Raw genomic sequence first — 115,343 nt, 5'->3', positions numbered from 1 at the left:
CTTCAATGCCGACGCCCAGGAGAACACCGCATACACGCCGATCCCGATCGCCACCCATTGCGGCCACGGCTCGCCCGCCTCGATCAGCCCGGTCACCGCCGCCGCCACCACCGCAAGCGCCAGCAGATTATACCCAAGCGCGCGCGCGCCGCCCATCGCCGCACCGATCAGCGTCAGCGGCGGCACGATCGTCACCAGCTCGGCGCCGAACGCGCGGAACGGCGCGGGGTGTTTGTCGGGTTCGGGCAGTCCCTCGACCAGCCCGCGGATCGGCTCCTTCAGCGTCGCGATCCACACCGCCAGCAACAGCCCCGGCACGCCAACCGCCATGAACGCCGCCTGCCAGCCGACCAGCCCGAGCGGCCCGCCGCCGGGATAGGCCTTGTTCCAGCCCTGCACGATTAGCCCGCCGATGAACAACGAACAGCCGCCGCCGACGTACAGCCCCGCGGAGTAGATCGAGAGCGCGGTCGCGCGCAGCCGCTTCGGGAAATAATCGGAGATGATCGAATAGGCCGACGGGCTCGCGGTCGCCTCGCCGATCCCGACCCCGATCCGCGCCGCGGCCAGATGCCCGCCGGTCCGCGAAAACCCCGACAAGGCGGTCATCACCGACCAGAGCGACAACCCGATCGTCATCAGCCGCACGCGGTGCCAATTGTCCGCCAGCCGCCCGAGCGGGATCCCGAACAGCGAATAGAATACGCCGAACGCGGTGCCGTACAGGAATCCGAGATCCTGATCCTTCAGCCCCAGGTCGCGTTTGATGTCCTCCGCCAGGATCGAGATGATCTGCCGGTCGACGAAGTTCAGCACGTAGACGAGGAACAGGATCGACAGCACGTACCAGGCGTAACGCGTCGCCCCCTGCTCCACGGGCGCACCGCGTTCGACCTCGACCGCCGGCCCAACAATTTTGGTATCCGCGCCCGCCATGATCCCTCCTCGATGTTTTCGAGCTATGGGTATCAGAGCGGATCAGGGAGAAACAGCGGTTTCAGCAGGGTCCGGTACGTTCACCGGGCGGAGGCGCGCTAGCCCGCGCGTTCAGTGCGAGCCGATCAGTCCGCGGCGCTGCGCGCCCTTCTCGAGCCGGGTCAGCAGCGCCTCGATCGTCGGCGGCGACGCCGGTTCGGCCACCGCGCGTGCCGGCCGCGCGATCGGCGTCGGCGCGGCGATTTCGACGACGTCCTCCTGCACCGGCAGTGCGCGTGCCTCGACGACCGGCTCGACCGGCACTGCAACCGGCATCTCGACGACCGCCTCTACGGGCGCGACCGGTGCCGTCGGGGGGGCAGGCGGGGGCGCAGGCGCGGTCAGGAACGTCGTCGCCTCCGCCGTCGATTCGATCACGATTACCGGTGCCATGATCGCCTGTTTCAACGGCGACACGGGGCGCACCGGCTCCATCGGTACCGGCGGGATCGCCTTGGGATCGAACGCCGCGAGCGGCAGATCGAGATCGGCCGGGATCGTCCGCTCGTCGCGCCCACCAGGCCCCACGCCCACTTCCATCATCGGCGTGCCCAGATCGGCCGCCGACATCGGCTTGCGCGGCGGCGCGTCGGGATGCGCGTCGGCGCGGCGGATCACCGGCACGCCGTCCTCGCGCGGCGCCCGGCGGACCAGGAACCCGCCCGGTCCGAACAGCAGGAACAGCGACGACCACAGCAACGCCGCGACCAGCAGCCCGCTGCCCAGCGCCAGCAAGGCGCGCGCAGTCATCCCGAGCGGCGGCGCGGCAGCGGGGACGAGCGCGGCGACGCCCGTGGTCCACACCAGCGATTCCAGCGTCTCGGTCGAGATCGCCACCACGCCGACGGCAGCGAGCAGCCCGCCGGCCACCGCGCCGTACAGCGGCAGCGATCGGATCAGGGGGTAGCGACCAAGCGCAATCATCAATTTTCCCGTGCAGCAGCTGCGATCAGCCGTCCATAAAGCGGATCATAGCGCCGAATGTTTGACGACCAGTTACGCTCGGTCTTGACGAAATCCCGCCCTCGCGCGCGGCGTTCATCCCAGCCGGACCGGTCCGCGAACATGCCCGCCAGCGCATCCGCGATCGCCTGCGGATCGTCGGGCGGAAACAGCGTGCCCGTCTCGCCGTCTTGGATCAGCTCGCGATGCCCGCCGACGTCGGATGCCGCGACCAGCCGGCCCTGCGCCATCGCCTCGAGCGGCTTAAGTGGCGTGACGAGATCGGTCAGCCGCATCCGCTTGCGCGGATAGGCCAGGATATCGACCAGCCCGTAATAGCGCTCGACCTCCTCGTGCGGCACGCGCCCGACGAAGCGGATCGCATCCGCCACCGGCGACGCCTCGGCCTGCGCGCGCAGCGCCGCCTCCATCGGCCCGCCGCCGACCATCAACAGCCGCGCCTTGGGCCGCACCGCGACCAGCGCGGGCATCGCCCCGATCAGGTCGTCGAGCCCTTCGTAATCGTAGAAGCTGCCGATGAACCCGACCACGTCCGCGCCGTCGAGCCCGAGCGCCGCGCCCAGCGCATCGTCGCGCGGCGGCGCGGTGCCGAACAGCTCGAGATCGACGCCGTTGGGCGACACCGTGATCTTGTCCGCGGCGATCCCGCGCGCGACCAGGTCGCCGCGCAATCCCTCGCAGATCACCGCGACCGCATCCGCGCGCCGCACCGCCCATGTCTCCAGCGCGCGCGTCGCCCGGTAGCGCAGCGACGTCGCCGTCCCCGTCCCGTTGCCGACCGCGGCATCCTCCCAGAACGCCCGGATCTCGTAGACGAGCGGCAGCTTGCGCTTGCGCGCGACGATCAGCGCGGCGAGCGCGTCGATCACCGGCGAATGCGCGTGGAGGATGTCGGGCTTGAAGGCATCGACCGCCGACTCGATCCGTTTGGCGAAGGCCGCGATCCCCGCAACCTCGCCGACCGGACCCGGCTTCACGCCCGCCGCCGTCCGGTGGAACGTCAGCCCGTCGATCGACTCGACCGAGGCGGGCGCTGCGCCGTGGCGCGGGCCAGTGACCGCCGCGACGGTCCACCCCAGCCCTTCCTGCGCCTTGAGGATCGCGCGCGTGCGGAACGTGTAGCCGCTTTGCAGCGGCAGGCCGTGGTCGAGGATATGAAGGATACGCATCGTGGACCGCGTCTGCCACAGATCGCTTAACGGCGCGTCAACCGACTATGGCTACGCACGAATCTCGAGAAACCCGCTACGCAAACCCCTGCACGTAAAGGAGGCCGTCCCATGATCGACAATCTCGCGCTCGGCCTCAGCCACGGGCTGATGATGCTCGCCGCATTCCTGCTGCTCCGGCGGCCGGATCTCGATCGCGAGCCCGGCCCGCACGACGCCGACGCCGACAAGACGCGCCGCCCCGACCGGACATCCCGCCCCGATGCGTGATCTCGCCTTCATCGCCTTCCTGCTCGCGTTCTTCGGCATGGGGTTCAAGCGACCGTTCCTGCTCGTGCTCGTCTATGTCTATATCGACATCGTCTCGCCGCAGCGGCTGACCTATCTGCTGCTCAATTCGGTGCCGATCTCGCTGATCGCGGTCGCGCTGGCGGTCGGCGGGTGGATCCTCGCCGACGACAAGCGCGACACGCGGGTCGGCGGCCGCCAAGTGCTGATCGTCGTGCTGCTGCTCTATTGCTGGGGCACGACGCTCGCCGCCGACTTCCCCGCCGAGGCCAAGGAGAAATGGGACTGGGTGTGGAAGGCGCTCGCCTTTGCCGCCTTCCTGCCGCTCACGCTGCGCACGCGGTTGCGGATCGAGGCGCTGCTGGCGTTCATGATCCTCGCGGCGTCGTCGATCATCGTCGTCGGCGGCATCAAGACGATCGCCAGCGGCGGCGGCGGCTATGGCCAGCTCAACCTCATGGTCGACAATAATTCGGGGCTGTACGAGGGCAGCACGATCAGCGCGGTGGCGATCGCAATCATCCCGATCATCATCTGGTTCATGAGCCACGGCACGATCTTCAAGCGCGACTGGCGGCTGAAGGGCTATTGCCTCGCACTGATCTTTGCGTGCCTGCTGATCCCGGTCGGCACCTCGACGCGCACCGGGTTGCTCTGCATCGGCCTGCTCGCGCTGCTCTCGATCCGGAACGTGAAGCGCAAGGTCGCGTATCTGGCGATGCTCGGCGTGCTCGGCGTCGCGGCGATCCCGTTCCTGCCCTCCACCTTCACCAACCGCATGAACACGATCAAGACGTACGACGCCGACGAATCCGCCTCGACCCGGCTCGCGGTGTGGAAATGGACGATCGAATACGCCAAGACGCATCCGTTCGGCGGCGGCTTCAACGCCTATCTGGGCAACCACATCCGCTATGACCTGAAGACCTCCCCCGATGCGGGCAGCGCCGGCGCCCCCGCCGCCGCCGCCACGCCCAAGGTCGAGGTTGATAAGGCACGCGCCTATCACAGCGCCTATTTCGAGATGCTCGGCGAACAGGGCTATTTCGGGCTCGCGTTGTGGCTCGCGATCAACCTGATCGGCATCGTCCGGATGGAGGTGGTTCGCCGCCGCTACCGCGATCCCGACGGCGCGTTCGGCTGGGCCGGCCCGCTCGCCGCCGCGCTGCAGAGCGGCCACATCGTCTATCTGCTCGGTGCGGCGTTCATCGCGATCGCGTTCCAGCCGTTCATCTACATGCTGATCGGCGCGCAGATCGGCCTTGACACCTATCTCGCGCGCAAACGGAGCGAGGAGTCGTTCCGGCCGATGCGGCGCGCAACGCCTGCCGCATCGGCATGAGCACACGCGCATCCGCCGGCGAACTGCGTGCGCTGACCGGCGTACGCGGGATCGCGGCGTGGTTCGTCGTCTTCTACCACATCCGCCTCTCGATCGCCGGCCTCTCGACCAGCCTGCGCGACGTCTTCGCCAAGGGCTATCTCGCGGTCGACTTCTTCTTCCTGCTGTCCGGCTTCGTGATCTGGCTCACCTGGAACGATCGCCTGCGCACCGGCGGCATGGCAGGCGTGCCGCGTTTCCTGCAAAAGCGCCTCGCGCGGATCTGGCCGCTGCATCTCGTGACGCTGGCGGGCGCCGTCGCGCTGGCGCTCGTGCTGCGCGCGACCGGCCGCGACGACCCGCAATTCGTATTTCTCGAACTCCCGCTGCACATCGTGTTGCTCCAGAACTGGGGGTTCACCCGGCACCTCGCCTGGAACGATCCGGCCTGGTCGATCAGCGCCGAGCTCGCCGCGTACCTGCTGTTCCCGCTGCTCGTGATGGCGGTGGACTGGCGCCGCGTGCCGAGCGCGGTCTTGCTGGCGCTCGCGGGTCTGCTTTTGCTGGCGCTGCACCTGACGATCGACTCGCCGACGCTCGGCACCGACATCCCGCGCTACGGCCTGCTCCGCTGCCTGATCGAGTTTACCACCGGCAGCATCGTCTGTGCGCTCTGGCTACGTTGGCGCACCGCGCGTGCGGCGATCGGAGCGGCCATAAGCATCGCCACGGCGCTCATCATCATGTGGATCGCAGGCCTGCCCGAAACGCTCGTCGTCCCAGCACTGTTCGCCACGCTGCTCCTGCTGCTCGCCCTCACCTCGGGCCGACCGCGCAACCCGTTCGAAGGCCGCACGATCCACTATCTCGGCGAAATCAGCTACGCGACGTATCTCAGCCACTTCATTCTGTGGAAGGCATTCAAGCTCGCCTTCGTCAGCGATGCTAACGCCGTGTCGCCCGCCGAAATCGCGTTGTACCTCGGCCTGGTCTTGCTGGCCTCGATCGCACTCTATCACCTGATAGAACGCCCCGCCCAACGCTGGCTTAACAGGCGCTAGTCCACCCCCTCCTTGTTCCCCGCGAAGGCGGGGACCCAGTCTGGGCTCCCGCCTTCGCAGAAAAACAGGGAAGAGCGTGCTTCACTCTTGTAATCAGTCGACCGGTTCGTCGGCCAGTTCTTCCTCGAGCGCGGCGATGATCGCCTTGTTGAACGCGGGGATGTCGTCGGGCTTGCGGCTGGTGATCAGATTGCCGTCGACCACAACCTCCTCGTCGACCACGTCCGCGCCCGCATTCTCGAGATCGGTGCGGATCGACGGGTAGCTCGTCACGCGGCGGCCGTCGATCACGTCCGCCTCGGCCAGCAGCCACGGCGCATGGCAGATCGCCGCGACGATCTTGCCGTCCTCCATGAACTCGGTGATGATCTCGATCGCGCGCTCTTCCTGACGCATCGTGTCCGGATTGGCGACGCCGCCCGGCAGCACCAGCGCATCGTAATCGTCGGTATCGACCTCGTCGAGCGTCAGCTCGGGTGTCGCCGTCTCTGCCTTGTTGATGTCGCCCTTCATGCCCTGGATCGGGTCGGTATTGATCGACGCGAGCGTGACCTTCGCCCCCGCCGCCTCGAGCGCCTTCTTGGGTTCGAACAGTTCGACGGTCTCGAAACCATCGGCAGCGAGCATCAGTACGCGAGCTTGGGAAAGATCGGTCATGGCATATCTCCAGTGAAATCCAGTGCCCCCTCAACCACGGGCGGCCCGCGTCGTTCCGGAACGATGCGCCTTGCCGAACATTTCCAGAGATAGTTCGTAGGACGCCCCAAGGACCGCCGCATTGCCCACAAGAATCGTGTATTCCGACGACTCCAAGCCCGGCATCACCCGCAAGAAGATGCGGAACGGCTGGGGCTATTTCGATGCCAAGGGGGACCGGATCACCGACCGCGACGAGATCGACCGGCTCAACACGATCGCCCTGCCCCCCGCCTATCGCGACGCCTGGTTCTGTCCGAAGCCCAACGGCCATATCCAGGCGGTCGGCTGGGACGAAAAGGGTCGCAAGCAGTACCGCTATCACCTCGGCTTCCGCGAGGCGCAGGAGGCAGCCAAATACGAACGCTGCGCCGATTTCGGCCACGCGCTCCCCAAGCTGCGCAAGGCGGTCGAGTCCGATCTGCGCAAACGCTCGCTCACCCGGGAGCGCGCCGTCGCCGCCGTCCTCCGCCTGCTCGACGGCGGCCATATCCGCGTCGGCAACGAAGCCTATGCCGAGGCGAATGAGAGCTTCGGCGCGACGACGTTGCGCAAGCGCCACGGCGCGGTGAAGGGCGCGACGCTCAAACTTCAGTACAAGGGCAAGTCGGGCAAGCTGCGGACGCTGAAGATCACCGATCGGTCGCTCAGCAGCTTCGTCAAGAAATGCCAGGACCTCGACGAACAGCATCTGTTCGCCTGGCTCGACGATGCGGGCGTCGCGCATCCCGTCACCTCGACCGACGTGAACTGCTATATCCGCGACGTTACCGGCACCGAGTTCACCGCGAAGAACTTCCGCACCTGGGCCGCCAGCGTCGCCGCGTTCGAGGCGCTCGCCTCCGCCGAGGCGGATCTAAGCCTCAAGGCGATGCTCGAACCCGTCGTCGCGCGGCTCGGCAACACGCATGCGATTGCGCGGAAGAGCTATGTTCACCCGTCGCTCATCGCGCTGGTGAAACAGGGCCAATCGACCTTTCGCAAGGCGCTCCGCCTCCCGCGCGCCAAGCGCTATCTCAGCCGCGAGGAATGCGGGCTCATCGCCTTCCTCGAAGCCGGCACGCCCGCGATCATCGCCAAAGCGGCCTGACGAGTACTCCCATGTCCAACGCAACCACCGCCGCCAAACAACCGATCTTCGACGCGGGCGACGTCGGCAACCAGGCGCAGGGCTTCGTCACCGCCAGCATCGCCTGGGTGCAGGCCTATTGGCTCCAGATCCTGATCGCGGTCGGAATCGGCGCGGCGATCGTCGTCGCGCTGCACACCGCGCGCCGGTTCGGTAGCAAGCTGTGCGAACGCCCGCGTGCGCTGAACGGCTGGGGGATGGTCGTCGGCAAGGCGATCGCGCGCACCGGCAACTTCTTCATCGTCATGCTCGCGGCCAAGCTCGTGTCGGGCTATTCCGCCGCCCCCGGCGAGGTCGCGACGACGATCAACTTCCTCTTCACCGTCGCCGCGGTGTTCCAGGCGGCGGTCTGGGTGCGCGAGATCATCCTCGGCGCGATCGAACACCGCACCCAGTCCGAACATTATTCGGGTGAAGCGCTGCTGTCGGCGATGGGCCTGATCCGGCTGCTCGTCACGTTCGTCGTGTTCGCGGTGGCGCTGGTCGTCGTGCTCGACAATCTCGGCGTCAACGTCACCGGCCTCGTCGCCGGGCTCGGCGTCGGCGGCATCGCGATCGGTCTCGCCGCGCAGGGCATCTTCGCCGACCTGTTCGCCGCGCTCGCGATCATCTTCGACCGCCCGTTTCGCCGCGGCGATTCGATCAGCTACGACACCGCCTCGGGCAGCGTCGAGGCGATCGGCCTGAAATCGACGCGCATCCGCGGCATCGACGGCGAGGAGCGCGTGATCTCGAACAAGAACCTCCTCAACAAGGAGATTCTCAACAACACGCAACGCAACCACCGCCGCGCGAAATTCATCATCGGCGTCACCTACTCGACCCCGCCCGAGGTCTGCTCGCGCATCCCCGCGATACTGAAGGAGATCGTCGAGGCCAACGACAAGATCTTCACCCGCGCCGGCTTTACCGGCTTCGGCGCATCGAGCCTCGACTTCGAGGTCCAGTTTGACAGCAAGGGCCCCGATTACGCCAGCTTCTACGACGGCCGCACCGCCGTCGGCATCGCCATCCTCAAGCGCTTCAACGACGAAAAGATCGAGATCGCCTTCCCGACCCAGGTCAACATGATGGCCGCACCCGATGGTTCGGTGGTCATGCCGTATCCAGAGACGGCCCGGCCGAAGTCGGAAGGCGTGACGGCCTGAGTCCCGCTACCCAGCCAGCGGCCGCTGCCGCTACTTGATACACGCGTCACCTAAAATCACCGCCCCACCCCGGCGAAGGCCGGGGCCCAGTTGGAAAGGTCGCGGTAACGTAGCGGAACCTCAGTTAGCAACGTCTCCCAACTGGACCCCGGCCGCCGCCGGGGTGGTACCTTAACCGCTCGAACCAACCCCCAAATGTTTCCCCGCGAAGGCGGGGACCCAGACTGGGCTCTCGCCTTCGCGGGAGAACAAGGAAGGAAGAACCGCCCTACGTACGCAGCCCCCACCCTCCTTGGAAAACCACCCTTTAGAACATCGGGTTCGCCGCCCCACCTCGACAAACCCAGCAGTTTCCTCTTTCCGGTCAACGATAGGCTTGCGATACCAGCACCGCCGCGCCTAGAGACGCGTCAGCGCACCGCGCCAACCAGAGAGGACCCCCGTGGCAACGATCACCACCGCAGAGATGCAGGCCCGCATCGGCACCGAAACGGTGTCCGACTGGGTCGAGGTCACGCAAGCCATGATCGACCAGTTCGCCGACGCGACCGGTGACCACCAGTTCATCCATATCGACCCCGCCCGCGCGGCGCAGACTCCGTTCGGCGGCACGATCGCGCACGGCTTCCTGACGCTGTCGCTGATGCCGCTGCTGTCGTCGAAAGTGCCCGACGCGCCGACGATCGAGGGCGCGAAGATGGGCGTCAATTATGGCGGCAACGCGGTGCGCTTCCTCTCGCCGGTCCGGTCGGGCTGCAAGGTGCGCGGCCGGTTCAAGCTGCTGTCGTTCGACGAAAAGCGCCCCGGCCAGTGGCAGCAGACCAACGCCTTTACGGTCGAGATCGAAGGCCAGGAAAAGCCCGCCCTGATCGCCGAATGGATCAGCCAGGTCTTCGTTTGATTTACCATTTCCCCTCCCGCTTGCGGGAGGGGTCAGGGGAGGGTCCGAGATAGCCGCATTCGGTTCGGCTGCTTTGGCCACCCCCCTCCCCCAACCCCTCCCGCAAGCGGGAAGGGAGCAGAAAAGGATATACCCATGCGTTCAGCCGTTATCGTCTCCACCGCCCGCACCGCCATCGGCCGCGCCTATCGCGGCGGCTTCAACAACACGCCTGCCCCCACGCTCGCCGCGCACTCGATCCGCGCCGCGGTCGAACGCGCCGGCGTCGATGGCGCGGAGATCGACGACGTCGTCTTCGGCTGCGCGCTCCAGCAGGGTCACCAGGCGGGCAACATCGCGCGCACCTCACTGCTCCGCGCTGGGCTGCCCGTCACCGTGTCGGGCATGTCGGTCGACCGCCAGTGCGCGTCGGGCCTGATGGCGATCGCCACCGCCGCCAAGCAGATCATCACCGACAATATGGACATCACGATCGGCGGCGGCGTCGAGAGCATCAGCCTCGTCCAGACCCCGCAGATGCGCGTCGCTCCCGATCCCCAGCTGATCGCGATGCACAAGGACGTCTACATGCCGATGCTGCAGACTGCCGAGGTGGTCGCCAAGCGCTATGGCATCAGCCGCGACGCAATGGACGCCTATGCGCTCCAGTCGCAGCAGCGCACCGCCGCCGCGCAGGCCGCGGGCTATTTCGACGCGGAGATCGTCGCGGTCGAGGCCAACATGGCGATCGTCAACAAGGAGACCAAGGAGGTCACCTACAAGGACGTGACGATCGCCAAGGACGAGGGCAATCGCGCCGACACCACGCTTGAGGGGCTTCAGTCGCTGAAACCCGTGACGGGCCCCGATTTCACGATCACCGCGGGCAACGCGTCGCAGCTGTCGGACGGATCCTCGTCGTCGGTGCTGATGGAGGAGAAGATCGCCTCGCAGCGCGGTCTCCAGCCGCTCGGTCGCTATGTCGGCATCGCGGTCGGCGGCACCGAGCCCGACGAGATGGGGATCGGCCCGGTCGTCGCGATCCCGAAGCTGCTCAAGCGCTTCGGCCTCAAGATGGACGATATCGGCCTGTGGGAGCTGAACGAGGCGTTCGCGGTGCAGGTGCTCTACTGCCGCGACAAGCTCGGCATCCCCGACGAGCGGCTCAACGTCAGCGGTGGCGCGATCTCGATCGGCCACCCCTACGGCATGACCGGCGCCCGCGCGACCGGCCACGCGCTGATCGAAGGCAAGCGCCGCGGTGCGAAGTATGTCGTCGTCACGATGTGCGTCGGCGGCGGCATGGGCGCCGCCGGGTTGTTCGAGGTGCTGTGAACTTGAAAAACATGCCGTATTCGCGCATGTAGCAAAGCGGCGTTGCATACACCGCCTTTCTTGTCTGGGCCCCGGTCGTGTCAGCGGCTGGGGCCCAATACGTTTGGGACTTGGGTGTCAGCCCAAGCCCCTCCCGTGCACCTAGCCTTTGCGCGACACTTCGATGATCTTCACGACCAGGGTCGCGAAGGCGAAGAGCATGCCGAGGATCAGGCACAGATCGGCAAGTTGCATACACCTTACCTTTCTTGTTCGGCAGCAGGACTGCTGCCGCCGCCATCATGGCGCGCCGTCTCCGCTTTCACCAAGCCGCATCGCATCGGGCCGCGCAGCGCAACCAACGCCCGCCCCGCCCGTTCTCACAGGCAATCCAAGCCCATAGGAGAATGACGATGGCCGACAAGGATACCCCGCAGGAAATCGCCGCCAAGTTCATCGACAAGCTGAAGTCGAGCCCGTTCGTGATGATCGGCCTCGAGGATGGCCAGCATTCCGAGCCGATGACCGCGCAGATCGACGACGATCAGCCCAACACGCTGTTCTTCTTCGCCGGTCGCGACAACCGCATCGCCAAGGGCGGCGCGGCGATGGCGCAGTTCGTCGGCAAGGGGCATGATTTCTTCGCCTGCATGGCGGGCGACGTTTCGACGTCGAACGACCGCGCGCAGATCGACAAGCTCTGGAACAACCAGGTCGAGGCATGGTTTCCGGGCGGCAAGGAAGACCCCAACCTCACGCTGCTCCGCTTCGACATCGACAGCGCCGAGCTGTGGGAGACGGACATCTCGATCGGTGGTCGCCTGAAGATGCTGTTCGGCGGCACGATCCGTCCGGACGAGTCGAGCAGCCACGCGGTCGTCGACTCGGTCGCATAAACTCCCCATGGGCAGCCCCGCGATCGGAGCTGCCCATCATCGTCACCCGTTCGCGGTGATGAACGCCTCGACGACCGGCGCGATCTTGTCGCGCCAGCGCGATCCGTTGAAGATGCCGTAATGCCCCGCGCCTTCCGCGATCAGATACCGCTTCTTCGCATCCGGCAACGCCGTCGCCAGCGTCAGCGCAGCCTTGGTCTGGCCCAAGCCTGAGATATCGTCGCGCTCGCCCTCAATCGCCAGCAGCCCGATATCGGTGATCGCCGCCGGATCCACCAGCCGACCCCGATGCGTCAGGATTCCGCGCGGCAGTGCGTGGGTCTGGAACACCACATCGATCGTCTGGAGATAGAATTCCGCGGTCATGTCGCAGACCGAGCGATATTCCTCGTAGAAATCCTGGCTCTGCGACGCGCTCGCATCGTCGCCCTGGACGAGATGCTTATACATCTCCCAATGCGAGACCATGTGGTTGCCCAGATTCATCGACATGAACCCAGCAAGCTGCAGGAACCCGGGATATACCTTGCGCCCGGCACCCGGATAATTGCCCGGTACCGTCGCGATCACGTTCTGCTCGAACCAGGCGTGCGGGCGCTCGGTCGCCAGCGTATTGACCGCGGTCGGCGCCTCGCGCGTGTCGACGGGACCACCCATCATCGTCAACGTCTTGGGCCGGCACGGATTCTTGTCCGCGCTCATCAGCGCCGCCGCGGCGTAACAAGGCACCGACGGCTGACAGACCGCGAGCATGTGCGTGCCGCCCTGCCCCTCGTTCGCGCCGATCTGCTCGAGGAACGCGATCAGATAATCGACATAATCGTCGAGATCGAAGCGGCCCGCCGACAGCGGCACGCTGCGCGCATCGCGCCAGTCGGTGATGTAGACGTCCGCGAACGGGAGCATCCGCTCGACCGTCCCGCGCAGCAGCGTCGCATAATGGCCCGACATCGGCGCGACGATCAGCAGCCTGGGGCCGCCCTCGACGCCCTCACGCACGAACCGCTTCAGCTGACCGAAATCCTTCCGCAGCACGATCTCCTCGCGCACCGCGATCTCACGCCCGTCGATGACCGTCCGGTCGAGCCCGAATGCGGGCTTTCCGCGAGTCGCATTCGCGTGTGCGAACACCTCCAGCGCCGATCCGATCACCGCCCCGCCCCCTAAATAGGAGAATGGGTTTGCCGGATTGTTGAGCATTTCCGCGCCGAAACTCGCCAGTTTGCTGGCACCTGACATCATCGACCGTTGGAATTCGTAAGCGTCGTAGAGCATGCGGTATCCTTCGCCTTTATATAGGCTATAACGGTCGTAACGCAAAAGCGCCGCAGCGCAACGCGAGACTCTACCTATGGCGTCAGGCCTGCCCTTCTCCGCAGACACCGCGCATGGCGGTTGTCGTTGAGCGCCACCCCCACGGCTGCTAGGCGGTGCCGCATGGCCAAGCCGAACCCCGAAGAGAAGACGCCCCGCCGGATCGGCGATCTCGCGATGGTGTGGCGTCACGCCGCCAACTATCCGCGCCAGATCGCGTTTGCCGGCCTCGCGCTGATGACGACGTCGGCGGCGACGATCGGCATCCCCTACGGCTTCAAGCGCGTGATCGATCGCGGCTTCGGCCCCGGCGCCAGCGGGTCGGTCGGTACCTCGTTCCACTATCTGCTGATGATCGTCGTCGTGCTCGCGCTGGCGACCGCGGTGCGCTTCTATTACGTCTCGTGGCTCGGCGAACGCGTCGTCGCGGACATCCGCACCAATGTGCAGCGCCACCTGCTCCGCCTGACGCCGCGCTTCTTCGAGGAGAATCGCCCGTCCGAAATCGCGTCGCGGCTCACCTCGGATACCGCGCTGATCGAACAGGTCGTCGGCAGCACCGTGTCGATCGCGCTGCGCAACACCTTCACCGGGATCGGCGGGCTGATCTACCTGTTCGCGATCTCGCCGAAGCTCGCCGGCATGCTGATGATCGGCATCCCGCTGATCATCCTCCCGATCGCGTTGCTCGGCAAACGCGTCCGCAACTATTCGCGCACCTCGCAGGACCGGGTCGCCGATGTCGGCTCGATCGCGACCGAAACGCTCGGCGCGATGAAGGTCGTGCAGGCGTTCGGCCAGGAGGACCGCGAGGCGATCCGCTTCGCCGATGCGGTCGGCGCAACCTTCGCCGCGGCGCGCGCGCGCATCCTGCTGCGCGCGGTGATGACCGCGATCGTCATCGGGCTGGTGTTCGGGTCGATCACGCTGGTCCTGTGGGAGGGCGCGATCGACGTCGCCGCCGGGCGGATCAGCGGCGGCGCGATCGCCGCGTTCGTTCTCACCGGCGGGATCGTCGCAGGCGCGTTCGGCGCGCTCACCGAAGTGTATGGCGACCTGTTGCGCGGCGCCGGTGCCGCCGGGCGACTGTCCGAACTGCTGCGCGAGACGCCCGAGATCGCTGCCCCCGCCACCCCGATCGCGCTCCCGCTGCCGCCGCGCGGCGCGCTCGCGTTCGAGAACGTCCAGTTCCATTACCCGACCCGCCGCGACGTCGCCGCGCTCAACGGCTTCTCGCTCGACATCAAGCCGGGCGAAACGGTCGCGGTCGTCGGTCCCTCGGGCGCGGGCAAGACGACGTTGTTCCAGCTCGTCCAGCGCTTCTACGATCCCGATGCGGGCCGCGTCACGCTCGACGGCGTCGACCTGCGCGACGCCGATCCCGCCGCGGTGCGCGCGCGGATCGCGATGGTCCCGCAGGAAACGATCATCTTCGGCGCCTCCGCGCGCGACAATCTGCGCTACGGCGACTGGACCGCGACCGACGACCAGCTCTGGGCCGCCGCCGAGGCCGCCAACGCGGCCGAATTCCTGCGCAAGCTGCCCGAGGGCCTCGACACGTTCCTCGGCGAGGGCGGCGCGCGGCTGTCGGGCGGCCAGCGCCAGCGCGTGACGATCGCACGCGCGCTGCTCCGCGATGCACCGATCCTGCTGCTCGACGAGGCGACCAGCGCGCTCGACGCCGAAAGCGAACGGCTGGTGCAGGAGGCGCTCGAGCGGCTGATGGCGAACCGCACCACGCTCGTCATCGCGCACCGCCTCGCGACGGTGCGCGCCGCCGAGCGGATCATCGTGATGAGCGACGGGCAGATCGTGGAGGAGGGCTCGCACGGCTCGCTGATGACCAACAGCGGGCTCTACGCACGGCTCGCCAGCCTCCAGTTCAACGAGGCGGCTTAGCCTTTTTGGGTTTCGGCAGCGGCAGTTCCGCGGTCGAGATCTGGACGAGTTCGGCAAGCCAGTCCGCATCGTCCCAGCGGTCGGCGTCGACCAGCAGGCAGGGTTTCGCGCCCGGATAGGGTGGCGCCTCGTCGATCGCGCCTGCGAACGCGCGGCCGCCGGGGGTCGGCTTCACGAACAGCTGGTCGTCGCAGACCATCGCCACCATCCTGCCGTCGCAATAGACGCCATATTCGCCGAACATCGGCTTTGCGGAGACGTCGCCCGCCGCCGCGAGCTGCTCGACGATGAACGCGACGGTTTTGCGATCGGAGGCCATTTGGCGATGCTCGCAGATCGAAGCAGGCTTGGCGAGTCACCGCGTTTCGCTTGCGATGCCCCGAACGTGAGCGCAAAACGGGCGCAACAGGAGGCGGATATGCGCGACTTCGACATCGTCATCTATGGCGCGACGGGCTTTACCGGTCGGCTGGTCGCCGAATATCTGACACAGACCTACCCCAGCGGCGTCCGCTGGGCGATGGCGGGCCGGTCGCTGGCGAAGCTGCAGGAGGTGCGCGACCTGATCGGCGCGCCTGCCAACACGCCGCTCGTCACCGCCGACTCGGACGATCCCGCCAGCCTGCGCGCGATGGCCGAGTGCGCCACCGCCGTCATCTCCACCGTCGGGCCGTATCAGCTTTACGGCTCCGATCTCGTCGCCGCCTGCGCCGCAACCGGCACCGCCTATGTCGACCTGTGCGGCGAGCCCGCTTGGATGCGCCACATGATCGACGCGCATGAGGGCGAGGCGACGCGCACCGGTGCGCGCATCGTCTTCTCCTGCGGCTTCGACAGCATCCCCTTCGATCTGGGCGTGCTGACGCTGCAGGATGCGGCAAAGGCCAAATACGGCATCCCCGCGCCCCGCGTAAAAGGTCGCGTGCGAAAAATGCAGGGCACGTTCTCGGGCGGCACCGCGGCCAGCCTCAAGGCGACGCTCGCCGCCGCCGCGCGCGATCCCGGCATCGTCAAGCTGCTGACCAGCCCGTTCGCGCTCACCCCAGGCTTTCAGGGGCCGCACCAGCCGACCGGGCTGCTCCCCGAATATGACACGACGCTCTCGGCCTGGGTCGCGCCGTTCGTGATGGCACCGATCAACACCAAGAACGTCCACCGCACCAACTTCCTGCTCGGCGAGGCCTATGGCGCGGACTTCGTCTATGACGAGATGATGGTCGCCGGGCTCGGCGATCTCGGCAAGGTGGCCGCCGAAGCGATCGCCAAGTTCAATCCCTTTTCCAGCGACAAGGGTCCCAAGCCCGGCGAAGGCCCGTCGAAAGAGGAGCGCGACGCCGGCCATTACGACCTGTTGTTCGTCGGCATCATGCCCGATGGCGCGCGGATCGACTCGGTCGTCACCGGCGACCGCGATCCGGGCTATGGCTCGACCAGCAAGATGATCGCGGAGGCGGCCTTGTGCCTCGTCCAGGATGTGCAGGGCGATGGCGGCATCTGGACGCCGGGTGCGCTGATGGGCACGAAGCTGCGCGATCGTCTCGTGGCGAAGGCAGGGCTCACCTTCACGGTCGGCTGATCCGCGTCAGGACCTCAACCCCGCACCCTCCTGTTCTCCCGCGAAGGCGGGATCCCAGCCTGTTTCCCCGCCTTCGGGGAAACACGATGCGATGTCGGCGGCGTCCCCGGTCACTCCGCCAGCGCGAACACCGTTGCGGCCGCCGCAGCACTCGCCACCACGCCCGATGCCGCCGCGATCGCCGCCGCCCGCCGGCGCACCGCCCCGCGAAACGCCCCGAGCTTGCGCGCGTCGAGGTGATAGCGCCCTGCCCCGTCGTCGACGATCGCACCGAACGCGCACAGCCGCCGGAACGTCCGCAGATCCTGCGCGTCATAGGCGATCGCACGATCCGCCGCCGTCGCCTTCGCCGCCACGAAATCGCTGACGATCTGCCGCCGCGACCGGCCTAGAATGAAACCCCGCATGCCAGTCTCCCCTGCGCCACGGTCGCATAGCGCGGGGGGCTTGTCCAAATCCTAACGGCGCTTGCCCTTGTGACGGATGTTCATCGGTCGCCCGCGATGCTTGATCTCGCGCACCGGCTTGCGCCCGCCGCGCATCGGAGGCGCGGCCCCCTTCCCCTCGGGCATCTCAAAGCGCAGCGCCCCCGATACCGGGTTCGCCTCCGCCAGCCGCAGCTCCAGCGTCTGGCCCTGCGCGAAGACATCGCCGCTATGCTCACCGGTCAGCGTGCGTGCACCCTCGTCGAAGCGGAAATACTCGCCGCCCAGATCGCGCACCGGCATCAGCCCGTCGCCGCCAATCCCCTCGACCGTCGCGAAGAAGCCGAAATTGGTGACGCCGGTGATCCTGACGTCCATCACCTGCCCGACTCGCTCCGACAGGAACGCTGCGACATAGCGATCGGTGGTGTCGCGCTCGGCCTCCATCGCGCGGCGCTCGAGCCGGCTGATGATCTCGCCGACAGACTCCATGTTGGCCGCATCGTCCGCCGGCAACCCGCCCTCGCCCAGCCCGTAGGCGGACACCAGCGAACGATGCACGAGCAGATCCGCATAGCGCCGGATCGGCGAGGTGAAATGCGCGTAGCTGCCCAGGCTGAGCCCGAAATGGCCATGATTGCCCGGCGCATAATAGGCCTGGGTCTGCGTGCGGAGAATCTGCTCCATCACCTGCGGACGGAAATCGGCATCGCCGATCCGCTCGATGATGTGGTTGAAGGTCGCCGGGCGAACGACCTGCCCCAGCGCGAACGGCACGTCGAACGTCTCGAGATACTCCTTCAGCGCCATCATCTTCTCGCGGCTCGGCGGCTCGTGGATGCGGTACATCACCGGCGCCTTCTTCGCTTCGAGCGCCTTGGCGGCAGCGACGTTGGCGGCGATCATGTAATCCTCGATCAGCCGGTGGGCATCGAGCCGTTCGCGCGGCGACACCGACATGATCCGCCCCTGCTCGTCGAGCACCACGCGGCGTTCGGGCAGATCGAGATCGAGCGGCGCCCGCGCATCGCGCGCTTTCGCCAGCGACTGCCAGCACGCCCAGAGCGGACGCAGCACCGCCAGCATATCTCCCCTCCCGTCTACGGGAGGGGTCGGGGGAGGGGCTTCCTGACTCACGATCGGATCGCTGGACGCACCGCCCTCCCCCGCCCCCTCCCGCAAAGCGGAAGGGGAGGAAGAGTCGATGATCGCCTGCGCCTCTTCGTAGGCAAGGTTCGCCGCGATCCGCACCACCGCGCGCGTAAAGCGCCACGACAGGAGCGCGCCGTCCTTGCCGATCCGCAAATGGCAGGCCAGCGCCGCGCGATCCGCGCCCTCCTTCAGCGAGCACACCTCCGCCGACAGGATCTCGGGCAGCATCGGCACGACCCGGTCGGGGAAATACACCGAGTTCCCGCGACGCCGCGCCTCGCGATCGACCTCCGATTTCGGCCGCACGTAGAAGCTGACATCGGCGATCGCGACGATCGCCTTCCAGCCGCCCGCATTGGCGGGATCGTCATCCGCCTCCGCCCACACCGCATCGTCGTGATCGCGTGCATCCTCGGGATCGATCGCGACGATCGGTACGTCCCGTAAGTCCTCGCGCCCCTCTCCCAGCGGCAGCTTCGACACACGCTCGGCCTCGTCGAGCGCCTCCTGCGAGAACACGTCGGGAATACCCAGCTTGTGGATCGCGATCAGCGAGAAGCTGCGTGCCGCAAACGGATCTCCCAGTTTCGAGACGACGCGGGCGGCGATCTTGGGCGGCTTGCCCGCGAGTTCCGCCAGCACTAGGTCGCCCGGCGCCGCACCGCCCGCATCGGCCACCGCAAACTCGCGCCGCTCGCGCTTGTCGACGCCGGTCAGCCACAGCCGCCCCGCTTCCTCGCGCAGCACGCCCAGCACCTGTTCGGAGGCCGGCGCGAGCACCTTCATCGGATGCGCGATCCAGCCGTTCCCGGCCTCCTCGGTCCGCGCCAGGATCCGCTCGCCGACGCCCAGCGCGCCGCGCTTGCGTTCGCGCACGCGCAGCCGCGGCGGCGGCACGCCTTCCGCCTCCCAGCGCTCGGGCACCGCCCACACATTGCCGCCATCGTCGACATCGGCGATCCGCAGCACCGTGACCTTGGGCACGCCGCCCATCTTGTGGAATGCGCGACCGGGGGCACTGTCGATCAGCCCCTCGTCGGCCATGTCCTTGAGCAAGGCCTTGAGCCCGATCTTGTCCTGCGCGCTGAGCCCGAAGCCCTTGGCGATCTCGCGTTTGCCCGCGGGCACGTCGGAGGTGGCGATGAAGTCGAGGATCTGCTCGCGCGTCGGAAGACCGGCTTTTGGTTTGTACATGTCCAAGAGATAGTCGGTAGGCTCGGCTTTACCAAACGGCTAAGTAGCCGGACATGACGCAAAGTTATGACATTCTCATCGTCGGCGGCGGTATCAACGGCGCAGCGATCGCCCGCGAAGCCACGCTGAATGGCCTCTCCGTCCTGCTCGTCGAAAAGGGCGACCTTGCCGGCGCGACCTCGTCGGCCTCGACCAAGCTGATCCACGGGGGCCTGCGCTACCTCGAATATTACGACTTCAAGCTGGTCGCCGAGGCACTGCGCGAACGCGAACGGCTCGTAAAGGCCGCGCCGCACATCATCCGGCCGATGCGCTTCGTGCTGCCACAGGAAAATGCAGTGCGCCCCTGGTGGATGGTCCGGCTCGGCCTGTACCTCTACGATTTTCTGGGCGGTCGCATGACGCTCAAGCGCTCGCGCGGCCTCCGCAAGGCCGACACCGCCTACACCGCGCCGCTCAAGAACGGTGCGCGCGGCTTCGTCTATTCCGACGCGTTCGTCGACGATTCCCGGCTCACCGTTCTCAACGCCATGGACGCGCATAACGCAGGCGCGGAGATTGCCGTCCGCACCGAACTCGTCACCGCACGCCGCGATGGCGCCGTGTGGCGCGCGACTCTGTCCGACGGACGCGACATCACCGCGCGTGCGCTGGTCAACGCCGCCGGCCCCTGGGTCGCGGAACTGCTCGGCCGCCTCGAGATCAACGCCAGCGCCGGGGTCCGGCTGGTCAAGGGCAGCCACATCGTCGTGCCCAAGCTGTACGAAGGCGATCACGCCTATATCCTCCAACTCGCCGACCGCCGCATCGTCTTCGCGATCCCCTATCAGGGCCAGACCGAGATCGGCACGACCGATGTCCCGGTCGACCGTCCCGAGGATGCGGTGATCGACGACGGCGAGATCGCCTATCTCTGCGACGCCGCGAACCAGCATTTCACACGCCAGATCACCCCCGCCGACGTCACCTCGACCTGGTCCGGCGTCCGCCCGCTCTATGACGACGGCGCCAGCGAAGCCAAGGCGATCACACGCGACTATGTCCTCGAACTCGACACGCTCGGCGACACCGGCGCGGCGCCCCTACTGTCGGTGTTCGGCGGCAAGATCACCACCGCGCGCCACCTCGCCGAGGAAGTCCTCGAAAAGATCGCCCCCACGCTCGGCATCACCGCGCGCCAGACGACACGCGACCGCGCCTTTCCGGGGGGCAGCATCCCGCCCTTTGCGACCTATCTGGCACAGGTCCGCAAGCGGTGGCCGTTCCTCGGCGATGCGCGCAGCGACCGGATGGCGCATGCCTATGGCGCGCTGCTCGACGAGATGCTCGCAGGCGTCACCGACGAAGCGGGCCTCGGCGCCGATCTCGGTGCCGGGCTGACCGAGATCGAGGCGCGCTGGATGCACGATCGCGAATGGGCAAGGATACCCGAAGATGCATTGCTGCGCCGCAGCAAGATTGGGCTCGTGCTCGGCCGCGAGCAGCAGGCCTCTTTCGAGGCATGGTGGCAGCGCAACTTTTCTAGGTAATTCTTACAGCTTGCTTGTTCGCGCATTCGGCATATCCTCTGCATATTGGTGAGAGGAAACCTCAGATGGCTACATACCCGGACCTCCAAGCCGATCCCGAGGACAAGAACCTCGTGATCCTGCAGAGCCTGATATGCCTGTTGCGCGAGAAGAACGTCCTGACGCGCGCCGACATTGAAGAGCTGTGCGAAACCGTGAAGCGCCGTGCGAACAACCACGACAGCGATCCACTGCCCTGCCAGGTTACCGGCGCGCGCGCCGCTGCCACGGAAGTTGCGCAGATCGGCGATTACATCGGCCGCAAATACGGTGGAAAGCATCGCCGCTCGATCTGAAGCCGAGCCCGGGCGCAGACGCGACCCGGTTGGTCACAAGGACTGGAAGCGCCGCGGTGCTATCCTGAAAGTTGTCCTCGCCTGCGCGACGAAGTCGCGCAGGCTGTTGCAATCCGCGAGTTGGGGTCGAACCTGCCGCGGTTCAGTAGCATTCGTCGTAGAGTAACGGGCAGTGCGCGAGCGATCTGCCGTTAAGCCCTTCGGCGGCTCATCTGGCGCCTGTAATCTATCGTATGACAGTCAACGCTCATGGAGCGGACCGATCCAGTACACCCGCACGCCAAAGTCGCTGACGGCGTCCTAGGCCTATTCGAAGCGCTATCGACTGACACAGGGGCAGCGGAGCAGCTTTTGACCGCTCGAACCTCACACCATCCTCAAACGATCGACCCGCACCCGCCAAAGGCGACGCCGACGAACGATCGTCGGCGCCCGAACCCAAAGCGGCAATCCCCGACGATACCGCCGCGTCAGCTCGCGACGAAGCAGGTCTCGCCGGCGACACGCAGACGACCACAGATATCCGCCGCCTGGTTCGCGCTGCCCGCGTTCACGCGCAGGCGATACAGCGTGCGACCGCCCGTCGCGACCGGCTGGACCGACTTGCCGAGCGCACCGACATAAGCGAACCGCTTCGAGAAGTTCGTCCACGCCGCGTTGGCGACCGCCTCGCTCGGATACGCGCCCAGCTGGACCAGCGACCCACCGGTCCCCGCGCCCGCGCCGTTCGCCTTCGCCGCGCTCATCGGCGCGGCGGCGACGAGTCGCCCGCCCGACGCGGGCACCTGCGCGACCGCGTTACGACCCGCCGCGTCTTCGGCCTTGGGCGCAACCGCGCGCTTGCCCGCAACCGGCGCTTCCGGCACGCCGCGCAGGTCGATCGCGCCATTGCCCGATTTGCCCGCACTCGTGGCTATCGCCGACTCGCCCTCGCCCTTGACCTTCATGCCGCCAGCGTCCTCGGGCTTGACCTTATAGTCGCCCTCCTGCGCCGCGATCAGCTGGCCGTCACCCGTGGGCGCGCGCTGCTGCAGCTTGTAGATGCCGAAGATGATCGCCGCGAGTACCGCGAGGCCAAGCACAACGAGCGCGATCACGCGGCCGATTCCGACCGTATCCTGATCGTCGGGCTCGACGGTTTCGAGCCAAGGGAGCCGGTCTTCCTCGCGCAGATCCATGTCTTCGGCCATCACTTCATCTCCGAAACCGCTTCGACACCCATGATGGCGAGGCCGTTATGAATAATCTGCCCTATAGCGGACGCCAAGAAAAGCCGTGCCGCGGTCGCCTGTGGATCCTCGATCACCAGAAAACGGCGATCGGGACGGTCGTTGCCGACGTTCCACAGCGCATGAAACGCTGCGGCCAAGTCATAGAGATAGAAGGCAATTCTGTGCGGTTCGCGCGCCGTCGAGGCGATCTCGACGAGCCGTGGGAACTGCGCCGCGAGCTGCACAAGCGCCAGTTCGTCCGTATCAAGCCGGGACAAATCCGCCGAAATAGGCGTAATTCCCGCCTCTTCGGCGCGCCGATGCAGCGATGCGATCCGCGCATGCGCGTACTGGACGTAGAAAACCGGGTTGTCCTTCGACGCCTCGACCACCTTCGCGAAGTCAAAATCCATCTGCGCATCGGACCGCCGCGTGAGCATCGTGAAGCGCACGACGTCCTTGCCGACTTCGCGCACGACATCGGCGAGCGTGACGAAATTGCCCGACCGCTTCGACATCTTCACCGGCTCGCCGTTGCGGAGCAGCCGCACCATCTGGACGAGCTTGACGTCGAACCGAGTCTTGCCGCCGGTCAGCGCCGCCACCGCGGCGACGATCCGCTTGACCGTCCCGCCATGATCCGCGCCCCAGATGTCGATCAGTTGATCGGCGCTCTGGCTCTTCTGGAAATGATAGGCGAGATCGGCGCCGAAATAAGTCCAGGACCCATTCGACTTCTTGATCGGCCGATCCTGATCATCGCCGAACTGGGTCGAACGGAACAGCGGCAGCTCGACGGGCTCCCAGTCGTCGGGCGTCTCGCCCTTCGGTGCTTCGAGCACGCCGTCATAGACCAGATCGCGCGAGCGCAGTTCCGCCTCGGCCGCCTCGGGCTTCTTCGCCGCCTGCAGTTCGGCTTCGGACGAGAACACTTCATGCTCGATCCCGAGCAGCGCGAGATCGGCGCGGATCATCACCATCATCGCGGCGACCGCCTGCGTGCGGAAAATAGTCAGCCATTCGCTCTCGGGCGCGCCGACATACCGGTCGCCGAATTCGCTGGCGAGCGACTGGCCGACGGGGACGAGATACTCGCCGGGGTACAGTCCCTCGGGGATCTCCACCGTCTCGCCGAGCGCCTCGCGGTAGCGCAGGTGGACCGAACGCGCGAGCACGTCGACCTGGCCGCCCGCATCGTTGACATAATATTCGCGGATCACGCGGTGCCCGGCGAATTCGAGCAGGCTGGCCAGCGCATCGCCGACCACCGCACCGCGGCAATGCCCCATGTGCATCGGCCCCGTGGGGTTGGCCGAGACATATTCGATATTGACCGTGATCCCCGCGCCTTGCGTCGACCGGCCGTAATCCGCCCCCGCCGCCGGGATCGCCGCCAGCTCGGCGCGCCACGCATCGTCGGTCAGCTTCATGTTGATGAAGCCGGGCCCTGCGACACTCGCCGAGGCAACGTCATCGAGCTTCGACAGCTCCAAGACCAGCGCATCCGCCAGCACGCGCGGATTGGTCTTGGCGGGCTTGGCGAGCACCATCGCGGCGTTGGTCGCGAGGTCGCCATGGCTCGTGTCGCGCGGCGGCTCGACCGTCACGTTCTTGCGGTCGAGCCCGTCCGGCAGCGTTCCGGCCGCGATCAGCGTGTCGAGCGCCGCATCAATATGCGCGGCGAAACGGGTATAGAGCGTCATGGCAGTCCCGGTACGTCAAGGAAACGCGCGCTCTAGACCAAAGCCGGGTGCCGCTCAATTTTAATCCCGTCCGCGCGCCTGCACTCAGACCCGCACCAGACCCTCGATCGCCGCCGTCCTTGCACTCGCCGGAAACAACGCCGCCATCGCCCGCGCCGGCTCGACCCCGAAATGCGCCGACACCGCGCCGCCGATGAACGCATCGAGCTGCATCGTCGGCTTCAAGTCGCGCGCCTCGTACAGCGCGGCGGGCGCGAGGCCCGGCCAGTCGGACACGACTCGCCCGCCCTTCACCCCGCCGCCGAACAGCATCGCCGCGGTGCCCGTGCCGTGATCGGTGCCGCCCGTCCCGTTCACCGCGACGGTCCGCCCGAACTCGGTCGCGACCAGCACCATCGTATCCGCCCATAACGGCCCCAGCCCCGCCTGCAGCCCCGCGATCATCGCATCGAGGCCCTTGAGCTGCGCGGTCAGCCGGCCGCGCTGGCCGGTATGCGTATCCCACCCGCCCGTCTCGATCATCGCGATCCGCGCGCCCGTATTGGGCTTCAGCAACCGCGCGGCGAGTGCGCCGGTCGCGGCGGCGTTGCGCCCGCCGTCCTGCGCAAGATCGCTGGTGAGCTGCCGCGTCGCCATCGCCTCGCTCCACAGGCCGTGAAGCTGCTGGTCGCCCTCGTACAGCATCGTCACGCGTTGCAGCAGGTCGTCGGACGCATCGGGCAGGTTCGACGGCGCATAGGACGCCACCTCGCGCCGGCCGCGCAACGCCATCGGCACCGTCGCCGCCACCGCGATCGCGCGCGCCTGATCCGCGGGCAGCACGCCCAGCAGCCGGTTCAACCACCCGTCGCGCACCTGATACGCGCTCGCGCCGCCCGTCTCGAGCACGTTCTGCCCGTCGAAATGCGACCGATCGCGATAGGGGGAGGCGATCGCATGCGCGAACAGCGCCTGACCCTGTGCGTACAGCCCCGCGCTCGCCGCCATCGCCGGGTGCAGCGCGAACAGGCCGTCGAGCTTGGTGCCCGCGGCCAGGTCCGCGGCAAGATCACCGCGCACGCCCGCGAACGCAGGATCGCCGACCGCGCCGATCATGCCCAGCCCATCCGCCGCGCCGCGCTGGATGACGAACACGAACCGCTTGTTGGTCGCGGCGCGCGCAAACGCGATGCGCGGCGCGAAGGCAGCCCCCAGCACGCCGAGCGTACCGGTCGAAAGGAAGGAACGACGGTCGAGCATGATCATCTCCGCAACGATTCGGGGGCCACCAGCAGAAGGGCCAGCGCCTGCGCCGGGCTTTCCGCGCGTGCGAGGCCCTGCGCGGTGGCGGCACTCAGCGCGCCCGGGAACAGCGTCGGGGCCAGCGCGCGCGCATCGACCGGCCCCGCGCGTGCCGCGAACCGTTCCGCCGCCTCGACCCGACGCAGGATCGCATCGGGCCCCGCCCAGGCGGCGGCGATGTCGTCATAGCCGACCGGCTGCCCCGGCTTCCACACCGGCTGGCCGAGCTGGTTCATCATCCCCACCGTCACGCCCGGCTGGACCGTCGTCGTCCCCAGCGCGCGCTGCGTCGAGACATACCATTCCCACGGCGATTTGAACTTCACCGGCGGCGTTACCCACGCCTCGGGCGATGCCACCACCGCGCGGTAAACGGTGGGCAGGTCGCCCCCCGATGTCCGGAACGCCGCCTCGATCCGCGCCACCATCGCCGGCGGCGGCGTGTCGCCCGCGAAATGCCGCGCCAGCTTGGTTGCGATATGCGTCGCGGTCGCGGGATGGACCGCGAGATCGGCGAGCACCGCCTGCGCCTGCGCCTCGCCCGCCGCCGGATAGCGTTTGCCCATGACGATCCGGTCGCCCGGCTGGTGCACGTCGGCCAGGAACACGAACGCGCCGGCCCGCGAATCGTCCTGCACGCGCGCACCCGGCCCCCGGCCGATCCCCGCCACCGTCCACCCCGTCATCGCCCGCGCGAATTCGGTGACGTCGGTCTGCGTATAGCCGCTGCGCACGCCGAGCGTGTGCAACTCCATGATCTCGCGCGCGAGATTCTCGTTCAGGCCCGATCGGCGCTTGGCCCGGCGCGCGGCGAACGCGCTGTCGGGGCCGACCGATACCGCCTGGTCGAGATAGAGCAGCATCGCCGGATGCCGCTCGACCGCGTTCAGCATGTCGGCGAATTTGCCCAGCACATGCGGGCGGATCGCCTCGAACTCCATCGGCCCGGCGAGCCCGGTGACTTCGAGCTTGTCGGTCGAGACCGCGAAATGGTTCGCCCAGAAATGCACCAGCCGCTCAATGAACGGTGCGTCACCCGTCAGCGCGGCAATGGTCCGCGCAGCGACCGCGGCCCCATAATCGTCGCGACTGACTTTGCCCGCCCGTTGCCGCGCCGCCTGCCGCGCCGCTTCGCCGGGATCCGCAGCGGCTATGGCGGGCACCGGCGCGGCCATCGGATCGGGAGCCGGTCCAGCCGCAGGTTTCGGGGCACGCGGACCGAACTGCGTCCGGATCTCCTTCTGCTCCGCAAAATACGTGGCAAGCCCCGCCGACACGCTTGCGGTCGAGGGCGCACCCGCAATCGCGGCGGGCCGCGCGTCGAACCGGTCGCACTGCGCGATCACCCACCGCGCGGGATCGCCCGAGACCACGTCCCCAGGCCTCGCCCCGAGACCGAATCGATTGAGCGCAATACTGGAAGCAGCCACCAACCCTCTCCTCTCCCGCCGATCTGCGCCCGATTTGTCGCGCAACTATGTCGGCTCAGCGGTTCACCGCATCGGCAGGCCGGCCCATCGTTGCACCGCACGCAACCGCAATCGAGGGCTTTGCAATTGCGACTCATGCTGCAGTGCAATATTTCCCGACTCGAGAGTTGGGAGAAGACCTGATCCGGCTCGACGCACAATGCGGGAGACACGATCATGCGCAATACCTTCAAGATTATCGCCGCCGCCGCCGCCGCACTCACTTCGACGATCGGCATGGCCGCCGACGACAAGCAGAGCTTCGTCCACGAGGGCAGCACCTATGTCTACACGACGACGCAGGACGGCGGCCGCCAGGTCATCGACGGCCGCAGCTATCCGTCGGGCCAGAAGTTCCACCTGATCGTCCGCGGCGATCGCGTCTCGGGCGTGTCGGGCGGTGTTCCGGTCGCGTTCAAGACCGCCGAAGCCACCGGCGCTGCGGGCGGCATCGCGTCGGTCACGCGCTGACCTGACGCTGTCGCACTGACGACCAAGACGGCGGTCGGACCTCGGTCCGGCCGCCGCCTTGCGTTACGCGGTCGCCCCTTCTCCCTCGCACGCCGCCATCCACCACATCCGCCTCCGTCATCCTGACGAAAGTCAGGATCCAGAGTACCAAATGTTGCGCCCGATAACTCTGGATCCTGACTTTCGTCAGGATGACGGAGAATGGAGAAGGCGAAGCTGAGAGCATGCGGTAGAGCCGTGGATTACACCACGCCCCCCTCAAAGCCCCTCGGGCAGATCGATCGGCCCGACCAGCTCACGATACCGCGACACCGCATACCGGTCCGTCATCCCCGCGATGAAGTCCGCGATATGCCGGCTGCGGTCGGGCTCCGCCGCGGGCAGCCGCTCGCGCCACTCCTCGGGAATCGTCGCCGGATCATCGCGATAGACCGCGAACAACCCCGACACGATCCCATGCGCCGCATCCGCCGCCGCCAGCTGGCGCGGATGATGATAGAGGTTGGCGTACATGAACCGCTTCAGGTCGCGCTCCGCATCGCGCATCTCGGGCGAGAAACCGACCAGGCACTGACCCGCCGCGCGGACGTCGTCGACGCTCGTCACCCCGCTCGCCGCGATCCGCCGGCGAGTCTCCGCGATCAGGTCGTTGACCATCGTCCCGATCTGCGTGCGGACGAGCTCGCCCACCAGTCGCTTCGGCGCGACATCGGGAAACCGCCGCCGCACATCGTCCCAGCCGCGCGCGACCAACGGCACCACCAGCATCTGGTCGAGCGTCAGCAACCCCGCGCGAAGGCCATCGTCGATGTCGTGATTGTCATAGGCGATGTCGTCGGCGATCGCCGCGACCTGCGCCTCCAGCGACGAAAAACTCGTCAGCGCCAGCGGAAACTCCGCATCGGCCGCCGCCAGCGCCCAGCCCGGATTTCGCACCGGCCCGTTATGCTTGGCCAGCCCCTCTAGCGTCTCCCAGGTCAGGTTCAGCCCGTTCCACAGCGGATAGGGCCGCTCGATCGTCATCAACGTGCGCAAGGTATGGCCGTTGTGATCGAACCCGCCCTGTCCGCCCTCTTCGACCGACGGCATCAGCGCTGCCTTCAACGCATCCTCGCCCGCATGGCCGAACGGCGGATGGCCGATGTCGTGCGCCAGGCACAATGCCTCGGTCAGGTCCTCGTTCAGCGCCAGCGTCCGCGCGATCGTCCGGCCGATCTGCGCCACTTCCAGGCTGTGCGTCAGGCGCACGCGGAAATGATCGCCATCGGGCGCCATGAAGACCTGCGTCTTATGGCGCAGCCGACGGAAGCTGATCGAGTGGATGATTCGGTCGCGATCACGCTGGAACGCATCACGCGGGCCCCGGACGGACCCGCTTTGTTCTTCCTGAAGCCGTCCTTTGCTGCGCGCCGGGTCCGATGCCCAGGGCGCGCGGTAGCTCACTTCGCCGGCAACTTCGTGATGATCTCACCCGCATCGCTGGTGAAGGTGAACGTCGGGACGCCTTCCTTGGCGAGCTGGTTGACGAAGGTGCGCGCCTCGGCATCGGTCTTGAACGGCCCGGCGAGCACGCGGTTGGTCGCCTTCCACGGCGCAGTCCAGCCGCCGCGGCTGCCGAACACCGTCGGCGCCTTGGCCTTGGCCTTCTTCCACGCCTTGGGCAGGTCGCCCTCGGTCGCGCCGGTCGACACTTGCACCCAGACGCGTTCCGGATTGGCGCGCGCGATGCGCTTCTCCTCGGCCGCAGCCTTGTCCGCCGCGAGCTTCTCGGCAGCCGCCGCCTTTTTCTCGGCGAGCGCCTTCTTGTCGGCGATCGCCTTGCGCGCGGCGACCTTCTTGTCCGCGGCCGCCTTCTTGTCGGCCGCCAGCTTGTCCGCCGCCAGCGTCTTTGCCGCGATCGCCTTGGCGGCGGCATCGCGCTCGGCCTTGGCGTCCGCCTCGGCCAGCACGCGCCTGGCCTCCTCCGACATCGGCGAGGCGGCCGGCAGGACGCCAGGCGTCACGACAGGCGCAGGACGCATCGGCGCGACGTCGAGCTCGGACGCCGGGATCGACAACCCCGCGACGATCCTCGCGAGGATCGAATCCTCGCTCGCCGCCACGGCATGCGTACGCGGTGTCGCAACCGCGGCCACGGTCGTCGGGGCAACGGGTGTCGGGGCAACGGGTGTCGGGATGACGCGAGCCGGCACAACGGGCGATGGCGTGGGCGTACTGGAGAAGCTTTGCGTCGGCGTACTGGAGAAGCCCGGCGTCGGCGTACTCGCGCTGGCGCTCTGGACCGGCGCAAATTGCTGGCCCGGCACCTGTTGAACCGGTGCCTGCTGGATCGCAACCGATGGCGAAGCCGACGCCGCAAGCGCATTATCCGAGCGCGTCGGATCGGTCCGCCCCTGCCCCACCGGAATAGCCGCCATCTGCGAGGCGACGCCCTGCGGCAGCGTCCCCACCGTCGCCGGTGCCGGCACGACACGCGCCGCCGTGGTCACCGGAACCGATGCAGCGGGCACGCCCGGCTGCACGGTGGCGGCAACCACGGAATTCGCCTCGGCGGCCGGGTTGGTGCGGACACCTTGATCCGGACTGTTCGCCACATAGCTCGGCTGCGGCGTAGGCACCGTCCGCGGTGGCAGCGTCTGCACCATCTGCATCGGCGCCGCCGCAAGCTGGACCGGCGCAGCATATATAGTCGTCGGCACCGTCGGGGCGGTACGCGCGATGCTGGGCGCAACCGTCGCAGTCGTCGGTACCGGTGTCGCTGCCGATCGCGTGACCGCGGCCATCTGGACCCGATCGGGCTTGCCCCGCCGATCGCGCTTGCCCTTCTTGGTCGAGGTCGCGGCGACCGCGGGCTGCGGGGTCACCGCGGCCATCATCACCGGCGCGGTCGGATCCGCCGCGAGCATCCCCATCGGCGGCGCCATCCGCGCATCCGCGAGCCGAGCGGCCGTCGCATGGACCTCGCCGAAATGCACCGCAAACGCCCGGTCGCTCGCCGGCAGGGTCGGGAGCCGCTGGAAAAAGGGTTGCAGCCCCTGCGCAGTGCCCGCGGGCATCATCGTCGTCGCAATCTTCTCCGCGCCCGCCACGTCGCCGTTCATCGCCATGATGAACGCACGCGACCGCCACGCACCCCGATCGCTCTTCAGCAACAAGGGCCCAAGCTGTTGCAACGCAAGCTCCTGCTTGCCCGAAATCCCGAGCGACAAAGCGTAGCGCCGCGTCGTCTCGTCGTCGGGAGCATCGCGCAACGCGACACGGTAGTCGCGCTGCGCCCGGTCCTGCTGCCCGATCAGGTCATAGGCCAGCCCGCGATCCGCCGCGAACGTGCGCGGATCGAGTCCAAAGCTCTCGGCCTGCGCATAATAGCGCAACGCCTCGCCCGGCCGTTCTGACCGCACCAGGATCGACGCCATTCCCGCCTTCGCACGGCCATCGCGTGGGTTCACTTTCTCGGCGCGCGCGAACAGCGCGGCAGCACCACTCAGGTCGCCCAGCCCCATCGACAGGTCACCTGCCCGGATCAGCGCGTCGATGTTGCGCGGGTTGCTGGCCAGCTTGCGCATCTCGTCGCCGAGCCGGTCCGCATCGGTCGTCCCCGGAATCGCCTGGATCATCGCCTGCCCGGACGCCGCGCACGGCAAAGCTGCCAGCACGAGCGCCAGCGCAGCGGTCAGGAGATGATGGGACGAGCGGGTCATGAGGATCATCTGTCTAGACGCCACCCCGACCGAACCGGCAATGTCCGCGACGCAGGGGCGCGGCGAACCGGGCTGGTGCGGCGACGAGTGAAGTGCCGAGGAGCAAGCAACGGGCGAGGGTTACAATTTGCGAATTCGACATATGAGATCTTGGAGAAGCGTTGACGCTGAACCGCCGCCTCGCCCGCCTTCGCCCGGGAGGTGATGTTGGAGAACGAGACCGCCGCCAATCCATCTGGCCCCGCCGTTCTCCCGCCAGACCGGGAGAACGGCGCCCAGACTTACTGGTTGTTCTGCCGATGCAGGAAGCGCGGGATGTCGAGCGGGTCCTGCGGAGCCGCATCGCCCTCTTCCTTCGCCGCGCCACGCGCCGCATTCGACATACGCTCAAACAGCGTACCACCGAGCTTGACGCGCGGTGCAGCCGGAACCGCCTCGGGCGCAGCCTCGGCACCCGGCGCGAGCCAGCGGCGACGCGCGCCACCCTCGTCCGCGGCCGGGGTCGGCACGGGGATCGCGGGGGCGATCGGTGCGCGCGCCGGCGGCATCGTCGAGGCGGAGGCCGGACGTGCTATCGGACCGCGACCATAGGGCTCGTCGGCATAGGTGCGCGGCGCGGGCGCCGGCTGCGGCGCGGGAGCGACCGGCGCAGGCGCCGGAGCGGCCTGCGGCACCATCGTCTCGGCACCGAGTACGAGCTCGTCATCCGACGTCGACGCCGTCTCGACTTCCGACGACGCGGTCAGGTCGAGCGGCTCTTCGCCACCCTGGCCAGCGGCCGGTGCGGACGGCTCGCTCGGACGGAACGACGTATTCTCGTCGGTCTTGCGCGCGCCGAAGCTGAACGAGCGCGTCGGCTCGGGCGCAGCCTCGGGCGGACGCGCATCGGCGTCGATCCCGGTCGCGACGACCGAGACGCGGATCTTGCCTTCGAGCTCCTGGTTGAACGCCGAACCCCAGATGATGTTCGCATCGGGATCGACCAGATCGCGGATGTGATTGGCGGCTTCGTCGACTTCGAGCAGGCGCATGTCGTCGCCGCCGGTGATCGAGATGATGACGCCCTTCGCGCCGCGCATGCTGACGCCTTCGAGCAACGGGTTCGAGATCGCCTTCTGCGCAGCCTCGAGCGCGCGGTTGTCGCCGCTTGCCTCGCCAGTGCCCATCATCGCCTTGCCCATCTCCTGCATCACCGAGCGGACGTCGGCGAAATCGAGGTTGATGAGGCCCGGCATCACCATCAGGTCGGTGATGCTGCGGACGCCCTGCTGGAGGACCTCGTCCGCCATCGTGAACGCTTCCTTGAAGGTCGTGTTCGCGTTGGCGATGAGGAACAGATTCTGGTTCGGAATGACGATCAGCGTGTCGACATATTTTTGCAGCTCGTCGATGCCGCCCTCGGCCGACTTGGCGCGACGATTGCCCTCGAATGCGAACGGCTTGGTCACGACGCCGACGGTCAGGATGCCCATGTCGCGCGCCGCCTTGGCGATGACCGGTGCCGCGCCCGTGCCCGTACCACCGCCCATCCCGGCGGTGATGAAGCACATGTGCGCGCCTTCGAGCATCTTGGCGAGCTGGTCGATCGTCTCCTCGGCGGCCGCGCGGCCGATCTCGGGACGCGAGCCGGCACCGAGCCCTTGCGTGATCTTGGTGCCCAGCTGGATCCGCTGCGGCGCGGTCGACTGCTTCAACGCCTGCGCGTCGGTGTTCGCCACGAGGAAGTCGACGCCCTGGACGTCGGCCCGCATCATGTTGGCGATCGCGTTGCCGCCTGCGCCGCCGACGCCGATCACCGCGATGCGGGGGGCCAGATCGTCCACTTCGGGACTAAGGAATTCGATGCTCATCGCCGTTCTCCGCACAACCCGGTAGATACGCTACGGCCGGGCCCCTGATTAATCTGTGTGCACCAACGTTACGGCCTGTTCCAGCCGAAATAACGCCAGCACCCTCGAAACTCTTAATAATTCGCGCGTGCCGCCTGAATCAACTTGCGGACCATGCCCATGCCCTTTGGTCGGTGCACCGTCGTCCGCTGCGGCGCGAGCCCGCGAAGGTCGATCGGGTTGGTCGCTGCATAGAAGGCCAACCCCGCTAGCGTCGCAAACGCGGGTCCGCCATGCGCTTCCGGCAGCGCGGTCAACCCGCGCGGTCGACCGATCCGGACCGACCGCCCCAGCGCCTGCTGCGCGTAATCGGCGACCCCCTTCAGCTCGGCACCGCCACCGGTCAGTACGACCTGCCGCCCGACCGGCCCCTCGAACTTCAGCTTGGTGAGCGCATTGCGCACCTCCCCCATCTGATGCTCGAGACGCTGGCGGATCACGCCGATCAGCTGCGCCTTGGTGATCTGCGCACCCTCGCCTGCGCCATCCTCGGCCGAGATCGGCATGACCGGGATCATGTCGTGATTGTCGCGCGGCGACGCATTGGCCGATCCGTGGAAGCACTTCATCCGCTCGGCATTCTGGCGCCGCGTCCCGAACGCGCTCGCGATATCGTCCGTAATATCCTGCGCGCCGATCGGGATCGAGGTCAGCCCCACCAGCATGCCGCCTGCGAACAGCGACACGTTGGTGATCCCCGCCCCCATCTCGACCAGCGCGACGCCCAGCTCACGCTCCTCGTCGCTCAGGCAGGCGAGCCCCGTCGCGACCGGCGAGGCGATGATCGACTTCACCTCGAGATGCGCCGAGCGCACGCAGAGATCGAGATTGCGCACCGGCGATCCGTCCGCCGCGACGACATGGATATGCACGCCAAGCCGGTCGGCATGCAGCCCAAGCGGCGTCTTCACCCCCGTCAGCCCGTCGAGCGTATAGAGCGCGGGCTGCGCGTGCAGCACCATCCGCCCCTGCGGATCGATCGAGTTTCGCCCAGCGGCGAGCAACGCATCGATATCCTGCTGCTCGACACGGTGGCCGCCCAGTTCGAACTCGACCTCGGCGACGTCGGACACGAGCCCGCCGGCCGAGAACCCGACCCAGACATTCTCGATGTTGATGCCCGCAATCCGCTCGGCCTGCTCGACCGCCTCGCGCACCGCCGCCTCGGTCGTCGCCATGTCGGCGATATAGCCGCGCTTGACGCCGCGGCTCTCGCGCTGGCCGGTACCGAGCACGATCAGCTCGCCCCCGTCCCCCTTCTGCGCGATCATCGCCGAAACCTTCGACGACCCGATATCGAGCGCCGTGATCAGCCCTTCCGGTGCCACCTTCGCCATGTCATCCCTCCCCGCCCGTTACGTTCGCGCCCGCCGTTTGCGACGGGGTAGTCGTATTCTCGCCCGTTTCCGGCGCGCTAGCTGGCGCCGGCACGTCGACGCTGTGCGCCAGGCTCGCGCCCGGCTTGCGCGCGACCAGCTTGGTCGGATCGCGCATGTCGAACCGGATCCAGCCGCGCCCCAGCAACGGCCGCGCGCCATCCAGCTCGGCAAACTTCACCAGCGCCCGCGGCGCACCGTCCTCGGGCAGCGCCAACGTCTCGCCGCTCTCGAACGTCAGGTCCCAGCGCCGATTGCCGACCCACGTCGCCGCCTTGACGCGCGGCTTCAACGCCGGCGCAGCGGCGAGGAGCGTCTGGTACGACGCCTCCTGCCGATCCGCGCCCAGCCCGATCACCAGCGGCAGGTTCGGGATCGCCTCGGGCTGGACCGGTTCGAGCAGCACGCCCGACGAATCGATCAGCGTCAGCTGGCCATTGTCCTGCCACACTGCGGCGGGCGTCCGTTCGACGATATCGACCAGCATCGTATTCGGCAGCCGCCGCGAGACGTGCGCGTCCGCGATCCAGCCATAGCGCAACAGCTTCTGCCGCACCGCCTCCAGATCGACCGACAGCATCGACGTCTGGTTCTGCTTGTCCTCCAGCGCGACCGCATAGACCGACATCCGGTCCATCCGCTTGAGGCCGGTCACCTCGATCTGCTCGACCTTGAAGCCCGCGCGCCCCGCGCCTTCAGCCACCGCCGCGCCGATCATGCCGGGGATGCCGATCCACGTCGCCGCCGCGATCGCCACCGCACCGCCCGCGCCGAGGATCGACCAGGTCGCGATCTTGCGCAGCGTGTCCTCGCTGACCGGGAGCATCCCGACCAGCCGGTCCATCACCGACACCTTCTTGACCGCGACCTTCCGTCGCGGGGCGGGCCGCTTGGGCGGCGGGCCGCGCTTGATCGTCCGGCTCATGGCGAAGGATGGTCCTGGAGCGCCTCGTCGACGATCGCCTGCACCAGGTCGGCATAGCTCATGCCGATATGCCGCGCCTGTTCGGGAACGAGGCTGAGCGGAGTCATCCCCGGCTGCGTGTTCACCTCGAGCAGGAACAGCCCGTCGACGCCGCGCTCGTCGTCCCACCGGAAATCCGACCGCGACGCGCCCTTGCAGCCGAGCAACCTGTGCGCCTCGAGCGCGAGGCTCTTGCAGGCGTCGGCGATCTCGTCGGGGATCTCCGCCGGGCAGACATGCTCGGTCATCCCGTCGGTATATTTCGACTCATAGTCGTACCAGCCGGTCTTGGGCTTCAACTCGGTAACACCCAGCGCACGGTTGCCGAGCACCGCGGTCGTCAGCTCGCGCCCGCGAATATAGGGCTCGGCGAGCAGCTCCTCGAAATCGATCCACGGCCCGACGCTGTCGCGCGCGATCGGGTTGCCGTAATTGCTGCTGTCGGTGACGATCGCGACGCCGACCGACGACCCTTCGTTGACCGGCTTCAGCACATAGGGCCGCGCCATCGGATCGCCCTCGAACAGGTCCGCCGACTTGACGATCCGCCCGCCCGGCATCGGGATCCCTGCGGGCACCAGCAGCAGCTTGGTCAGCACCTTGTCGATCGCGATCACCGATGTCGCCAGCCCCGAATGCGTGTAGCGCACCCCCATCAGGTCGAGCAGTCCCTGCACCGAGCCATCCTCGCCAGGCGTCCCGTGCAGCGCGTTGAACACCAGATCGGGCTGAGCCTCGGCCAACCGAGCGGCAACATCCCGCCCCATGTCGATCCGCGTAACCCGGTGCCCGAGCGACTCCAGCGCATCCGCACAGCCATTGCCCGACATCAGCGAAACCTCACGCTCCGCCGACCAGCCGCCCATGAGGACCGCGATGTGAAGAGGACCGCTCATAGCCCTCTCCCCTCAGGGGAGAGGGTTGGGTGAGGGGCGGTTCCAGGCGCAGCATCGCTTGGCAGCCCCTCACCCCGACCCTCTCCCCGCAGGGGAGAGGGAGCAGCGATGCCAACCCGCTGGATTTCCCATTCCAACGTCACCCCAGAATGCGCCTTCACCTTGTCCCGTACCTCTTCACCCAGCGCCTCGATCTCCGCGCTCGACGCGGACCCGAGGTTCAGCAGGAAATTGCAATGCTTCTCGCTGACCTGCGCGTCGCCGCGCGTGAGCCCGCGACACCCGGCCGCGTCGATCAGCGCCCAGGCCTTGTGACCCTCGGGATTCTTGAAGGTCGATCCGCCGGTGCGCGACCGCAACGGCTGCGACGCCTCGCGCTCGGCAGCGATCCGGTCCATCTCGGCCCCGATGACCGCGGGCTCGCCAGGCGTGCCCGAGAACACCGCCTCGACCACCACCGCGCCCGCGGGCAGGTCCGAATGCCGATACACATAGCCGAACCGCGCCGCCGGCCACGTCTCGACCGCGCCGTCGCGCGTGACGACGGTCGCCTCGATCAGGATATCGCTGACGTCGCGCCCATAGGCCCCTGCGTTCATCCGCACCGCGCCGCCCACCGTCCCCGGAATCCCGCGCAAAAACTCAAGCCCGGCGATCCCCGCATCGCGCGCGGCGCTGGCGACGGTAATCCCCATCGCCCCCGCCCCGGCCCGAACGCGACCGTCCTGCACCGACACCTTTGCCATCGCCTTGGGAAGCCGCACGACGACCCCCGGCACGCCACCGTCCCGAACAATCAGGTTGGAGCCAACGCCCACCGGCAGGACCGGCGTCGAAGGATCGAGATCACGCAGATACGCCGCCAGATCGGTCGCGGTATCGGGACGCACCAGCGTCTCCGCGGGCCCTCCCGTCCGGAACCATATGAAGGCCGCGAGCGACGCCCCGGCCTCGACCTTGATTCCCCTTCCGCTTGCGGGAGGGGTTAGGGGAGGGACCGACATAGCCGCGCCCGTACCTTCGGAGGAGGCCAAAGCCCCTCCCCCGACCCCTCCCGCAAGCGGAAGGGGAGCAGAAGCGCGATCGCTCACGCCGGCACCTTCGCGCGTTCGACCGCAATCGCATCGGCCAGCCCGGCCGCCCACTTCGTAATGTCGCCAGCGCCAAGGCAAACGACCATGTCGTCCGCCTCGATCGTCGCAGCCAGCTCGACCGCCAGCGCATCCGCATCCGCGACCACGCCCGCAAACCGGTGCCCGCGCCGCTTCAGCCCCTCGACCAGAGCCGCCGCATCGACGCCCTCGACCGGCGTCTCGCCCGCCGCATAGACCGGCGTCACCAGCACCCGGTCCGCGTCGTTGAACGCGGTCTGGAAATCCTCCATCAGATTGCCGAGCCGCGAATAGCGATGCGGCTGCACGACCGCGATCACGCGCCCCCTAGCGCCCTCGCGCGCAGCGGCCAGCACCGCGCGGATCTCGACCGGGTGATGCCCGTAATCGTCGATGATCGCCACGCCGCCACCCTCGATCGGAACCTCGCCCACCCTGGTGAACCGCCGCTTCACGCCGTCGAACTTGGCAAAGCCCTGCTGGATCGTCGCATCCTCGATGCCGAGCTCCAGCGCGACGCCGATCGCGGCCAGCGCGTTCTGCACGTTGTGCCGCCCGGGCATCGGCATCTCGATGCCGTGGATGGTCCGCGTCGCGCCGTCGCGCGTCCGCACCACGCAGTCGAAGCGATTCCCGCCCGGGATCGGCGTCACCTCGACACCGCGGACATCCGCCTGCGCCGAGAAACCATAAGTCACGATCCGCCGGTCGCGCACGCGCGGCAGGATCCCCTGTACCTCGGGATGATCGAGGCACAGCAGCGCCGCGCCGTAAAAGGGCACGTTCTCGACGAACTCGACGAACGCATCCTTCACCGCGTCGAACGAGCCGTAGTGATCGAGATGCTCGGGGTCGATGTTGGTGACGACCGCGATCGTCCCGTCGAGCCGCAGGAAGCTGCCGTCGCTCTCGTCCGCCTCGACCACCATCCAGTCGCTCGCACCCAGTCGCGCGTTCGACCCGTAGGAGTTGATGATGCCACCATTGATCACGGTCGGATCGACGCCACCGGCATCGAGCAACGCCGCCACCATCGACGTCGTCGTGGTCTTGCCGTGCGTCCCCGCCACGGCAACCGTCGACTTCAGCCGCATCAGCTCGGCGAGCATTTCCGCGCGCCGCACCACGGGCACGCGCGCGTTGAGCGCCGCCTCGACCTCGGGGTTCGAGCGCACGATCGCGGTCGACACGACGACGACCGCGGCATCGCCGATATTCGCCGCAGCATGGCCGATCGCCACCGGAATGCCCTTGTCGCGCAGGCCCTGCACGACATAGCCCTCGGCCACGTCCGATCCCTGCACGCGGTAGCCGAGATTCTTCATCACCTCGGCGATGCCCGACATGCCGATCCCGCCGATGCCGACGAAATGGATCGTGCCGATATCCGTTGCGACACCCTTCATGCGAACTGCGCCTTTGGCTTGGACGGCGCACCGACCGGAATCCGCGAGACCGGCGCGTCGAGGCTCTCGACCAGATCCGCCAGATCGCTTGCGGCATTCGGCCGCCCGCAACTGCGCGCGCGTCCCGCCGCGTTCTGCAACGCGGCCGGGTCGAGCCCGAGTTTCTGCATCTGCTTGGCCAGTTCCACTGCGGTAAAATCTCCCTGCGCGATCGTCCGCGCGCCCCCAGCCCGAGTCATCTCGCGCGCATTCGCGGTCTGGTGGTCATCGGTTGCGCTCGGCAACGGCACCAGGATCGCCGGACGCCCCGCCGCGGTCAGTTCCGCAATCGTCGACGCACCCGCGCGCGCGATCACGAGATGCGCCCAGGCGAGCTGTTCGGGCATATCGGGAAGATACGTCGCCAGCTCGGCCGGAATATCATGCTCAGCATATTTCGCGCGCACCGCATCGATATCCTCGATCCGCGCCTGATGCGTCACCTGCAACCGCCGCCGGAACGTCACAGGCAGCATCGCCAGCCCATCGGGCACAACCTGCGACAAGATGCTCGCCCCCTGGCTCCCGCCGGTCACGAGCACGCGGAAGATCCCGTCCTCCTCGAGCAGCGGATAGGGCCGCGATCGCAGCGCCAGCACCGCCTCGCGCACCGGATTGCCCACCAAATGCGTCTTGCCCAGCAGCTTGGCCGCCAGCCGCTCGGTCGGCTCGGACGAGGTCGCGATCGCATCCACGCGCCCAGCGACGAAGCGGTTCACGCGCCCCAGCACGGCGTTCTGCTCGTGCACCGCGGTCGGGATCTTGTTCGCAAACGCCGCCAGCAGCGCGGGCAGCGCGGGATAGCCGCCAAACCCGATCACCGCCGCCGGCTTGAACGTCGCGTACAGTTCGCGCGCCATCGCCCGCCCGCGCCACATCTCGCGCGTCGCCTTCGCCCAGCCGAGCGGCCCGCCGCTGAAGCGCCCTGCGGGCAGGACATGCGTCTGGATCTCGTCGAACAGCCCGGGAAAGCGGACGCCGCGCGCGTCGCTCACCAGCGCGACGCGGTGGCCACGCTTGGTCAGTTCGGCCGCCAGCGCCGCCGCCGGGACCATGTGTCCGCCGGTGCCACCGGCCGCCAGGACATAATGCCGAGGTTTGTTGACGTTCATTCACCACTCCAGCGGACGACATAGGGGCTCCGCGTGAGAAACGGATTGCGCCGGGTGAACGCCAGCAGCAACCCCATGCCGACCGAAAGCGCGATCATCGACGACCCGCCATAGCTGATGAACGGCAGCGTCATCCCCTTCGACGGCGCGAGGCCGGTGTTCACCGCCATGCTCACCAGCGCCTGCGCACCGAACTGCGTGGCAAGCCCGGCAGACGCCAGCAGCTTGAATTCGTCCTGCTCGTCCAGCAGCTTGACGAACACGCGCACGACGATCGCGAGGAAGATCACCGCGATCACCGAACAGGCGATCAGCCCGAATTCCTCGCCGATCACCGAGAAGATGTAATCGGTATGCGCCTCGGGCAGTCCGAACTTCGCCGCGCCCGCGCCGGGGCCGGTCCCCGACCATCCCCCCGCGGTCAGCGTATTATGCGCCGCGTTGGTCTGGAAATGGTCGCCGGCGCCCTCGCCCTCGACGCCCGGAAACAGGAACGCGTCGATCCGCGACCGCGCCACGCCGTAGAAGACATAGGCCGCGACCAGCCCTGCCGGCGCCATCGCGATCAGCCCGATCAGCACCTTGGCGGGCGTCCCGGCGATCATCAGCAGCGCCATCCACACCGAACAGAAGATGATCGTCTGGCCGAAATCCGGCTGCAGCATCAGCAGCACCGCGACGCCCGCGGTCATCGCGCCGGTAATCAGCACCGTCGGCAACTCCGAATCCTTCGCGCGCAACGACAACAGCCACGCGACCGTGACGATGAACAGCGGTTTCAGGAACTCGGACGGCTGGAACTGCGCAAAGCCGTATCCGAGCCAGCGCCGCGCCCCGTTCACCTCGACCCCGATAAACGGCGTCACCATCAGCATCAGCACGAACGCCGCACACCCGCCGATCGCCATCCGTCGCGCCATCGATACGGGCATCATCGACACGCCGATCAGCACCGGCAGCGACACGCCGACCCACATCAACTGCCGCCAGAAATAATAGAGCGGCGCGATCTTGCGATGCTCGCCCGAATAGCGGACCGCGCTGGCCGGCGACGCCGCCGCCACCGCGATCAGCCCGATCGCGATCAGGAACAGCGTCAGCAGCAGCAGCATCCGGTCGATATCCCAGAACCACGTGCCCAGCGGCGACTGATCGCCGCGCCCGCCACGCCGCTTCATCTTCGCGACGATCCCGTTCTTCTGTCCGGACACACCCATATCCATGGTTCCAGCGCGCAAATCGGTCATGCCAGCAACTCTACCGCGGCACGGAACGCCGCCCCGCGCGCTTCGTAATCGCGAAACTGATCGAAGCTAGCACAAGCGGGGGATAACAACACCGTGTCGCCGGGCTTGGCGTTGGCGGCGGCGCTGCGGACTGCTGCGTCGAGCGTCCCGACGGCCTCGACCGGCATCGAGCCGCTCAGGATCTCGGCAAATTTCGGCCCGGCCTCACCGATCGTGTAGGCGCGGACGACATGCCCGAATGCGGGCCGGCACGCGTCGAGGTCGTCCCCCTTCGCGCGCCCGCCGACGATCCAGTGGACCCGGTCGAACGCGGCGAGCGCGGGGGCGGTGCTCTCGGGATTGGTCGCCTTGCTGTCATCGACATAGGCGACGCCGCCATAGGACGCGATCTGCTGCATCCGATGCGGCAGGCCCGTGAAGCTGGCGAGCCCGCGATCGATATCGACCTCGCTCACGCCCAGCGCCTTGGCCACCGCGATCGCGGCGAGCGCGTTCTGTGCGTTGTGCGGCCCCTGCAGCGCGGGCCAGTCGCCCTGGAACAGGCACACGCCGGGTGCGATCTTGGTCAGATGCTCAGCCCTGCCGGACAGCCCGCGCGCGATCGCGGCGGACGGCGCATCGCCTATCCCGATGATCGCGTCATGCCCGGCCGACTGCATCGCGAACAGCCGCGCCTTGGACGCCGCATAGCCCTCGAACCCGTTATACCGGTCGAGATGATCGGGCGTGATGTTGAGCAGCACCGCAACGTCGCAATCGAGCGTCTGCGTCAAATCGATCTGGTAGCTCGACAGCTCGAGCACATAGACCCCGCCCTCGGGCAGCGCCTCCTGCTCGAGGATCGGCAGGCCGATGTTACCGCCCATCAGCGTGGGAATGCCGGCGGTCTTGAGAATGTGATGCACCAGCGCGGTGGTCGTCGACTTGCCGTTGGTCCCGGTAATCCCGACGACCTTGTGCGCCGGCAGGTCGGCGCGGGCTTGGGAGAACAGCTCGATATCGCCGATGACCGGAACGCCGGCCTCACACGCCACCGCGGCCAGCGGATGCGTATTCAACGGCACCCCCGGCGACACGACCAAAGCGTCGAACCCCGTTAGGTCATCCAACGGTGCCACATCCACGAGCCCTCTCCCCTCCGGGGAGAGGGTTGGGAGAGGGGCTGCAACGGGCGCAGCGCTGCTGGGCTGCCCCTCACCCCAACCCTCTCCCCGCAGGGGAGAGGGAGCAAAAACGGCACGCTTGGCCTCGTCAGAATCCCACGCCACAACCCCCGCGCCGCCAGCCACCAGCGCCCGCACCGTCGCCGCCCCCGACCGCGCGAGCCCCAGCACCGCATAGCGCTTCCCGCGCCAGGCCTTCGCGACGATCACCGCAGCTTCAACGTCGAGAGGCCGACCAGCGCCAGCACCAGCGCGATGATCCAGAAGCGGATCACGACGGTCGCCTCCGCCCAGCCGAGCTGTTCGAAATGATGGTGGATCGGCGCCATCCGAAACACGCGCTTGCCGGTGCGCTTGTAGAAGAACACCTGGATGATCACCGACAGCGCCTCGATCACGAACAGCCCGCCGATGATCCCCAGCACGATCTCGTGATGCGCGACGACCGCGATCGTTCCCAAGGCGCCACCAAGAGCGAGGCTCCCGGTATCGCCCATGAACACCGCCGCCGGCGGAGCATTGAACCACAGGAACGCGAGCCCAGCCCCGACGATCGCCCCGCAGAAGATCGCGAGTTCGCCCGCGCGCGGCACGTGCGGGATGCCCAAATAATCGGCGAACTTCACGTTTCCGACGAGGTACACGATCAGCATGAACGCGACGCTCGCGATGATCACCGGCATCGTCGCAAGCCCGTCGAGCCCGTCGGTCAGGTTCACCGCATTGCCGAATGACACGATCGTGAACGCGGCGAACACCGGAAAGAACCAGCCGAGATCGAGATACATCCGCGACGTGAACGGCAGGTACAGATGCGGCCCGTTCTGCGACATGATGATCGTCGCCGCGATCCCGGCGATCGCGAATTCCAGCAGCAGGCGCGTCCGCCCGCTGATCCCCGCGGTGCTCGCCTTCCGCACCTTGTCATAGTCGTCCATGAACCCGATTGTCCCGAAGCCGAGCGTCACGAACAGGCACGCCCAGACATAGGTGTTGCTCAGGTCCATCCACAGGAAGATGGCCAGGCACATCGACGTCAGGATCATCAGCCCGCCCATCGTCGGCGTGCCCCGCTTGGCCAGATGCGTTTGCGGGCCGTCGGCACGGATCGGCTGACCCTTGCCCTGCCGCACGCGCAACCAGCCGATGAACCTGGGGCCGATGATCAGGCCGATGATCAGCGCGGTCGCGACCGCACCGCCGGTCCGCACCGTCTGGTACCGGATGAGATTCAGCAGACCGGGAAACCCCAGATGCTCGGCGAGCCAGTACAGCATTCAGTTTTTCCCGCTCAAGAGACCAGCCACGACCCGAGCGAGCCCAACCCCGTTCGATCCCTTGACGAGCACGGCGTCGCCCGGCGCGATTAGCGTCCGTAACGTGGCGAGCGCGGTCGCAGCGTCGCCCACATGGACGGTTTCGACCTGTCCCTCAAGCACCTGCGCGAGGGGCGCCATCGCTTCACCGACCAGCAGCGCCATTTCGACGCGCGCCGCAAGGATTGGTTCGGCAAGCCCGGCATGATAGTCCGCCGAGGCGTCGCCCAGTTCGCGCATCTCGCCAAGCACCGCGATATGCCGCCCCGGCTCATGGCTCAGGACGCTGAGCGTCGCGCGCATGGACGACGGGTTCGCATTGTAGCTCTCGTCGATAACGAGAATCTCGCCATCACCGACAGACGCCATGGATCGCGCGCCGCGCCCCTGCAGCCCGCCGAGCTCGGCAAGCGCCAGCCCCGCGAGTCCAAGATCGCTCCCCGCCGCCTGCACGCACGCCAGCACGCCCAGCGCGTTCGACGCCCAGTGCGCGCCCGGCTGCGCGATCGTGAAGCTTAGTTCGTGGTCGGCGGCCTGTCCCATCCGCGCGGTGACGAACGTCCCGCCGGTCGGCAGGCGCATCGCCTCGATCGCGCGCACGTCGGCGCCCTTTTCGCTGCCGAAGGTCACGATATGCGCGGCATGTGTCGCGGCATGGCCGAGCAGCCGGTCGCGATGCGGGCTGTCATAGGGGACGATCGCGGTGCCGCCCGGCATCAGCCCGGCGAAGATCTCGCCCTTGGCATCCGCGATCGCGCTCTCATCGCGGAAGAACGCGGTATGCGCGGGCGCGATCGCGGTGATCATCGCGATATGCGGCCGCACCAGCTGAGTCAGTTCGGCCAGTTCGCCGGCATGGTTCATCCCCATCTCGAACACGCCGAACACCGCGTCGCGCGGCATCCGCGCAAGGCTCAGCGGCACGCCCGTATGGTTGTTGTAGCTCTTGACCGAGCGATGCACCGCGCCCAGCGCCGCGCGGTCGAGACACGCGAACAGCGCCTCCTTCGCGCTGGTCTTGCCGACCGATCCGGTGACGCCGATGATCGTCGCGCCACTGCGCGCACGGCTCGCGGCGCCAAGCGCGTTGAGCGCGACGAAACTGTCCGCGACCAGCACGTGCGGATGGTCGCAAGGCTCCGACACGATCGCACCGGCAGCGCCCTGCGCAAACGCCTGGTCGAGGAACAGATGCCCGTCGCTCGCCTCACCCTTCATCGCCACGAACAGATCGCCGGGGCCAACCTCGCGCGAATCAAACGCGACGCCGGAGACGGAAAAGTCCCCCGACGCCACACCGCCCGTGGCGGCGGCGATCTCGGCCGAAGTCCACAGACTCATTGCTCCCCTCCCGCTTGCGGGAGGGGTCGGGGGAGGGGCTGACCAAGCAGGCCGGACGCCAGTACGTACGTCGCGCCCTCCCCCGACCCCTCCCATGAATGGGAGGGGAGCAGAATTGCTGTCTCGTCCCGCAAGCGGGAGGGGAATGAAGATCTAGCCCCCCTCACGCAGCACACTCCCGCGCGACGCTGACGTCATCGAACGGCAGCACCATATCGCCGACGATCTGCCCCTGCTCATGCCCCTTGCCCGCGATCAGCACGATATCCTCAGGCCCAGCCTCGCGCACAGCGGCCCCGATCGCCGCACGGCGGTCGCCAATCTCCTCGGCCCCACGCGCACCCTTCAGCACATCGCTCCGGATCGCCCGCGCATCCTCGGTCCGCGGATTGTCGTCGGTCACGATCACGCGGTCGGCATGCTGGACCGCCACCTGCCCCATCGTCTCGCGCTTGCCCGTGTCGCGGTCGCCGCCAGCCCCGAACACCACGATCAGCTTACCGCCCGCATGCGGCTTCAGCGCCGCGATCGCGGCCTCCAGCGCATCGGGCGTGTGCGCGTAATCGACATAGACCGGCGCACCCGACTTCGCGATGACCGCCCGCTCCAGCCGCCCGCGCACCGGCTGCAACCGCGCCAGGTTCGCGATCGTCGCGGCCACGTCGCCACCGGTGGCGATCACCAGCCCGGCCGACACCAGCGCATTCGCCGCCTGATACGCCCCGATCAGCGGCAGCGTCACCTTGTACGTCTGGCCATCAGCCTCGATCGTCAGCCCCTGCCCCAGCAGCGTCGGATCGCGTCCCACCAGCCGCAGCGTCTCGCCCTGCGTGCCGACCGTCACCAGCCGGTTGCCACGTTCGCGCGCCAGGTCGATCACGCGCGCCGCTTGCGGATCGTCCGCCCACACCACCGCGGTGCCATCGGTCGAAAGCACTTCCGAAAACAGCCGTATCTTGGCGGTGAAATACGCCGCCATGTCGCCATGATAGTCGAGGTGATCGCGGCTGAGATTCGTGAACGCCGCCGCGGCCACCTTCAGTCCCTCGGTCCGGTACTGCGTCAGCCCGTGGCTCGACGCCTCGAACGCCAGATGCGTCACGCCTTCGCGCGCCAGCCCCGCGACGTTTGACAGGAACGTCACCACGTCGGGCGTCGTCAGCCCGGTCGTCACGCGCTCGTCGGCGGTCGTGACACCCAGCGTGCCGATCGACGCCGCATGAAAGCCCGCCATCCGCCATAGCTGCCGCGTCATCTCGACGCACGACGTCTTCCCGTTGGTCCCGGTGATCGCCACCGACGTTTCGGGAAACGGCGCGAAGAACCTGGCCGCCAGCTGCGCGAACCGCTCGCGCGGGGTATCGTCGGCGATATAGGCGGCACCCTCGACGGTCAGCCCGGGCCGCGCGACCACCGCGATCGCGCCAGACCGGATCGCGTCGGCGATATAGTCCTCGCCGTTGACGCGCGCGCCCTCGAACGCGCCGAACACCGTTCCCGGCGCGACCTTGCGGTGATCGATCGCGAACCCCGTCACCTGCGCCTCTTCCGTACCTTCGGTCAGCGCTGACAGCTTCATTTGGTCGTCCTCATTGCCCGGTTGGCTGCGTACGGGTCGGGTCCTGCCACAAAGTCGGCACGATGTCAGACACGTCGATGTCGCGGTGGGCGTCGGGCACCACGCCCAGGATCGCACCGACGCGCGAGATCGTCCGGCCCACTACCGGTGCAGTATTCCACGCCGCGGTCTTCCACCCGGCGGTTTCCTTCGTGCCGAGCGGCGAATCGAGCATCGCCAGCACCACGTACCGCGGCGCATCCATCGGGAACGCGGCGGCAAACGTCGCCACGTTGCGCGAATGGTCATAGCCGCCCGACACCGCCGCCTCGGCCGTGCCCGTCTTGCCGCCGACGCGGTAGCCCGGTGCATCGCCCTTGCGCCCCGTCCCGCGCTGCACGATCAGTCGCAGCATCTGCCGCATCCGCGCGCTGGTCTGCTCGCTGATCACGCGGCGACCGACCGGCGCATGCCCCGGCGCGACCTTCAGCAACGTCGCCGGCCGCCAGATCCCGCCATTGACCAAGGCCGCATAGGCGCTGGCCAGATGCAGCGGGGTCACCGCGATGCCGTGACCATAGGCGGTCGTCATCGTCGTCGTGCGCGCCCAGTATTTCGGCCACAACGGGCGGCCCTTTTCGCGCAGTTCGATATCGGGCTTGGTGTCGAAGCCCAGTTTCTTGAACATCGTCTGCATCCGCGCTGGCCCAACCTCGTCGGCGACGCGCGCGGTGGCGATGTTCGACGAATAGATCAGCGTCTCGGCCATGTTGAGCCAGCGCTTGGGATCGCCGCGCTCGTCATGGATCGTGAAGCGGCCGACCTGCAGCGGGTGCGTCGCATCGAACCGCCGCGCGAACGACGTCACGACGCCGGTATCCATCGCGGTCGCCATCGTGATCGGCTTGAACGTCGATCCCAGCTCGAACACGCTCTGCGTGGTGATGTTGCGCAGCTCTTCGCTGCCCGCCATCCCGACGCGATTGGGGTTGAAGGTCGGCAGCGAGACCATCGCGATCACCTCGCCCGTCGCCACGTCGAGGACGATGCCGCCCGCGCCACGCGCCGAGAAGGTCGTCATCGCGCGGCCCAGCTCGCTCTCCATCGCCGCCTGGACTCGGTTGTCGAGCGACAGCGCGACCGGCGTACCGTTCAGCGCAGGATTGGTCAGCCGCTCGTCGAGCACGCGCTCCATCCCGCTCATCCCGTGCCCCGCGGTCGACAGGAAGCCCAGCGCATGCGCCGCCATCGTCGATTGCGGATACAGCCGCTGCGTGTCGCGGTCGAACACGATCGCGGGCTCGCCGATCGCATTGACCTGCTCGACCAGCGCGGGCGACGCGCGCCGCTGCAGATAGATGAAGCTCTTGCCCGACGTCAGCAGCGCATAATAATGCGCCTGGTCGCCCGCCTCGGGCATCAGCGCGGCCAGCTTGCTGGCGACCTCGGTCGGGTCGCCGATCAGTTTCTTGGGGTGGACCGCGATCGTCCACGCATCGATCGTCCGCGCCAGCGGCGCGCCATTGCGATCGACGATGTCGCCACGCGCCGCGATCGTCGCCGCGCGCGCCTGCGGATCGGCGAGCGACGCCTGCACCGCCAGCATCCCCAGCCGCCCGATCACCACCAGCACCGCCGCGCCGAACAGGAACATCAGCATCATCAGGCGCGTGTGCGCGGTCGCCACCAGCGCGTGGCGCTGGTTGGCGCTACGATGTTGCGCGACAGGCCGGGCGACCAAGGCGGTCACCGCCGCCGGCCGCTCTCGGAGCGGGCACCGCTCATGATGTCACCCAGGGTCGTGTCGGACAGCAGCTTGCGGTCGAGCATCGCGACCGCCTGCGGCCGAACCTTGGCGACGGCCGCCAGGCGATCGGTCTTGGCCGCGCGCACCAGTGCAGCCTCGGCAGACCGCGGCGTCGCCACCGACGCACGGATCACCACCGGCTTCAGCGCGGTCTTCGACGCCGCCGCGATCGCGACGTTGATCGCACGCGGCGCGCTCGCCTGCGCCATCTGCACCGGCGCGGGCGCGAGCTTCACGACCGCGGGCGCCGCGGTCACCGGAACGATCGGCGTGGACACGACCGACCCTGCCCCCGACGGCACCAGCAGCGCGGCGGTCTGGACCCCGTCCGCGCGCAGGCTGTTGACGTCGAGCGACGCGAGCGCGGCTTCGCTCACCACGAACTGCCCCGCGGTCGGCGCCGACAACGCCAGCGTATCGCCGTTCCAGCGCTCGAGCTGCGCGAGGTTGCCGCGCGTGTCGAACTCGGTCTCCAGCGCGCGGATATCGCGCTGCGCCGACCGGATCTGGCCGTTGACCGCCTCCAGCTTCTTGCGCTCGGCGGCCACCTGCAGCGACACGAGGTAGAAACCGAGCACGACGGCGACACAGCCCCCGAACCAGCCCACACCCTTCATCCGATACGCCGCCGTCATGTCGTCACCTCTTCCGTCCAGGGTTGCGCGGAGGTCCGCCGCGCCGTCCGCAATGTCGCCGAGCGCGCGCGCGGATTGCGTGCGACCTCGGCCTCGCCGGCGCGAACACCGCGGCCGACATGAGAAAAACTAGGTTCTGCAGCGGCTTTCGCCTGCGGAAGATGACGCGAACCTGAAGGCGAGCCCCCGGACCGCGTGCGCAGGAAGCGCTTCACCATCCGGTCCTCGAGGCTGTGGAACGTCACGATCGCGAGGCGCCCGCCGGGCTTCAGCACGCGCTCGGCCGCCAGCAACCCGTCCGCCAGCTCACCCAGCTCGCGGTTCACATGGATGCGAATCGCCTGGAACGCCCGCGTCGCGGGGTCCTTCTTGTCATGCGCCTTGTAGCCGAGCGCACGGCGGACGATGTGCGCCAGCTCGCCGGTCCGCGTCAGCGGGCGCGCCGCGACGATCGCGCGCGCCACGCGCCGCGACTTGGGCTCGTCGCCGTACTGGTACAGCACGTCGGCGATCTCGTTCTCGTCCGCCTCGTTGACGAAGTCCGCCGCCGACATGCCGGCCTGCGCCATCCGCATGTCGAGCGGACCGTCCGACTGGAACGAGAAGCCGCGCTCGGCCTGGTCGAGCTGCATCGACGACACGCCGATGTCGAGAGTCACGCCGTCGACCGGCGCCAACCCGCGCGCCTCGAGCTCGGACGCCATCGCCGAGAAGTCCGCGGCGATCAGCGTCAGCCCGTCTTGGGCATCCTCGATTCCGCGGCCGGCGGCGATCGCATCGGGATCGCGATCGAACGCGATCACGCGAGCGCCCGACTTGAGCAAGGCCAGCGTATAGCCGCCAGCGCCGAACGTGCCGTCGACCATCGTCTCGCCGGGCTCGGGGGCTAGCGCCGCCAGGACTTCGTCGAGCAGGACGGGGATATGCGGTGCGTCGGGGCCGCTCACAGCTGCACCCCCTTCTCGGCCATGTAGAAGCGCGCCATCTCCTTGACGACGGGGGGCATGCCGTCGGTGGCGATCAGCGTCGCAGGGTCCCAGATCTCGATATAATCGAGCACGCCGTAGAAGAACGCATGGCCCTTGATGCCCGCATAGAAGCGCGGGAACGCAGGCATGATGAAGCGACCGGAGCCATCGAAGGGGACGGCTTCGCCCGACGCTGCGGCGCGTTTGATGTTATAGTCGTATTCGCCGTTCTCGGACGTGTTCTCGGATTCGCGGCGGTCGAGGCGCTCGGCGAGAATGTCGACATAGCCCGGATCATACGCGACCAGGCAGCGATTCTTCTGATGCGCGCCGATGATGATGGTCCCGCCGTCCTTGCCGTTCGCCTTGGGCGCATTTGCGGAAAGTGTCGTGCGGAGCGCCGAGGGGATGGCTACCCGGCCCTTGTCGTCGACAAGGCCGATACCGTCTCCTTGATAGCGACCCCGTACCGACACGCCAAAACCCTTCGAAATGGCGCACACGCCTCACCATCTCGGAACGCGACTCTCGCCGCGTTCCGACCGCGCTGACAGCTAACGGTGAACGTGCCCCTGTATTAACCTCCATCTACCATAGAGGTCCGGGGACGCAACGGGATTTTTGGGGATTGGACGGAATTGCGACGAGTTTCGCGCGTCGCTTCGGGGGGAATTTCAGTGCAGATCGGACTCGATCCGGGCAGTCTGCGGGGTGTTGCCGGGGAAATCCAGGGATTTGGCCGATATCGATGCGCGCTGGTGTCGCGAACTGCGCTCCGGGCCGAATGCGACAGGCCGAATGCCGTCCGCAAAGTGCCGTACGCTGAATGTACCACGTGTAAGGCCGGACACCGGACGCGAGACGGCGGACACCGGACGCGAGACGGCGGACGGCGGACGGTGGACACTTGGCGGCTAACGGCGAGGACCGAGAGTAAACTATCGCATCGCACGCCCAAACCGTCACCCCAGCGAAAGCTGGGGTATCCCCATGTGACTCCCGTCGCCTGCCACGCTGGAGACCCCAGCTTCCGCTGGGGTGACGATATAGGTGTTGATCCGAGTGACGAGCGCGGCGTGGTTTCAGGCAACGATCCGAGTTGCGATCCGGGTGACGCTCCGCCAACGACACCCGCCACGCAAGACGCTGCCACTCAGCCCCAAACCCCAACGCCCCCAGCGCCAACTACTGCGCAGGTGCCTGCGAATTGGCGCTCGGCGCGACCCCCATCTCGGCGAGCGGTTCGCCCGCCCCACCCGGGTCGACCAGGTTCGAAACACCCATGTTCGCGACCACGTCCGGCTGCGCGGTGCCCGCGGTCGCGACCGGGCGCTCGCGGTTGGCCGAGCCGATGATCGCGCTTGCCAGCCCGATCAGAAGGACGACCGCCGCCAGCCCGATCATGCCGACCTTGATGCGCTGCGCCGTCTGCGAGGGGTCATGTGGTAACTTCATCTTGCCGCGCCAGGATACCCGACCATCGCGCCGCTGTCGATTCCCGCGCATCCGGGAGATCAGCCGAGCCCCTTGGCCGCACGCCATGCCGGATCGTACAGCGTCGAGAGATAGCGGAATCCGGTATCGCACAGGATCGTCGCGATCCGCTTGCCCGGTCCCAGATGCCGCGCGAGCGCGACCGCGCCCGCAACGTTGATCCCCGACGACAGCCCCAGGCACAGCCCCTCCTCGTCGAGCAGCCGGCGGACCCAGGCATAGCCCTCTTGGTCCGAGATGCGGAACTGCGTGTCGATCGGCGCACCCTCCAGGTTGGCGGTGATCCGGCCCTGCCCGATCCCCTCGGCCGCCGACGATCCCTCGGACTTCAGCTCGCCATGCGCGTAATAATTATACAGCGCGGCGCCGTGCGGATCGCTCAGCGCGATGCAGACGGACTCGTCCTTGGCCTTCAGGCCAAGCCCGACGCCGGCGATCGTCCCGCCGGTGCCCGCCGCGCAGGTGAAGCCGTCTATCCGGCCTTCCATCTGCGCCCAGATTTCCTCGGCGGTGCCGACGATGTGCGCGCGGCGATTGGCGGTGTTGTCGAACTGGTTCGCCCAGATCGCCCCAGGCGTCTCCTCGGCGATCCGGCGCGAGGTGTGAACGAAGTGGCACGGTGACGAGAACGCCGCCGCGGGGACCAGCACCAGCTCGGCGCCGAGCGCGCGCAACGTGTCCATCTTCTCGCGGCTCTGCGTCTCGGGCATGACGATGATCGTCTTGTAGCCCTTGGCATTGGCGACCAGCGCCAGGCCGATCCCGGTATTGCCCGCGGTCCCCTCGACGATCGTCCCGCCGGGCAGGAGCAGGCCGCGCTGCTCGGAATCCTCGACGATGAACAGCGCCGCGCGGTCCTTTACCGACGCGCCGGGATTCGCATATTCGCACTTGCCGAAGATATCGCAGCCGGTGGCCTCGCTGGGGCCCTTGAGGCGGACGAGCGGGGTGTTGCCGATCAGGGCGAGCGTATCAGGTGTCGTTTGCATGGGGGGTATGTGGCGTCCCCGGCCAGCGCGGGCAAGCGAGCGAAACTTTGCCGCGCCAAAAACGACGCTTGGGGCCGGTCGTCGCGGATCTGCCACGCTTCGTCACTGGCCTTGCGACTGCGTGGCGCACGCCCGGCGCGCGACGGGCCATAAGCCTTGACGCTCCATGCTGCATGCGCGAAGCGATGTCCCGCTATGAAAATCCTCCCCATGACCGCCGTCGCCGCGCTGCTCGTGCTGGCAGCCTGCAACTCCAAGCCTGCTTCGCCCGAGGTGATCGATACCAACCCGGATCCGATGGCGAACACGCTGGCGAACGCCGCACCGGTCGTGCTGCCGCCGGCGATCAAGTCCGAGCAGACGCTGCGCTGCAAGGACAACAGCCTGCTCTACGTGACGTTCTTCCAGGGCGACAAGCAGGCCGTGGTCCGCACCAAGAAGGGCGGCACCCCGACCACGCTGAAGTCCGAGGTTGCCGGCGCGCCGAAGACCGCCGAGGGCGGCTGGTCGATGACCGGCGACGAGGCGAGCGTGACGCTCACCGCGCCGGGCAAGTCGGCCCAGACCTGCCACGCCTGATTGCCTGCCACGCCTGATTTCAGGTCGGCACCGATCGTTCTGACGGCCGGCGGATCTTCCGCCGGCCGTTTTTCTTTGTGCCGCGCGCTCTTGCCCTTACCGCCCCGGACCGGCACCGTAGCGTGATGGCAACAGTCGCGATCTACAGCCTCAAGGGCGGCGTCGGGAAGACGACGCTATCAGTGAACCTCGCGTGGTGCGCCGCAACCTTGTCCGCGCGCCGCACCTTGCTCTGGGATCTCGACCCGCAGGCCGCGTCGACCTGGGTGCTCGGCGGCCCCGGCAAGGCGGATCAGGCGCAGGCGATGTTCTCGAAGGACGTCGCCGTCGCCAAGCAGGCGCGACCGACCGCCTATCACCACCTCGACCTGATCGCCGCGGACGCGTCGCTGCGCGGGCTCGACCAGCTGTTCCACGACCTCGACAAGAAAAAACGGCTCGCCAAGCTGCTGGGCGAGCTTGCCGGCTATGACCGCGTGATCCTCGATTGCCCGCCCGGGCTGACCGAGACCGCGGACCAGGTCATGCGCGCCGCCGACCTGATCGTGATCCCCGTCATCCCCTCACCCCTGTCGACGCGCGCCTATGACGCGGTCGTCCAGCATCTCGGCGGTCGGACCGCGCTGCTCCCCGTCCACGTGATGGTCGACAAGCGCCGCGCGCTCCATGCCGAGGCACTGGCGCGGCACCCCGACTGGCCGGTGATCCCGATGGCCAGCGGGATCGAATCGATGGCGGTCAGGCGCGCGCCCGTCGGCGTGTTCGCGCCCCGGTCGGCCGCCGCGCAGGCGTTCGCCGAGCTGTGGCGCCGGATCGAACACAACCTCGCCGCATGAGCGACATCCTCGATCCGCAGATCGTGCTCGGTGCCTATTCGGTCGGCGTGTTCCCGATGGCCGACAGCCGCGACGCCGCCAGCGTCTATTGGGTCGAGCCGCGCCGCCGCGCCGTCCTGCCGCTCGATGGTTTCCAGCTCTCGCGCTCGCTTAGGAAGACGATTGCGGCCGACCGGTTCCAGATCACCGTCGACACCGCGTTCGAGCGAGTCGTCCAGCTCTGCGCCGAAAGCGTCGAGGGTCGGCCCGAGACATGGATCAACGACGGCATCGAACGTGTCTTCCAGACTCTGTACGCAATGGGGTTCGCGCATTCGGTCGAATGCTGGGACGGCGGCAAGCTCGTCGGCGGGCTCTACGGCCTCGCGCTCGGCCGCGCCTTTTTCGGCGAGAGCATGGTCAGCCGCGCCACCGACGCGTCGAAGGTCGCGCTGGCGCATCTCGTCGCGCGGCTGCGCGTGGGCGGGTTCAGCCTGCTCGATTGCCAGTTCCAGACCTCGCACCTCGCCTCGCTCGGCGCGATCGAGATCGACCGCGCGGATTACGTGGCGTTGCTGGGGGCAGCACTTGACGGCGCGCTCGGCCCCGCGTCGTCCGTCGCAGGCGCCGCGGCCGCAGGCGATTTCTTCGTGCTCGATCGCTTGGCGGGCAAGGCTTCCGCGACCGGAGCGGTATCGGGCCCGGTTGCGGGGAAGGTCATCGCGCAGCTCTTGGTCCAAACGTCGTAAATTGGATGCTGCACCGCGTTCAGCGCGGGGCGTTCCTTGTACAGCCAGCCCGAGAAGCTCCGCCGCCATTTCGTGTCGACGCCGCGCACCAGCACTTGGACGAACGCGCCGGTCAGCTGCTCCTGCTCCCACGGCGCGGTCTGTTCGCACGCGCGCAATCGCAGCACGACATCACCCATCCGCGTCGCCTGGCCGGGCTTGAGCGTCACCTCGCGGGTTTCGCCGTTACGCTTGTTGAGCAGCCCGAGCACCGCCACGCGCTGCGCCATCGGCGTACCGCCGGTAGTAATCGTCGCCGTGCCGGTATCAAGCGTCTCGATCGAGGAATTGGCCGGCTCGTCGGCGCCCGGCAGCTCCTGCTGGACCGCCGCCACCTTCGCCACGGGCGTGGTGAGCGCGCGGTATCCGAACCAGCCGCCCACCCCCAGCACCACGACCAACACGGTCGCGGCGAGCCAGCGCATGATCACCCTTCGGGCGTCCAGGCTTCATAGTCACCCGTCGCGGCAGCCCGCTTGCCACCCTTTTCGAGCGCACCCGACGGCCGATAGGCAAGCGCAGTGCCGGTCATGTTGGGAACGGCCGGCTTCTGCCAGGTGCGCACCGGCGGCAGCGCGCGCTCGGGTACGTCGTCGACCTGGTGGTGCAGCCAGCTGAACCATGCGGGCGGCACGCGGCTCGCGTCGGTGGCGCCCTGATAGATCACCCAGCGGCGCGGATTACCCGACGTGTCCTTGCCGCCCTGGTAATAGACGTTGCCGAGCGCGTCCTCGCCCATCTTCGCCATGCTGCGCAGGCCGAATTTGGTGCCGAGGGTGGCGCCGTTCCACCACGTGAAAGTCGATGCGAGAAAGCCCATGCGCCGCGCTTAACCCGAGTGGGGGCGGGCTTCAACCATGATGATGCGGCAGGACGGCAAAGTCCGCGATCGAGAACGCGGCCCGGCCGATAAAACGCTTTCACCCACCTGCTCAGTCCGGGCGTTTGTCCCACGTCACCAGGTCGCCCTCGGCGATCCCCAGTTCGGCCGACCTGCCCCCCATCAGCTCGAGCACCGCCCCGACCGGCTCGCCCGACGGCACCGGCGTCTCCGAGAACGGCACCGCGTTCTCAGCGATCCGCGCGATCGTGCCGTCCGCACGGATATAGACGATATCCAGCGAGCTCGGCGTGTTCTTCATCCAGAAGCTCGCATCCACCGGTGCGCCGCCGGTCGACGGATAGGGCCAGAACAGCATCCCGCCATCGGGCTTCAGGTCAGTGCGGAACATCAGCCCGCGCGACTGCTCGTCCTGCGTCTTGGCGCGCTCGACGGTAAACGCATGCGTCCCGTTCGTGCTCTTGATCGCCAACTTCAGCGTCGCGACCTTCGCCGTTTCGGACTCATCTCCGCGGTTCATATACGCCACACCCCCGGCGCCGACGCCCAGCGCCAGCACCCCGGCCAGCACGGCCTTCGCAACCAAACTCATCCAAGTCCCTCTTCGACTGCAACGGCGAGCGGCCCCTTGCGCCCTGCGACGACGCGGGCGCGCAGCGGCTGCTCGGGCTCGACCGTCTCGATCCCGGCGCGACGCAGCGTTTCCATATGGACGAAGATGTCGCTGCCATCAGACCCCCGTACCAGAAAGCCATAGCCCTTCAACCGGTTGAACCATTTGACCGACACCGGCTCGAACGGTCCGGCGGCGTCGATCATCGCGATCGGATCGATCCGGTCGGGCGATGCGGGCGCGCGGACAGGCTCCTCGACCGCGTTGGTCATGTCGATCGAGACGATCTCGCGCGCCTGAAACCCGCGGCCACGCTGGACCGAGAGCGTCTCGACGCGCGCGCCCTCGGGCAGGCTGCGGCGGCCATGCGGTTGCAGCACCGAGAAATGCACGAGGATATCGCCGACGGTCGCGTCGTCCGCGACCGCGAAGCCGAACCCGCGCGTCACGTCGAACCATTTGATCACGCCGCCGATCGCGCGCACCTCGACGGCGTCCGGGGCAGCCACGAAGGCCTGCCCCGCAACGATGTCCGAAATCGGCCCCCCGACCGCGGCTTTACCCTCGTCCCCGACCGCGACACTTACCGCGATCATGGTCGATCCGGTTTGCGTCGTCATGGCCGCACCCTGCTGCGTCTACGCATTGTTACACCCCTGAACCCTAGCTAGCATGCTTCGTCCCGGTCGCAACGAATCCGTTGCAATATCTCAGCCGAAATCGATCGATTCCGGGTCATCGGATGGCGGCGCCGCAACAATTTTACGCGCCAGATCGAACCGGTGCCCCGCCCTCAACATCGCGCCGAGCTGTTTGTCGTGGAGCTTTCGATCGCCCTCGCCGCTGCCATAGGGCCCGATTCGCTTCCGCCGCGCAAAGGCGAGCGCCGATTCGACCGCGCGATCTGCGATCGCCGGCGCGACCGAGTCCGCATCGCCCTCGTCGATCCCCGCCTCGCGAAACGCTCCCGCGACCCGCCGCGCGCCCAGCCCACGCCGCTGCATCGCCGCCGCGCGCTGCTCGGCAAAGGCGCGATCGTCGACATAGCCGAGATCGGCCATCCGCTGCGCGAGTTCGGCGGGATCGGCCGGTGCCGCCGCCGCGCCATCGTCCCAGCCGCGCTCACGGATCTTGCGCCCAAGATAGTCGGTCAGCCGCCCCCGCGTCGTCGCGAACCGCTCGACATAGCGCAGCGCCATCCGCTCCAGCGCCGCGGCGTCGAGCGGTTTGGGCGGCGCACGCTCCCCACCACGGGCACCGCCACGGGCGCCACCACGCCCAGCGGCGCGCGCTTTGCCGCGCTTTTCGGGACGCCCAGGCGCCTGATCGGGGTCGTCATCGTCGGACACGCCATCATTGTGCCACACTGACACCCGAAGTTGAACGGCTAGAGTTGAGATAGGCGTGGTGCGTTCAGCCGCCATGCCGGGCACGACGCCAGAGACAGGAACTGCGATGACGACCGAAACGCTTCACAAGGACGGCCAGACCGCGGCGACGATCGTCGCGACGCCGACCGAGGACGTGCTGCCGCGCCGTTTCGCCGATTTCGGTACGCTGGGCGAAGCGCTCGATTACGCCGCGACCGGTAACCGCGGGCTTAATTTCCATGACGCGCGCGGCACGTTGTCGCAGCCTTATCCCTATGCGCAGCTGCGCACCGATGCGCGCGCGATGGCCGATCGCCTGATCGCTGCGGGCGTCGGCCCCGCCGATCGCATCGCGCTGGTCGCCGAAACCGGTCCCGAATTCGCCGCTTTGTTCTTCGGTGTCGTCTATGCCGGCGCATGGCCCGTGCCGCTGCCGCTGCCGACCTCGTTCGGCGGTCGCGATTCCTACATCGAACAGCTCCGCGTCCAGCTTGCGAGCTGCGACCCGAAGATGCTGATTTTCCCGCCCGAACTCGCGCAGATGGCGGGCGAGGCCGCGCGGCTGTCGGGTACCGTCGGGATCGACTGGTCCGAGTTCGTCGCGCGCGAGGCGCCGGTCGCGACCCTGCCCGAGGCGAAGCCCGACGACATCGCGTATCTGCAATATTCGAGCGGCTCGACGCGGTTCCCGCACGGCGTCGTCATCACGCACGCGGCGTTGCTCAACAACCTCGCCGCGCACAGCCACGGCATGGCGGTGTGCGATACCGATCGCTGCGTCTCGTGGCTGCCCTGGTACCACGACATGGGGCTGGTCGGCTGCTTCCTGTCGCCGATCGCCAACCAGGTCTCGACCGATTATCTTAAGACCGAGGATTTCGCTCGGCGTCCGCTCGCCTGGCTCGATCTGATCAGCCGCAACACGGGCACCACGCTCAGCTATTCGCCGACCTTCGGCTACGATATCTGCGCGCGTCGCATGTCGAGCCAGACCAGGGCAAGCGACCGGTTCGACCTGTCGCGCTGGCGTGTCGCGGGCAACGGCGCCGACATGATCCGTCCCGACGTAATGCAGTCGTTCGTCGACGCGTTCGCCGATGCGGGCTTCAAGGCGACCGCGTTCCTGCCGAGCTACGGCCTTGCCGAGGCGACGCTCGCCGTCTCGCTGATGCCGCCGGGTGAGGGCATCCGCGTTGAACTCGTCGAGGAAACACAGCTTTCGGGCGGGAGCCGCGGCAATGACCGCCCCCAGCGCTACCGGGCGATCGTCAATTGCGGCAAGCCCGTCCGCGACATGCGGATCGAGATTCGCGAAGAGGACGGCACCCCCCTGCCCGACCGTGCGATCGGCAAGGTCTGGTGCAGCGGCAAGTCGGTAATGGTCGGCTATTTCCGCGACGATGCCGCGACCGAGGCGTGCATGGCGGACGGATGGCTCGATACCGGCGACATGGGCTATATGTCCGACGGCTATATCTACATCGTCGGCCGCGCCAAGGACATGATCATCGTCAACGGCAAGAACCACTGGCCGCAGGACATCGAATGGGCGGTGGAACAGCTGCCGGGCTTCAAGGCGGGCGACATCGCCGCGTTCGCGATCACGACGCCCGGCGGTGAGGAGACCCCCGCCGTACTGGTCCAGTGCCGCAGCTCGGACGAGTCCGAGCGGCTTCGCCTGCGCGACGAAATCCGCGAGCGGGTCCGCTCGGTCACCGGGATGAACTGCCTGATCGAACTCATCCCGCCGCGCACCTTGCCGCGCACCTCGTCGGGCAAGCTGAGCCGGGCCAAGGCGCGCAACCTGTATCTCAGCGGCGACATCAAACCCTATGATATCGCCGCGTAACGGACTGACAGCGCCATAAGTGGCGGCGTTTCCGTTAGATTTGACCAAAACGACGTTAGTTCGATCCGAATTGGGGCAGTACATACGTTCTGATAACCAGCCGATCCGTATGACAGCAGCGTGACCAAGTCCCCGCCTCTTCCGTCGAGCCGCATTACCGTCGACATCGCCACGCTGTTGGGGATGCGCGAGGGCGGCGATCCGGTGTTCTGGAGCCGGATTCGCGCCGGGCAGTTGTTTGCGGGGCGTCGCGTCGCGCTGTTCCTGCTCGCCAGCAACATCCTGGCGACGCTCGCGATCGCCTGGCTGGTCCGCGGCATCGTCCCGCACTGGCAGATCGCAGCCTGGGTGCCACTGGTCGTCGCCGCTGCGGTGTGGGTCGGGTTTCGCCGACTTGCCACGCATCCTCGCGGCGACGGCTATGCCAGCCTGCGCGATTTGCGCCGCACGATGTGGGACGGCTTCGTCCTCGCGCTCGTCTGGTCAGCGGTGCCGGTGTTCTTCTGCACGCACGCGCCGACCGGGACAACCGCGGGGCTGGGCCTGACGCTTGCGGTGCTGATGGCGACCGCGGCGCTGGCGATGGCGCCGCTCGCGCTCGCAACGCTCGTGTTCCTCGGTTATCTCGGCGCGGCGATGGTCGTGCAGATGGCGCTTGCGGGCAGTTCGGCCGCTGCACTCGGGCTGTTCCTATTCACCGGCTTGCTGATGGCCGCGTGCCTCCACCGCGCGCGCGCGCTCGTCGTGATCCGCGCGGGCGAGCTCGTGCTCGACGATCGCAACGAGACGGTCAGCCTGTTGCTCGGCGATTTCGATGCCACGGGGGCGCACTGGCTCTGGGAGACCGACTCGAACCGGCGCATCGTCAAGGCCGGCGCGCGGTTCGCCTCCGCCTGCGGGGTCGATCCCGCCAGCCTCAACGGCCTGCCACTGCTCCAGGTGCTGGCGGGCCCCTCCTGGGACACCGGCGAGTTCGATTCCGGGCTTCGAACGCTCGCCGAACGGCTGAAACGGCGCGAGAGCTTCCGCGAACTGCGCCTGCCCGTCCGGATCGACGGCGAGGATCGCTGGTGGGAAATGGCCGCCTCGCCCCGCTTCGACGACCATGGCGAATTTTACGGCTTTCTTGGTGTCAGCGCCGACATAACCCGACAACGCAATTTGGCGGACAAGATCAACCGGATGGCGCGCTTCGATACGCTGACCGGGCTGCCCAACCGGCTGATGGTCAACGAGACGCTCGTCAAGGCGATGGCGGACGCGGATCGCTGGGGTGGCCGCTATGCGTTCATGATGCTCGATCTCGATCGCTTCAAGGCGGTCAACGACACGCTTGGCCACCCGATCGGGGATCGACTGCTGGGGCGCGTCTCGGAGCGGATCCAGCAGTTGATGGGCGTCAACGAGATTTGCGGCCGGCTCGGCGGCGACGAATTCGCGGTCGTGATCCGCGACGCCGGCGATACCGCCGCAGTCGAGCGGCTTGCCGAACGGATCATCGCCGCGCTGTCGCAGCCCTATGAGATCGACGCGCATACGCTCCATATCGGCGCGAGTATCGGGTTGGCGATGGGCCCCCGCGATGGGCGCACCGCCGAGATGCTGGTCCGGTCGGCCGATCTCGCGCTGTACCGCGCAAAGGATGCGGGACGCGGCGTCTTTCGCCGGTACGAGCCCGAACTGCACGTGCAGGCGGAAGAGCGCCGGGTGCTCGAGGCGGCGTTGCGCGAAGCGATCGAGAATGGCGAGATGCACCTCGTCTACCAGCCGATCGTCGAGACCGGCAGCCAGCTGCCCTGCGGCTTCGAGGCGCTGCTACGCTGGACCAGTCGCGAATTCGGCAGCGTGTTACCCGCCAAGTTCATCGCGCTCGCCGAGGAGACCCGGCTGATCGGGCCGATCGGGGCGTGGGTGGTCCGGACCGCGTGCGAGGAGGCTGCGCGCTGGCCATCCGACATGCGGATCGCGGTCAACGTCTCCGCCGACCAGCTGCGCAATCCCGGTTTCGTCACCACGATCGCGTCGGCGCTCGCGAGCACCGGCGTCTCACCCGAACGGCTCGAGCTCGAGGTGACCGAAAGCGTGTTCATGCACGAAGGCCTCGGCGCGACGCAGATCCTCGACCGTGTCGCCGAACTCGGCGTACGCCTCAGCCTGGACGATTTCGGCACGGGTCACTCGTCGCTCGGCTATCTCAGCCGCACGCGCTTTTCCTCGCTGAAGATCGACCGCAACTTCGTCCGCGACGCCGCTGGCGGGCTGCGCGAAGCGGTGGCGATCGTCCGCGCCGGGATCGCGTTTGCGACGAGCCTGGGGATGGACACGACTGCAGAGGGCATCGAAACCAAAGCCGAACTCGGCGTCCTTCACGAGCTTGGCTGCACGCATGCGCAGGGTTTCTATTTCGGCCGACCGATGTCCGCCGAAGACGCCCGCGCGCTCGCCAACCGCGAGTGGAAAGACGCGGTCGCCGCCTGATCGCGCACGATCACCGGCGGCGTTCGCGCCCTGCAAAGCTCACCACGCTCTCCGCGCCATCGGCCGAAACTGCGGAGACACCGACAAAGCTGTCGTCGACCGGAACCTGCACCAGTACAATCTGCGGGTTAGCCCCGGTTGCCGGCACGTCGCGCGCGTTGGTCCAATCCTGCGTGTCGTTGCGCCGCCAGCGCACGCGGTACGTCGTCGCGTTCGGGACCGCGCGCCACTTGACCGTGGTGTCGCGCGACAATGCGCCCGCGATCGACACGTCCTCGGGCGCGGCGGGCGCAGCCGCGATCTGGGCGAGCGTCGCGACGTTGAGCGCGGTCACCTTCGTGAGATAGCTGAAGTCCATGCCCTCGATCGTGTCGCCATAGACCACGCCGTTCTCGGTCCGCAGGTCCTGATGCTGGCGGTCCCAATTCTCGGCCGCGACCGAGAATCGGACCGCCGGATAGCCAAGCTTGAGGAACGGCTCGTGGTCACCACCACGGCCGAACCGGTCCGGCCGGCGGTCGAGCATCACGTCGAGCCCGCCCGGCACGTCGCCCGCCACCCCGTCGATTGCCTTCGCCAGCGCGCGGCTCGGGCCATCGTCCTCGCCGCCTTCTGCGCGCCGGCCCTGTTGCGCGACCAGATCCTCCGACGCGCGAATACCTTCGGAGAATACGCGAACCTTGTCGGCGACGCGCACGCCGCCCTGGCCGACGGTGTTGCCGACGATGTCATTGTTCAGCATTGCCGAGACGTCCCAGCCCCGTGCCTTGACGGTGTCGGCGAGCAGTTCGGCGCCCCAAAGGCCTTGCTCCTCGCCCGAGAATACCGCGTAGACGATGGTCGCATCGAACTGACGCTGCGACAGGATGCGCGCGGCCTCCAGCACCAGCGCGACGCCCGACGCGTTGTCGTTGGCGCCGGGTGCGTCCGAGGTGACGTTCATCACGTCGGTCACGCGGCTGTCGATATGCGCGCCGACGATCACGACGCGGGTTGGATCGCGCCCTTTCTGGATCCCCAGTACATCCTCGACCACGACGCCGGTCGGTGCACGCGGCCCGGTGAACCTGCGCGCGATCCGGTCGACCACGATGCACCCGCCGCACGACGCGCCGATCTGCGTGAACCGCGCCGCCGCCCAGTTCCGCGCCGCGCCGATCCCACGTTTTGGATCGGTCGTCGTCGATGCCGTGTGTCGCGTTCCGAAACCGACCATCGTCGTAACATCGGCCTTCAACCGGGTGGTCGACGGTGCGGGCAACCGGGCTGGCTGCGGAGCGGGAGAGGCGGCGGCTGCCAGAAGCAGCGATACGGCGATTATCGGCATCGCCGAACCGTGCCGCGATCGGCGCCGTGGCTCAAGCCCTTAGTGCGCCTATCGAAATTGGGCACGCGATGCGGACTGCCCGCACAGCGCAGGCATTGTAAGAGGCTTACAAAAAGACTGATTGATCGGAACATGATCGAAGTGTGATAGCTTCTTCATGATCTCTGCTAAACATATGTTTGGCTTGGAGGAACGGTCGATGGTGATAGGGCATTCAATCTCGAATGCAGACGGCGTTATCCAGGTGATCGATGCACCGGTCGCGACGATGTTGCAGCGCGATCGCGATCAATTGGTGGGCATGTCGTATATGTCGATCACACATCCCGATGATCTCGCCGTCAATTTGACGAAAGTTGCCGCGTTACGGTCGAACGGGCAGTCGGCGAAAATACGCAAACGCTATATCGGTGGCACGGGCAATGTTATCCTGATGGAGGTCCAGGTTTCGCGACTGGCGGGATGCGATGGCGGTTATCTGGTCGGCACCTTGTCAACGATAGACGACACGGACGATCTTGAGATGGCGCCCTATCGAATGTGGCGCCGCGCGCGCGAATTTCTCGATGTCATGCGCGCGCGCGATTCCATTCTCGGGGCGGATCTGTTCGCCGATCATGCCTGGACGATCCTGCTGCTGACCTATGTCGCCGAAGCCGAGGGCCGGATCGCGTCGACCGCGACGATCGCCGAACATCTGGCGCTGTCGCCGACGACGATCGCACGCTGGCTGCGGGTACTGCAATCCAAGGCGCTGTTCGAGCCGGTCCTGCCCGATATCGACGCGCTGCAACTCACGCAGAGCGGGATGAAAAAGGTCGAACAGCTCCTCGATCAGCGGCTCGCCTTGCCGGTCGCCTGAGCAATCGTGGCATTCGGTGCGGCGGGCCAGGCTTAACTCAACCGATCGATCGCCTCACGAGTCAGTGATCCCGGGATGATCATCACCGGCACCGGCAGCGCGCCCGCATCGGCGCCCGTGAAATGCGCGATCAGTTCCCCCGGCGCGCCCGTTGCCGCGGCCCCAAGCACCAGCGCCGCGATCTCCGGGTTCGCCGCGATCATCTCGCGGATGATCCTGGGTCCCTCGCCTTCGCGCACCGTGATCGACGGGCGCAGCCCCGATTCTTCCAGCAACGTGCCCGCCGCCGCCGCGACCAGACCCTGGGCGTGAAGATTGGCCTCCTCCTCGATGGTGGCCTGGACGCCGCCGAACGCGATGAACTCCTGCGGCGGAATCACGGTGAGGATCTCGACGCCGCCGCCGGTCTTCACGGCACGCCGCGCAGCAAAGCGCAACGCGATGCCCGCTTCGGGACTGTCGTCGATCACCACCAGATAAATGCGCATTTTCGCCCCCGTTATCGGCCGTAATTGGGCCGCAGCGGGTCGATACGCAAGTGCGGCGGGGTTGACCCGAGCGGACGAGGGCGCGAGTAGGCATGCCGTTACGTCACGCCCTGGGGAAATCCATGTCGATCGAGATCAAGATGCCTGCGCTGTCCCCCACCATGGAGGAGGGCACCCTCGCCAAGTGGCTGATCAAGGAAGGCGACGTCGTCAAATCCGGCGACCTGATGGCCGAGATCGAGACCGACAAGGCGACGATGGAATTCGAAGCCGTCGACGAAGGCACCGTCGTCAAGATCCTCGTCGCCGAGGGTACCGACAACGTGAAGGTCGGCACGGTCATCGCGATCATCGCCGAAGAGGGCGAAGACGCATCGTCGGTGGCAACTCCGACCAAGAGCGAGACGCCCGAGCCGGCCGCCAAGGAATCGGAAGCCAAGCCCGATCCAAAGGATCCCAACGATACCGGCAGCGAAGCCAAGCCCGTCGCCCGCACCGAGGCATCGGCCGAGGATCACGGCCGTCCCGCAGACGCCGGTGCCGCCAAGCCCGCCGCGACTGGTGAGCGCGTCAAGGCGAGCCCCCTCGCCCGCCGCCTTGCTGCCGACAAGGGGATCGACCTGGGTGCCGTAGCCGGCTCGGGGCCGCGGGGCCGCATCGTCAAGGCCGACGTCGAAAACGCGAAGCCCGGTGCAGCGCCCGTCGCTGCCAAGACCGAGGCCGCCGCGCCGACCACGTCTGCCGCAGCCCCCGCACCTGCCGCCAAGACTGCGACCGTGCCCGATATCCCGCACGAGGCGACCAAGCTCAGCAACGTGCGCAAGACGATCGCGCGTCGCCTGACCGAATCGAAGCAGACTGTTCCGCACATCTACCTGACCGTGAACATCCGTCTCGACGCGCTGCTCAAGCTGCGCGGCGAGCTGAACGCGAGCCTCGAAGCGCGCGGCGTGAAGCTGTCGGTCAACGATCTGCTGATCAAGGCGCAGGCCGTCGCGCTCATGCAGGTGCCGACCTGCAACGTGATGTTCACGCCCGACCAGCTCATCAGCTTCCAGCGCGCCGACATCTCGGTCGCGGTCAGCACGCCGTCGGGGCTGATCACGCCGATCATCGTCGGTGCGGACACCGCCTCACTGTCGTCGATCTCGACGCAGATGAAGGACCTTGCCGCCCGCGCGCGCGACGGCAAGCTGAAGCCCGAGGAGTATCAGGGCGGCACCGCCTCGATCAGCAACATGGGCATGTTCGGCATCACGCAGTTCGATGCGGTCATCAACCCGCCCCAAGCGATGATCCTCGCGGTCGGCGCGGGCGAGAAGCGCCCGTACGTCGTCGGCGACGAGCTCACCGTGGCCACCGTGATGTCCGCGACCGGCAGCTTCGACCACCGCGCGATCGACGGTGCGGACGGCGCGCAGTTCATGAAGTCGTTCAAGCATCTCGTCGAGAACCCGCTGGGCATGCTCGCCTGAGATGGGCCTCGTGTCGTCGTTCAGGTCGCTTTCGGGCACTACCATCGAGATCCTGCACATCGTCGCGGGGCTCGTGGCGGCGGTCGGGATCACCTGGGCGGCGGCATGGTCCTATCCACTGGGATGGGACGTGATCTGGTGGTGCGGTGCCGCGGCGATGGTCGCGACGCTGGCGATGGGTATCCGCCCGCTGCGCCGTGCCCGCCGTCTCGACCGCGAGACCCGCAGGATTGAAGCATGACCGAACTCCCGCCTGAAATGGCGCCCACCATCCGCGTCACCGCGATGCCCGCCGACGCCAACCCGTATGGCGACATCTTCGGCGGCTGGCTGATGGGGCAGATGGATTTGGCCGCCGGCTCGGTCGCGTCGCGACGCAGCGGCGGACGTGCCGTCACGATCGCGGCGGACGCGATGAAATTCCACATGCCCGTCGTCGTCGGCGACGAGGTGTCGGTCTACGCACATCTCGCCGTCGTCGGCCGCACTTCGATGACGATCGAGGTCGAGGCGTGGCGCCGCGCGCGTCACAGCAACGACAGCTGCAAGGTGACCCAGGCGCGTTTCATCTTCGTGGCGGTCGGCGACGACCGCAAACCGCGGCCCGTGCCGCCCGAAACCAACTAATCCAAAGGACTCTACCGTGGCTGATACCTATGATCTCGTCATCCTCGGCTCGGGCCCCGGCGGCTACGTCGCCGCGATCCGCGCGTCGCAACTCGGCCTGAAGGTCGCGATCGTCGAGCGCGAGCGCCTGGGCGGCATCTGCCTCAACTGGGGCTGCATCCCGACCAAGGCGCTGCTGCGCACGTCGGAAATCTATCACTACATGCAGAACGCCGAGAGCTATGGCCTGAAGGCGGACAATGTCGGCTTCGATCTCGCCAAGGTCGTCGATCGCAGCCGCAAGGTCGCGGGCCAGCTGAACGCGGGCGTGAAGGGCCTGATGAAGAAGAACAAGGTGACCGTCGTCGAAGGCGTCGGCACCGTGACGGCAAAAGGCAAGCTGAGCGTCAAGCAGGGCGACAAGACCGTCGAGCTCGAAGCCAAGAACATCATCGTCGCGACCGGCGCGCGCGCGCGCGACCTGCCGTTCGCCAAGGCTGACGGAAAGACGATCTGGACCTATCGTCATGCGATGGTGCCGACCGAGATGCCGGTCAAGCTGCTGGTCATCGGATCGGGCGCGATCGGTGTCGAGTTCGCTAGCTTCTACAACGACATGGGCGCCAACGTGACGATCGTCGAGATGCTCCCGCGGATCCTGCCGGTCGAGGACGAGGAAGTCTCTGCGTTCATGGACAAGGCGCTGACAAAGCAGGGCATCACGCTGCTGACCGGCACCGGGCTCGAAGGTCTGGCGCCATCGGGCAGCGGCGTCACCGCGAAGATCAAGCACAAGGACGGCAAGGTCGTCGAGGAAACGTTCAGCCACGCGATCGTCGCGATCGGCATCGTCCCCAACACCGAGAATATCGGGCTGGAAGCGCTCGGCGTCGAGACCGACCGCGGGCACATCAAGACCGACGGCTATGGCCGCACCAATGTCGAGGGCATCTGGGCGATCGGCGACGTCACCGGCGCGCCGTGGCTCGCGCACAAGGCCAGCCATGAGGGCATCATCGCGGTCGAGAAGATCGCGGGCGGGTCGCCGCACCAGATGGACAAGGCCAACATCCCCGGCTGCACCTATTCGCGCCCGCAGGTTGCGAGCGTCGGCATGACCGAGGCGAAAGCCAAGGAAGCCGGCTATGAGCTCAAGGTCGGCAAATTCCCGTTCATCGGCAACGGCAAGGCGATCGCGCTCGGCGAGGCCGAGGGGTTCGTGAAGACGGTGTTCGACGCGAAGACCGGCGAGCTGCTCGGCGCGCACATGGTCGGCGCGGAAGTCACCGAGCTGATCCAGGGCTATGTCGTCGCACGCCAGCTCGAAACGACCGAGGCCGAGCTGATGGAGACGGTGTTCGCGCACCCGACGCTCAGCGAGATGATGCACGAGAGCGTGCTCGGCGCATACGGCCGGTCGATCCACTACTGATCGCACGATCCTCCCCCGCAAGGGGGAGGGTCGTCATCCGTCGCAAGGCTCGCCACCCGTCATCCTGACGAAAGTCAGGACCCAGGGTTCCGGCCGCAGCGCTCGTGGCTCTGGGTCCTGACCTTCGTCAGGATGACGGCGGGGGTTGGGGTGCGCCGGTCCGTTGCGCAACCGGCCGAGCTGACCGGACAAACCATCCCGTTTCGGCCCTATTGTGCTTGACCCGGACGTGTCGCTCTACAAAGGGTCGCACCTGCCGCGGGATCCTGTTCGGAATCTCGCTGCCTGTAAGCCACCGGTGCGAGACCTGCGAATGTCGATCGACCCTGCACCGCGCGCCCTGGCCCGCCCCGCCTTCATCGCCGCCGCCGCGCTGTGTCTCGCCTCGCTCGCGCTCTTCTGGCCGGGTACCGCGATGTACGACACCGTCGCGCAATATCGTCAGGTGCTGGCGGGCGTGTACGACGACTGGCATCCGCCGGCGATGGCGCGCGTCTGGGCGTTGCTGGCACCGTTCGGACCCGGTGCAACGCCGATGCTCGTCCTGCAACTCGCCACCTACTGGCTCGGCCTCGGACTCCTCGCCGGCGGGCTCACGCGCATCGGGCGACCGGGGAGCGCCGTCGCGATCCTCGTGATCGGCCTGCTCCCGCCCTTCCTCGGCTGGCAGGGCGTGGTCCTCAAGGACGCACAGCTTGCCGGCGCGCTGCTCGCGGCGGTCGGCATCATCGGCTGGTGGCGCCTTGCCGGCCGGCACGTCCCGCGTGCGATGTGGATCCCGGTGACGCTGCTGCTTGGGTATGCTGTGCTGGTCCGCGCGAATGCGGTGTTCATCGTCGTGCCACTCGTCGTCACGCTCGCGCCCCGCCCTACGCATCCGCTCGCCAAGCTCGCGAGCGCACTCGCCGGAATCGTTGTCGTCCTGGGCATCGCGCCGATCGTCAACCACCAGCTGCTCCACGCGCAGCGCAGCGGGGTGGAGGCGACACAGGCGCTCTACGATCTCGCCGGGATCGCCGCGCGTGTGCCCGACAGCGCCACGACCGGCCTCACCAGCGCGGAGGCGGCGACCGTACGGGCACGCCATTGCGCGACGCCGTTCTTCTGGGATCCGCTCGGCGACGACGCGCATTGCGGCACGACGATGGCGCGGCTGAGGGCATTGCCCGCCGCATCGCTGTACGTTACGCTCGCGTCGGCGGCGTTGCATCACCCGATCGCCTATGCCGGGCACCGCATGGCGCATCTCAATTCGACCGATCGCTGGCTCGTCCCGTTCCGCTGGCCCAGCGCCGCGCCGCCGGCCACGTCGGAGCCCAACACGCTCGGCCTAGCCAACCCCAACGCGGCCGCGCGCGCCTGGGAAAGCCTCACCGCCGCGATCGTCGAGACGCCGCTGGGCTGGCCGATCGCCTGGATCATCGTTGCGATCGCCGCACTGGCCACCGCAATGTCGCAGCCCCGCGCGCCGGCGCGCGACGTCGCCACAGCGCTGCTGGTCTCCGCGCTCGCGCTCGAGGCCAGTTTCGCGGTCCTCAGCATCGCGTCGGACCTGCGCTATCACCTGTGGCCGATGATCGCGACCGCGGTGGCCAGCGTCCTGCTGTCCGATCGCCAAGCGCCCCGGCGAGTCACCCGCGCGGGCATCGTCGCGCTGCTGCTGGTAATGGCCTGCGGCGTGGCAGCGCGTGCGCTATTCCCGCTTCCGCCGCAGACCTATGCCGGCATGCTGGGCTGATCGCTCCCCCCCTCCCCGCACAAATCGATGAGGGATCCGTCGGTCGCGTGCGTATGGTGGCTGTGCAGCAGGAAAGGGCGTGCGATGGCCAATGATGTCGACGATAAACTGAGCCGGCTGGCGCAGCGCCCGATACCCGATCTCGAGACACTGGAGGCCGACGTCTTCGCGACGATCGCCGAGAACGCCCGCAACCGTACCACCGGCCGCGCGATCGGCATCTGGTCGGTCGGCGTGGCGCTGGCGACCGGCGTCGTCGGCGGCGCGACGCTGGCAGGCAGCATCGCCCCCGCGCACGCCGCGGCGCAGGCGGCGGGTCCCTTCGGCATCGACACACCGCTTGCCCCCTCCACGTTGCTGCTCGGCCGATGATGTCGCCCCGGCGGCGCACGCTCTGGACAATTGCGCTGGCGTTTCTCGCCGGGACCGCGGGCGTCCTGCTCGGTTGCTGGATCATGATGCCCCGCGCACCGCACGGCACCGAGGTGCACGCGCTGCTCCACCGGGAGATCGCGCTCGACCCCCGGCAGGAAGCGCAGCTCGATTCGCTCGAGACGCAGTTCGCGGTCGAGCGGGCGACGCTCGAGGCGCATATGCGCAGCGACAATGCCGCGCTCGCCGCGGCGATCGCACGCGAGCATGACGATGGCCCGGCCGTCGCCGCCGCGGTCGATCGCGCGCACCGGACGATGGGCGCGCTGCAGAAGGCGACGCTCGCGCACGTCTTCGCGATGCGGCGGCTGCTTCGTCCCGATCAGACCGCGGCGTTCGACCGGCTCGTCGTACGGGCGCTGACCCCGGCATCGTGAGCGCGCCGCTCGACGACCGCACCCATGCCGATCTGGTCGCGCTCCACCGTTCCGGCGGACAGGCCGCGTTCGCCGCGCTGATGCGCCGGCACAAGCAGCCGCTCTATCGGCTGATCGTCGCGCAGACCGGCGACGCGGAGGACGCGTTCGACCTGCTGCAGGAGACGTTCGTGGCCGCGCATGCGGCGCTGGCGCGGTTCGACGTCGATCGCTCGCTGCGCGCCTGGCTTGCGCGGATCGCGATCAACAAATGCCGCGACTGGCACCGCCGCCGCCGCGTTCGCCGGGCGCTGGCCTGGGTGCTGCCGAACGAAACGCGAGACCAGGTCGCCGATCCCGCCGCCACCGTGGAGACGCAGGCAGTCGACCGCGATGCGCTGACGCATACGCTTGCCGCAATCGCGCGGCTGCCCGCAGCACTGCGCGAACCGCTGCTGCTGTGTACGATCGATGCGCTCAGCCAGGCCGAGGCGGCCGAGGCGCTGGGGGTCAGCGTGAAGACGATCGAGACACGCGTGCGCCGTGCCCGCCGCGCGCTGAGCGCAATGCTCGAAAATAACGACTGAAGTCGAGGGATCCCGCAGCCTCGCGCGTATGGATGATAGCGCGCCTGCGCGTTTCGACCCCGAGGATATGCATGACCCGAATGACCCGCCGCCATTTCCTGCGCGATGTCGGCCTTACCGGCGGCGCCGCGACGATCCCGTGGTTGCCCGCCTGGGCGCAACCGGTGTCGGCGGGGATCGTGGCGCCGCTGCCGACCGTGTCGGGGCCCGACATCGCGCTGCGTGTCGCACACCGGATGATGATGATCGACGGCAAGCCCAGCCATGCGATCGGTATCAACGGCACGACGCCGGCGCCGCTGATCCGGCTCAGGCAGGGCCAGACCGCGCGGCTGTCGGTGACCAACGATCTCGACGAGGAGACGTCGATCCATTGGCACGGCCTGCTGGTGCCGTTCCAGATGGATGGCGTGCCGGGGATCAGCTTTCCCGGTATCGCCGCACGATCGACCTTCACCTATGAATTTCCGGTGGTCCAGGCGGGGACCTATTGGTATCACAGCCATTCGGGCCTGCAGGAGCAGATGGGGCATTACGGCCCGATCGTGATCGATCCCGCGGGCGTCGATCCGATCGCCTCGGACCGCGAGCACGTCATCGTCCTGTCCGACCATAGCCCGATGCACCCGCACCGGATCTTCCAGAAGCTGAAGCAGCAGGGCGGCTATTTCAACTATCAGAAACAGACGCTGGTCGGGCTCGTGTCGGGCAAGGATCAGCCGCTCGCGGATCGGCTGATGTGGGGCGGGATGCGGATGGACCCGACCGACGTGTCAGACGTGACCGGATCCACCTACACCTATCTCGTCAACGGCCACGGGCCCGCGGACAACTGGACCGCGCTGTTCCAGCCGCGCGAACGCGTCCGGCTGCGGATCATCAATGCATCGGCGATGACGACCTTCAACGTCCGCATCCCCGGGCTGAAGCTGACGATCGTCCAGGCTGACGGGCTGAATGTCCGGCCGGTCGCGGTCGACGAGTTCCAGATCGCGGTCGCCGAGACCTATGACGTGATCGTCGAACCCGATGCGCGCGCCTACAGTCTGGTCGCAGAGGCGTGGGACCGATCGGGGATGGCCCGCGCGACGCTTGCGCCCTCCGCGGGCATGGTCGCGCCGGTGCCTGCGCTACGCAAACGCCCGCTGGCGACGATGAAAGACATGGGTATGGGCGGCATGGGGGACATGAGCGGCATGGGTCATGACATGCCTGCCACGTCAGCCCCCTGCCCGCCCGAGCATGCCGCGATGGGACACTGCAAACCCGCCGCCGCGTCCGGCGACATGCCCGGCATGAGTCACGACGGCGCTACCATGAGCCATTCGATGCGCGACTTCGCCAATGCGTCCGAGCTGCCCAGGACCCCGACGGTGCAGACCGTCTCGCCGATGCCGATGGATCGGACGGGGGAGCCGCCACAGGGTCTCGCCGATATCGGTCAGGAGGCGGGGTACAAGGTGCTGGTCTACCGCGATCTCGTCGCGCTCGATCGCAATCCCGATCTGCGCGCGCCGTCTCGGCAGATGCGGATCCACCTCACGGGCAACATGGAGCGCTATATGTGGGCGTTCGACGGGGTGAAGCTGAACGAGGTCAAGGCGCCGATCCCGTTTCGTCAGGGCGAGCGAGTCCGTGTAACGCTGGTCAACGACACGATGATGGCGCACCCGATCCATCTCCACGGACATTTCTTCGAACTGGTGACGGGGCATGGCGATCACGCGCCGCGCAAGCACACGATCAACGTCGCCCCCGGCGGCACCGCGACGTTCGATCTCACCGCGGATGCGGTCGGCGACTGGGCGTTCCACTGTCACATGCTCTACCACATGCATGCGGGGATGATGCAGGTCGTCACCGTCCGTCCCGCCGGCGAGACGGGGGCCGAAGCGTGATCCGCGCGGCGTGGGCGCTCACGGCGATGATGACCGCTGGCGCGGTGTTCGTCGCCGATCCCGCTGCGGCGCAGATGCACGACATGCACGGCATGGCGATGCCTGCGACGCCCGCCGCGAAGAAGCCTGCTGCGAAGACGCCTGCCCGGCCCAAGTCGCGCATCGTGCGAAAGACAATCCGCGCCCCATCGGCGGCCGCAGCCGCGACTAAGCGCGCGTCGTCGCCCGAACAACCGGCCACGCAGGAGTCCCACGCTGCGATGCCCGCCATGGCACCCGGGATGACAATGCCGAGCGCGGCCGCATGTCCCCCAGAACACGCGGCGATGGGCCATTGCACCCTCTCGCCGGCGCCCGGCCAGGGTCCGACGACACCCGTGGGGACCGATCAGCCGGCGGGCAACGCGCCGCCACCTGCGCCGCCGACGACGCTCGCGGCGGCGCGCTTCTACGATCCTGCGACGATGGCCGCCGCGAACCGGGCGATGCGCGACGAGCATGGCGGCATGCGGTTCAGCCAGATCCTATTCAACCTTGCCGAGGTCCAGGTGCGCAACGGCCGCGACGGCTATCGCTGGGACGGCGAGGGCTGGTTCGGCGGCGACATCCACCGCCTCGTCGTCAAGAGCGAGGGCGAAGGCGATTTCGGCCGCAGCATCGAGTCCGCAGAGGTGCAGGCTTTATATGCCAAAGCGATAGACCCCTATTGGAACCTCCAGGCGGGTGTCCGCCAGGATCTGTGGTCGGGCGCCAAGCGGACGTATGCCGTCGTCGGCGTCGAGGGGCTCGCCCCCTATTGGTTCGACGTCGAGGGCAGCGTTTTCCTGTCGAACAGAGGCGACGTGCTCGCGCGCGCCGAGGCCTGGTACGACCAGCGGATCACGCAGCGCCTCGTTCTCCAGCCGCGCGTCGAACTCAATCTCGCCGCGCAGGACGTGCCCGCCAGCCGGATCGGTGCGGGCCTGTCGAGTACCGAACTCGGCCTGCGCCTGCGCTATGAGGTTGCGCGGGAATTCGCGCCCTATGTCGGGCTATCCTACACGCATGCGAACACCGCCACTGCGCGCTATTCGCGGGCAAGGCGTGAGCGTTCCGGGGATGCCGATACCGGCGGCCTGGCGGTTGCGGTGGGGATCAGGGGCTGGTTCTGATCTGTGCGGCGGGGGGGTGTGGATCCGGCGTAATTATACGACGGATAGCGGATTATTTTGTAGCGAAGTTATTGGCTTAGCCTTAGACTTTCGCTTGATTCAGCATAGCTGTTATCTTAACATAAGTTATGCCAATTCGTTCGGACACTGCCGTTGTATTGATGAAGATGGCGCTTGCGCTGCTTGACCGAGATCGCGTGGAGCTTGCGGCCTGCCATCTTCAGCATGCGATCGAACTTGCCGAGGGCGATGACGGGCTCGGCGGCCTTGATGGCACGGCGCTGACCGATCAGCCCGACGCCCCGCATTGCTGAGCGTTCGTGCCGCTACTGGCGTAGACAAGGGCTGCGGTCCGCAGAACACCGCGCGCAATTCGCGCCACCCCGCGGCAAAAGCTATAGTATAGCCGATCTATTGATCCTCATCAGCGTGATTCACGAACTCTAGATGGACCCTATACGCATGCAGGCTCGTTACGACCCCTGAACCATTTTACGGATGTTCCGGGCCCGATCATGCGTATCGCGATTATCTCTCATCTCAAGCACGCGATCGTCGAGCCGTTCGCTGGGGGGCTTGAGATGCATACGCATCTTCTCGCCACGAGACTGCGCGCCCGCGGGCATGACGTCGTCCTGTTCGCGTCGACTCGCTCGGATCCCGCCACCGGATTGACCGCAATCTGCGACGAGACCGCGCTAATGGCGACCGGCGTGGCGGAGGCGACCGACATCGCGTTCTTCCGCGAACACCATGCCTATCTGCGGCTGATGTCCGAACTGCGCCGAGGTGGGTTCGATATCGCTCACAACAACTCGCTGCATTACCTGCCGGTCGCGATGGCGGACACGTTGCCGATGCCGATGGTCACGACGCTGCACACCCCGCCCTTTTGCTGGCTGGAGAGCGGCATCCGGCTGTGTCGGGCCGAGGCGACCCGGTTCGTCGCGGTATCGGAGGCGATCCGCGCGATGTGGTCGCCGATCGTCCCCATCGACCGCGTCGTCGGCAACGGCATCGATCTCGACCGGTTTCCCTATCGTGTCGTGCCCGACGCCGACCCGTATCTGGTCTGGTATGGGCGCATCGTCCCCGAAAAGGGGCTTCATCTCGCGATCGCCGCGGCGCAGCGCGTCGGGCTTCCGCTGCGGATCGCGGGTCCGATTTCCGATCCGGCCTATTACGCTGCGCAGGTCGCACCGCATCTGGGCGAGGCGGTTCGGTATGTCGGCCATCTCGATCACGCAGCGCTGTCGTTGCTGATCGGCGGCGCACGGGCGTTCCTGTGCACGCCGTGCTGGGACGAGCCGTACGGGCTGGTCGTCGCCGAGGCGCTGGCGTGCGGGACGCCGGTCGCGGCGTTTGCGCGCGGCGCGATCCCCAGTCTGCTCGATGCGGGCAGCGGCGTGCTGGCGACGCCCGACGACGTCGACTCGCTCGCCGACGCCGCCCGGCGCGCGCTGCATCTCGACCGATCGGACAGTCGCGCACGCGCGGTGGCGATCTGCGACGTCGAAACGATGATCGACGGCTATGAAGCGCTGTACGAGGAGATGTGCGCGCAGCACACTGGCGTGCAACAGCCGACGCCGATATGGCCCGCACTGGCCGCGAGCAGATCCGCACAGCGCAGCGCGCGCGCGCTGTGACCCCAGTACCGTTCTGCGTCTGCGTGCCGGCGCGCAACGAGAGCCAGCGCTTGCCAGTCCTGCTCGACGCACTCGCCGCGCAGACGATCGCGGGACGCATCCCCGTCGCCTTGTGCATCAACAATAGCGACGACGACAGCGTTGCGGTCGTGGAGCAGGTCGCACGCCACCACGCCGAGCGACTGGTCATCTTGGTGGACGCCTGCACCCTCCCGCCACCCTTGGCACATGCCGGCGGCGCACGCGGCCGAGCGATGGAGATGGGGTATCGCCACGTCAGAAGCGCGGCGGGTGGTAACGGCGTACTGATTTCGACCGACGCGGATTGCCGTCCCCCCGCCGAATGGATCTCCGCCAATCTCGCCGCGATCGGCGCGGGGGCTGGTATCGTCGGGGGACGGATCATGCTGGACGATGCCGAACCGATCCATCCGGCAATTGCACGAATGCGCGACCGGTTCGATCTCTACTGGGCTGCGGTGCGCGCAATCGAGGATGCGAGCGATCCCTCGCCGCACGACCCGCCGCCGCGTCACGGCGACCATACCGGCGCCAGCATCGCGATCGACGCCGGCTTGTATCGCGCGATCGGCGGGGTTCCGTCGATCGCCTCGGGCGAGGACCAATCGATGGTGATCGCCGCGGTCGCGGCAGGGGGACGGCTCGTCCACCCACCGTCGGTATGGACGCGGGTCTCCGCCCGGACGGATGGTCGGGCCGCAGGCGGCATGGCGATCGCGATGGCCGAGCTGGCAGCGACGATGGATCGCGGTGTCGTTCCCTACGTGCCGGCTTTCGAACATTGGCATGCCCGGGCGCTCTGGCGGCGCGCAACACGGACCGCATACGGCGTGGCGGAGATGCTGGCGCAAGAAGCGGAGCTGCCGCCGATGCCTGCCGACATGCCGCTGCCCGCGTCCCCGCCAGAGCACGACGTATCACGCCTGCGGGTAGCAGCGCCCACCCTGTCATGACCCGGCGTCCGATCGGCTATTACGTCCACCACCACGGTGCCGGACACGCCGCGCGTGCGTCGGCGATCGCGGATCATGCCAACGGGCGCATCACGCTGATCGGGACGAACATCGCCGGGCGGACCGCCGTGCATCCCTATCTCGATCTTCCCGACGATCGGCTCCACCCCGGGTTTGATGGCCGCGACGGCACGGCGGAGCGCCCCGCGGCGCTGCATTACGCTCCGCTCGATCACGATGGGATCCGGCACAGGGTCGCCGCGATCACGCACTGGATCGCCGAACATCGACCTGCGCTGATGATCGTCGACGTATCGTGCGAGATCGCGATGCTGGCGCGGCTCGCATCGGTCGCGACGGTCTGCGTGCGGCTCGGAGGTCGCCGCGACGACGTCCCGCATCTCGAGGCGTTTCGCGCGGCGACCGCGCTGATCGCACCGTTTGCCGAAGCGCTCGACGATCCCGCCACGCCGGACTGGGTTCGCCGAAAGACTTTTTACGCCCCCGGACTGGTCCAGCGGAGCAACGCCGCCGGGGTGGATCCGGCATCGGTGCTGGTCGTCGGCGGCCGCGGCGGCGCGGCGATCGAGGGCGCGGCCTGGGCCCGTGCGGCGCGCGCGACGCCCGACCGGACGTGGCGGGTCATCGGCGACTGCGCGCCGCTTCGGGACGCACCGCCCAATATCGAGGTGCTCGGCTGGGTCGACGACGCGGCGGCGCGGATCGCATGCGCGGGCATCGTCGTCGGCAGCGCGGGCGACGGCGTGGTCGGCGCGGTCCTCGCCGCCCGCCGGCCGTTCGTGTGCCTGCCCGAGGATCGCCCGTTCGACGAGCAGCGATCGAAGGCTCGAAGACTGGCCGCGACGGGCGCGGCGCTGGTGTGCGAGAATGCCATGACCGCGGACTGGCCAAGCCTGCTCGCGCTTGTAGAACGGCGCGATCCTGCGGCGCAGGCGGCGCTCGACGACCCGGACGGCGCGGCCCGCCTGGCAGCGCATGTGCTGGCCCTGGCCGATGGAGAGCGCGGATGAGCGACATGATGATGACGATACTCGAAGACCCACTGGTGGGCGCGCTTGCGCGGCTCGGCGAACGCTATGACAACGAGCGCGCGCACCCCGCCGACAGCATCGCGCTGCTCGTGGAGGCCGGGCTATTGCACCGGTTCGCACCAGTGGAGTCGGGGGGCGAGGCGTTTGCCGATGCCGCTGACCGTCACCATGCGATGTTTGACGCGCTGCGCCGGGTCGGTCGCGGCGACCTCAGCGTCGGCCGCCTGTTCGAGGGGCATGTCAACGCGATGGCGCTGTTCGGCTGGTATGCGACCGCGCGGCAGAAGGACTGGCTGCGTGGCGCGCTCGATCGCGGCGCGGCGTTTGGCGTATGGGCGACCGAACCGGCACCGGGCGTTGCCCTGGTCGACACGCCGGCCGGACGCGCACTCGACGGCGCGAAGAGCTTTGCCAGCGGCGCGGGCGGGATCGGCTATGCGATCGTCACGGTACAGCCCGAGAGCGGCGACCGCCGGCTGGCGATCGTCGGTGCCGATGACCTGTCGCGGACCGACGCCAGCGGCTGGCGCGTCCGCGGCATGCGCGCGAGCATGAGCGGCGCCTATGACCTGACCGGCTATCCGATCGACGACGAGGCGCTGATCGGCGCGCCCGGCGATTATGATCGCGAACCGCGCTTCACTGCCGGCGCGTGGCGGTTCGCCGCGGTCCAGCTCGGCGGGATCGAGGCGTTGCTCGCCGAGACGCGGGCCGCGCTGTCGGGCGCGGCGCAGGCCGACCCGCTCGCGCGCGCTGCGTTCGGGCATGCGATCGTCGCGGCACGCACCGCCGGGCTATGGGTACGCGAGGCGGCGATGCGCGCGGCGCGCGAGGATGCCGATGCCGCCGCCTTCGCCCGGATGACGCGCGGGGTGGTCGAACGCGCAGGGCTGGACGTCATGGAACACGCCGCCCGGCTGATCGGCACGCGCAGCACTTTCGAGGGGCAGCGCGTCGACAAGATTATCCGCGATCTCAGCCTGTACCTGCGTCAGGCCGGACCCGACCAGGTCCGCGATACCGCGGTGCGCGACTGGATCGATCATGATTGCTGGGGCGAGGATCGGCTGTGGTAGCCATCCCCCGCCCGCTCGCGACGAGCCGGTTCACGCGTGCGCGCTGGCTGGTGCTGGCGCCGCATGCCGATGACGAGACGCTGGGCGCGGGCGCGCTGGTCGCGCAGGCGGCGGCAGCGGGCCGGCTTGCCGGGGTCGTCTATCTTACCGATGGCGCGGGATCGCACGATGCGGGTGGCGCGTGGCTGGCGCGGGTGCGACGGCGTGAGGCGGCGCTGGCGGTGCGCAGGTTGGGCGGATGCGATGCACCGCCACCGCTGTTCCTCGACTGGCCCGACGCACATCCGCATCAGCCCGGCAGCGCGGCGTGGCACGCGACGCTGCGCCAGCTCGCGGCGCTGATCCGCGCACGCCGCGTCGACGCGATCGCGGTCACGGGTGCGGACGAGCCGCATTGCGATCATACTGCGTGCCGGACGATCGCCATCACCGCGATCCGTGCCGCCCGGCGTAGCGTTACGCTGTTCGACTACCGGGTCTGGACGGATCCGGCGGTGCCGCCTGCCCGGACGACGTTCCGCACGCAGCCGATGCCGGTTGGCCAGCGTCGCCATGCGCTCATGGCGCATCGCAGTCAGACGGGGGGCGCCTATGGCCCCGGCTTCCGCCTTGCGCGCGATGCCTGGCGGATGCCGGGCGACGACATTCTCCACCTGACCGGAATTGCCGATGCCCGCTGACGATACCCGAGACGGCACCAGCCTGGCCGCCGGCTATTTCGAGGATATCTTTGCCGGGGACGACGATCCCTGGTCGCTCGCCAGCAGCGCGTATGAAGCGGGCAAGTTCGCGCGTACGATCGCGGTGCTCGACGATCGCCGCTACGCCGCCGCGCTGGAGATCGGCTGCGCGCATGGCGTGTTGACGCATCGGCTGGCGCCGTTGTGCGCGGACCTGCTGGCGATCGACATTGCCGAGGGCGCGATCGGATATGCGCGCGCACGGTGCGAGGACCGGCCCCAGGTCCGGTTCGAGCGGCTCGCCTTTCCCGGCCAGATACCGGCGACCGGGCCACTCGATCTCGTCCTGATGTCAGAGGTCGTCTATTACTGGAGCGATGCCGATATCGCTGCCGCCGGTGCGTGGTTGCGGACTCGGGTCGCGCCGGGCGGGCGGATCCTGCTGGTCCACTGGACCGGTGAAACCGACTATCCGCAAACCGGCGACGCGGCGGTCGAGGCGATGTTCGCCGCACTGGGTGATGCGGTGACGGTCGAGCATGCCGAGCGGACGGAGGCGTACCGGCTCGATTTGTGGACGCAGAAATGACGAGGCTGAGCTTACGTCAGGTGGCGTAGGGGACGGGCTCGCAGCTGCAAAACGCTGCGGCTCGCAGTGTGCCGCGCGATATACGGTTGGTGCCCCTGGCCTCTGCCGGTTTTTGCCGATCATGATATTGTTTTTCCTGCTTTTTCATAGTTGATTGATTTATGAGTGCCCCCTTATGTGCCCCCATCCTCAGGGGCGTAGGGGGCACGCTGCTAGCCGTTCGCGCATCCAATCATCGATGTCGGCCTGCCACCAGCCGCTGGCTTGCACGGTCAGCTTCACTTGCTGAGGGAACGTACCGGCCGCGACCATGCGGTAGATCGTCGATCGACCAAGGCCTGTGGTCTTCATCACGTCAGGTACGCGCAGGAAGCGACCGCCGGAGCTGGCCGCGCCGCGTTGTCTGGCGGTAGCGAGGGTCATAGCGGTCATGCGGCTTCCTTGAGGCAATCGTGTTCAAATAGGCGGGCGAGTACGGCGCGAAGCCTGCGTGCATGGGCGAGGAGCCGTTCGCCCCTTCCCTCGCGGGCGGCCGCTGCGGACCTGATGTCGGTATCGGACGCGCCACGCTCGCCGCTGATTTTGTAATTGAGTGCGCGAACGGTGATGCAGAGTTCGTCTGCACGGCGGCCCTTGCCCATCAACCCCACTGCAGTATCCAGGCCCATCATCCGCATGACCTCGATAGGGAATGCTACCTGTTCCCGCTTTAAGGCACTCCCAGCTGGAGTACGGCCCTGTTCCCGAATTGGGGAACAGGCAGCTAGCTGCTTCGATGGTTCATTCACGTGGGTTTCAACGGTCGCTGCAATGCTCATCATGAATTTCCCACTGGTGGAGATTCGGCTGCCATTGCGGAGCGATCGTCGCGGCGATCACACCGATTGAGACGCCGCCCCCCCCTCATGAACAGAGCGATCCCGACGTCGTGAAGGATTGGCTGCGCGATCATGCGCGGCGGTCCGATACGCGGAGCCTGCCGGTTGTCGTTGGCTGCAATGGAAGCCGCTGCGGGAGCGACTACAGGCTTGGCGTTTATCATCAGATGCGTTCCGGCAAGGCGGTGGCTTTCTCGGAAGCGCGTTCCGAGCGATGGGGTAGGGCGGACGTGTTGAAATTAGCGGGTGCGCTTGGCCTTGGGCGGTCGCAGGCGCGGCTTACTGGTCACGCGGTACGCCTCGACCAGTAGCGTCAGCCACCAGCGGACCAATAAGACCTGGAAAACCTCGCCGATCGGACGGGGCCTCGGCACCGTCTCCAACGGAGCGTAGAGGTCGGCCGGTTCGCGAGGCTTCACGATCATGCGGAAGCTCCGCCTTCTGGTGTGTGCCAGACCGATCGCAGAACCGCGGAGACGTCGATCGCGATCATGGACTTTGCGCCATCCGCGCGCGCCAGTTTGCCTGCGTCGGGACCCCATCTGAAGCGGTAGTCGTCAGTCTCTCCAACCCGCCAGAAAAAGGTCAATTCCTCGGGGGATGCAACGCCGTCGGGCGCATAGCTCACCTCGGCCTGCTCGGTGATGTTCACATAGGGATCGAGGTGGCGGCGAAATTCCTCGCGCGGCATCCCTTCCCACAACTCCATGACGCGCACCGTTACCTTCTGCGCGCCATGGATTTCAGCGGTCCACGGCACGATCTCGGCCCAAAGCTCGTCTTCCATCGAAATATTATCGGCCGCTTCTGCGGCAATCCGTGGGTTCGTCTCTGGGTCGAAGCCGGGGGCTTCAACTATGTCGCGATACCCCCAGCGCTTCACCCTGCGGGCGATCACGTTGCGCTCGATCATGTCGAGCGTCCACATGGCGTGAACTTCGTCGCGAGTCGCGCCGCGACCATCGAAGAACGCAATAGCGTCGCGATAGACTTTGCAGACCGACAGCATCCCTTTGATGCTGACGCCAAGGATGCGAAGTTGGTTCATGATCGCGGCGATGTTCGCCTCGTACCATTCGAACCGCAACTTGAAGCCGGTGCCCGTTTTCGGAGCCTCGATCGGGCGCAGCACGCCGCCCCTAACCCAGAACGTCATGACGTCCCGAGGGATTTCAGCCTTGGCCATGATATCGCCGCGTAGAATCGGCTTTTTGGTTGGCATCGGCCATCCTTATTTTCGACTGGCTCTCATTCCTAAGTGACTAACGATCACTCCGCAAGCGACGATTTGGAAAGCCGGTGCCTGTCACGCTGCATTCTGCCACAGGGAATCGAGCCCGCGCTTCTGCTATTGGGCCGTCTTCGCCCGCCGTGCCGCGGTCTAGGTCTCCGTCTTCCGAGTCCGGATCGCCTGCGGCTTGGTTGAGCAATCCAAACAACGCTTCGATCAGATTGCCAATCCGGATGCCGTCGACGCGATCGAGCGCAGCCGGCGCAACCGACTTAGCGACGGCGAACACTTCGCCCTCCCTCACCAAGCTATCTGCGGCCTTCCGTTGCAACGCGGCCCTCACGCTGCCATGCCCTTTGGCAAACGCTGGCCGGCCTTCTCCATTTCCCCACCGACGTCGACGATCTTGGTTGCCTTGGTCCGGACCATCGTGAGCAACGACGCAATCGCACCCCAAAGCTCGTTATCGATCAGGAAGGCGTCGGCGCGCTGATGACGCATCATTCCACGCTGCCGCTCGATCAAAACCTCGACGCCAAGTATCAGCGCGTCGATCGAGTCTCCGCCCTCTTGGACGTCGCTGGAACCGCTCATGACTATGTCGCGGTCGGCCATGTCGATCAAAGGGACGTCGGCGACATCAATTTCGGGTGCACGGGTTCGCACACCCCTATAAGGGGCTTCAGCAGCCATATTCGATCTCCACTCGATCGGTTGTGGTCAGAGCTGGCGCGAGGGTCCTAAGCCTTGCGTCAGCTCGTCATATCTGGCATCAACTATTAACCATGTCAATTGTTGGCGCCAACAAAAGAGGTCGCGGAAGGCCGCCAGTGGGCTCGACACCCATCAACTTGCGCTTGGCTCCTGATCAACTCGCCGCGCTGGATGCATGGATCGACCGCCAGACGAGCCCACTTTCTCGTCCCGAGGCAGTGCGCCAACTCATGATGGCACAGCTCGCCACAGCCGACTGATCCAGATTCGAATTTTGCATCATCCGCACAGGATGGAACAGCCCTTGACCGCCGGCTTAGATTTTGTCGAAAGCCGCTCGAGCCTGTAGCCGCCGCATGACAAAGGCATCTCGCGAAGCCAGCAACTCGAAGAAGCCACCTCTCAATGGTTGGCTCGGGATAGGCATCGTGCTTGTCACTATGACGATCTCGTTCTTCGTAGCTTACGCCTGCCTGCTACCGTAATTTTCTCTGGATCAGCCAGCCGCGAACGTCGACAATCGGTTCTTGATGGCCGGGCCGGTTGGGGCCGGCGAGACCCATAAGTCGCCATTCAGCCCCCCCGCCCCGCTGCCCAACCGCGGACGTTCATTCACGTCGGTTCATAGAAGTCGGAGGGACAGCCGACGAAGCTGAAAACGGCGAGAATTGGGACGAAGCGGTCGTGGCCATCGAGGCCGCCAAATGTCAGCTTGAGCCAAGAGCAGACCTTTGCCGCTCCATCATATTTAGAGACCGAGCGCGCTGGCCAGCTGCTTCTTGATGTTAGCCGCGTTAAAGCCGCCCAACTCGATTGTGGTCAACAAGACCACTTCGGCGGTGGGGTCGCCGGCCTGACCCACACCCGCGGCACCGTACCACGCCTCTTTCACCTTCCACCTTGCCACGTAGTCGGGTCGGTCGAGCATACCAAGGTGCTCGATCAGCAAAGTTCGGCCCGTTTCGGCGTCCGCGACAGTGAAGTCAGGATACCTGATCGAGCCATCCGGTCCCTTGAAGGGCTGCTCGTAGGCGTAGGGGACACCAAAACCATCTAGCAGATTTGCAATGATAACCTCGGACTTGGACCGCACAAGTTCGCCGCGCGTGGTGCGATGGATGAGCCCGCTCTCGAGGAAGGATCCGACATGCTCAACGGGGGAAGGTGCGGTGAACAGGTTCGTCCACCGACGAGCGGTCTCCGAACGATCTGCTCCGGACAGTTTCATGAGATCACGCAGCTCGCCCTGATGGAACAGCACAACGTCTCGCTGCTGCCTTGTGAGAGCAGTGTAAAGGAGCTCTCTGGAAAGCGGTCGGCAGGGATTGGGGATCACGACGAACGTTGTCCCAAACTCGCTGCCTTGCGACTTGTGAATCGTGAGCGCGTAAGCGAGCTCAAGCCGTGCGTCCCCATCCTGGCCGAAGTCGGATCCGCTGAAACCGAACTTGTGGCCGAGCTGCGTCGAGAACTCGACCTCGAGCTTCCAAGGGAGTTTCTTGGGCTTCCAGGCTCTGCCTTTGAACTGTCCGACGGCTAGGCCGATCTCGCCGTTGGCGAGGTAGGGCTTGTCGAGCTCCGGCCAGACGTCATTGCGTCGTCCGTTCGAGAGGTTGATGACCTTGTCGCCGTACAGGATCGCTTGGCCGCCGAGTGGTTTCGCGATCTTACGGTGATAGTAGGTGTCGACATCCCACCACTGGCGGACCGACTGCCGGAATATCTTCTTGATCCAGCGGTTCAGACCATCGACGCCGGTCTCGCCTCCTCTCAACGGCGCCAGGATCTGCCAGGACTCGGCCTCCGCGCCGCCGCCGCGACGAATTCCCGCTTCGTCCGGCCGTGAAAGATTGAAGTAGGCGCGCCCATTGAACTCGCCGCCTCCCAAGCTGATTTCGAAAGCCGTCTCATCGCTGATGGCGTCGTCCACGCCCTCCCGGACATGGCGGGTGACCTCGGCTAGGAGCTTCTGCTGAAGGTCGGCATCCCCTGTCCATTGCGCCGTTCGGACCCCGGATGCAGTACCGGAGGAGAGCCGCGACCAGACCTCGTCCGCTCCGGGATCGGGTGCCTCACCGCTGAACCAGCGCGACAGGAGCACGTCGTCACGGGCGCCGCCGCCCGACTGCCTGCGCACAACGGTGAGCTCCGCCAAACCGTTGGATTTGTCGCCTGTGGTCCGGAGATGGCGGATCATGTCGACGAAGGGGCGGCCCGCTCCGATCGGCGGAAGCTGCCGGGGGTCGCCGACCAGGATCAGGCGCTGTACGATCGCGGGATCAAGCGCGTCGAGCGTGGCGGCCAGCTGGTCCTCGGTGAGCATGGAAGCTTCGTCGATGACGACCGTCGCGTAGCCGCCTTCCCGCTCCGGGGAGCCGTTGGCCCGATAGGCGCCGGTCTGCGGATCGTAGCGCTTCGATGTCAGCAGGAACTGGGCGAGCGTGTAGGCGGTCACGTCGCCCGCCTTGCGCTGCATTTGGACGCGGGCCTTGCCCGTCGGCGCGAGCAGCAGGACGCCCCCGTTGGCGATCTGATCGAGCGACAGCAGCGCGAGCAGCAAGGTCGTCTTGCCGGTGCCGGCGGGACCGATGAGCGCCGAGGCGCGCGACCTAAAGAGCTCTTCGAACGCCTCGGCTTTCTCGGCCCTTGCGGCCTCCTCGGCGGGATCGTCGCCCTTGGACTTGCCGCCGAGCGCGTCGTCGATACATCGACGCCAATCGTGATCGCCCTTGTGACGTGCGCCGGAGATACGCCTGAGGATGCGTGTGGCAATCAGCGCGCGGGAGCCGGCGTATCGATCGAGCTGCCAGGCCGGATCGCCGGAGGCGGTCGTCGAGGCCTCAATCACCGGCGTCAATTCGCCGCCAAAGGCGTCCACCCAATCGCTGCCGATGGCGCAGGGTGGCGATACCTCCGCGGTTCTAACCCGGTCGACGAGCCAATCCTGCGGAAGGAGGGTGTGGCCTTCGCCCGCGGCGACCTCAAGCCTGTCGAGCATGAGCGCACGCGCCCTTCTCGGATCGAGCGGTTCGGGGCAGCCGGACGGCGCGGGAACGGGTGAGACGGCAAGAACCTGCGGGTCGGGGAACATGCCGCGGTCGACCACTCTTACGGGGATCGGATCTGGCCGGGCCCGATCCGTCTCATAGATCAGGTAGGGGTTCGCGAGGATGGCCTCGTCCTCGTAAGGGATGCCGGACGCCTTGCGCCGCTCCTTTACCCACCACCTCGTGACCTGCTCAGCGGAGAGCTCGAAGCGCGCGAGGAGTTCGAGCAGCGCCCGCCTGTCCGCCTTCAGGCTGCCCCACAGCTTGGCCGCGATCGGTCCGATCGAGGCCTCCAGCTCCTTCGGAAGCTGGCCGGGATCGGCCAGCAGGGCACCGACGAGCGGCCACGGATCCCGTACGTCGGTGCCGCCGTCGGCGTGCAGGATTCCGCCGATCGCGTGAGCGAGCAGTGTTCCGTTCTCCAGGCCGAGCGCGCTCAGCGCAGAGCCGAGGCCGGGGAACGCCCCCCGGAGACGCCACAGTCGGTTGAGCTCTCCGTCGATCCAGCGGTGGGCGTGGTCCCAGTCGCCGGGGAGGACCTCCTCGTATCGGGCGACCGTCACCGATGCGGCGAGCAGCGTCGCGATCGCCTTGTCGTGGCTGACGTGCTCCGCGCCCATCGAGAAGGCGTCCCAATGCTCTTCGGGCGCGTGGAGGACGAACGGCTTGGGATCGAAGTCGGGGTCCGCCTCCGCCATCTGGAGAATTTCCTGATAGGGAAGCAGGAAGCCGTCTCCAATGTCCGGGCGGATCGAGTGCACGACGTTACGCTCCCACACCATCGACCTTAGAGCGCCGGAAGCCTGCTCCTCGTATTCGTACTCAGTCGTCGGGCCGACACCCTTCACGCGGCCGATGCCAACGATAACGCGCCGCGGGTCTTCAGTAAGCGGCGTCTTCTTGGCGTAAAAGAAGACGAGTGAGTTCTCCGGCTCGATCGCGCCAAAGAAGGTGTCCAGCATCGCCAGCTGGTTGCGCCTCTCCTGTACCCAGATGCTGTCGAACCCGACGTCCGGCTCGAGTTCGTGGCGATAGCCGAGGGACAGCCTTCTGGCCGGGTCCGGCAGGTCGTCAGCACCCCTCATCATCCACCCGAACGGCACGGCGGCCGCCGAGAAGGGAACGTGGGTGTAGGTGGTCCGTCGAAAATGAGTGTGCGTGTCGTTGGACGCGTAGGGATGCTCGAAGCGGCGAATGTACGAGAGGTCGGACATAAATGCGCCCCGCTCCGCGGCGCACGCAGGCAGCCGACCACCCTCGACGTCGAAGATCTCTCCCGCAACGGAGGTCTCCCAATCATCGTCCTTCGTGTCGCCAATCCTGGGAAGCGCTATGCAGTGTGTGTTGCCGCGGGGATTCTGGCAGACGCGACCGTTCCAACCCGAGTCGTGCCAGGGAACGCGAATAGAAATGTGCTGGGTCGGTATTCTCCGTGCGCCCTCAATCACTCGCCACCCCCCGATCGCGGCATGTGTTCGCCGCCCGACAAGCCCTTGTCGACATTACGGACCGATGGTCAACGGCTGGTTCATCGTGACCGATCAGCATTTCTGAATGATGCAGCACCGCGCGTTATTGCGCTCGAGACAGTTCCCACATGTAGGCCACCCGAGGTCGAGATGTTTAGCGTCAGCCGAGCGCAGTCTGCATGGTGTGGTTCGCTGCCTCTATCTCCGCCAACATTGCTGCGGACGGAGGGCGGTCCGCGACCAGGTTGATGAGCGTCGCGACCTTCAGAGGCATGACCACTGCGTTCCCAGTTATGGGGTTTCTGGCGACCGTCGGGATGAACGCTACGCACAGGATTGAGCCGACCGCCTTCTTACCCGAGAAGACGTCATCGATAGCCTCCTGCCCGTTGTCCTTCAGGACGTCGGAGATCATCCCTGTCAGCATTTCGATCGTGCGAACGGCGGGCTGCTGCCAGTCCGCGAAGAAGCAGGCCTCCGGCCAAAGACCTGCGCCGAGTAGCCGGGGGGTGAGGTTGAAGGCTACGATGCCCTCCGGCGCCGGGCATCGCTCGATCTGGTCGACGCCCTTGACGATGTGATCGAGGAGGCTCTGCGTATGTGGCGAACGCACAGTCTTGAAGGCATAGGCGCGGGCGGCTTGGCTGCCGTCCAGTGCAATTACGTCGGGGTTGTCGCCCTTCGAATTCTTAGGGTGGTCGAGCAGGACCCTAATGCTTTTGGCCATCAGCAATGTGGCCCAGTAGACCTCCACGAGCTTGTTGTACGCGTCCGCATCAGCGGGTGGTTCCTGCGTCAGGTGGACCGCCCCCTGCACAAGCATCTTCAGATGGGGGATTAGCGTCGGGAAGTCCGGATGGTCCTCCACCGCCAACACCTTTGCGGCGAGGTCGTGCACCGCCAGTCCAGCGGTATACTCGAGGCGCATGTCGTCGGGCGTGCCGGCGAACCCCGCTTTGATTGTGTTCAGGATCCGCCAGAGTGAAAGCATGTCGGCGCCGGTCGAGACGTGTCTGGGGATGCTTACGCCGTGCGTTGCGAGCAGTTCCTCGAAGCTGTCAACGAGATCGGACGCGCCCGCGATCTGAACCTGAATGCCCTGTTTCCTCGTCCGCCAACGCCGCCAGCGATGCCGTAATCGCGTGCCCAGAGAGCACACGCAGCGGACGGTCGCCTCAGCCAGTGCCCTCATGTTCCGAGCGCCGTCATTATTGGCTAGGATTGTCATATCGGTGCGTCACTAAGGCAACCAGTAGATGAATATAGCGTAAAAAATCATCGTTCGCGGTGTCTGAGGGCAATCTGAACCAAGGTCCGCTCGCTGCCAATTGCGTCCAACGGCAGCACTGGAATGATCATCGGCTTTCATCATGCGCCTTCATCGCCCGAAATGGCCAGATGTGGGGCGCCTTTATGCCCGGCAGCTGTCAGACTTGCGAATGGCGGGTTGCGGCGCGAGCGGACATTCACCGCGCTGCATCGGAACGACGTGAATTGGTCGACTCCTGCCAGCGGGTCGCCGGCACCAGGACCCACTGATGGACGCCCGCGCCACTTACCTCGCTTCCCAACTTCGGACGCTGGTTCATCACGATTTTGAAGCCGCATTCAGTACGCTGTGCTGTTTGCTTAGACGGCTTCGAGTGGAAAAATGGCAAGTCCGATCAGGAGACGTCGCAACGCTCAACCAGACCTCAAATCCGTCGCAATTCGAGTTCCTCTCGCAGCACCCCGACCAAGGCTGCTGCGGGCATAGCGCGAGACAGTGGCGCACCTTGCCCTGCCCATTGCGCCCCGAAACCGTGTTCGCCTCTCGCCTTGGCAACCGCGTGCAAGGCCTTTCCCGCATCATAGGCGATAGGATAATCAGGCGGTCGTCGTTCATCGACCAACTGACTCAGAGCCGTGAACCGGTTGGCCAGCGCACGCGCGGGTCGACCAGAAATAAGCGACGTAAGGACGGTGTGGTAAGCGCCCGCACCGGTGAGAGCCGCCCGGTATGCATCGTCTGCGGCCGACTCCGGGCACGCGACAAAGGCAGTTCCCAGTTGCGCTGCCGATGCTCCGAGGTCGAGCGCCGCGGCGATGCCGGCGCCGTCCATTATTCCGCCAGCAGCGATGATTGGTAGGTTGCTCTTGCGCACCAGGAGCCGGGTCAGCGCGAATACCCCGAGCGCGTCGTCGGGCGCGGTGGGGTCGAAGACACCCCGATGCCCGCCAGCCTCGATCCCTTGCGCGACCACCGCGTCGATCCCCGCCGCCTCGATCGCGCGTGCTTCGTCTAGGCTCGTTGCGGTCGCCATGAGGTAGATACCGCGCGCGCGCAACGCCGAGAGCACGTCTGTGGACGGCAACCCGAAGTGAAAGCTGACCACTGGCGGCGCGAGATCGATCAGTACCGCCACCATGTCGGGATCATCTGCGAAGCTCTTGTAGATGGTCCTGAGCGCCCTTGGGGGTTCTGCGCCGTACTCGGCGAACACCGGGGCAAGCCAATCCAGCCATTGCGCTTCCCGCGAAAGATCGGCCTTTGCGCCAGCGTGGACGAAGACGTTGACGTTGAACGCGCAGGTCGTGCGGCTGCGCACCTCCTCGATCATCGCCCGTGCGCCGGCGGCGTCGGTCGCACCCACTCCGATCGACCCCAAGGCTCCCGCCTCGGATACCGCTGCCGCCAGCGAAGGTGTGGCGACGCCGGCCATCGGCGCCTGGATCAAGGGCACCGAGAGTTCGAAACGATCGATGAAAGACATACCTTCGCGGGATCCGGTTATGAACGATTGTCCGCTTATGACTACGCCAGCGCATTAAGTGAATGGCGACAGGTGGGCGGATTCGATCCTGTGCCCTTCAACCGCTACGACCCAGTTTTGGACATTCGCACGCCTTGCCACGCTTCCCGAAAGCGGCCTTTCGTGCAGGTCGTCTGGCGCGTGCTCGGCCCTCACTCTCGGCCCGTCCTTGACTTATGGTGCTCAGCCGGATCCAGCACCGGCTGCCCCATCGTGACGTATTGTCCTGCTTCGCGCTCTGCAGGTCCACGGCCAGGTGGCGGCCCGGCCGATTGAACGGTCGCGCGCCCCTTGCGCCAGTGTCGGCCCTTAGCGCTGCTTCCTGATGTACTCGGCGTACGTCGCGATGTCGCGGAACGCCGTGCCGTCATTGACCGCGAGGGTGTCGAGCTGCTTCAAGATCTCGTCTTTCCGATCCTTGCGAACCTGGACGCGGCGGATCGCGATCGTCGCATCCCCCGCCTCCGAAAGCACGGCATCCTGGCCGAACAATAGGAACGCGCCCGATTGGGCGGTCACGCGCTCGTTGCTGTGCCGACCGCGGACGCAAAGCACGCGGGAGATGTCCGTTGGCACGATCACGTTGCGGAAGTATGGCTTCTCGCCCTTGATGAAGTGGAGGAGCTTGATCACCGGGATCGTCTTGTTGAACTTTTCGAAATCCAAGCTCGGATCGAGCGCGCGCCTGTCCTTACCATCCATCTGCGCAAGATTCGCGAGGCAGCTCACGGTATCGCTATCGAAGTACTTCACGTCGTCGTCCGCCACCGTGAAGCGTATCACATCCCCGACATGATCCTTGCCCGACTTGCAGGCGAAGAACAGCGCGATCAGTGGATTGGTGGAGGTGTCCAGCATCCTTGTGGGTAGCCCGTAGTGCTGCATGCGCGCCAACCGCTCGAAGGCGCTGCGGTCCTCGCGGAAGTCCAGCGGGTTCGCCATCAGGAGCTCGCGGTACATTCTCGGCTCCGCCTCGGCGGCGCCGGGGGACCGCAGAACCAGCGGCGTCAGCTTGTACTCCTCCGCCTTCGAGTGACCGCGGTAGAAGGCCATCTCGCCGTTCGCGGGAGGCGTGCCGAAGACCCACCGCACGTACTCGTCCACGCTCCCGATCTCGCGAGGAGGAGGCTCGGTCGGCTCCGCTGACAGCAATCCACGAATAAGCTCGACGATTCCACGCACTTCGATACACTCCCAACACGTGGCCGATCGTCTATGATCCGCGAACACGACTGTCACAGACTCGGCTGACTCTACCCGAAATTACTCCACTTGGCGCTAGGCATCGGGGCATGGGGTGGACTGTGACTGCGTGATCGTCGCCTACGAGCGCTGCTTCCACCACGCTAGACCGATCCAAAGTATCGAGCTGGTACATCTTCCAGCGCCGGGACGAGCACGGAGTGATTGCATAGCGTCTACCCTAAGCGCGCGGTCACAAGGCGTCGGCGTGTGGCCGCGCCTAAGGTCCTCGGGTGATCTAATGGGTCACTTTAATTCTTGCCGCATTCGGCTTCGTCTTCAGGCGCTGTCGGGCGAAACGGATGGCGCCATGAGCTTCCTCGAAACTATCGATCACTTCGAGCACAGCCCGCGACATGGCCTTAAGGGTCGGCACGCATGGTGCCCTAGCAACCGGACTGCCCCGCCCGAAGATGATCTCCGGTTCGAAACGAGCCTCGACCATTAGCGCCTCCTCGTAACCCGGCGGAACGGGGATACGGGTGCCCCGGCCGTCGATGAGCTTGCCCGCCGACATCTCAGGCTCGAGTGCGTTCCAAACGCCCGAAGTGATCGCCACATTTGTCAGGCAGCCAGTCGGGACCACCAAGCGATGTTTATCTCTGCGGTCGAGTTCCGCGAGGGACCATAATAAGCGGTTGCCCCGCGTATAGGGTCTGGCGGCCAAGACAAGTCGTTCCGCGAGCGGCCCGGCTGGCCGGACTCGACGGGCGAGCAGTGAGACGACGTGCCGTCGGTTCGGACCGAACGGAAACTCAGTTTTGGTTATGTCACCGCCCCGCGCCAATGCGCAGGCCGATAGGAGGTAATCCAAGGCCGTCCGCAAATTGTGGACAGCGTCCCCGATGATGAGCGAGAAGGTTCGGTCGGGAAAGAGCTGGCGCTCGCCGACACTAAACGCATATCGGCCTCGGCGGCGTTCGGGCACCATTCCTACTTGCCAGGGATGTCGAGCAAAGTGCCTGTCAGCGATGGCCGCGAACTCGCGGATGTGCTGATCCGCCCGCTCTACCTTACGGATCGCATCAGCGAAGTTGGGTGCGGCTGACGTGTTCTCCATTTCGCCAGACTGCTTGCTGGCGCGAGGCACTGCAAGGCTGGTCAGCAAAAAATGCGCGGTCGCGCTCAAGCACGAGGCGCCAGAGCTTTGGGCACCTATTCGGCGACGCTAGGTGCAGATTAGCGGCAACGCAGTAAGGACGAGTCCGACGATTGCGAGAGCGAGCCCGATCACTGCAATCCAAGCGGGGATGGACACGGCGGGATCGGGCGAGCGCACATACCAGCGGAGCACGCCCCAGAGGCCGATCTTGCGCAGCGAGAAATCAAGCTCGCCGCCCTTAGTGACGCCGAGGCGTTCGCGGATGTCGTAAGGCATGAAGATCGCGTCATCGCGGTCATGACCGAGCAGCAGGGCGTCAAGCGCCTTGCCGTTGGCGTTGTTGGTGAGCCGGGCAACGCCATAACGTTCGACGCCAGCGCGGTGCTTGATATTGAGGCGTACCAGCCAGCGACCGGCTTCGCTCGCCTGCGGCCCTTCGACGTGAAGCTTCGGCATCCTTTTCCTCCAACACTGGCTCGCTCTGGGACCCCTCAGCGGCGATAGGTCTCCAGAAGTCGGGCCTCGTCGATCAAATTCGCGTCCGCGACCCAGGCCGGCGGAATATCCTCGTAGAACATCAGGCCGAAGTCGACATGTTGCGTTCCCGGATCGAACGCTGGATCGTACAGCCAATTGGCCCAGAATTGCAGTACAAGACGGACGAGGCCGGACATCTCGCCATCGTGCAGCCATCGCTCGCCGACTTCGATTGCCCGAAATCCGGGCACCTCGACCGTGAACAGCACCGGTAATCGGCCTTCCTGCAGCAGCGCTCTCGCGCCTTTCCCGAGCAGCTCGACCGCGACAGCCTGGTCGAACTCCGAGCCCTCGACTAGATAGTGATTGAAGGCGGTGAGCAAAGCGCCGCGGGAAATAGTCAGATGCGCCTGGCCTTGCCGGCGCCCGAACTGACCGTCGCCAAAATCCCGGACGGCTGCGCCAAGCCCGTTGCTGGCTTCCGCCCAGCTAGGATGCCGGGAAAGTGTCTTCTCTAGCCGATCTCCTCGGGCCGCGGGGTCGAGAGCCATCAACCCGCCGGCCCGCACGGAGGTAATCTCGTTAGCCGAGAGTCGCGAGCCATGATATGCAACGATCGTCTGGTCGCGCAGCCATGCACGCGTTACGGCGATGAGGTCGCAGCGCTCGACGTCCTCAAGAATGATGTCAAGCGCGTCGCCGAGCCATGCGACCGGGCCGTTTCTGACGCGCTCGCGCAGCCGGTTCGGGACCAGCGCATCGAGAGCGACGCTCAGCCGCGGCGCCCATTCGCCGATAGTGTCGAAGTCGAACTTCATGAGCATTTCCCCCTGTGGAGCGGCGTGAGATCGGGACGATGCGTCGTCACTCGATGTCATAGCGGAACGAGCTGAAGGTGAAGACATATACCGTGCCGGATTGCGGGTTGTATGGGGGCTGAGTTGTCGGATTCTCGGGGCGCGTGCGACTTGCAGCTTGATCTTAGACCGGCGAAGCTGCTCCGGACCTCAGGTCTAGTCTATCCGACTACGCGTCGCTCCAGCCCGACGGCCTCGGTCACACCTGCACAGATCAGCCCAGCTAGCACGCAGGGAAGTGCCGGATCGGCAATTAGTGCAGGGTCGAGGCCAATGTAGCGGTCGAGCAACGCGACTGCCCGCTTTCCGACGCCATGATCGACCCAGAATACCGCGTTGCCCTCTGTGCGCGCCAAGGTCTTAGTTAGCAGATCGATCAGGAAGGATGCGTGGTCGCCCCTTGGAGCCACCTCGAAGAAGTTCAGCAAGACGAGCAGGACCATGAAGATCGGTCCGCTGCCGAAAAGGGTCTGCAGGATCGGCAGGAAGGTCGAGCCATGCTCGATCCCCGCTTCGAGCAGATAGCAGTTTGGCGGCTTGAGGAAATTGTGATGGTTGAACATCATTGCCGCCACAGCCGGACCAAGGTGATGCTCTACCGAATATTCGATGCTGAAACTGGCCCTGTGCCACCCCCCGCTGTCCACCAGCCGCGCCGCGAACCGGGTCCTGATCCATTGTGCATCTTCGACCGACATGTCGCCTCGGTTGAACAGGGCGTCATCGACCGCGAGCATGAGATAGCCGGCCGCATCATAGAAATGGCGGTCCGGAAGCGCAGCTACTTCCTCGAACAGAGGGCGACTAGCCGCCTGGCCGATAGTGCCTGCCAATCGCGGTATGAGAGAATAGAATTGCGTATTCCATTCATCCGGTGCGCTCGACAGGTCTTTGTCCGCCGCCAACCCAAAACCATTGGCGCGACCGGTCCAACCGGAATAAGCGAGGACCAGCGAACCGAGCGCCGCAGACTGGTCGCCCGACATCTTCGCGGCGACTGTTTTCAGCCAGAGCGCGCCTGCTTGCGTATCGACGCGAAGCGCCCCCGAACCTTCAGCGACTTCGTCATGATCATCGTTCTCGGCTATACGCGCGTTGCCGATCTGGATGGGACGCCGATAGATGCGGTCGTGTTCGGGGAAGCTGGGCCAGCCCGGCTCCGTACCGCTGCCTTCCTGCCAAGCCAGTTCTGCGTCGACCGCCCCGCGAGCCCGTGCCGTCCGCCACAAGTTACGCGCCTCTCGGTCGCCCTCTGTCTGGTCATAACGCCGCACCGGCGAGACCGTCGCAGCCAGGGCGCAGCGCAGAATGGATCCCGGCAAGCGAGGATCAGCCTGGGCGAGATCCGCATAGGCAACGGCAATCCCATGCGCGCCAGCCGGATTTCGCATCGCCGCGATCTCCAGGAGGGAGCGGCGGTCCTGGTCCCTGCCAAGCCGAACCCATAGATTGGCAAGCCCGGCGGTCGCGATCGCGAGGGGATTGAAGCGGATTCCGCCCCGCATCCGGTGAACCGGATCCTCGCCTTCCGAGATGCCGCGGCCGAAGACCTCGCGGATCCACGCCTCGTGCTCGGAAACGAGTTCGGCGCTGCCGTCACGTGCCGCGACCAGCGCCGCGCTCCAGACGGTCTGGCCCTGCATCCAGCGCTCATCGCCGCTCTCGGCGCCGAGGCTGTCCATATGAGCCTGCCCATATTCGACGGCAAAGACTGCGAGTTTTGGAGACGATTTCCGTTCAAGCGCGATATTCAACGCCTCTTCGATAGCGCTCTCTCGCGCACGCGGCGCATGACCTTCAGCGAGCTTTTCGGCAATGAGAGCTTCTTTCCCCGGTGCCTCGAAAATATGGCCGCCGCCCTCGATCGCCCGATAATTGTCGGGGTCCGTCGCATTATATGCATGCAGCGCCATCAGCGCCGGGGAAGCGAAAGTAGCCTCAGCTGCCGGCGGGCCCAGCCGCTCTATTTCCTGCTGCTGCAGCAGACGGAGCCGAGCATAATGCTCATCCTTTTCGCTGAGCGCGAACCGGCCAAGAAGGTCTTCCAGCGATGCCCTGCGCGAGACCCTTTTAATAAGGCTCGCCAGTTGCACGATCCCTTTGGGCTCTTCCGGCCCGATATCGCCCCATCCAAACAGGTCGATCTCCGGCCGATTGTCGTAGATCAGCCGCTGGCGGTCGTTGCTGAGAAGCGCGGCGCAGGCGACGAAGGGGACCGCGACTGCCCTGGTCTTGATCCAATGCGAGAGGATCAAGTCGACGGCAACCTGTAGATAAGCGGCCGGCGAGCCCGGGGAGCCGAGAACATCGTTCAGGACAGCGGCCACCTCTTCGCCGGCTTCGATGCGCCTGTGGCCCCAGGCCTCTAACGCCATCATGGCGCAGGCTACGGAATAAGGATCGCTATAGGGGCGCGGAAGCGCGTAGGACTCGATCCACGGGAAGAACCTTTCCCCGTCCTCGAACACCAAACGGTAACCGTTGAAGCCGGGATCCTTTCCGCCTGAGCGCTGGAGAATCACATGATCCACCAGCGCGTGGATCAGACGAAGCCCTTCCTCCGGCGACGTAAGCAACAACTCCAGAAACGGGCCCTGTGCTGGCGATACCGGCAGGAAGCTGGAGTCGATATAAGAGGCGGTGTCGTCCCGATCGTGGCGGCCGCGGCGTCGACCGCGAGCTTCGGATGAATTGAGGCCCAGAAGCGTTAGATCGACCAATTCCTTCGGCGCCGCCATGGCGAGCTGGCCCCGGTTTTTCAGCAGCGATTTAATGATTTCTTCGGGGTGCGGCCGCTCCGCGACACCGCGAAGATAGGCTTTCGCCAGTTCCGGATCGCTATTCGCGAAAGACACGAAGATCCGTCGCAAGTCGCTCTCGAACTCGTAAAGCTGCGACCAGGTGAAACCGGCGGTCAGTTTCGGCTTCTGGTCGGACCTAAGGGATGCGCCGCGTTCCGCCTCGACGATGCTCAGCCATGCATAGACCTGGCCGACAATGGCGCGCGTATAGTCGGGTTGCCCCAGCAGCGCGATCGAGAACCGCTCAAACAAGGCCAGCACATCGTCAAGCGCCAGGGCCGGCAACGTGTCGGCATGGCGTAGAGCAAAAACGACAAGGTGGCGCCAGCTAGCGTTCGAAGGCATGAAGAACGGGCTGTCGAGCGCGCTGATATCGATGCCGAGACGACCGAGCAGCTGCCTTCCGTCCTGTGTTTCAACAGCCAGCGTCGTTCGGATCGTCTCGCGTAACAGCCTGCCGTTGTCGTCAAACAGCCGCGCCCTTGTCCGCTCGAGCAAGTGGGCACTGATTTCCGAACGTACCAGCGCCAGAATGGCGGGCCGGCGCCAGGAAGCATGCGCCGTGCCCGTGCTAAGGAAGCCCAGCATATTGTCCCAGGGCTCGCTGTTACTGGATTGCTCTAGGGCGAAGCGAGCAGCGAGATCGACCATGCGCGCGAAGAAGGATGGCAGCGGCTTGTCGACCGGCAGCGCTTCGAGGGCCTCACGCTCCTGCAGGCGCGCAGCGCCGGCCCATTCCCGAAGCACGTCGTGCCGGAAACTCAGTTGGTCGGTCCCGGTTTCGATCACTGCCTCGCGCTGAATCAGCGCATCGATCGCTCCTGCATCATGACCGCTTGCGTCGATCGATCCCGATCCATCCAGCGCCGCATCCGCAAGCGTTGCAAGGACGCGGCGCCGTTCGCGACGGCCTGCGATGGGACCGTCGCCGGTACGCCACCAATCCTCGGCCATGTCGACCTCGGACCGAAACCTTCTGCCTTGGTCCGGCAAGGCGGCCAGGCGGGCGAGCCGGTAAGGATTGCGAACGATTGCTTTGGCCGGGTGCGAGTCAGACAACAGAGTACCTAGCGCCGGTGCGCCTTCTCGCAGCGCTTCGATGTCCTGGTCCCCGAGGTCGCCAACATGCACCGGCGGCGCGGCGCCGAGCCGAAGAACGGCATCAGCCGGAATCCAGCTTGGTTCCTCGACGCCGAACTCCCTCCGAGCGGTGACAATGACCCGGAAACTCGAAACCGCGACGGCCTCGCGGATTAGATCGACGACCGTTGCCCGCTCGCTCGAACCGGAAAAGAAGTCGAGATTGTCGATGAGAAGTAGGCCACCGCCGCGGATCGCAAGGTCGGCGAGAAACTCGCGGGCGGTGCCGGGTACCTGCAGTGCATCCCTTAGCGCTGTCCATCCCGGACCGATCGTGCGGTTTGGAGTCAGCAGAATGACCGGGCTTTCCGGTTCGGCCTGTTCGGCGAAATGCCGTAGCACCGCCGATTTGCCGACGCCCGCACCACCGCGAATTTCGACATAGCGGCCCTGGTCCAGCGCCACGTGAACGGCTTCGACGATCGGCTGGCGGGAGAGCACGACCCCGGCAATATCCCGGTCGATGTCCACCAAGGCATGACGCGTCATTTCCGCGAGTGCCGCCCCGGCTGCGCGAAAGTCGCGCCTTCCAGCCAACCGATATTGCCCGCTTCCGGCGATCTTGGCGACAAGCGTATCACGGTCGATTTCGCCACCACCTGCGGCCGCTTTATCGAGCGCCTCGGTTCCAATCGCTTTCCAGAGTGTTGCCGCACCTCCCGGTGATGTCGTTTCCAGCCCGCGGGTGGCCCGCTCAACGCCCAGGGTTTCATCGGCCGATGCGGCAGTGCCAAAGTCGAACGGGAGAATCAGGAAGCGCCGCAGGACTGACCAAAGCAGCTCGTCGTCAACCGCATTGCCGCCATGGGCCAGTCGCTCGCGAAAGGTCGCGACAAACCGCCGGGCATCGTCATTGCCCTCGCCGGCATTCGCCAGCCGCCTGAAAAATTCTGCGGCAGAAAGCTGTCGCGCCCAGGTCAGTACGTCTTGATACGCTCCGTCGATCTTCGCCGACCGTCGTGCAATAGCTACGCCGAACCGATGTTCTGGATCGTCCAGCGCGCCCTTACCGATCGCTGATGCAATTTGCCGCACCACATCGGCGAACACACTATCCCCCGGCGCGAAGGTGACCGTCCGTTTGACTTGAATTTCTAGAGTGACGTCGGCGCCTGCGGCGTTGCGTCCGTGGACAATTACATCGTCGAGCGGGAAACCAGCGGCAGCCCGCTGTAGCCCGACTCTGTCGATCCTAGCCCCGGCTGCTCCGCGAGCATCTGCTCCTATGAGCATGGCGAGCAGATAATGTGCCGCCACATCTGCCTCAAAGCGAGTGCCAGCGGGGCCGCTGGCGGCGGGGCTCGCTGCCTTCTTGCCAGCTAGAGACGAAAGTGCGTTTCGCTTTGGCGCGCGTGAACGAGTCCCTCCATCATGCGGCTCGTTCTGCACCCTTGCAGATGAAGTAGTCTCGTCGCTCACCGAAGCGGCTTATCATTCCCATCGGTGATTTGCATTATTCTATGCAGACCATTCCTAGGTCTTCGCCGCAGGTTGGGAAGGCGTCCCCTGTCGTCGCGAGCCTAGGGTGGTACATAATCTGCCCATAACCACACGATCCGACATGTTCGTTCTTTCGAGTAGGAATTGGGTGATAAGAGCCGATGAGGTCGGAAAATTTGTCGCGTTCCAGCAATCCGGACCATTTTCGGCCATCCATGGCACGTTCCCAGCTTCTAAGGGCGATCAGCGGCTCGGGCGCTTATGTGAAGCCTAAACTGACCAATTTGTCGCTGCCGGTTCCGGTCAACGCTAGCGGTAGAGTATCCGGTGACTGTTTATCGCCTGTGATTCGGTTTGAGAGAACCCGTCAGCGTCGACCGTATGCCCCTCCAACCTCCAATCCTCATTGTTCCGCCTACGCAAGCTACGCCACTCGGAACGACCTTGACTTAGACCGAGCTGCGCTATCAACATTCCTCGGTATATAAAATTGTCCGACGGATTAAAGATGACACTCGACATTCGCGGCAGTTTGCAAAAACACAAAAATTAGCTCCGACGGATACGTCGTTCTTGAAGAACTGATTTCGAATTCAATCGACGCATTCCTAATCAGGCAACATCAGGATCCAGCCAAGCGCAGTCTGGAAGTGTCGATCGAGGTCGCCATCATCGCGTCCGGGCTTCTCGGTGACGGCACTGACATCGGAATCACCTGCACCGATAACGGCTGCGGCTTTGGCAACGATCAGACCGACGCTTTCCTGACAAAGGACACCTCCTACAAGGACGACTTGGCGATCGCCGGAATTGGTAAATGCCGAGGGGCTGGGCGCATCCAGTATTTTCATCACTTCGAAAGAGTTGGGATCAGCAGTACCTACCGTAGTGGCGCAGACACCCTAACCCGCAACTTGCCCTTCGCGGCGGGAAGGAAGAAAATCGACTTAACAGACTTTATCGTGGCCGAGGACGAGGCACGGAACATCGGTACTACGATTCGGCTCGACAGCCTTAAAAAATCGCCCCGCGTACGACTTTACAAGTCGGAACCTTTAGGCGAAATCTTCTCTGCAACGAACATGCGGCGCAATATGCTGATTGCATTTCTGCAGCGACTCGTCAGCCTGAAATCGCGCCTCGGCGATTTCGTCATCAAGTTTGAAACACGGTATCCCAAGAACCGTGTTGAGCAGAGCAGCCTGAGCGCTACCGACCTTCCTCTCGTTACGGCGGTAAAATCAGCCGAGGTAGAGGAGCGCGATCCGCGGTCGGGCTGCCCGTTGGGGACCAAGAGGAATTTTACCCTTTCTCACTACCGTCTGGACTCGAAGACATACGACCTTTCACGTAATGCTATTTCGTTGTGCGCTAGGTCATCGCCCGTGCAGGAAATCACCAAACGCTACCTTCGCACCGTCGCTGAACAGAATCGGCCTCTAGAAGGATACCATCACATCGTGCTCGTCGAGGGTGACCTCTTTGATAAGCGGGTGAATGAGCAGCGCGACGGCTTCGACGACATTCCCGATGAAATTCCGGTGGCGGACCTCTTCGCCGAGGAGACCGTCTCGTTCGCAGACATTTTCAACGAGATTGATCCCATAATCGAACAAATGGTTACCCCTTCGGGCTGGAGCAAAGAAGATGTCATTAAAGACGTAACCGATAAGTTTGGCGTAATTCCAGGGATGCTGACCGATACCGACACGAGAGTCGTCTACGGCGACACTGCGAAGTCCGTCGCCGAGCGCGTTTTGAAAAAATACCAGGAACGCATCATAACCGACACTGCAGAGATATTCGACCTCAGGGCGGATATTGAAAAAGCAGAGCCACATACCGCTGATTTTCGCCACAAAATTCACGAGTTCTCTTGGAAATACACATCATCGCTTAAGACCATCGACATGGCCAACCTTTCCCAACTAGTAGTGCGCCGAGCCGCCATTGTCGAAATCCTAAAGTTGGCGTGCAATCGCGAACTGGTCGTCCAAACAAACTTGGAAGGAAAGCGTCGCAAGGACGAACAAATTATCCATAGTATCTTCTTCCCAATGAGAAAGGACAGTCGCGAAACCTCGGATCATGATATATGGTTGCTGAGCGAAGAGTACCAGTACTATGACTACATCGCTTCGGATAAGCCTCTATCGCAGATCGAGCGGAAAGAGGGCGAGAAACTCTTTGATGCGGACATCGACGCAGAGATGGCCGCGACGCTGCGCCGTCGTGCCAACGAAAACGCCGCCATGCGACCCGATATCGCGATCTTCGGCAAAGAAGGCTCCGCGATCATAATCGAGTTCAAGGCACCTGATGTCAGCATGGACGACCAAACCGGCGACTTGTCGGAATACGCACATTTACTCGCCGCCAAATCAAATGGTCGCTTGAAGAAGTTCTATGGGTACCTGATCGGGGACACACTCAATCCCCTACGAATCGCCGGTTGGACAAGATTCGCGTCAGGCAAAAGCTACTTCCGAACGACTGATCTGTCTGACCCAAATAGCGGACGAAACCTCGGGTAGCTCTATGCGGAAACGCTGTTTTACGAAGATATAGTTGACCGTGCGAGCAAAAGGATTGGTGTTTATCGTGACAGGCTGAGGATTGATTTTAGCAAAAAGTAATTGGCTTCAGCACACCAGCAAAACTGAGCTCTACCCTCATTCAGTAGGCGGCCAGCTATCGAATATATGACCTACTATCGACTAATCCGGACTGCTATTGGCTTTCCTAGGACCGTGTAATTTGTGCTAACGCACATTACATTTTTTTCAGACGCGCCGGACAACTGACTTTCTGGACTGGTTCATATTATATTGTGCATCTAGTGATGTACATTTGCCGCGTTATTGCGTTGGCCTTTCGTCCGTTGAAAATTCATCACGCGGGCCGTATAGAAGCGCAAAGGTCTCGCCTTTTACAGGCGTATCTTTAGCGCCACCGTCGGTTTTCAGTCACACGGACCCGCGCGGTGGCGCTTTTTCGCCATGGAATTTAGCCGCGAAATCGCTACGTCATTACGAACACGCTCTGCGTGGGGTCGCGCGAGGTACTTGATCGCGGCTATCGTGCCACGCGCTCACCGATCGACATTATCCGTCAATGGCCGCATCGGGCTGGCCGGTTATCAAAGCATTGACGAAAGCTAGACATAGGTCGCGACTGCGATACCGGTCCCATTTCGACAATTCATCGCGCTCAACCGTTGAAAAGGTTGAATAAATGTACCGGATGTCATCGCGGCTCTGAGCTGGGTGGGCTGAGTTGAACACACCGTATAAAATGAAATATACGGCATCAAGTTTAGCACGAAGTTTCAATCGGCGATCGTCATCCCAAACAAACGGTGGGAGGACGCGCCCGTTAACATCGACATATCCCATATCGATCGCGAATGCTGCAATGTCATGCGAGGTATATGTCAGTTCAAGCGCGGCTGACCTTACAATATCAGCTGCAGACCTATCACCGAACATTCGAGCATAGCCAGAAGGAGGAACAACCGGCAATTGTTCAAGAATATACTTATTTAGATTGCGACTTTGAATTTTATTGCGCGCTATATAGTCGAGAATAACTGAATTTAGATTGGCGAGCAAAAGTGAAGCCTGCGAGGCGGGTAAGCCGTCAAGGAGTGGTAGTTTGTTGCCCGTGCCTACGCGGGGAACGATGGCAGCTATTACCGAGCGAGCGTTGTTTGTGTTGCAAATATCGTTGAAGCCGATTGCGTAGCCGTGATCCATTCCACGCACCAATGCCGCCGAGACCCAGTACCGTGGTGATGTCACGAAATCAGGGTTTAGGAGCTCGACTGCTTTAGAATGAATGCCCTGACCCTGCCCACTCACTGAGCCAGCTGGGGTAATTACCGACGCGTACCGGTGGTTGTACTGCTGGATCGATTTACCTTCATAGAGTGGCATCCACTCTCCGCTGGCGGATGCATACCGCTCTCGACCTATGTTCCAAGCGCTCTCGTCCTCTTCGAGCTCCGTTCGGGTTCTGAAAAATTCGCTGTCATTTGTCATGTGAAACATTGTGCTGTATTTGGCGTCCCAGTCTGTGGAAGCGCCTTGCCCGGATCGATGGACAAGGACTGGTAGACGAGAATATGCGCCTGTCACAATCTTTGTGTCTTCGAATGTCCGAAAGATCGGGACCGTGCCGGTATTCGGATTGACAGCCAGAAGCGTGGTGGCGGTCATCTCGACCGTAAGTCCATCATCTGCTTTCGGCAACGAGGTTAACTTCACCGCGTAACGAAAGGTTTTGAATGGCCTAGCTTTATTCGACATCACAATGACGGTAGGCTGGTCCTCAGCGTGGACATCTTTGAAAAGCCACTTCCGCTTGTTCTCAAAGGCCATAAAGGCTTTGAGCTCTTGCGCCTCGGCTATTGCTGAAAAGAAGGCTGCGCTATTTTTGTCCGCGCCGATTCCGATTGGCACCAAAAGCCCGATCATGCCGTCTGGTCGAACCAGCGCTTTAGCTCGCTCGACGAATAGCGAATACAGGTTGATGTCGCCCTTACTGAGCGAAGGAAATTGCCCGGACTTACGAGCCATCCTGAGCGTGTCGTTCGCTCTTTCTTGTGCGCGCTCGAACTCGTCAAAAAGCGGGTCTCCCGCCCGCTCAAGAGCGTCAACCATTTCCTTTCGACTTGCGGCTTTGACCTGTCGAGCGATCTCGGGGCGACGAGCAGCGAACCACTCTACCTCTTGCAACTTTATTCGGTCCCAGGGCGGGTTGCCGACCACGGCATCAAATCCACCAAGCCGCTCTTTTTCTGCCCAACCGTCCCACACGCCTGGGAAGCTGATTTGCCAGTTCAGAAACTTCTCTTCGACGATGAGTTCGCGCGCACGTTGCCAGATGAGGGTGAAACCCTCGACCTCTGCCTGCTTCGCTTTGCCCCTTTCCGGCGCTTTCTTGCCCCTTGCAATTGGAACCGGATCGCCAAATCGACCGTCCAGCCAGAGCCGGACGAGATCCTTCTCGACTTTGGAAAGCTTCAGCCATTCAAGAGCATGAATGAAGCTTACGAAACTGTCTAACTCGCCGGTCATTAACTCTACGTCGGCGTACATTGCAGCGGAACGGTGCGCTTCCGCAATTTCAACGTCCGTTAGTGCTTCGATGGTCTTCATTGCCTCTGCGGAACGCTGTGCATTCCGAAGAGCGTCGTTCCATAAAAGCTCACCGCCGAGTGAGCTTGCCTTGTCAATCGCATCCCGAACCCAGAGGCCGAACAGGCTGTCGCCAGCGTGCAAATGATGATCAATAAAAGACAATGGCGCGCCCACCGTGAAGGTGTGCAGCCAAAGCGCCACTTTCGCCAGTTCGACAGCCATCGGATTTTTGTCTACCCCATAAATACACCGCTTCAGGACCATCCGACGGACTATGTGGCGATCATCGAGCTGTGTCTCATCGATTGTCCAGTTTGCCGCCCGCGCGTTCTTTGTGATGGTGGCGCGAATGTCCTCAATCTTTGTTGCGAGGGGGGAGGTATACTCTATGTCGGCACCCAAAGACGCGGCCTCTGCCATTGCGTCCAAAACATTGTCCGCGAGTTTGTCGACTAAACTGACGAGAAAATGCCCTGAGCCCATCGCAGGATCGCAGACCCGGAGCGAAAGGATAGAGTTCGCTGGATCAACGTCACGAAGAGCATTGCGATGTTGCGCATCGGAGTCATCATTACGCGGCACCGCTATCGCCGTGGAGAATGCGGAGAGCCTCTCATCGATAAGGGGCTTAAGCGTCTCATCGAGAATTAAAGCCACGAGCGCGTCTGGCGTATAATAACTGCCGGTGTTCTTCCGGGCGAAGAGGTTTGGTCGGACCTCCATCGCACCATCAGCGTCGCGGCAAATTTCAAATTCTAGAAGCCGCTCGTATATCGATCCTAGCTGCTGAACTGATAAGTCGCGGTAATTGATATAGCGCCGCCCGCCCGCGCCGCGTTCAAATGAGAGTGCGTCGAGCGCAGGGGCCATCACGTTGTCGGGTATGCGTATCGTGTCGAGAAGCGATCCGCCCCCTGTTGCGAATAAGCCGCCGTTATATGGCGGAATGCCAATCGAGACATCGCCCTTATCGATAATACGCGACAGGTCGGAGACGTGGCCCCATATTCGAGCTGCTGAAGCTGAGAACGTGTCGCCTGCAGAGACGCGTTCGCCAACATCGTGACGTTGCCTACGAAGCGAATAGTCATCGTACCTGCTGTCTCCGACAGGCAGCAAGTTGCGATCTTCAGCATACAGTAGAAACAACAAGCGATAGAGCAGGACGAGCGAAGCTTCGCGCACGCTTTGAAGAGAAGCGGCCGGCGCGGCCGTTGCGATTGACGACGCTAAGCTCGGGAACACCTGTTGAAAAACTAACCTCGATAAACTGGCGGCTACCCGTTCCTCGTAGAATGCCGCAGCCGCCCGGGCTCGCTCCAAGAAGGACCGGTTCTCGGTGCCTTCCCTAATGAAAGCTTGACGGGAAAACATCACCGCAAACACGCGCAACCAATGGTCTCGATCCGCCTGTGTTGAGAAAAGATCGTCAGCGTCTTTTAGAGCCAATGCACGTCCGAGATTGATCTCCAAAAATTCCTCGGAAACTGATCGTGCGCCGGCCCAGTAAAGCCTCCATTTTGGTCCGTTAGTTAGGATTCCCCAACGTAGTTTCCCGATTGTAAGATCGTCGATACGTCGGAGATAGCGAAGCATCTGCGTCGACGGTGCCGTCGCCTCCTCTCGGCCAGACGCACGGTCCAACGGACGAGCCCAGCGCTTGCTTTCCACCACAGCGAGTCCGTAATCGTACCGCTTCGACTGATCATCCAAGCGATTGGCAGCGGTCTTGGCAGTAGCATCAGCGAACAGCAATCCATCGGGCACGTCATCGCGTCCCTTGGCACTTAAATTCTGCTGACGGAGCGACTCCGCCCAACCGAGAGCCTCTAGCACGGGCCAGATGAAATCATCCTCAGTCTGGCTTTCGTTTGTTCGAGCGTTCTGAGGCAGTTTGTCTGCAATCTTGACCAACTGCGCACGCAAACTCGCGACATTGACGGCAAGGTAGTCGGCGGTGCCGACGATACCCTCGGTGAGGTAGTCGGTCGTGAAAAGCGACCCCGTGATGAACAAAGCTGAATCGGACACTCGCACCTCTTTTTGGTTCTCATAGAGCGCCGTCCGGGCGGTTCAAAGCGCGGAGACCTAATGAGGCGATTTGGTGACCGGACGAATGCCGCATTTCGTACGGACACATTGGGGAAAATGATCCAAGCATTGACCGACCGAATCGTTGGCGGTGAGCGCTGCGCGGACATCGCTGCCGAAGCGACCGTACGGCTTACCCAGCTGTCAGTCTGCGGTGTGGATTAAGCGTAGCATAGGGCTCTCTTGGTAACTTCTGGCCCACGTGTCGAACGCTGCCGCCACGCTGCCGTTCTGCTGGCACACATCATCGTCATTGCGTTCTTGTTCAGGACGCTACGCCCGCTGAACGAGCTGCTCGATGGTGTCCGGTTCGGCTTTGATCAGCGACAACAGGACTCGCGCCGGCGCATCTGGCTGGCTGCGGCTTTGCTCCCAGTCCCGCACTGTACCCAGTGGGAGATGGTATGCGCGGGCAAACTGATCCTGTGTCTTGCCCGTACGTTTGCGGATCGCGGCCACATCAATAGGCACTGCTACCCTTGCGTGACCCGTTTCTCCATTAGCATGGGCAATAGCGTCACTAAGGCCAGCTGCGATTTTGTCGAAAGCACTATTCATTTTTTCCTCCTAAGGCTGTCGGTCAGCGTCTTGGTAAAAGCGGCAAGAGCATCTCGCTCACCCTTAGTGAGATTGGCCTGTTCGTTTTTTTTCAAACACGGTCAGCAGGAACGTCGGCACATCGATGCCCGCATAATAGGTGATGACCCGATACCCGCCAGATTTACCGCCGCCCGGCCGGGCTACCCGTAACTTCCGCGCCACGCCGCATCCCGGCATAATTTCCCCGGCTTCCGGATTGGCAGCGATCAGGTCGACCACCATCTGCTGCTCCTCGGCACTCATGCCAACGTCCTTCGCCGCCGCAAGGTAGGCATTGGTTTCGATCACCGACTACATGTCAGAACATGTACGGGTTACCCGTAGTTAGTCAAGCGCGTCGTGTCACCAGGGGGACCCAGCCTGTTCGGAGCAATACGACCACTAAGCAATCCATCACTCGCAGCCTCTCGGCCTCGCTCTGCTACGTGAACGAACGGCTGCTTACCGGCGATCGCCGCCCGATAACGGACGGGCGGCCTTCCTGAAGAGTTTCGGATGCCGGCAGGCGTACGAAAGTCTTGGAAGCCCGAACCCGCGGGCCGCAGGCGATGCGCTATGAGGTTTTCGGTTTCCGGCCGGTTTTGGTGGCCCGCGCCACGGCGGATGTGGGCGCGAGCCTAGGAGCAGACTGTCCGGATTCCAGTGGGCATGATGGGTTCGCGAGCGCTGACAGCGCGGCGTTGCTCCATGTTGCCGCCCCTCTGATGGCTATCGGCGCAGGTAACATCGTCTCCGCAAGCACGAGCCCTGCGAGATAGATAACTCCTTGGCCGTGCCCGGTCACGACGCTTGGCGAAACAGTGTCGCAGCGTGTGCGGTCCGACCCGCTTGTCGATGCCCGCTGCTTGCCCCGCCTCGACCACCACCCGGTAGATCTGCCGCGTGCTGAGTGGCTTGAGATAGTGCTGACCGGGAAACAGCCACCCGTCGACGTGCAATACGCCCTCACGCCGACCCACTCGCCACCACTCCCGCAGCAACGCCAACAGCCCGACCGGGAGCATGGCGTTGCGATACCGCCCGCCCTTGCCGCGCTCGACCCGCAGCAGCATGCGCTAGCTGTCGACGTCGCGCACTTTGAGGGCGGCGACCTCGGCCGCACGCAGTCCGGCGCCATAGGCGACCGACAGCGCCGCCTGATGTTTGAGGCATGTGGTTGCCGCCAACAGCCGCGCCACCTCGTCCTGGCTCAGGACCACTGGCAACTTGCGCACGTGCCGCATGCGGACCAGCTTACGGGCAAGATCCGGCCGGTCGAGCGTCTGGATGAAGAAGAACCGCGGTGCCGATACGATAGCATTCATGGTCGGCGCAGACACGCCCAGGTCACACTGCTCGATCTGGAAGCGCCGAACCTCCTCCGCCGTTGCTGTGTCGGGCGAGCGCCCGAGGAACGTCGCGAACCGCCCGACGTCGCGAATGTAGTTCCGATGCGTCTCAGGACCGAAGCGGCGTATGTCCATCTCGTCAATGAGACGTTGGCGTAACGGGCTGACGGCAACAACGGGTATGAGGATAGTCATGGCAGGGCTCCTTTCGTGGAACCCCGATGCTCTGCCTGCTTCCCGTAGCGCTCAACCGATGCGCTACACCCGCGATATCAATTCAACCGCGCCCCGCACGACCCTCCCGCGCAGCGGGTTCGGGCATCCACCAATTTCGTCGATTCCAAGTTGCACACCCTCATACGGCGCAAGCCCCCCGCCTCGCCCGTTAGCTTGCCATGTGCCTTTTGATGCAGTCCGGGTATCTGATGCGCGGCGGAATAAACACTTGGCCCCCACGGCGCCATGATTCATCCTGCGGTGATGCGAACCGATGCACCCGCAACCCCCATTTAACACGCTTATCCCCCCGCCTCGCCCGCGTGCTTTCTGTGTCGCAAAAGGTGCAATCCCAGACCGGCCGGAAGCCGGCCCAGGTCCTAGGGCGCGCGGCGTTTAGAACCGGCGCGGCGTGGGTGCAGTTTGGTGCACTTTGGGGGGGCCGGGGTACAGCTTGTGGGGAGGGGGAGTCGCGAGGCGTTTGGGCAAGGCCCCGGCACCCCAGCGACACTGGCACCCCGGCCCCGCGTGTCGAATCAATCCCCTCACCTCGGCCGCCCCCTCCTAGGCCGCCTCGTGGCTCTCTCGTCTCATTACCCCAAATACCGCGCAAGAACCCCCGCCTCGCCCGCGAGCTTTTTGTGTGGCTTTCGATGCAGTCGGCGGGATTGATGCAGCACGGCGTGAAACCGTGGCTTCCACAGCTGGTCTGGGTCGTCCGGCCTGTTGCGTTTTGATGCACCTCGAGCGTTTCAGCAAGCCCGACGTGCGTTGCCGATCTGGCACCGATTTTGCGCATCCTCCCCAGGATGCACGGGGCGGCGCAAGCCGGCACGCTCACCCGCGGTCGCTGGATGTTGAACCTGTTGAGTTCGGGGCCTGGGGGGCTTGGTGGAGCAGGAAATCTGCGCACGCCAACGGCGTTCCTTTTATATTTAACCTTGTAGGGTCGGGTTCTGACCACCCGGTGAATTCGCGTTACAGAGGTCGACGCGACGGCCTAGCGAAGCGAGAGCTTTCGCGAGAGGGGACTCGTTGCCGGCACGGAATGCCGCCAGGTCCTCGGCCGAGATCGTCGCTAGCATCGCCGCGGTTTCCTCTTCGTTGGCCTTCCTACGGGTTACCTCGTCGTCCGGCATCGGCCCCTTGCCCATCATCCGGCGGACCATGTCGGCCGCTTCCTTCGGTAGGCCAAACCAATACGCGTTGGTCACCTGCTTCACCTGGGGACCGAAGGCGTCGGGGTCTTCGATCGGTTCGAACCGCCGGATCCAGTTGATGAAACCATGATCCTTGAGACGCGCGAGCGCGCTGACGATCGCGCCGCGCGAACGGCGCAACCGATCGGCCAGCGTTGCGATGGCGGGTTCGAGCCTACCCGTCTTGAAGTCGATCATTCGCATCAGCTCGCGCAGCACGTCTACGCCGATCGCGCCCAGCGGACCGTTACGCTTGCCCGCGATCTTGTGCTTTCGGTCGTAGGTTTCGGCAGCGCGCATGCGCGCGTTGCGTTCTGCCTTGTTGAATGGCCTCCAGTACCGCTGCTCGCGCTCGCCGGCGCGATAGCTGCTGCGGCGTACGGGTTGCCCTGTGCTATGCCCCTTCGCGGCTTTGCTGCCGACGATCTTGAAAAGGGAGCGCGCGGTCATGCCACTGCCCCCTCCAGGATCAGGCGTGTTGCCTGAGCCCCGCAAGCAACGATTCCAGCGGCGCGAGGTCCTGGACCAGCATATCCGCCCATTCCTGCGCCAGCTCGCGCCTGCGCGGCATGTATGCCGCACGATTGTACGCGGCCTCGACGGTGTTGCCCGGCACATGTGCCAGCATCAGATCGATGATCGCGCGATCCCCGACTCTGCTCTCCACGCCTGCCAGCTCGTTCATCACCGTGGAGAACGTCGACCGCCAGCCGTGCGGAACGTGGATCCCCGTAAATCCAGCCTCGCGATACGCCTTGCTCAGCGTGCTGTCGCTGAGCGGCCTTCTGGGATGGCGCACGCTGCGAAAGATCAGCGGCCCCTTCCCCGCAAATTCCATCGCGACCTTTATCGTCTCGACCGCCTGGCGCGACAGAGGAACGATGAACTCGAAGGCTGCATCCTCCTTCTGATCCACCACCAGTTTCATCTTGGCGGCAGGAATACGCCACTGCGGCTCCGGCCCGTCCAAGCCCTCGAATTCCTTCGGCTCGGCCATCCGCAGCACGCCCGACCGTACCGCTGTAAGCGACAGGAAACGCGACGCGAGCTTGGTTAGCGGATGGGCTGGCTGCTGCTCGACCTTGCGCAGCACGATACGCGCGGCTTCGACGGTCCGCACGGCCGGCTGCTTGCCGCGCTTGATCGGTGACAAGGCGCGTTGCGCGACCGCGGCGGGATCCGCCGCAACTATGCCGCTCCCGATCGCGCGGGCAAACACTTCCGAGATCCGCTGTCGGATACGATGCGCCGTCTCGATCGCCCCGCGTTCCTCGACCGGACGGAGAACCTTCAGCACCAGAGGCGTCGTGATCGCGTCGATCGGCAGATGCCCGAGCTTCGGATAGACGTCCTGCACGAAGCTGTTCTTCACGTTCTGCGCATATCGCTTCGACCAGGTCGCGTCCTGGCTGGCTAACCAATCCTCGGCGATCATCTTGAACGTGGCACCGACGCGCGCAACCTGCGCCGCGGCCTGCTGCACCTTGTGGACGGAAGGATCGACGCCCTCGCGTAATAGCTTCGCCGCGTTCTCCCGCATCGCGCGCGCCTGGATCAACGTCGTGTCCGGATAAGAACCGAACACCAGACGCTTCTCCTTGCCGCCGAAACGGAATTTCATGCGCCAGCTGCGATAGCCGCTCGGCATAATGTATAAATATAGCCCGCCGGAGTCGCCCAGCTTGTAAGCCTTGTCCTTCGGCTTCGCCTTCTTGATGGCCGTATCCGTCAGCATCCAGTGCCCCCAAGCACGGAAACTGGTGCCCCCGAAGTGCCCCCAAAAGATCGTCGCTGCATTGGGTGACAATGGGACGCGATGGGATCACGCACAACCCTGTAAAACCAACGAAACCCGCCCCTTTCGGGACGGGTCGGGATACGTTGGAATTAGTGGTTGGTGCCCCTGGCCGGAATCGAACCAGCATGCCTTGCGGCAACCGATTTTGAGTCGGTCGCGTCTACCAATTTCGCCACAGGGGCAGCGGCGGGTTGGCTAGACGAAGCGTTCGTCCGCCGCAAGCGGTCTTGATCGGAAAACGTGTCGGTTCAGTTCCTCGGCGGCTGGCGGCGGTAGCTGAGCGCTTCGGCGATGTGGAGGCGGGCGACGGTTTCGCTGCCAGCCAGGTCGGCGATGGTGCGGCCAACGCGGAGGATGCGTGTGTAGCCGCGCGCAGTCAGGTGCATCGCTTCGGCGGCTTGCGCGAGCAGGCGACGACCCGCTTCGTCCGGCGTGGCGACGGCATCGAGCAAGGCGCCATCCGCCTCGGCGTTCGTGCGAACCGGGTGGTCGCGGTAGCGGTCTGACTGGATCACGCGAGCGGCGGCAACGCGGACAGCGACCTCTGCCGAGCCTTCGGTCGGTGGCGGGAGGATCAGGTCGGCGGCGCTGACCGCCTCGACGTCGATGTGGAGGTCGATCCGGTCGAGCAAAGGGCCCGACACCTTTGCCTGATAGTCGGCCGCGCATTTCGGCGCACGGTCTGATCCTCGGCTACCGTTGCTCATCATGGGCTGGCGCGGCGCGACTCCCGGAAAGCTCATCAACGACGGTGGCGTGCGCCCCGGCGAAATCGTCCTCAATTTCGAGGGCGAGGGCCTGCTGGAGCGGAACGAGCGCGCGGAGCGCCGGACCAGGTGGTTCATCGCGCATGAAATGGCGCACTTCTGGCTGGGGTCGGAGGGCGTGGCCTACAGCGCGCCATCCGACGCATGGATCACCGAGGGCGGCGCCGAGATGATGGCCTACACGTTGCTGGCCGACGCCGACCATGAGTATGTGATCGGCGAGCTCCAGCGGGCGGTGGACGATTGCGTGAAGCTCGGCACGAAGCCGATCGCACAAGCTGCCGATCGCCATGAAAGCCGTGTTTTCTACGCCTGCGGGACGGTATTCGCATTGGCGGCATCCGGCGTCGCGCGACGCCACGGCGGTTCCAATTTCTTCGACTTTATCAATCCGCTGCTTACCCGCCATCAAGCCGATCGACGCTTGGGCGGGACAGAGTGGCTCGATTATTTCGATGGTTTGAACGATGACAAACACGCAGGCGATGTCATGCGTGCGATGATCCAGCGTGGGTCGAGCCAACCGCTTAAAGACGTGGAGACAATCCTGAAACCGGGCAACGTCCCGCTGACCGTCACTGGTAATACCCTTATGCTTTCATCAGCGGCAATCTGACGACAGAGACACGCTCCGGGCCTCACTAATACAGCGACATGTCCGGAGCCGCCGCTACGTCGGCGCGGGCTTTTTCAATGAGCTGAACGACTTGAATAGACCACTGAAGGGGTAAGTCTTATGATGGTGTTCGCGCTTCTACTTTCGCAGGCTCAGGCGGTACCTCAAGCACCGCCCGAGACGGATATTGTCGTGATCGGCAAGCGACTGGCGGCTTGGCGGGGAAAGGTTGCGACCACCATCGGCGTCACGACGTGCAAGACGACGATATCGACTGGGGACAAAGACGTCGACGACGTGGGATGCACGGCCCTCAAACGATGCTGGTCCGAGTACCGGCCTCAGCTTGCATCCGCCCGGAAACGACATGACAAAGGGGAGATCACAGACGTTCGTGGTCTTGAGGCGGCTTTTGGACAGTGCTTTAAATCGAGCCGCGACGAGTTGGTTGACCAGCTTGTCGCACGTCGACGCGTTCCGTCATCCTGAACTTGCATCCCCGATGACGAACGACCAGCGAGATGACCTGGCCGTCGTCACCGGCATGGCGGAAGGGGCCACCGTGAAAGCGGCAGCTCAACCGTGAGACGACAGGATTTGCGCTACCTGCCGGATCATGGTGTGATGATCGGGCTCGAACGGGGGTAGGGATCGTGCGGGTTCGACGCCGATCCCTTCCGCCGAATGCCCATAGGGATCGCGATACTTCTCGGCGGGCAGCGTGAGCGTCCAGCCGTTTGGCAGCGGCTTGCTGAGTTGATCGGACAAAGCTCCTCTTGTCCGGCTGCCGATATGCACCACGTTCGGCAGCACCCGCATCGCGAGGGTAAACGTCTCACCGGCGCTGACCGTCACGTCGCTGGTCAGTAAAGCGATTCTACCAAGATAGCGGACGCGCTCGGACGGCATGACTTCGAACTGCTGGTAGGGACCGTTCGCACCTATGGCCCTCTTCGAGAAAGCCAGATGGCGCCCGTCGGCGAAACGACCGGCGATACGGAGGCTGATCGCATCGTACCCACCACGATTGTTAGAGACATCCACGATAACGCCGGGAAGCCCCTGAAAGGCAGCAAGCGCCTCGTCCAGCGCGGCGTCCAGCACCTTTGTGCTATTTGGAAGAGCGTCCTTGTCGAACGCTCCCATGGCGACGATGTTGATATAGCCGACCCGCCCGATCGTCCCCCACAGGATGCGGCGGTTGGCGACCTGATGTCCACCGCCATCGAGAAGGGCGGTGATCCCGTCGTGATAGGACTTGGACCAGGCCCGCTCCCGCGCGGCGGGATCGGAACCCAATGCAGAGTCTGCTCGAGCGTTCTTGATGGTTCGGGCTTCGCCACCCTCGAAATCGTGATCAACGCCGTCGATCTTGGCCTCAAGACCGACATGGGCATCGTCGAGGCTCGCCAGCGCCCGGGTGGTACGTTCGAAGAAGGGCAATCCGGGAGGTGAAGCGTCGCTGGTCGCAAGAGCAGCAGTCAATGCATTTAGCGTCCGTCCGCGCCGGCCGAATCCGGGATAGAGGTCAGAGAACGTCGCCGCGATGACCTCTGCTATGTCGTGAGCCGTCCAATCGCGTTTCGTGGTGCAGCGGCGCGGCAGCGCATCTATGCGCTCGAAGGAGTATGCGGCGAATGCAAGATGGGTCCGTCCTGTGACGGACACCAGCCGATAGGCATCGTCGTCGAGGTCGTCGCTGGTCCCGCGATAGCAGAACGCGCCGGCCTCATGGTAGAGTGTACGGGTCCCGCCTCGCACGACGAGGATATGCCCATAGCCGCGCGATCGCCAAACGCCATCGATAACCTTACCGGCCGTCGCTACCGGCACCCACGGCTGCGCCGGAGCAAGGGAGAAGCCCGCTACAGATAACCCCATGCCTCCGACATATTGAATAAACTTGACGACCAATGTCCCCACCATTGCTTAATCTAAAACGCCATAGGCTAGCAGGCTTCTGCACGTCGATACGATGCGATCACCGATTGAGGTGACGCAGGACAATAAGCAAGACGACGCGACTTACGCTGGCGTCGAGGGGCATTGTCGGACATCGCCACTCACGAAAGTTCGTGCTTTCAGGTAGCATCCATCGGCGGAAAGGACGCCTGCTCAGACCCAGAATCGGCCATACACGCGCTCCTTCTCTGCTCCCAACATCGGACACCTGTTCATGTTCAACACGGCTAGTTTCAAAGGCTGGCTCCCACCCCAGAAAGTCGCGTTTTGAAGTAAGCGGCTCAACTGCCGTGACCGCTAGATATTGCGAACAGGCCA

97 protein-coding genes, 1 tRNA gene and 3 pseudogenes (1 of these 101 running past the window's edge) are annotated in these 115,343 nt (G+C 65.5%); 39 read left to right on the top strand and 62 right to left on the bottom strand.

Going from position 1 to position 115,343, the window contains the following annotated elements; all coding sequences use genetic code 11:
• The 3 genes from ASE79_RS13620 to ASE79_RS13610 form a co-directional block, all read right to left on the bottom strand.
• On the bottom strand, positions 1–936 hold the 5' portion of the coding sequence (locus ASE79_RS13620) for a spinster family MFS transporter (RefSeq protein WP_082445310.1). The gene continues 663 nt to the left of window position 1, outside the view; the window shows 936 of its 1,599 coding nt (coding positions 1–936); the start codon lies at positions 934–936; its stop codon lies beyond the left edge, outside the window.
• Between the two features lie 111 nt (positions 937–1,047).
• Complete coding sequence (locus ASE79_RS13615; RefSeq protein WP_056417607.1) at positions 1,048–1,899, bottom strand: hypothetical protein; 852 nt, start codon at positions 1,897–1,899, stop codon at positions 1,048–1,050.
• The gene (locus tag ASE79_RS13610; RefSeq protein ID WP_056417604.1) at positions 1,899–3,107 is read right to left on the bottom strand and encodes a TIGR04063 family PEP-CTERM/XrtA system glycosyltransferase; all 1,209 of its coding nucleotides are present in this window, start codon (positions 3,105–3,107) and stop codon (positions 1,899–1,901) included. The genes ASE79_RS13615 and ASE79_RS13610 overlap by 1 nt, the downstream gene beginning before the upstream one ends.
• Positions 3,108–3,218: 111 nt before the next feature.
• Here ASE79_RS13610 and ASE79_RS21450 point away from each other — a divergent pair, with 111 nt between their 5' ends.
• The 3 genes from ASE79_RS21450 to ASE79_RS13600 are packed head-to-tail and all read left to right on the top strand — an operon-like array spanning position 3,219 to position 5,777.
• Complete coding sequence (locus tag ASE79_RS21450; protein ID WP_200910385.1) at positions 3,219–3,377, top strand: hypothetical protein; 159 nt, start codon at positions 3,219–3,221, stop codon at positions 3,375–3,377.
• Complete coding sequence (locus ASE79_RS13605; RefSeq protein ID WP_056417602.1) at positions 3,370–4,737, top strand: putative O-glycosylation ligase, exosortase A system-associated; 1,368 nt, start codon at positions 3,370–3,372, stop codon at positions 4,735–4,737. The genes ASE79_RS21450 and ASE79_RS13605 overlap by 8 nt, the downstream gene beginning before the upstream one ends.
• Positions 4,734–5,777 carry an acyltransferase family protein gene (locus ASE79_RS13600; RefSeq protein ID WP_056417599.1) on the top strand — a complete coding sequence of 348 codons (1,044 nt, stop codon included), beginning with the start codon at positions 4,734–4,736 and terminating at the stop codon, positions 5,775–5,777. Before ASE79_RS13605 ends, ASE79_RS13600 begins: the two co-directional genes overlap by 4 nt.
• 93 nt (positions 5,778–5,870) lie before the next feature.
• Here ASE79_RS13600 and ASE79_RS13595 read toward each other — a convergent pair whose 3' ends face one another.
• Positions 5,871–6,434, bottom strand: coding sequence for a type 1 glutamine amidotransferase domain-containing protein (locus ASE79_RS13595; protein ID WP_056417595.1), 564 nt, complete (start codon positions 6,432–6,434; stop codon positions 5,871–5,873).
• Between the two features lie 178 nt (positions 6,435–6,612).
• On the opposite strand from ASE79_RS13595, the gene ASE79_RS13590 reads away from it, so the two are divergent.
• The 5 genes from ASE79_RS13590 (at position 6,613) to ASE79_RS13570 (ending at position 11,840) form a co-directional block, all read left to right on the top strand.
• Entirely contained in the window at positions 6,613–7,563 is a 951-nt protein-coding gene (locus tag ASE79_RS13590; protein WP_056418474.1) for a DNA topoisomerase IB, read from the top strand.
• An 11-nt stretch (positions 7,564–7,574) separates the two neighbouring features.
• The gene (locus ASE79_RS13585) at positions 7,575–8,750 is read left to right on the top strand and encodes a mechanosensitive ion channel family protein (protein WP_056417592.1); all 1,176 of its coding nucleotides are present in this window, start codon (positions 7,575–7,577) and stop codon (positions 8,748–8,750) included.
• Positions 8,751–9,216: 466 nt separating this feature from the next.
• A complete protein-coding gene (locus ASE79_RS13580) occupies positions 9,217–9,651 on the top strand; it encodes a MaoC family dehydratase (protein WP_056417589.1) in 435 nt (144 codons plus the stop codon).
• 135 nt (positions 9,652–9,786) lie between these two features.
• On the top strand, positions 9,787–10,965 hold the full coding sequence (locus ASE79_RS13575) for an acetyl-CoA C-acyltransferase (RefSeq protein WP_056417586.1): 1,179 nt from the start codon (positions 9,787–9,789) through the stop codon (positions 10,963–10,965).
• 392 nt (positions 10,966–11,357) lie between these two features.
• The gene (locus ASE79_RS13570) at positions 11,358–11,840 is read left to right on the top strand and encodes a pyridoxamine 5'-phosphate oxidase family protein (RefSeq protein ID WP_056418470.1); all 483 of its coding nucleotides are present in this window, start codon (positions 11,358–11,360) and stop codon (positions 11,838–11,840) included.
• Between the two features lie 42 nt (positions 11,841–11,882).
• Here ASE79_RS13570 and ASE79_RS13565 read toward each other — a convergent pair whose 3' ends face one another.
• Positions 11,883–13,115 carry a polyhydroxyalkanoate depolymerase gene (locus ASE79_RS13565; RefSeq protein WP_056417583.1) on the bottom strand — a complete coding sequence of 411 codons (1,233 nt, stop codon included), beginning with the start codon at positions 13,113–13,115 and terminating at the stop codon, positions 11,883–11,885.
• 162 nt (positions 13,116–13,277) lie between these two features.
• On the opposite strand from ASE79_RS13565, the gene ASE79_RS13560 reads away from it, so the two are divergent.
• Positions 13,278–15,053, top strand: a complete 1,776-nt coding sequence (locus ASE79_RS13560; RefSeq protein WP_056417579.1) for an ABC transporter transmembrane domain-containing protein — start codon at positions 13,278–13,280, stop codon at positions 15,051–15,053.
• On the opposite strand, the gene ASE79_RS13555 is transcribed toward ASE79_RS13560, so the two are convergent.
• Positions 15,037–15,372, bottom strand: a complete 336-nt coding sequence (locus ASE79_RS13555) for a TfoX/Sxy family protein (protein ID WP_056417576.1) — start codon at positions 15,370–15,372, stop codon at positions 15,037–15,039. The two genes, ASE79_RS13560 and ASE79_RS13555, sit on opposite strands and share 17 nt — an antisense overlap.
• Positions 15,373–15,471: 99 nt before the next feature.
• Between ASE79_RS13555 and ASE79_RS13550 the strand changes: the two genes are divergently transcribed.
• Entirely contained in the window at positions 15,472–16,629 is a 1,158-nt protein-coding gene (locus ASE79_RS13550) for a saccharopine dehydrogenase family protein (RefSeq protein WP_056418466.1), read from the top strand.
• A gap of 110 nt (positions 16,630–16,739) precedes the next feature.
• On the opposite strand, the gene ASE79_RS13545 is transcribed toward ASE79_RS13550, so the two are convergent.
• Together ASE79_RS13545 and ASE79_RS13540 are read right to left on the bottom strand one after the other, a co-directional pair.
• Positions 16,740–17,036 carry a hypothetical protein gene (locus tag ASE79_RS13545; protein WP_056417573.1) on the bottom strand — a complete coding sequence of 99 codons (297 nt, stop codon included), beginning with the start codon at positions 17,034–17,036 and terminating at the stop codon, positions 16,740–16,742.
• A 51-nt stretch (positions 17,037–17,087) separates the two neighbouring features.
• The gene (locus tag ASE79_RS13540) at positions 17,088–19,400 is read right to left on the bottom strand and encodes a ribonuclease R family protein (RefSeq protein ID WP_056417570.1); all 2,313 of its coding nucleotides are present in this window, start codon (positions 19,398–19,400) and stop codon (positions 17,088–17,090) included.
• Positions 19,401–19,453: 53 nt separating this feature from the next.
• On the opposite strand from ASE79_RS13540, the gene glpD reads away from it, so the two are divergent.
• On the top strand, positions 19,454–20,929 hold the full coding sequence (gene glpD / locus ASE79_RS13535) for a glycerol-3-phosphate dehydrogenase (protein WP_056417567.1): 1,476 nt from the start codon (positions 19,454–19,456) through the stop codon (positions 20,927–20,929).
• Between the two features lie 65 nt (positions 20,930–20,994).
• Positions 20,995–21,264, top strand: coding sequence for a hypothetical protein (locus ASE79_RS13530; protein ID WP_056417565.1), 270 nt, complete (start codon positions 20,995–20,997; stop codon positions 21,262–21,264).
• A 470-nt stretch (positions 21,265–21,734) separates the two neighbouring features.
• Here the strand turns inward: ASE79_RS13530 and ASE79_RS13525 are convergent, their stop codons facing one another.
• The 4 genes from ASE79_RS13525 to ASE79_RS13510 all read right to left on the bottom strand — a co-directional run bounded on the left by ASE79_RS13525 (position 21,735) and on the right by ASE79_RS13510 (position 26,889).
• Positions 21,735–22,454, bottom strand: a complete 720-nt coding sequence (locus tag ASE79_RS13525; protein ID WP_056417562.1) for an SPOR domain-containing protein — start codon at positions 22,452–22,454, stop codon at positions 21,735–21,737.
• Entirely contained in the window at positions 22,454–24,178 is a 1,725-nt protein-coding gene (gene argS / locus ASE79_RS13520; protein ID WP_056417559.1) for an arginine--tRNA ligase, read from the bottom strand. Before argS ends, ASE79_RS13525 begins: the two co-directional genes overlap by 1 nt.
• Before the next feature lie 84 nt (positions 24,179–24,262).
• The gene (locus ASE79_RS13515) at positions 24,263–25,417 is read right to left on the bottom strand and encodes a DUF1501 domain-containing protein (RefSeq protein WP_056418463.1); all 1,155 of its coding nucleotides are present in this window, start codon (positions 25,415–25,417) and stop codon (positions 24,263–24,265) included.
• A 2-nt stretch (positions 25,418–25,419) separates the two neighbouring features.
• Entirely contained in the window at positions 25,420–26,889 is a 1,470-nt protein-coding gene (locus ASE79_RS13510; RefSeq protein ID WP_056418460.1) for a DUF1800 domain-containing protein, read from the bottom strand.
• Positions 26,890–27,105: 216 nt separating this feature from the next.
• On the opposite strand from ASE79_RS13510, the gene ASE79_RS13505 reads away from it, so the two are divergent.
• Positions 27,106–27,399: a hypothetical protein gene (locus ASE79_RS13505; RefSeq protein WP_056417556.1), complete on the top strand. Its 294-nt coding sequence runs from the start codon at positions 27,106–27,108 to the stop codon at positions 27,397–27,399.
• 258 nt (positions 27,400–27,657) lie between these two features.
• Here ASE79_RS13505 and ASE79_RS13500 read toward each other — a convergent pair whose 3' ends face one another.
• The 20 genes from ASE79_RS13500 to ASE79_RS13405 form a co-directional block, all read right to left on the bottom strand.
• Positions 27,658–28,842, bottom strand: a complete 1,185-nt coding sequence (locus ASE79_RS13500) for a deoxyguanosinetriphosphate triphosphohydrolase (RefSeq protein ID WP_056417553.1) — start codon at positions 28,840–28,842, stop codon at positions 27,658–27,660.
• Entirely contained in the window at positions 28,839–31,100 is a 2,262-nt protein-coding gene (locus tag ASE79_RS13495; RefSeq protein ID WP_082445349.1) for a tetratricopeptide repeat protein, read from the bottom strand. The genes ASE79_RS13500 and ASE79_RS13495 overlap by 4 nt, the downstream gene beginning before the upstream one ends.
• Positions 31,101–31,381: 281 nt before the next feature.
• Entirely contained in the window at positions 31,382–32,950 is a 1,569-nt protein-coding gene (gene ftsZ, locus ASE79_RS13490) for a cell division protein FtsZ (RefSeq protein ID WP_056417548.1), read from the bottom strand.
• Positions 32,951–33,063: 113 nt separating this feature from the next.
• Positions 33,064–34,326 carry a cell division protein FtsA gene (ftsA, locus tag ASE79_RS13485; RefSeq protein ID WP_055880042.1) on the bottom strand — a complete coding sequence of 421 codons (1,263 nt, stop codon included), beginning with the start codon at positions 34,324–34,326 and terminating at the stop codon, positions 33,064–33,066.
• A gap of 1 nt (position 34,327) precedes the next feature.
• Positions 34,328–35,290: a cell division protein FtsQ/DivIB gene (locus tag ASE79_RS13480; RefSeq protein ID WP_056417544.1), complete on the bottom strand. Its 963-nt coding sequence runs from the start codon at positions 35,288–35,290 to the stop codon at positions 34,328–34,330.
• On the bottom strand, positions 35,287–36,225 hold the full coding sequence (locus ASE79_RS13475) for a D-alanine--D-alanine ligase (RefSeq protein ID WP_056417541.1): 939 nt from the start codon (positions 36,223–36,225) through the stop codon (positions 35,287–35,289). The genes ASE79_RS13480 and ASE79_RS13475 overlap by 4 nt, the downstream gene beginning before the upstream one ends.
• The gene (murB, locus tag ASE79_RS13470) at positions 36,222–37,229 is read right to left on the bottom strand and encodes a UDP-N-acetylmuramate dehydrogenase (RefSeq protein WP_082445308.1); all 1,008 of its coding nucleotides are present in this window, start codon (positions 37,227–37,229) and stop codon (positions 36,222–36,224) included. The genes ASE79_RS13475 and murB overlap by 4 nt, the downstream gene beginning before the upstream one ends.
• 83 nt (positions 37,230–37,312) lie before the next feature.
• A complete protein-coding gene (gene murC / locus ASE79_RS13465; RefSeq protein ID WP_056417538.1) occupies positions 37,313–38,743 on the bottom strand; it encodes a UDP-N-acetylmuramate--L-alanine ligase in 1,431 nt (476 codons plus the stop codon).
• On the bottom strand, positions 38,740–39,894 hold the full coding sequence (gene murG / locus ASE79_RS13460) for an undecaprenyldiphospho-muramoylpentapeptide beta-N-acetylglucosaminyltransferase (RefSeq protein ID WP_056417535.1): 1,155 nt from the start codon (positions 39,892–39,894) through the stop codon (positions 38,740–38,742). The genes murC and murG overlap by 4 nt, the downstream gene beginning before the upstream one ends.
• Positions 39,891–41,111, bottom strand: coding sequence for an FtsW/RodA/SpoVE family cell cycle protein (locus ASE79_RS13455; RefSeq protein ID WP_056418457.1), 1,221 nt, complete (start codon positions 41,109–41,111; stop codon positions 39,891–39,893). Before ASE79_RS13455 ends, murG begins: the two co-directional genes overlap by 4 nt.
• 26 nt (positions 41,112–41,137) lie before the next feature.
• On the bottom strand, positions 41,138–42,514 hold the full coding sequence (gene murD, locus ASE79_RS13450) for a UDP-N-acetylmuramoyl-L-alanine--D-glutamate ligase (protein WP_056417532.1): 1,377 nt from the start codon (positions 42,512–42,514) through the stop codon (positions 41,138–41,140).
• The gene (gene mraY / locus ASE79_RS13445; protein WP_056417529.1) at positions 42,511–43,581 is read right to left on the bottom strand and encodes a phospho-N-acetylmuramoyl-pentapeptide-transferase; all 1,071 of its coding nucleotides are present in this window, start codon (positions 43,579–43,581) and stop codon (positions 42,511–42,513) included. Before mraY ends, murD begins: the two co-directional genes overlap by 4 nt.
• Entirely contained in the window at positions 43,582–44,961 is a 1,380-nt protein-coding gene (locus ASE79_RS13440; protein ID WP_056417526.1) for a UDP-N-acetylmuramoyl-tripeptide--D-alanyl-D-alanine ligase, read from the bottom strand.
• A 163-nt stretch (positions 44,962–45,124) separates the two neighbouring features.
• On the bottom strand, positions 45,125–46,540 hold the full coding sequence (locus ASE79_RS13435; RefSeq protein ID WP_056417523.1) for a UDP-N-acetylmuramoyl-L-alanyl-D-glutamate--2,6-diaminopimelate ligase: 1,416 nt from the start codon (positions 46,538–46,540) through the stop codon (positions 45,125–45,127).
• A gap of 10 nt (positions 46,541–46,550) precedes the next feature.
• Complete coding sequence (locus ASE79_RS13430; protein WP_056417521.1) at positions 46,551–48,269, bottom strand: peptidoglycan D,D-transpeptidase FtsI family protein; 1,719 nt, start codon at positions 48,267–48,269, stop codon at positions 46,551–46,553.
• Positions 48,266–48,961 carry a hypothetical protein gene (locus ASE79_RS13425; protein ID WP_056417518.1) on the bottom strand — a complete coding sequence of 232 codons (696 nt, stop codon included), beginning with the start codon at positions 48,959–48,961 and terminating at the stop codon, positions 48,266–48,268. The genes ASE79_RS13430 and ASE79_RS13425 overlap by 4 nt, the downstream gene beginning before the upstream one ends.
• On the bottom strand, positions 48,958–49,908 hold the full coding sequence (rsmH, locus tag ASE79_RS13420; protein WP_056417513.1) for a 16S rRNA (cytosine(1402)-N(4))-methyltransferase RsmH: 951 nt from the start codon (positions 49,906–49,908) through the stop codon (positions 48,958–48,960). Before rsmH ends, ASE79_RS13425 begins: the two co-directional genes overlap by 4 nt.
• Positions 49,905–50,405 (bottom strand): division/cell wall cluster transcriptional repressor MraZ, encoded by a 501-nt coding sequence (locus ASE79_RS13415; protein WP_056052920.1) that lies wholly within the window; start codon positions 50,403–50,405, stop codon positions 49,905–49,907. The genes rsmH and ASE79_RS13415 overlap by 4 nt, the downstream gene beginning before the upstream one ends.
• 709 nt (positions 50,406–51,114) lie before the next feature.
• On the bottom strand, positions 51,115–51,384 hold the full coding sequence (locus ASE79_RS13410) for a hypothetical protein (RefSeq protein WP_056418454.1): 270 nt from the start codon (positions 51,382–51,384) through the stop codon (positions 51,115–51,117).
• Positions 51,385–51,443: 59 nt separating this feature from the next.
• Positions 51,444–52,412, bottom strand: a complete 969-nt coding sequence (locus ASE79_RS13405) for a cysteine synthase A (protein WP_056417509.1) — start codon at positions 52,410–52,412, stop codon at positions 51,444–51,446.
• 195 nt (positions 52,413–52,607) lie between these two features.
• On the opposite strand from ASE79_RS13405, the gene ASE79_RS13400 reads away from it, so the two are divergent.
• From ASE79_RS13400 to aat, 3 genes are all read left to right on the top strand, one after another.
• On the top strand, positions 52,608–52,991 hold the full coding sequence (locus ASE79_RS13400; RefSeq protein WP_056417506.1) for a hypothetical protein: 384 nt from the start codon (positions 52,608–52,610) through the stop codon (positions 52,989–52,991).
• A gap of 125 nt (positions 52,992–53,116) precedes the next feature.
• A complete protein-coding gene (locus ASE79_RS13395; protein WP_056417503.1) occupies positions 53,117–53,827 on the top strand; it encodes a ParA family protein in 711 nt (236 codons plus the stop codon).
• Positions 53,824–54,555 carry a leucyl/phenylalanyl-tRNA--protein transferase gene (aat, locus tag ASE79_RS13390; protein ID WP_056417500.1) on the top strand — a complete coding sequence of 244 codons (732 nt, stop codon included), beginning with the start codon at positions 53,824–53,826 and terminating at the stop codon, positions 54,553–54,555. The genes ASE79_RS13395 and aat overlap by 4 nt, the downstream gene beginning before the upstream one ends.
• Before the next feature lie 35 nt (positions 54,556–54,590).
• Here aat and ASE79_RS21720 read toward each other — a convergent pair.
• The 5 genes and pseudogenes from ASE79_RS21720 to ASE79_RS13370 form a co-directional block, all read right to left on the bottom strand.
• Positions 54,591–54,824: pseudogene (locus ASE79_RS21720) on the bottom strand (DUF2155 domain-containing protein); the annotation flags it as partial.
• Between the two features lie 197 nt (positions 54,825–55,021).
• Positions 55,022–55,414 (bottom strand): NADH:ubiquinone oxidoreductase subunit NDUFA12, encoded by a 393-nt coding sequence (locus ASE79_RS13385; RefSeq protein ID WP_056417497.1) that lies wholly within the window; start codon positions 55,412–55,414, stop codon positions 55,022–55,024.
• Between the two features lie 112 nt (positions 55,415–55,526).
• Positions 55,527–56,027: a DUF192 domain-containing protein gene (locus ASE79_RS13380; RefSeq protein ID WP_056417493.1), complete on the bottom strand. Its 501-nt coding sequence runs from the start codon at positions 56,025–56,027 to the stop codon at positions 55,527–55,529.
• A complete protein-coding gene (locus ASE79_RS13375) occupies positions 56,024–56,668 on the bottom strand; it encodes a cold-shock protein (protein WP_235516938.1) in 645 nt (214 codons plus the stop codon). Before ASE79_RS13375 ends, ASE79_RS13380 begins: the two co-directional genes overlap by 4 nt.
• A gap of 90 nt (positions 56,669–56,758) precedes the next feature.
• On the bottom strand, positions 56,759–57,247 hold the full coding sequence (locus ASE79_RS13370; RefSeq protein WP_056418449.1) for a regulatory protein RecX: 489 nt from the start codon (positions 57,245–57,247) through the stop codon (positions 56,759–56,761).
• 256 nt (positions 57,248–57,503) lie between these two features.
• On the opposite strand from ASE79_RS13370, the gene ASE79_RS13365 reads away from it, so the two are divergent.
• Positions 57,504–59,267: a fatty acyl-AMP ligase gene (locus ASE79_RS13365; RefSeq protein ID WP_056417490.1), complete on the top strand. Its 1,764-nt coding sequence runs from the start codon at positions 57,504–57,506 to the stop codon at positions 59,265–59,267.
• 120 nt (positions 59,268–59,387) lie between these two features.
• Complete coding sequence (locus ASE79_RS13360) at positions 59,388–61,745, top strand: putative bifunctional diguanylate cyclase/phosphodiesterase (RefSeq protein WP_056417488.1); 2,358 nt, start codon at positions 59,388–59,390, stop codon at positions 61,743–61,745.
• A 10-nt stretch (positions 61,746–61,755) separates the two neighbouring features.
• On the opposite strand, the gene ASE79_RS13355 is transcribed toward ASE79_RS13360, so the two are convergent.
• On the bottom strand, positions 61,756–63,072 hold the full coding sequence (locus ASE79_RS13355; protein WP_056417485.1) for a M20/M25/M40 family metallo-hydrolase: 1,317 nt from the start codon (positions 63,070–63,072) through the stop codon (positions 61,756–61,758).
• Positions 63,073–63,229: 157 nt separating this feature from the next.
• Between ASE79_RS13355 and ASE79_RS13350 the strand changes: the two genes are divergently transcribed.
• Complete coding sequence (locus ASE79_RS13350) at positions 63,230–63,934, top strand: PAS domain-containing protein (RefSeq protein WP_082445307.1); 705 nt, start codon at positions 63,230–63,232, stop codon at positions 63,932–63,934.
• A gap of 32 nt (positions 63,935–63,966) precedes the next feature.
• On the opposite strand, the gene ASE79_RS13345 is transcribed toward ASE79_RS13350, so the two are convergent.
• The gene (locus tag ASE79_RS13345; protein ID WP_056417478.1) at positions 63,967–64,422 is read right to left on the bottom strand and encodes a universal stress protein; all 456 of its coding nucleotides are present in this window, start codon (positions 64,420–64,422) and stop codon (positions 63,967–63,969) included.
• 122 nt (positions 64,423–64,544) lie between these two features.
• On the opposite strand from ASE79_RS13345, the gene ASE79_RS13340 reads away from it, so the two are divergent.
• The 17 genes from ASE79_RS13340 (at position 64,545) to ASE79_RS13260 (ending at position 80,117) form a co-directional block, all read left to right on the top strand.
• The gene (locus ASE79_RS13340) at positions 64,545–65,897 is read left to right on the top strand and encodes a pyruvate dehydrogenase complex dihydrolipoamide acetyltransferase (RefSeq protein WP_056417475.1); all 1,353 of its coding nucleotides are present in this window, start codon (positions 64,545–64,547) and stop codon (positions 65,895–65,897) included.
• Between the two features lies 1 nt (position 65,898).
• Entirely contained in the window at positions 65,899–66,138 is a 240-nt protein-coding gene (locus ASE79_RS13335; protein ID WP_056417472.1) for a hypothetical protein, read from the top strand.
• Positions 66,135–66,524 carry an acyl-CoA thioesterase gene (locus ASE79_RS13330; RefSeq protein WP_056417470.1) on the top strand — a complete coding sequence of 130 codons (390 nt, stop codon included), beginning with the start codon at positions 66,135–66,137 and terminating at the stop codon, positions 66,522–66,524. Before ASE79_RS13335 ends, ASE79_RS13330 begins: the two co-directional genes overlap by 4 nt.
• Before the next feature lie 16 nt (positions 66,525–66,540).
• Complete coding sequence (gene lpdA / locus ASE79_RS13325) at positions 66,541–67,935, top strand: dihydrolipoyl dehydrogenase (protein WP_056417467.1); 1,395 nt, start codon at positions 66,541–66,543, stop codon at positions 67,933–67,935.
• Positions 67,936–68,248: 313 nt separating this feature from the next.
• A complete protein-coding gene (locus tag ASE79_RS13320; RefSeq protein WP_056417464.1) occupies positions 68,249–69,673 on the top strand; it encodes a hypothetical protein in 1,425 nt (474 codons plus the stop codon).
• An 84-nt stretch (positions 69,674–69,757) separates the two neighbouring features.
• A complete protein-coding gene (locus ASE79_RS13315; RefSeq protein WP_056417460.1) occupies positions 69,758–70,045 on the top strand; it encodes a hypothetical protein in 288 nt (95 codons plus the stop codon).
• A complete protein-coding gene (locus tag ASE79_RS13310; protein WP_056418445.1) occupies positions 70,045–70,482 on the top strand; it encodes a periplasmic heavy metal sensor in 438 nt (145 codons plus the stop codon). Before ASE79_RS13315 ends, ASE79_RS13310 begins: the two co-directional genes overlap by 1 nt.
• Positions 70,479–71,048 carry an RNA polymerase sigma factor gene (locus tag ASE79_RS13305; RefSeq protein WP_056417457.1) on the top strand — a complete coding sequence of 190 codons (570 nt, stop codon included), beginning with the start codon at positions 70,479–70,481 and terminating at the stop codon, positions 71,046–71,048. The genes ASE79_RS13310 and ASE79_RS13305 overlap by 4 nt, the downstream gene beginning before the upstream one ends.
• Positions 71,049–71,119: 71 nt before the next feature.
• Positions 71,120–72,946, top strand: coding sequence for a copper resistance system multicopper oxidase (locus tag ASE79_RS13300; protein ID WP_082445306.1), 1,827 nt, complete (start codon positions 71,120–71,122; stop codon positions 72,944–72,946).
• Between the two features lie 29 nt (positions 72,947–72,975).
• Positions 72,976–74,097: a copper resistance protein B gene (locus ASE79_RS13295; RefSeq protein ID WP_082445345.1), complete on the top strand. Its 1,122-nt coding sequence runs from the start codon at positions 72,976–72,978 to the stop codon at positions 74,095–74,097.
• Positions 74,098–74,258: 161 nt separating this feature from the next.
• The gene (locus ASE79_RS21005) at positions 74,259–74,411 is read left to right on the top strand and encodes a hypothetical protein (RefSeq protein ID WP_156359691.1); all 153 of its coding nucleotides are present in this window, start codon (positions 74,259–74,261) and stop codon (positions 74,409–74,411) included.
• A 201-nt stretch (positions 74,412–74,612) separates the two neighbouring features.
• Positions 74,613–75,746 carry a glycosyltransferase family 4 protein gene (locus tag ASE79_RS13285; protein WP_082445305.1) on the top strand — a complete coding sequence of 378 codons (1,134 nt, stop codon included), beginning with the start codon at positions 74,613–74,615 and terminating at the stop codon, positions 75,744–75,746.
• Complete coding sequence (locus ASE79_RS13280; protein WP_235516933.1) at positions 75,743–76,720, top strand: glycosyltransferase; 978 nt, start codon at positions 75,743–75,745, stop codon at positions 76,718–76,720. Before ASE79_RS13285 ends, ASE79_RS13280 begins: the two co-directional genes overlap by 4 nt.
• Complete coding sequence (locus tag ASE79_RS13275) at positions 76,717–77,751, top strand: glycosyltransferase (protein WP_056417448.1); 1,035 nt, start codon at positions 76,717–76,719, stop codon at positions 77,749–77,751. Before ASE79_RS13280 ends, ASE79_RS13275 begins: the two co-directional genes overlap by 4 nt.
• Positions 77,748–78,848: an acyl-CoA dehydrogenase family protein gene (locus ASE79_RS13270; protein ID WP_082445303.1), complete on the top strand. Its 1,101-nt coding sequence runs from the start codon at positions 77,748–77,750 to the stop codon at positions 78,846–78,848. Before ASE79_RS13275 ends, ASE79_RS13270 begins: the two co-directional genes overlap by 4 nt.
• Entirely contained in the window at positions 78,842–79,528 is a 687-nt protein-coding gene (locus ASE79_RS13265) for a PIG-L deacetylase family protein (protein ID WP_056417444.1), read from the top strand. The genes ASE79_RS13270 and ASE79_RS13265 overlap by 7 nt, the downstream gene beginning before the upstream one ends.
• Complete coding sequence (locus ASE79_RS13260; RefSeq protein WP_056417442.1) at positions 79,518–80,117, top strand: SAM-dependent methyltransferase; 600 nt, start codon at positions 79,518–79,520, stop codon at positions 80,115–80,117. The genes ASE79_RS13265 and ASE79_RS13260 overlap by 11 nt, the downstream gene beginning before the upstream one ends.
• A gap of 189 nt (positions 80,118–80,306) precedes the next feature.
• On the opposite strand, the gene ASE79_RS13255 is transcribed toward ASE79_RS13260, so the two are convergent.
• From ASE79_RS13255 to ASE79_RS13195, 14 genes are all read right to left on the bottom strand, one after another.
• Complete coding sequence (locus ASE79_RS13255) at positions 80,307–80,549, bottom strand: helix-turn-helix transcriptional regulator (RefSeq protein ID WP_107952245.1); 243 nt, start codon at positions 80,547–80,549, stop codon at positions 80,307–80,309.
• Positions 80,546–80,935 carry a hypothetical protein gene (locus ASE79_RS21715; protein WP_156359690.1) on the bottom strand — a complete coding sequence of 130 codons (390 nt, stop codon included), beginning with the start codon at positions 80,933–80,935 and terminating at the stop codon, positions 80,546–80,548. The genes ASE79_RS13255 and ASE79_RS21715 overlap by 4 nt, the downstream gene beginning before the upstream one ends.
• Before the next feature lie 299 nt (positions 80,936–81,234).
• Positions 81,235–81,420: a hypothetical protein gene (locus ASE79_RS13245; protein WP_056417436.1), complete on the bottom strand. Its 186-nt coding sequence runs from the start codon at positions 81,418–81,420 to the stop codon at positions 81,235–81,237.
• On the bottom strand, positions 81,417–82,217 hold the full coding sequence (locus ASE79_RS13240) for a hypothetical protein (RefSeq protein WP_056417431.1): 801 nt from the start codon (positions 82,215–82,217) through the stop codon (positions 81,417–81,419). Before ASE79_RS13240 ends, ASE79_RS13245 begins: the two co-directional genes overlap by 4 nt.
• Positions 82,218–82,257: 40 nt before the next feature.
• Positions 82,258–82,515, bottom strand: coding sequence for a hypothetical protein (locus ASE79_RS20995; RefSeq protein ID WP_156359689.1), 258 nt, complete (start codon positions 82,513–82,515; stop codon positions 82,258–82,260).
• 50 nt (positions 82,516–82,565) lie between these two features.
• Positions 82,566–82,919, bottom strand: coding sequence for a hypothetical protein (locus ASE79_RS13235; RefSeq protein ID WP_056417428.1), 354 nt, complete (start codon positions 82,917–82,919; stop codon positions 82,566–82,568).
• Positions 82,920–83,688: 769 nt separating this feature from the next.
• Positions 83,689–87,201, bottom strand: a complete 3,513-nt coding sequence (locus ASE79_RS13230) for an ATP-dependent DNA helicase (protein WP_156359688.1) — start codon at positions 87,199–87,201, stop codon at positions 83,689–83,691.
• Between the two features lie 415 nt (positions 87,202–87,616).
• On the bottom strand, positions 87,617–88,684 hold the full coding sequence (locus ASE79_RS13225) for a hypothetical protein (RefSeq protein ID WP_056417422.1): 1,068 nt from the start codon (positions 88,682–88,684) through the stop codon (positions 87,617–87,619).
• A 466-nt stretch (positions 88,685–89,150) separates the two neighbouring features.
• Entirely contained in the window at positions 89,151–90,209 is a 1,059-nt protein-coding gene (locus tag ASE79_RS13220) for an NAD(P)H-dependent flavin oxidoreductase (RefSeq protein ID WP_056417418.1), read from the bottom strand.
• 348 nt (positions 90,210–90,557) lie between these two features.
• Positions 90,558–91,352 (bottom strand): FRG domain-containing protein, encoded by a 795-nt coding sequence (locus tag ASE79_RS13215; protein ID WP_156359687.1) that lies wholly within the window; start codon positions 91,350–91,352, stop codon positions 90,558–90,560.
• A 376-nt stretch (positions 91,353–91,728) separates the two neighbouring features.
• Positions 91,729–92,619 (bottom strand): hypothetical protein, encoded by an 891-nt coding sequence (locus tag ASE79_RS13210; protein ID WP_156359686.1) that lies wholly within the window; start codon positions 92,617–92,619, stop codon positions 91,729–91,731.
• A gap of 39 nt (positions 92,620–92,658) precedes the next feature.
• Positions 92,659–93,048, bottom strand: coding sequence for a hypothetical protein (locus ASE79_RS13205; protein WP_056417411.1), 390 nt, complete (start codon positions 93,046–93,048; stop codon positions 92,659–92,661).
• Positions 93,049–93,083: 35 nt separating this feature from the next.
• Complete coding sequence (locus tag ASE79_RS13200; RefSeq protein ID WP_156359685.1) at positions 93,084–93,887, bottom strand: hypothetical protein; 804 nt, start codon at positions 93,885–93,887, stop codon at positions 93,084–93,086.
• A 200-nt stretch (positions 93,888–94,087) separates the two neighbouring features.
• Positions 94,088–99,124 carry a hypothetical protein gene (locus ASE79_RS13195; protein WP_156359684.1) on the bottom strand — a complete coding sequence of 1,679 codons (5,037 nt, stop codon included), beginning with the start codon at positions 99,122–99,124 and terminating at the stop codon, positions 94,088–94,090.
• An 833-nt stretch (positions 99,125–99,957) separates the two neighbouring features.
• On the opposite strand from ASE79_RS13195, the gene ASE79_RS13190 reads away from it, so the two are divergent.
• Complete coding sequence (locus ASE79_RS13190; protein ID WP_200910384.1) at positions 99,958–101,841, top strand: hypothetical protein; 1,884 nt, start codon at positions 99,958–99,960, stop codon at positions 101,839–101,841.
• 570 nt (positions 101,842–102,411) lie between these two features.
• On the opposite strand, the gene ASE79_RS13185 is transcribed toward ASE79_RS13190, so the two are convergent.
• From ASE79_RS13185 to ASE79_RS13150, 8 genes and pseudogenes are all read right to left on the bottom strand, one after another.
• Entirely contained in the window at positions 102,412–106,479 is a 4,068-nt protein-coding gene (locus tag ASE79_RS13185) for an Eco57I restriction-modification methylase domain-containing protein (protein WP_200910383.1), read from the bottom strand.
• Between the two features lie 333 nt (positions 106,480–106,812).
• Complete coding sequence (locus ASE79_RS13180; RefSeq protein WP_082445302.1) at positions 106,813–107,097, bottom strand: helix-turn-helix domain-containing protein; 285 nt, start codon at positions 107,095–107,097, stop codon at positions 106,813–106,815.
• Between the two features lie 63 nt (positions 107,098–107,160).
• Positions 107,161–107,427, bottom strand: a complete 267-nt coding sequence (locus ASE79_RS13175; protein ID WP_056417395.1) for a hypothetical protein — start codon at positions 107,425–107,427, stop codon at positions 107,161–107,163.
• Between the two features lie 503 nt (positions 107,428–107,930).
• Positions 107,931–108,662: pseudogene (locus tag ASE79_RS13170) on the bottom strand (tyrosine-type recombinase/integrase); the annotation flags it as partial.
• A gap of 956 nt (positions 108,663–109,618) precedes the next feature.
• Positions 109,619–110,332, bottom strand: coding sequence for a hypothetical protein (locus tag ASE79_RS13165; protein ID WP_056417392.1), 714 nt, complete (start codon positions 110,330–110,332; stop codon positions 109,619–109,621).
• Positions 110,333–110,351: 19 nt separating this feature from the next.
• Positions 110,352–111,617 carry a tyrosine-type recombinase/integrase gene (locus ASE79_RS13160; protein ID WP_056417389.1) on the bottom strand — a complete coding sequence of 422 codons (1,266 nt, stop codon included), beginning with the start codon at positions 111,615–111,617 and terminating at the stop codon, positions 110,352–110,354.
• Positions 111,618–111,777: 160 nt separating this feature from the next.
• Positions 111,778–111,862: transfer RNA gene (locus tag ASE79_RS13155), tRNA-Leu, on the bottom strand.
• A 66-nt stretch (positions 111,863–111,928) separates the two neighbouring features.
• Positions 111,929–112,363: pseudogene (locus ASE79_RS13150) on the bottom strand (ATP-binding protein); the annotation flags it as partial.
• A gap of 16 nt (positions 112,364–112,379) precedes the next feature.
• Here ASE79_RS13150 and ASE79_RS13145 point away from each other — a divergent pair.
• Both ASE79_RS13145 and ASE79_RS20990 read left to right on the top strand, forming a co-directional pair.
• The gene (locus tag ASE79_RS13145; RefSeq protein WP_156359683.1) at positions 112,380–113,063 is read left to right on the top strand and encodes a hypothetical protein; all 684 of its coding nucleotides are present in this window, start codon (positions 112,380–112,382) and stop codon (positions 113,061–113,063) included.
• A 120-nt stretch (positions 113,064–113,183) separates the two neighbouring features.
• A complete protein-coding gene (locus ASE79_RS20990) occupies positions 113,184–113,552 on the top strand; it encodes a hypothetical protein (protein ID WP_156359682.1) in 369 nt (122 codons plus the stop codon).
• 87 nt (positions 113,553–113,639) lie between these two features.
• Here ASE79_RS20990 and ASE79_RS13140 read toward each other — a convergent pair whose 3' ends face one another.
• A complete protein-coding gene (locus tag ASE79_RS13140; RefSeq protein WP_162237041.1) occupies positions 113,640–114,977 on the bottom strand; it encodes a S41 family peptidase in 1,338 nt (445 codons plus the stop codon).
• Positions 114,978–115,343: the final 366 nt, after the last annotated feature.

The organism is Sphingomonas sp. Leaf28, assembly GCF_001421685.1.
Lineage (GTDB): Bacteria > Pseudomonadota > Alphaproteobacteria > Sphingomonadales > Sphingomonadaceae > Sphingomonas > Sphingomonas aurantiaca.
The sequence above is the reverse complement of the archived record's forward strand: the minus strand, read 5'-3'. Positions and strand labels throughout refer to the sequence as shown.

Excerpts from the sequence above, each read along its gene's own strand:
- ASE79_RS13400 (WP_056417506.1), top strand. The coding sequence starts at position 52,608 with ATGAAAATCCTCCCCATGACCGCCGTCGCCGCGCTGCTCGTGCTGGCA.
- ASE79_RS13515 (WP_056418463.1), bottom strand. The coding sequence starts at position 25,417 with ATGCTCGACCGTCGTTCCTTCCTTTCGACCGGTACGCTCGGCGTGCTG.
- ASE79_RS13200 (WP_156359685.1), bottom strand. The coding sequence starts at position 93,887 with ATGAAGTTCGACTTCGACACTATCGGCGAATGGGCGCCGCGGCTGAGC.
- ASE79_RS13355 (WP_056417485.1), bottom strand. The coding sequence starts at position 63,072 with ATGCCGATAATCGCCGTATCGCTGCTTCTGGCAGCCGCCGCCTCTCCC.
- ftsZ (WP_056417548.1), bottom strand. The coding sequence starts at position 32,950 with ATGAGCATCGAATTCCTTAGTCCCGAAGTGGACGATCTGGCCCCCCGC.
- ASE79_RS13570 (WP_056418470.1), top strand. The coding sequence starts at position 11,358 with ATGGCCGACAAGGATACCCCGCAGGAAATCGCCGCCAAGTTCATCGAC.
- ASE79_RS13615 (WP_056417607.1), bottom strand. The coding sequence starts at position 1,899 with ATGATTGCGCTTGGTCGCTACCCCCTGATCCGATCGCTGCCGCTGTAC.
- ASE79_RS13365 (WP_056417490.1), top strand. The coding sequence starts at position 57,504 with ATGACGACCGAAACGCTTCACAAGGACGGCCAGACCGCGGCGACGATC.
- ASE79_RS13475 (WP_056417541.1), bottom strand. The coding sequence starts at position 36,225 with ATGAGCGGTCCTCTTCACATCGCGGTCCTCATGGGCGGCTGGTCGGCG.
- ASE79_RS13555 (WP_056417576.1), bottom strand. The coding sequence starts at position 15,372 with ATGGCCTCCGATCGCAAAACCGTCGCGTTCATCGTCGAGCAGCTCGCG.
- ASE79_RS13380 (WP_056417493.1), bottom strand. The coding sequence starts at position 56,027 with ATGAGTTTGGTTGCGAAGGCCGTGCTGGCCGGGGTGCTGGCGCTGGGC.
- ASE79_RS13410 (WP_056418454.1), bottom strand. The coding sequence starts at position 51,384 with ATGAAGTTACCACATGACCCCTCGCAGACGGCGCAGCGCATCAAGGTC.
- ASE79_RS13575 (WP_056417586.1), top strand. The coding sequence starts at position 9,787 with ATGCGTTCAGCCGTTATCGTCTCCACCGCCCGCACCGCCATCGGCCGC.
- ftsA (WP_055880042.1), bottom strand. The coding sequence starts at position 34,326 with ATGGCGAAGGTGGCACCGGAAGGGCTGATCACGGCGCTCGATATCGGG.
- ASE79_RS13455 (WP_056418457.1), bottom strand. The coding sequence starts at position 41,111 with ATGGGTGTGTCCGGACAGAAGAACGGGATCGTCGCGAAGATGAAGCGG.
- ASE79_RS13275 (WP_056417448.1), top strand. The coding sequence starts at position 76,717 with ATGACCCGGCGTCCGATCGGCTATTACGTCCACCACCACGGTGCCGGA.
- ASE79_RS13240 (WP_056417431.1), bottom strand. The coding sequence starts at position 82,217 with ATGCCAACCAAAAAGCCGATTCTACGCGGCGATATCATGGCCAAGGCT.
- ASE79_RS13385 (WP_056417497.1), bottom strand. The coding sequence starts at position 55,414 with ATGGGCTTTCTCGCATCGACTTTCACGTGGTGGAACGGCGCCACCCTC.
- ASE79_RS13370 (WP_056418449.1), bottom strand. The coding sequence starts at position 57,247 with ATGGCGCTGCGCTATGTCGAGCGGTTCGCGACGACGCGGGGGCGGCTG.
- ASE79_RS13205 (WP_056417411.1), bottom strand. The coding sequence starts at position 93,048 with ATGCCGAAGCTTCACGTCGAAGGGCCGCAGGCGAGCGAAGCCGGTCGC.
- ASE79_RS13245 (WP_056417436.1), bottom strand. The coding sequence starts at position 81,420 with ATGATCGTGAAGCCTCGCGAACCGGCCGACCTCTACGCTCCGTTGGAG.
- ASE79_RS13300 (WP_082445306.1), top strand. The coding sequence starts at position 71,120 with ATGACCCGAATGACCCGCCGCCATTTCCTGCGCGATGTCGGCCTTACC.
- ASE79_RS13180 (WP_082445302.1), bottom strand. The coding sequence starts at position 107,097 with ATGAATAGTGCTTTCGACAAAATCGCAGCTGGCCTTAGTGACGCTATT.
- ASE79_RS13350 (WP_082445307.1), top strand. The coding sequence starts at position 63,230 with ATGATCTCTGCTAAACATATGTTTGGCTTGGAGGAACGGTCGATGGTG.
- murG (WP_056417535.1), bottom strand. The coding sequence starts at position 39,894 with ATGAACGTCAACAAACCTCGGCATTATGTCCTGGCGGCCGGTGGCACC.
- argS (WP_056417559.1), bottom strand. The coding sequence starts at position 24,178 with ATGACGCTCTATACCCGTTTCGCCGCGCATATTGATGCGGCGCTCGAC.
- ASE79_RS13225 (WP_056417422.1), bottom strand. The coding sequence starts at position 88,684 with ATGACAATCCTAGCCAATAATGACGGCGCTCGGAACATGAGGGCACTG.
- ASE79_RS13560 (WP_056417579.1), top strand. The coding sequence starts at position 13,278 with ATGGCCAAGCCGAACCCCGAAGAGAAGACGCCCCGCCGGATCGGCGAT.
- mraY (WP_056417529.1), bottom strand. The coding sequence starts at position 43,581 with ATGCTGTACTGGCTCGCCGAGCATCTGGGGTTTCCCGGTCTGCTGAAT.
- ASE79_RS13340 (WP_056417475.1), top strand. The coding sequence starts at position 64,545 with ATGTCGATCGAGATCAAGATGCCTGCGCTGTCCCCCACCATGGAGGAG.
- ASE79_RS13270 (WP_082445303.1), top strand. The coding sequence starts at position 77,748 with ATGAGCGACATGATGATGACGATACTCGAAGACCCACTGGTGGGCGCG.
- ASE79_RS13160 (WP_056417389.1), bottom strand. The coding sequence starts at position 111,617 with ATGCTGACGGATACGGCCATCAAGAAGGCGAAGCCGAAGGACAAGGCT.
- ASE79_RS13610 (WP_056417604.1), bottom strand. The coding sequence starts at position 3,107 with ATGCGTATCCTTCATATCCTCGACCACGGCCTGCCGCTGCAAAGCGGC.
- murC (WP_056417538.1), bottom strand. The coding sequence starts at position 38,743 with ATGAAGGGTGTCGCAACGGATATCGGCACGATCCATTTCGTCGGCATC.
- murB (WP_082445308.1), bottom strand. The coding sequence starts at position 37,229 with ATGTCGGTCCCTCCCCTAACCCCTCCCGCAAGCGGAAGGGGAATCAAG.
- ASE79_RS13600 (WP_056417599.1), top strand. The coding sequence starts at position 4,734 with ATGAGCACACGCGCATCCGCCGGCGAACTGCGTGCGCTGACCGGCGTA.
- ASE79_RS13285 (WP_082445305.1), top strand. The coding sequence starts at position 74,613 with ATGCGTATCGCGATTATCTCTCATCTCAAGCACGCGATCGTCGAGCCG.
- ASE79_RS13310 (WP_056418445.1), top strand. The coding sequence starts at position 70,045 with ATGTCGCCCCGGCGGCGCACGCTCTGGACAATTGCGCTGGCGTTTCTC.
- ASE79_RS13315 (WP_056417460.1), top strand. The coding sequence starts at position 69,758 with ATGGCCAATGATGTCGACGATAAACTGAGCCGGCTGGCGCAGCGCCCG.
- ASE79_RS13330 (WP_056417470.1), top strand. The coding sequence starts at position 66,135 with ATGACCGAACTCCCGCCTGAAATGGCGCCCACCATCCGCGTCACCGCG.
- ASE79_RS13545 (WP_056417573.1), bottom strand. The coding sequence starts at position 17,036 with ATGCGGGGTTTCATTCTAGGCCGGTCGCGGCGGCAGATCGTCAGCGAT.
- ASE79_RS13580 (WP_056417589.1), top strand. The coding sequence starts at position 9,217 with ATGCAGGCCCGCATCGGCACCGAAACGGTGTCCGACTGGGTCGAGGTC.
- ASE79_RS13435 (WP_056417523.1), bottom strand. The coding sequence starts at position 46,540 with ATGAAGCTGTCAGCGCTGACCGAAGGTACGGAAGAGGCGCAGGTGACG.
- ASE79_RS13605 (WP_056417602.1), top strand. The coding sequence starts at position 3,370 with ATGCGTGATCTCGCCTTCATCGCCTTCCTGCTCGCGTTCTTCGGCATG.
- ASE79_RS13345 (WP_056417478.1), bottom strand. The coding sequence starts at position 64,422 with ATGCGCATTTATCTGGTGGTGATCGACGACAGTCCCGAAGCGGGCATC.
- ASE79_RS13565 (WP_056417583.1), bottom strand. The coding sequence starts at position 13,115 with ATGCTCTACGACGCTTACGAATTCCAACGGTCGATGATGTCAGGTGCC.
- ASE79_RS13165 (WP_056417392.1), bottom strand. The coding sequence starts at position 110,332 with ATGACCGCGCGCTCCCTTTTCAAGATCGTCGGCAGCAAAGCCGCGAAG.
- ASE79_RS13550 (WP_056418466.1), top strand. The coding sequence starts at position 15,472 with ATGCGCGACTTCGACATCGTCATCTATGGCGCGACGGGCTTTACCGGT.
- ASE79_RS13530 (WP_056417565.1), top strand. The coding sequence starts at position 20,995 with ATGGCTACATACCCGGACCTCCAAGCCGATCCCGAGGACAAGAACCTC.
- ASE79_RS21450 (WP_200910385.1), top strand. The coding sequence starts at position 3,219 with ATGATCGACAATCTCGCGCTCGGCCTCAGCCACGGGCTGATGATGCTC.
- glpD (WP_056417567.1), top strand. The coding sequence starts at position 19,454 with ATGACGCAAAGTTATGACATTCTCATCGTCGGCGGCGGTATCAACGGC.
- ASE79_RS13230 (WP_156359688.1), bottom strand. The coding sequence starts at position 87,201 with ATGTCCGACCTCTCGTACATTCGCCGCTTCGAGCATCCCTACGCGTCC.
- ASE79_RS13335 (WP_056417472.1), top strand. The coding sequence starts at position 65,899 with ATGGGCCTCGTGTCGTCGTTCAGGTCGCTTTCGGGCACTACCATCGAG.
- ASE79_RS13220 (WP_056417418.1), bottom strand. The coding sequence starts at position 90,209 with ATGTCTTTCATCGATCGTTTCGAACTCTCGGTGCCCTTGATCCAGGCG.
- ASE79_RS13495 (WP_082445349.1), bottom strand. The coding sequence starts at position 31,100 with ATGACCCGCTCGTCCCATCATCTCCTGACCGCTGCGCTGGCGCTCGTG.
- ASE79_RS13260 (WP_056417442.1), top strand. The coding sequence starts at position 79,518 with ATGCCCGCTGACGATACCCGAGACGGCACCAGCCTGGCCGCCGGCTAT.
- ASE79_RS21715 (WP_156359690.1), bottom strand. The coding sequence starts at position 80,935 with ATGAGCATTGCAGCGACCGTTGAAACCCACGTGAATGAACCATCGAAG.
- ASE79_RS13375 (WP_235516938.1), bottom strand. The coding sequence starts at position 56,668 with ATGACGACGCAAACCGGATCGACCATGATCGCGGTAAGTGTCGCGGTC.
- ASE79_RS13320 (WP_056417464.1), top strand. The coding sequence starts at position 68,249 with ATGTCGATCGACCCTGCACCGCGCGCCCTGGCCCGCCCCGCCTTCATC.
- ASE79_RS13505 (WP_056417556.1), top strand. The coding sequence starts at position 27,106 with ATGCGCAATACCTTCAAGATTATCGCCGCCGCCGCCGCCGCACTCACT.
- ASE79_RS13255 (WP_107952245.1), bottom strand. The coding sequence starts at position 80,549 with ATGACCGCTATGACCCTCGCTACCGCCAGACAACGCGGCGCGGCCAGC.
- ASE79_RS13595 (WP_056417595.1), bottom strand. The coding sequence starts at position 6,434 with ATGACCGATCTTTCCCAAGCTCGCGTACTGATGCTCGCTGCCGATGGT.
- ASE79_RS13425 (WP_056417518.1), bottom strand. The coding sequence starts at position 48,961 with ATGACGGCGGCGTATCGGATGAAGGGTGTGGGCTGGTTCGGGGGCTGT.
- ASE79_RS20990 (WP_156359682.1), top strand. The coding sequence starts at position 113,184 with ATGATGGTGTTCGCGCTTCTACTTTCGCAGGCTCAGGCGGTACCTCAA.
- ASE79_RS13585 (WP_056417592.1), top strand. The coding sequence starts at position 7,575 with ATGTCCAACGCAACCACCGCCGCCAAACAACCGATCTTCGACGCGGGC.
- ASE79_RS13295 (WP_082445345.1), top strand. The coding sequence starts at position 72,976 with ATGACCGCTGGCGCGGTGTTCGTCGCCGATCCCGCTGCGGCGCAGATG.
- ASE79_RS13480 (WP_056417544.1), bottom strand. The coding sequence starts at position 35,290 with ATGAGCCGGACGATCAAGCGCGGCCCGCCGCCCAAGCGGCCCGCCCCG.
- ASE79_RS13395 (WP_056417503.1), top strand. The coding sequence starts at position 53,117 with ATGGCAACAGTCGCGATCTACAGCCTCAAGGGCGGCGTCGGGAAGACG.
- aat (WP_056417500.1), top strand. The coding sequence starts at position 53,824 with ATGAGCGACATCCTCGATCCGCAGATCGTGCTCGGTGCCTATTCGGTC.
- ASE79_RS13235 (WP_056417428.1), bottom strand. The coding sequence starts at position 82,919 with ATGGCTGCTGAAGCCCCTTATAGGGGTGTGCGAACCCGTGCACCCGAA.
- ASE79_RS13525 (WP_056417562.1), bottom strand. The coding sequence starts at position 22,454 with ATGGCCGAAGACATGGATCTGCGCGAGGAAGACCGGCTCCCTTGGCTC.
- ASE79_RS13540 (WP_056417570.1), bottom strand. The coding sequence starts at position 19,400 with ATGTACAAACCAAAAGCCGGTCTTCCGACGCGCGAGCAGATCCTCGAC.
- ASE79_RS13590 (WP_056418474.1), top strand. The coding sequence starts at position 6,613 with ATGCGGAACGGCTGGGGCTATTTCGATGCCAAGGGGGACCGGATCACC.
- ASE79_RS13440 (WP_056417526.1), bottom strand. The coding sequence starts at position 44,961 with ATGAGTCTGTGGACTTCGGCCGAGATCGCCGCCGCCACGGGCGGTGTG.
- ASE79_RS21005 (WP_156359691.1), top strand. The coding sequence starts at position 74,259 with ATGAAGATGGCGCTTGCGCTGCTTGACCGAGATCGCGTGGAGCTTGCG.
- ASE79_RS13405 (WP_056417509.1), bottom strand. The coding sequence starts at position 52,412 with ATGCAAACGACACCTGATACGCTCGCCCTGATCGGCAACACCCCGCTC.